Annotated in this window: 91 protein-coding genes and 4 pseudogenes (1 of these 95 running past the window's edge); 34 read left to right on the top strand and 61 right to left on the bottom strand. The window is 71.5% G+C overall.

Features of this window, described 5'->3' with window-relative positions; all coding sequences use genetic code 11:
* Nucleotides 1–146: 146 nt before the first annotated feature.
* From CRP51_RS09775 to CRP51_RS09750, 6 genes are all read right to left on the bottom strand, one after another.
* Nucleotides 147–1,688, bottom strand: coding sequence for an AI-2E family transporter (locus tag CRP51_RS09775; RefSeq protein WP_097230634.1), 1,542 nt, complete (start codon nt 1,686–1,688; stop codon nt 147–149).
* A gap of 241 nt (nt 1,689–1,929) precedes the next feature.
* Nucleotides 1,930–2,631: an aggregation-promoting factor C-terminal-like domain-containing protein gene (locus CRP51_RS09770; protein WP_097230633.1), complete on the bottom strand. Its 702-nt coding sequence runs from the start codon at nt 2,629–2,631 to the stop codon at nt 1,930–1,932.
* A 556-nt stretch (nt 2,632–3,187) separates the two neighbouring features.
* Nucleotides 3,188–4,501, bottom strand: a complete 1,314-nt coding sequence (phoH2, locus tag CRP51_RS09765) for an RNA 5'-3' helicase PhoH2 (RefSeq protein WP_097230632.1) — start codon at nt 4,499–4,501, stop codon at nt 3,188–3,190.
* Between the two features lie 326 nt (nt 4,502–4,827).
* On the bottom strand, nt 4,828–5,604 hold the full coding sequence (locus CRP51_RS09760) for an isoprenyl transferase (RefSeq protein WP_097230631.1): 777 nt from the start codon (nt 5,602–5,604) through the stop codon (nt 4,828–4,830).
* A gap of 275 nt (nt 5,605–5,879) precedes the next feature.
* Nucleotides 5,880–6,653, bottom strand: coding sequence for a prepilin peptidase (locus tag CRP51_RS09755; RefSeq protein WP_245880482.1), 774 nt, complete (start codon nt 6,651–6,653; stop codon nt 5,880–5,882).
* A 722-nt stretch (nt 6,654–7,375) separates the two neighbouring features.
* Complete coding sequence (locus CRP51_RS09750) at nt 7,376–7,918, bottom strand: DUF1990 domain-containing protein (RefSeq protein ID WP_097230630.1); 543 nt, start codon at nt 7,916–7,918, stop codon at nt 7,376–7,378.
* Nucleotides 7,919–8,002: 84 nt separating this feature from the next.
* On the opposite strand from CRP51_RS09750, the gene CRP51_RS29405 reads away from it, so the two are divergent.
* Entirely contained in the window at nt 8,003–9,895 is a 1,893-nt protein-coding gene (locus CRP51_RS29405) for a serine/threonine-protein kinase (RefSeq protein WP_097230629.1), read from the top strand.
* A 3-nt stretch (nt 9,896–9,898) separates the two neighbouring features.
* On the opposite strand, the gene CRP51_RS09740 is transcribed toward CRP51_RS29405, so the two are convergent.
* The 15 genes from CRP51_RS09740 to CRP51_RS09670 all read right to left on the bottom strand — a co-directional run bounded on the left by CRP51_RS09740 (nt 9,899) and on the right by CRP51_RS09670 (nt 21,380).
* Nucleotides 9,899–10,648 (bottom strand): OmpA family protein, encoded by a 750-nt coding sequence (locus tag CRP51_RS09740; RefSeq protein ID WP_097230628.1) that lies wholly within the window; start codon nt 10,646–10,648, stop codon nt 9,899–9,901.
* Nucleotides 10,649–10,694: 46 nt separating this feature from the next.
* Nucleotides 10,695–11,294 (bottom strand): hypothetical protein, encoded by a 600-nt coding sequence (locus CRP51_RS09735; protein ID WP_097230627.1) that lies wholly within the window; start codon nt 11,292–11,294, stop codon nt 10,695–10,697.
* A gap of 37 nt (nt 11,295–11,331) precedes the next feature.
* Nucleotides 11,332–11,856 carry a hypothetical protein gene (locus CRP51_RS09730; RefSeq protein WP_097230626.1) on the bottom strand — a complete coding sequence of 175 codons (525 nt, stop codon included), beginning with the start codon at nt 11,854–11,856 and terminating at the stop codon, nt 11,332–11,334.
* Nucleotides 11,857–11,918: 62 nt separating this feature from the next.
* On the bottom strand, nt 11,919–12,119 hold the full coding sequence (locus CRP51_RS09725) for a hypothetical protein (protein WP_097230625.1): 201 nt from the start codon (nt 12,117–12,119) through the stop codon (nt 11,919–11,921).
* A 373-nt stretch (nt 12,120–12,492) separates the two neighbouring features.
* Nucleotides 12,493–12,831 carry a hypothetical protein gene (locus CRP51_RS09720; RefSeq protein ID WP_097230624.1) on the bottom strand — a complete coding sequence of 113 codons (339 nt, stop codon included), beginning with the start codon at nt 12,829–12,831 and terminating at the stop codon, nt 12,493–12,495.
* A gap of 157 nt (nt 12,832–12,988) precedes the next feature.
* Nucleotides 12,989–13,630 carry a hypothetical protein gene (locus tag CRP51_RS09715; protein ID WP_097230623.1) on the bottom strand — a complete coding sequence of 214 codons (642 nt, stop codon included), beginning with the start codon at nt 13,628–13,630 and terminating at the stop codon, nt 12,989–12,991.
* Nucleotides 13,631–13,739: 109 nt separating this feature from the next.
* Nucleotides 13,740–14,042 (bottom strand): WXG100 family type VII secretion target, encoded by a 303-nt coding sequence (locus CRP51_RS09710; RefSeq protein WP_097230622.1) that lies wholly within the window; start codon nt 14,040–14,042, stop codon nt 13,740–13,742.
* Nucleotides 14,043–14,149: 107 nt separating this feature from the next.
* A complete protein-coding gene (locus CRP51_RS09705) occupies nt 14,150–15,037 on the bottom strand; it encodes a DUF5936 domain-containing protein (RefSeq protein WP_097230621.1) in 888 nt (295 codons plus the stop codon).
* A gap of 220 nt (nt 15,038–15,257) precedes the next feature.
* Entirely contained in the window at nt 15,258–16,214 is a 957-nt protein-coding gene (locus CRP51_RS09700; protein ID WP_097230620.1) for a type II secretion system F family protein, read from the bottom strand.
* Nucleotides 16,215–16,216: 2 nt separating this feature from the next.
* Nucleotides 16,217–17,557 (bottom strand): TadA family conjugal transfer-associated ATPase, encoded by a 1,341-nt coding sequence (locus CRP51_RS09695; protein ID WP_097230619.1) that lies wholly within the window; start codon nt 17,555–17,557, stop codon nt 16,217–16,219.
* Between the two features lie 108 nt (nt 17,558–17,665).
* The gene (locus tag CRP51_RS09690) at nt 17,666–18,052 is read right to left on the bottom strand and encodes a TadE/TadG family type IV pilus assembly protein (RefSeq protein WP_097230618.1); all 387 of its coding nucleotides are present in this window, start codon (nt 18,050–18,052) and stop codon (nt 17,666–17,668) included.
* Between the two features lie 4 nt (nt 18,053–18,056).
* Nucleotides 18,057–18,440 carry a TadE/TadG family type IV pilus assembly protein gene (locus CRP51_RS09685; RefSeq protein ID WP_245880472.1) on the bottom strand — a complete coding sequence of 128 codons (384 nt, stop codon included), beginning with the start codon at nt 18,438–18,440 and terminating at the stop codon, nt 18,057–18,059.
* Nucleotides 18,437–19,657: a CpaE/TadZ family protein gene (locus CRP51_RS09680; protein WP_097230617.1), complete on the bottom strand. Its 1,221-nt coding sequence runs from the start codon at nt 19,655–19,657 to the stop codon at nt 18,437–18,439. Before CRP51_RS09680 ends, CRP51_RS09685 begins: the two co-directional genes overlap by 4 nt.
* Before the next feature lie 17 nt (nt 19,658–19,674).
* On the bottom strand, nt 19,675–20,424 hold the full coding sequence (gene cpaB, locus CRP51_RS09675) for a Flp pilus assembly protein CpaB (protein WP_097230616.1): 750 nt from the start codon (nt 20,422–20,424) through the stop codon (nt 19,675–19,677).
* 59 nt (nt 20,425–20,483) lie between these two features.
* Nucleotides 20,484–21,380 carry a hypothetical protein gene (locus tag CRP51_RS09670; RefSeq protein WP_097230615.1) on the bottom strand — a complete coding sequence of 299 codons (897 nt, stop codon included), beginning with the start codon at nt 21,378–21,380 and terminating at the stop codon, nt 20,484–20,486.
* A gap of 301 nt (nt 21,381–21,681) precedes the next feature.
* On the opposite strand from CRP51_RS09670, the gene CRP51_RS09665 reads away from it, so the two are divergent.
* Nucleotides 21,682–22,725, top strand: a complete 1,044-nt coding sequence (locus CRP51_RS09665; RefSeq protein WP_245880471.1) for a chitinase — start codon at nt 21,682–21,684, stop codon at nt 22,723–22,725.
* 105 nt (nt 22,726–22,830) lie between these two features.
* Here the strand turns inward: CRP51_RS09665 and CRP51_RS09660 are convergent, their stop codons facing one another.
* From CRP51_RS09660 to CRP51_RS09650, 3 genes are read right to left on the bottom strand one after another with little or no spacing between them, the layout of a single operon-like run.
* Nucleotides 22,831–24,102 carry an alanine racemase gene (locus tag CRP51_RS09660; protein WP_097230613.1) on the bottom strand — a complete coding sequence of 424 codons (1,272 nt, stop codon included), beginning with the start codon at nt 24,100–24,102 and terminating at the stop codon, nt 22,831–22,833.
* A gap of 17 nt (nt 24,103–24,119) precedes the next feature.
* On the bottom strand, nt 24,120–25,667 hold the full coding sequence (locus CRP51_RS09655; protein ID WP_097230612.1) for a PH domain-containing protein: 1,548 nt from the start codon (nt 25,665–25,667) through the stop codon (nt 24,120–24,122).
* Complete coding sequence (locus CRP51_RS09650) at nt 25,664–26,188, bottom strand: PH domain-containing protein (RefSeq protein ID WP_097230611.1); 525 nt, start codon at nt 26,186–26,188, stop codon at nt 25,664–25,666. Before CRP51_RS09650 ends, CRP51_RS09655 begins: the two co-directional genes overlap by 4 nt.
* A gap of 83 nt (nt 26,189–26,271) precedes the next feature.
* On the opposite strand from CRP51_RS09650, the gene CRP51_RS09645 reads away from it, so the two are divergent.
* Nucleotides 26,272–26,898 (top strand): TetR/AcrR family transcriptional regulator, encoded by a 627-nt coding sequence (locus CRP51_RS09645; RefSeq protein ID WP_170970499.1) that lies wholly within the window; start codon nt 26,272–26,274, stop codon nt 26,896–26,898.
* A gap of 86 nt (nt 26,899–26,984) precedes the next feature.
* Nucleotides 26,985–28,196, top strand: a complete 1,212-nt coding sequence (locus CRP51_RS09640; RefSeq protein ID WP_097230676.1) for a pyridoxal phosphate-dependent aminotransferase — start codon at nt 26,985–26,987, stop codon at nt 28,194–28,196.
* Nucleotides 28,197–28,366: 170 nt separating this feature from the next.
* Here the strand turns inward: CRP51_RS09640 and CRP51_RS09635 are convergent, their stop codons facing one another.
* Nucleotides 28,367–30,208, bottom strand: coding sequence for a phosphoenolpyruvate carboxykinase (GTP) (locus tag CRP51_RS09635; protein WP_097230609.1), 1,842 nt, complete (start codon nt 30,206–30,208; stop codon nt 28,367–28,369).
* Nucleotides 30,209–30,518: 310 nt separating this feature from the next.
* On the opposite strand from CRP51_RS09635, the gene CRP51_RS09630 reads away from it, so the two are divergent.
* A complete protein-coding gene (locus CRP51_RS09630) occupies nt 30,519–32,093 on the top strand; it encodes an MFS transporter (RefSeq protein ID WP_097230608.1) in 1,575 nt (524 codons plus the stop codon).
* Nucleotides 32,094–32,118: 25 nt separating this feature from the next.
* On the top strand, nt 32,119–32,715 hold the full coding sequence (locus CRP51_RS09625) for a TetR family transcriptional regulator (RefSeq protein ID WP_245880470.1): 597 nt from the start codon (nt 32,119–32,121) through the stop codon (nt 32,713–32,715).
* A gap of 44 nt (nt 32,716–32,759) precedes the next feature.
* Here the strand turns inward: CRP51_RS09625 and CRP51_RS09620 are convergent, their stop codons facing one another.
* The 4 genes from CRP51_RS09620 to CRP51_RS09605 all read right to left on the bottom strand — a co-directional run bounded on the left by CRP51_RS09620 (nt 32,760) and on the right by CRP51_RS09605 (nt 38,808).
* Nucleotides 32,760–34,769 (bottom strand): thioredoxin domain-containing protein, encoded by a 2,010-nt coding sequence (locus tag CRP51_RS09620; RefSeq protein ID WP_097230606.1) that lies wholly within the window; start codon nt 34,767–34,769, stop codon nt 32,760–32,762.
* A 141-nt stretch (nt 34,770–34,910) separates the two neighbouring features.
* Nucleotides 34,911–36,245: an MFS transporter gene (locus CRP51_RS09615; RefSeq protein WP_170970497.1), complete on the bottom strand. Its 1,335-nt coding sequence runs from the start codon at nt 36,243–36,245 to the stop codon at nt 34,911–34,913.
* Between the two features lie 148 nt (nt 36,246–36,393).
* A complete protein-coding gene (locus tag CRP51_RS09610) occupies nt 36,394–37,149 on the bottom strand; it encodes a 2OG-Fe(II) oxygenase (RefSeq protein ID WP_097230604.1) in 756 nt (251 codons plus the stop codon).
* A gap of 39 nt (nt 37,150–37,188) precedes the next feature.
* The gene (locus tag CRP51_RS09605) at nt 37,189–38,808 is read right to left on the bottom strand and encodes an ABC-F family ATP-binding cassette domain-containing protein (protein ID WP_097230603.1); all 1,620 of its coding nucleotides are present in this window, start codon (nt 38,806–38,808) and stop codon (nt 37,189–37,191) included.
* A 560-nt stretch (nt 38,809–39,368) separates the two neighbouring features.
* On the opposite strand from CRP51_RS09605, the gene CRP51_RS09600 reads away from it, so the two are divergent.
* From CRP51_RS09600 to CRP51_RS09585, 4 genes are all read left to right on the top strand, one after another.
* Nucleotides 39,369–40,373 carry a HesA/MoeB/ThiF family protein gene (locus tag CRP51_RS09600; protein ID WP_141514572.1) on the top strand — a complete coding sequence of 335 codons (1,005 nt, stop codon included), beginning with the start codon at nt 39,369–39,371 and terminating at the stop codon, nt 40,371–40,373.
* A 104-nt stretch (nt 40,374–40,477) separates the two neighbouring features.
* Nucleotides 40,478–41,803: an ABC transporter substrate-binding protein gene (locus CRP51_RS09595; RefSeq protein ID WP_170970495.1), complete on the top strand. Its 1,326-nt coding sequence runs from the start codon at nt 40,478–40,480 to the stop codon at nt 41,801–41,803.
* A gap of 9 nt (nt 41,804–41,812) precedes the next feature.
* Nucleotides 41,813–42,559 carry a class I SAM-dependent methyltransferase gene (locus CRP51_RS09590; RefSeq protein WP_097230600.1) on the top strand — a complete coding sequence of 249 codons (747 nt, stop codon included), beginning with the start codon at nt 41,813–41,815 and terminating at the stop codon, nt 42,557–42,559.
* Nucleotides 42,560–43,159: 600 nt separating this feature from the next.
* The gene (locus CRP51_RS09585; protein WP_097230599.1) at nt 43,160–43,489 is read left to right on the top strand and encodes a MerR family transcriptional regulator; all 330 of its coding nucleotides are present in this window, start codon (nt 43,160–43,162) and stop codon (nt 43,487–43,489) included.
* 69 nt (nt 43,490–43,558) lie between these two features.
* On the opposite strand, the gene CRP51_RS09580 is transcribed toward CRP51_RS09585, so the two are convergent.
* The 4 genes from CRP51_RS09580 to CRP51_RS09565 all read right to left on the bottom strand — a co-directional run bounded on the left by CRP51_RS09580 (nt 43,559) and on the right by CRP51_RS09565 (nt 46,302).
* Nucleotides 43,559–43,903, bottom strand: a complete 345-nt coding sequence (locus CRP51_RS09580) for an SCO5918 family protein (RefSeq protein ID WP_097230598.1) — start codon at nt 43,901–43,903, stop codon at nt 43,559–43,561.
* Between the two features lie 51 nt (nt 43,904–43,954).
* On the bottom strand, nt 43,955–44,266 hold the full coding sequence (locus CRP51_RS09575; RefSeq protein ID WP_097230597.1) for a CBS domain-containing protein: 312 nt from the start codon (nt 44,264–44,266) through the stop codon (nt 43,955–43,957).
* A 57-nt stretch (nt 44,267–44,323) separates the two neighbouring features.
* Nucleotides 44,324–45,826, bottom strand: coding sequence for a DEAD/DEAH box helicase (locus tag CRP51_RS09570; protein WP_097230596.1), 1,503 nt, complete (start codon nt 45,824–45,826; stop codon nt 44,324–44,326).
* Between the two features lie 272 nt (nt 45,827–46,098).
* Nucleotides 46,099–46,302, bottom strand: coding sequence for a cold-shock protein (locus CRP51_RS09565; RefSeq protein WP_097230595.1), 204 nt, complete (start codon nt 46,300–46,302; stop codon nt 46,099–46,101).
* 469 nt (nt 46,303–46,771) lie between these two features.
* On the opposite strand from CRP51_RS09565, the gene CRP51_RS09560 reads away from it, so the two are divergent.
* The gene (locus CRP51_RS09560; protein ID WP_097230594.1) at nt 46,772–47,200 is read left to right on the top strand and encodes a glutaredoxin domain-containing protein; all 429 of its coding nucleotides are present in this window, start codon (nt 46,772–46,774) and stop codon (nt 47,198–47,200) included.
* Nucleotides 47,201–47,223: 23 nt separating this feature from the next.
* On the opposite strand, the gene CRP51_RS09555 is transcribed toward CRP51_RS09560, so the two are convergent.
* The 9 genes from CRP51_RS09555 to CRP51_RS09515 all read right to left on the bottom strand — a co-directional run bounded on the left by CRP51_RS09555 (nt 47,224) and on the right by CRP51_RS09515 (nt 56,913).
* Nucleotides 47,224–47,670, bottom strand: a complete 447-nt coding sequence (locus CRP51_RS09555; RefSeq protein WP_097230593.1) for a PaaI family thioesterase — start codon at nt 47,668–47,670, stop codon at nt 47,224–47,226.
* The gene (locus CRP51_RS09550; RefSeq protein ID WP_097230592.1) at nt 47,667–48,875 is read right to left on the bottom strand and encodes an aromatic ring-hydroxylating oxygenase subunit alpha; all 1,209 of its coding nucleotides are present in this window, start codon (nt 48,873–48,875) and stop codon (nt 47,667–47,669) included. The genes CRP51_RS09555 and CRP51_RS09550 overlap by 4 nt, the downstream gene beginning before the upstream one ends.
* Nucleotides 48,876–49,212: 337 nt before the next feature.
* Complete coding sequence (locus CRP51_RS09545; RefSeq protein WP_097230591.1) at nt 49,213–50,598, bottom strand: erythromycin esterase family protein; 1,386 nt, start codon at nt 50,596–50,598, stop codon at nt 49,213–49,215.
* Nucleotides 50,599–50,723: 125 nt separating this feature from the next.
* The gene (locus tag CRP51_RS09540; RefSeq protein ID WP_212615866.1) at nt 50,724–52,055 is read right to left on the bottom strand and encodes an MFS transporter; all 1,332 of its coding nucleotides are present in this window, start codon (nt 52,053–52,055) and stop codon (nt 50,724–50,726) included.
* Nucleotides 52,052–52,780 carry an enoyl-CoA hydratase/isomerase family protein gene (locus CRP51_RS09535; RefSeq protein ID WP_170970493.1) on the bottom strand — a complete coding sequence of 243 codons (729 nt, stop codon included), beginning with the start codon at nt 52,778–52,780 and terminating at the stop codon, nt 52,052–52,054. Before CRP51_RS09535 ends, CRP51_RS09540 begins: the two co-directional genes overlap by 4 nt.
* Complete coding sequence (locus tag CRP51_RS09530) at nt 52,777–54,093, bottom strand: LLM class flavin-dependent oxidoreductase (protein WP_245880469.1); 1,317 nt, start codon at nt 54,091–54,093, stop codon at nt 52,777–52,779. The genes CRP51_RS09535 and CRP51_RS09530 overlap by 4 nt, the downstream gene beginning before the upstream one ends.
* Complete coding sequence (locus CRP51_RS09525; RefSeq protein ID WP_212615865.1) at nt 54,090–55,259, bottom strand: LLM class flavin-dependent oxidoreductase; 1,170 nt, start codon at nt 55,257–55,259, stop codon at nt 54,090–54,092. The genes CRP51_RS09530 and CRP51_RS09525 overlap by 4 nt, the downstream gene beginning before the upstream one ends.
* Entirely contained in the window at nt 55,256–55,996 is a 741-nt protein-coding gene (locus tag CRP51_RS09520) for a cyclase family protein (RefSeq protein WP_097230589.1), read from the bottom strand. The genes CRP51_RS09525 and CRP51_RS09520 overlap by 4 nt, the downstream gene beginning before the upstream one ends.
* Nucleotides 55,993–56,913 (bottom strand): dihydrodipicolinate synthase family protein, encoded by a 921-nt coding sequence (locus CRP51_RS09515; RefSeq protein ID WP_097230588.1) that lies wholly within the window; start codon nt 56,911–56,913, stop codon nt 55,993–55,995. The genes CRP51_RS09520 and CRP51_RS09515 overlap by 4 nt, the downstream gene beginning before the upstream one ends.
* 569 nt (nt 56,914–57,482) lie before the next feature.
* Here CRP51_RS09515 and CRP51_RS09510 point away from each other — a divergent pair.
* Nucleotides 57,483–58,139, top strand: a complete 657-nt coding sequence (locus CRP51_RS09510) for a GntR family transcriptional regulator (RefSeq protein WP_097230587.1) — start codon at nt 57,483–57,485, stop codon at nt 58,137–58,139.
* 193 nt (nt 58,140–58,332) lie between these two features.
* Here the strand turns inward: CRP51_RS09510 and CRP51_RS09505 are convergent.
* Nucleotides 58,333–59,015: pseudogene (locus CRP51_RS09505) on the bottom strand (IS5 family transposase); the annotation flags it as partial.
* 36 nt (nt 59,016–59,051) lie between these two features.
* Between CRP51_RS09505 and CRP51_RS09500 the strand changes: the two are divergent.
* The gene (locus CRP51_RS09500) at nt 59,052–59,681 is read left to right on the top strand and encodes a class I SAM-dependent methyltransferase (protein ID WP_097230586.1); all 630 of its coding nucleotides are present in this window, start codon (nt 59,052–59,054) and stop codon (nt 59,679–59,681) included.
* 66 nt (nt 59,682–59,747) lie between these two features.
* Here CRP51_RS09500 and CRP51_RS30170 read toward each other — a convergent pair.
* Together CRP51_RS30170 and CRP51_RS28785 are read right to left on the bottom strand one after the other, a co-directional pair.
* Nucleotides 59,748–60,071: pseudogene (locus CRP51_RS30170) on the bottom strand (DUF6879 family protein); the annotation flags it as partial.
* A gap of 245 nt (nt 60,072–60,316) precedes the next feature.
* A complete protein-coding gene (locus CRP51_RS28785) occupies nt 60,317–61,744 on the bottom strand; it encodes an NsdA family TPR-like regulatory protein (RefSeq protein WP_170970491.1) in 1,428 nt (475 codons plus the stop codon).
* A 239-nt stretch (nt 61,745–61,983) separates the two neighbouring features.
* Here CRP51_RS28785 and tgmA point away from each other — a divergent pair, with 239 nt between their 5' ends.
* The 11 genes and pseudogenes from tgmA to tgmC all read left to right on the top strand — a co-directional run bounded on the left by tgmA (nt 61,984) and on the right by tgmC (nt 76,539).
* Nucleotides 61,984–62,298, top strand: a complete 315-nt coding sequence (tgmA, locus tag CRP51_RS09490; protein WP_097230584.1) for a putative ATP-grasp-modified RiPP — start codon at nt 61,984–61,986, stop codon at nt 62,296–62,298.
* Nucleotides 62,299–62,312: 14 nt separating this feature from the next.
* Nucleotides 62,313–63,182 carry an ATP-grasp ribosomal peptide maturase gene (gene tgmB, locus CRP51_RS09485; protein WP_097230672.1) on the top strand — a complete coding sequence of 290 codons (870 nt, stop codon included), beginning with the start codon at nt 62,313–62,315 and terminating at the stop codon, nt 63,180–63,182.
* A gap of 86 nt (nt 63,183–63,268) precedes the next feature.
* A complete protein-coding gene (locus tag CRP51_RS09480) occupies nt 63,269–64,444 on the top strand; it encodes a tyrosine-type recombinase/integrase (protein ID WP_097230671.1) in 1,176 nt (391 codons plus the stop codon).
* Nucleotides 64,441–67,041, top strand: a complete 2,601-nt coding sequence (locus tag CRP51_RS29400) for a tyrosine-type recombinase/integrase (protein WP_245880468.1) — start codon at nt 64,441–64,443, stop codon at nt 67,039–67,041. Before CRP51_RS09480 ends, CRP51_RS29400 begins: the two co-directional genes overlap by 4 nt.
* Nucleotides 67,038–67,712 (top strand): DUF6262 family protein, encoded by a 675-nt coding sequence (locus CRP51_RS09470; protein WP_245880467.1) that lies wholly within the window; start codon nt 67,038–67,040, stop codon nt 67,710–67,712. Before CRP51_RS29400 ends, CRP51_RS09470 begins: the two co-directional genes overlap by 4 nt.
* 66 nt (nt 67,713–67,778) lie before the next feature.
* Complete coding sequence (locus tag CRP51_RS09460; protein ID WP_342749027.1) at nt 67,779–70,805, top strand: Tn3 family transposase; 3,027 nt, start codon at nt 67,779–67,781, stop codon at nt 70,803–70,805.
* A 164-nt stretch (nt 70,806–70,969) separates the two neighbouring features.
* On the top strand, nt 70,970–71,326 hold the full coding sequence (locus CRP51_RS09455) for a hypothetical protein (protein ID WP_170970489.1): 357 nt from the start codon (nt 70,970–70,972) through the stop codon (nt 71,324–71,326).
* A 263-nt stretch (nt 71,327–71,589) separates the two neighbouring features.
* Complete coding sequence (locus CRP51_RS09450) at nt 71,590–74,334, top strand: tetratricopeptide repeat protein (protein WP_245880466.1); 2,745 nt, start codon at nt 71,590–71,592, stop codon at nt 74,332–74,334.
* 139 nt (nt 74,335–74,473) lie between these two features.
* The gene (locus CRP51_RS09445; RefSeq protein WP_097230583.1) at nt 74,474–75,163 is read left to right on the top strand and encodes a recombinase family protein; all 690 of its coding nucleotides are present in this window, start codon (nt 74,474–74,476) and stop codon (nt 75,161–75,163) included.
* A 141-nt stretch (nt 75,164–75,304) separates the two neighbouring features.
* A pseudogene (locus CRP51_RS30225) lies at nt 75,305–75,403 on the top strand (ATP-grasp ribosomal peptide maturase); the annotation flags it as partial.
* Nucleotides 75,400–76,539: an ATP-grasp peptide maturase system methyltransferase gene (gene tgmC / locus CRP51_RS09440; protein WP_097230582.1), complete on the top strand. Its 1,140-nt coding sequence runs from the start codon at nt 75,400–75,402 to the stop codon at nt 76,537–76,539. The pseudogene CRP51_RS30225 and the gene tgmC, both read left to right, overlap by 4 nt.
* 104 nt (nt 76,540–76,643) lie before the next feature.
* On the opposite strand, the gene CRP51_RS09435 is transcribed toward tgmC, so the two are convergent.
* The 6 genes from CRP51_RS09435 to CRP51_RS29135 all read right to left on the bottom strand — a co-directional run bounded on the left by CRP51_RS09435 (nt 76,644) and on the right by CRP51_RS29135 (nt 78,970).
* The gene (locus tag CRP51_RS09435) at nt 76,644–76,844 is read right to left on the bottom strand and encodes a DUF397 domain-containing protein (RefSeq protein WP_097230581.1); all 201 of its coding nucleotides are present in this window, start codon (nt 76,842–76,844) and stop codon (nt 76,644–76,646) included.
* Nucleotides 76,845–76,898: 54 nt separating this feature from the next.
* The gene (locus CRP51_RS09430) at nt 76,899–77,099 is read right to left on the bottom strand and encodes a DUF397 domain-containing protein (RefSeq protein ID WP_097230580.1); all 201 of its coding nucleotides are present in this window, start codon (nt 77,097–77,099) and stop codon (nt 76,899–76,901) included.
* Between the two features lie 5 nt (nt 77,100–77,104).
* The gene (locus tag CRP51_RS09425) at nt 77,105–77,941 is read right to left on the bottom strand and encodes a helix-turn-helix domain-containing protein (RefSeq protein ID WP_170970485.1); all 837 of its coding nucleotides are present in this window, start codon (nt 77,939–77,941) and stop codon (nt 77,105–77,107) included.
* Nucleotides 77,942–78,115: 174 nt separating this feature from the next.
* Nucleotides 78,116–78,433, bottom strand: a complete 318-nt coding sequence (locus CRP51_RS09420) for a helix-turn-helix domain-containing protein (RefSeq protein WP_097230578.1) — start codon at nt 78,431–78,433, stop codon at nt 78,116–78,118.
* Entirely contained in the window at nt 78,430–78,792 is a 363-nt protein-coding gene (locus CRP51_RS09415) for a type II toxin-antitoxin system RelE/ParE family toxin (protein WP_211367446.1), read from the bottom strand. The genes CRP51_RS09420 and CRP51_RS09415 overlap by 4 nt, the downstream gene beginning before the upstream one ends.
* A 19-nt stretch (nt 78,793–78,811) precedes the next feature.
* Nucleotides 78,812–78,970 (bottom strand): hypothetical protein, encoded by a 159-nt coding sequence (locus CRP51_RS29135; RefSeq protein ID WP_170184633.1) that lies wholly within the window; start codon nt 78,968–78,970, stop codon nt 78,812–78,814.
* An 80-nt stretch (nt 78,971–79,050) separates the two neighbouring features.
* On the opposite strand from CRP51_RS29135, the pseudogene CRP51_RS09410 reads away from it, so the two are divergent.
* Nucleotides 79,051–79,191, top strand: a pseudogene (locus CRP51_RS09410) (IMP dehydrogenase); the annotation flags it as partial.
* 82 nt (nt 79,192–79,273) lie between these two features.
* Here CRP51_RS09410 and greA read toward each other — a convergent pair.
* Nucleotides 79,274–79,774, bottom strand: coding sequence for a transcription elongation factor GreA (greA, locus tag CRP51_RS09405; protein ID WP_097230576.1), 501 nt, complete (start codon nt 79,772–79,774; stop codon nt 79,274–79,276).
* 211 nt (nt 79,775–79,985) lie between these two features.
* The gene (locus CRP51_RS09400; RefSeq protein ID WP_097230575.1) at nt 79,986–80,405 is read right to left on the bottom strand and encodes a DUF4307 domain-containing protein; all 420 of its coding nucleotides are present in this window, start codon (nt 80,403–80,405) and stop codon (nt 79,986–79,988) included.
* A 134-nt stretch (nt 80,406–80,539) separates the two neighbouring features.
* Between CRP51_RS09400 and mca the strand changes: the two genes are divergently transcribed.
* Together mca and CRP51_RS09390 are read left to right on the top strand one after the other, a co-directional pair.
* Nucleotides 80,540–81,412, top strand: coding sequence for a mycothiol conjugate amidase Mca (mca, locus tag CRP51_RS09395; protein WP_097230574.1), 873 nt, complete (start codon nt 80,540–80,542; stop codon nt 81,410–81,412).
* 3 nt (nt 81,413–81,415) lie between these two features.
* Complete coding sequence (locus CRP51_RS09390) at nt 81,416–81,646, top strand: hypothetical protein (protein ID WP_097230573.1); 231 nt, start codon at nt 81,416–81,418, stop codon at nt 81,644–81,646.
* Nucleotides 81,647–81,689: 43 nt separating this feature from the next.
* Here CRP51_RS09390 and CRP51_RS09385 read toward each other — a convergent pair whose 3' ends face one another.
* The 4 genes from CRP51_RS09385 to ilvA all read right to left on the bottom strand — a co-directional run bounded on the left by CRP51_RS09385 (nt 81,690) and on the right by ilvA (nt 88,647).
* Complete coding sequence (locus CRP51_RS09385; protein WP_170970483.1) at nt 81,690–85,046, bottom strand: tetratricopeptide repeat protein; 3,357 nt, start codon at nt 85,044–85,046, stop codon at nt 81,690–81,692.
* Nucleotides 85,047–85,337: 291 nt separating this feature from the next.
* Nucleotides 85,338–86,171: an ABC transporter permease gene (locus CRP51_RS09380; RefSeq protein WP_484422040.1), complete on the bottom strand. Its 834-nt coding sequence runs from the start codon at nt 86,169–86,171 to the stop codon at nt 85,338–85,340.
* 32 nt (nt 86,172–86,203) lie between these two features.
* Nucleotides 86,204–87,199: an ATP-binding cassette domain-containing protein gene (locus CRP51_RS09375; protein ID WP_097230572.1), complete on the bottom strand. Its 996-nt coding sequence runs from the start codon at nt 87,197–87,199 to the stop codon at nt 86,204–86,206.
* Between the two features lie 233 nt (nt 87,200–87,432).
* Nucleotides 87,433–88,647 (bottom strand): threonine ammonia-lyase, encoded by a 1,215-nt coding sequence (gene ilvA, locus CRP51_RS09370; protein WP_097230571.1) that lies wholly within the window; start codon nt 88,645–88,647, stop codon nt 87,433–87,435.
* A 163-nt stretch (nt 88,648–88,810) separates the two neighbouring features.
* On the opposite strand from ilvA, the gene CRP51_RS09365 reads away from it, so the two are divergent.
* Nucleotides 88,811–89,377, top strand: a complete 567-nt coding sequence (locus CRP51_RS09365; protein ID WP_097230570.1) for a MarR family winged helix-turn-helix transcriptional regulator — start codon at nt 88,811–88,813, stop codon at nt 89,375–89,377.
* A gap of 17 nt (nt 89,378–89,394) precedes the next feature.
* On the opposite strand, the gene CRP51_RS09360 is transcribed toward CRP51_RS09365, so the two are convergent.
* A complete protein-coding gene (locus CRP51_RS09360; protein WP_097230569.1) occupies nt 89,395–90,555 on the bottom strand; it encodes a cystathionine gamma-synthase in 1,161 nt (386 codons plus the stop codon).
* A 258-nt stretch (nt 90,556–90,813) separates the two neighbouring features.
* Between CRP51_RS09360 and CRP51_RS09350 the strand changes: the two genes are divergently transcribed.
* Entirely contained in the window at nt 90,814–91,950 is a 1,137-nt protein-coding gene (locus CRP51_RS09350) for a hypothetical protein (protein ID WP_097230568.1), read from the top strand.
* A 45-nt stretch (nt 91,951–91,995) separates the two neighbouring features.
* A complete protein-coding gene (msrA, locus tag CRP51_RS09345) occupies nt 91,996–92,661 on the top strand; it encodes a peptide-methionine (S)-S-oxide reductase MsrA (protein ID WP_097230567.1) in 666 nt (221 codons plus the stop codon).
* A gap of 291 nt (nt 92,662–92,952) precedes the next feature.
* Here the strand turns inward: msrA and CRP51_RS28450 are convergent, their stop codons facing one another.
* Complete coding sequence (locus CRP51_RS28450; RefSeq protein WP_141514571.1) at nt 92,953–93,432, bottom strand: hypothetical protein; 480 nt, start codon at nt 93,430–93,432, stop codon at nt 92,953–92,955.
* Nucleotides 93,433–93,643: 211 nt separating this feature from the next.
* On the opposite strand from CRP51_RS28450, the gene CRP51_RS09340 reads away from it, so the two are divergent.
* Nucleotides 93,644–94,561, top strand: a complete 918-nt coding sequence (locus tag CRP51_RS09340) for a phosphotransferase family protein (RefSeq protein WP_097230566.1) — start codon at nt 93,644–93,646, stop codon at nt 94,559–94,561.
* 15 nt (nt 94,562–94,576) lie between these two features.
* Here the strand turns inward: CRP51_RS09340 and CRP51_RS09335 are convergent, their stop codons facing one another.
* Nucleotides 94,577–95,914, bottom strand: a complete 1,338-nt coding sequence (locus tag CRP51_RS09335; protein ID WP_245880465.1) for an NsdA family TPR-like regulatory protein — start codon at nt 95,912–95,914, stop codon at nt 94,577–94,579.
* 253 nt (nt 95,915–96,167) lie between these two features.
* On the opposite strand from CRP51_RS09335, the gene CRP51_RS09330 reads away from it, so the two are divergent.
* The 3 genes from CRP51_RS09330 to CRP51_RS09320 all read left to right on the top strand — a co-directional run bounded on the left by CRP51_RS09330 (nt 96,168) and on the right by CRP51_RS09320 (nt 97,761).
* Nucleotides 96,168–96,701: an ATP-binding protein gene (locus CRP51_RS09330; RefSeq protein WP_097230564.1), complete on the top strand. Its 534-nt coding sequence runs from the start codon at nt 96,168–96,170 to the stop codon at nt 96,699–96,701.
* 187 nt (nt 96,702–96,888) lie between these two features.
* Nucleotides 96,889–97,170 (top strand): DUF7848 domain-containing protein, encoded by a 282-nt coding sequence (locus tag CRP51_RS09325; RefSeq protein ID WP_097230563.1) that lies wholly within the window; start codon nt 96,889–96,891, stop codon nt 97,168–97,170.
* A 297-nt stretch (nt 97,171–97,467) separates the two neighbouring features.
* Complete coding sequence (locus CRP51_RS09320; RefSeq protein WP_342749025.1) at nt 97,468–97,761, top strand: hypothetical protein; 294 nt, start codon at nt 97,468–97,470, stop codon at nt 97,759–97,761.
* A gap of 340 nt (nt 97,762–98,101) precedes the next feature.
* Here CRP51_RS09320 and CRP51_RS09315 read toward each other — a convergent pair whose 3' ends face one another.
* A protein-coding gene (locus CRP51_RS09315; RefSeq protein WP_097230663.1) for a hypothetical protein crosses the window boundary here: on the bottom strand, nt 98,102–98,173 show its 3' end. It continues 114 nt past the right edge of the window; 72 of the gene's 186 nt are visible here — the last part of the coding sequence; its start codon lies off the right edge, out of view; it ends in the stop codon at nt 98,102–98,104.

Genomic DNA, 98,173 nt, shown 5'->3' with positions numbered 1-98,173 from the left:
AAACGCTCCCGCAACCCCGCAAGATCACCTTCAACGGCCACGGTCCTCGCAACTCCCACAGATCGCGGGTGTTGCGAGGACCGTTAGAACCCAAGCTCCCGGGAGGCGGCCTCGACGTGTGTGCGAACCGGTGGACCGGCCGTCGGCTACGGGCGCTCGCGCGGCCCGCCGTCCTCGTCGTCCGGCCGGGGGGACGCGTCCGACCGCGGCGGCTCCTGGCCGGCGGCGCCGGGCTGCTCACGGGGCAACGGTGCCTGCACCGGCGCGAGTTCCGCGACCGTGGCGCCGCTGCCGTCGAAGCCTGCCCTGCGGTCGGCCTCCTCCTGGTAAGCCCGGAGGTAGCCGACCACCGTGTTGACCACCGCGACCAGCGGCACCGCGACCACGGCGCCCGGGATGCCGGCGACCATCGAACCGGCGGCCACCGCCAGCACCACGGCCAGCGGGTGCACGCGCACCATCCGCCCGAGGATGAAGGGCTGCAGCACGTTCCCCTCGATCTGCTGGACCAGCAGGACCACGCCGAGGACCAGCAGCGCGTCCACCATGCCGTTGGTGACCAGTGCGACCAGCACGGCCAACGCGCCCGAGGCGATGGCACCGACCAGTGGCACGAACGAGGCAAGGAAGACGATCACGGCCAGGGGTACGGCCATCGGCACGTCGATGACGAACAGCCCGATGCCGATGCCGATGGCGTCGATCATCGCGACTATGACCGTGCCCCGGACGTACCCGGTCAGCGCGATCCAGGCCCGCGGGCCCGCGCCGGCGACCGCGGGCCGCGCGGCCCTGGGCACCAGCCGGAGGAACCACTGCCAGACCCCGCCGCCGTCGTAGAGGAGGAAGAGCACCACGAAGAGCGTCAGACCGGCGCCGGTAAGGAACTGCACGGCGTAGTTGACGCCCTCCAGGCCGGCGGAGGTCAACTCGTCGCTGTGGCTCCTTATCCACTCGTTGATGTCCTCGACCCACTGGTCAAGGTTCTCCTCGGTGATGTCGAACGGCAGCTCAAGGACCCAGTCGCGCAGCTCCTCGATGCCCTCCTGCACCTGGTCGACGAGTCGGTCCGAGTTCTCCAGGACCTGCCAGACCACGAACCAGCCGGTCAGCCCCATGACGCCGAAGCCGCCGAACGCGGTGATCGCCGTCGCCGCGCCGCCGCTGACGCCCAGTCGCTTCAGCCAGCCGACGAACGGCTGGAGCAGCGCGGTGATCAGCAGCCCCGCGGCGAACGAGATGACCAGCAGGCTGACCGCGCTGACCACCTGGATCAGCACCCAGATGACGGCGGCCAGCACCAGGGTGCGCCACGCCGCCTCGGCCGCGACCCGCGCGCCCCAGGGGATCGCGGCCGCCGGCTCGGGACGCTCGGGGATGGGCGCCTCGTCCGCCCCGCCGCCGCCCCCGTCGTCGCTACCGCCCCCCTCGGCCGGCGGCGGGTAGAGCGGCGGGCTGCCGGCCAGCACGGCACGGCGGGCCCTGGCCTCCACGGGCTCCCCCGCCGGCTCGGCGTCCTGGGGCTTCGCGGCGCGATCGCGCGCCGACGGATAGCCCGCGCCCACGACGCCCTGCTCCCCCGCCTCCTGCTCCCTCCGCTCCTGTTCGCGTTCAGCAGCCGCACGGAAACCGGAGACGCGCGACACCGTGCGCGAGACCCCGTTCCTCAGCCGACCCAGACGTGACATCAGGCTCCTCCGCCCCCTTTTTCACCGCAGTGCGCGGGAAGACGTTACCGCGCGGCGGCGACAGTCGGGCCGCGGGCCGGGGAATGCGCCTCGCTTCCCCACGGCGCGCCCACCCGGCCCCCACCGCTCCCCCGCCGGAACGACGAGATCCCCACGCCGGCCGGCGTGGGGATCTCGTGAGCGTGTCGACGCGGGCGGTGCCGCGGGTCGGCTCGTTGTCCAGCTGGTCAGTGCCCGCTGGTCAGTACCAGTTGTTGGCCTGCCAGAACTCCCAGGCGCCACACGGGCTGCCGTAGCGGCTCTCCATGTAGTTGACGCCCCACTGGATCTGGGTGGCGGGGTTGGTCTGCCAGTCGGAGCCGGCCGAGGCCATCTTGGAGCCCGGCAGCGCCTGCATCAGACCGTAGGCACCCGAGGAGGGGTTGGTGGCCGTGTGGTCCCAACCGCTCTCGTGGTCGACGATGTTGGAGAAGCACTGGAACTGGTCGGCGCCCACGATCTGCCGTGCCAGGGCCTGGATGTCGGCCTTGGAGTACGACGACTGGGCGGGGGCCGAGACGGCGGCGCTGGCGGCCTCTGCCTCGGCGGCGGCCTGCTCGGCGGCCTCCCGCTCGGCCTCCTCCTGGGCTTCCCGCTCGGCGGCGGCGCGGCGCTCCTGCGCGCTCTCCGCGGCGGCGACCCGGGCGGCCTCCTGCGCGGCGCGAACCACCTCGGCCTCGGCGGCGGTGGACTGCGACTCCGCCTGCTGGTTCAGCGACGCGGTGTGCAGCTGGGCGTTCGTGCCAGCGGGTATCTCAGCGAGCAGTGTCGCGTCCGCCGCAGCAACCTCGATGTCTCCGGCGGGGCTCTGCTGATCCCCGGAGGCGACACCGACAGCGGCGCCGACGCTGGTCACCGCGGTGGCCGAAGCCACCGCGAATCCCCGGACCGAAATCCCGGTCACACGGTTTCCTTCCGACATCGCCCACGCGAACGACCACCTGGGCGCAATCGTGCCCCTGACACGGGCCTCCCCCGGACTGTCCGGTCGGAGGCGCTGGCCCGGTCGGGATCCTCCCGCGGAGGCGAGGGGACCCACATGGTGCTTCGGGCGGCATACGGCGCGCGACTGTTCAGTTGTGTAAAACGCTGTCCCTGCGGGGTCCTTGGTGGACTCCGCTGCCGTATGCGGGGCCTGACAGACGCACACACTGCCGGAGACGGCTACCGCGAAGCAATTCGGTCCTCTGTGGGAAAGCTCACATGCCTTTGGCCCTTGTCAGCGCGGGAATTCCCCCAAACGGCCCACCACCTGCGGCTCCGCATCACGGGGAGATCACGGAGAGAGCGAAAGACGCCCGACCGCCCGCCCCCTCGCCGGGACTCGGCCCGCCGAAAAGGCCGGCGCACCCGCCGCCTTTCGGCGGGTGCGCCGGGGTTGTCCGTGACAGCGGGAACGGACGGGGAACGGCCGTTATCGACCGTCGACGCGGACCGCGCCGCCGCCCCGCGGGAGCCGTCTAGACCCGCCCCTCCTCCAACATCTCCGTCACCAGCGCGGCGATCGGGGACCTTTCGGAACGGGTCAGCGTCACATGGGCGAAGAGCGGGTGCCCCTTCAGCTTCTCGACGACGGCGACGACCCCGTCGTAGCGGCCCACCCTGAGGTTGTCGCGCTGGGCGACGTCATGGGTGAGCACCACGCGCGAGTTCTGCCCGATGCGGGAGAGCACGGTCAACAGCACGTTGCGCTCCAGGGACTGGGCCTCGTCCACGATCACGAAGGCGTCATGGAGGGAACGTCCCCGGATGTGGGTCAGCGGCAGCACCTCCAACATGCCCCGCGCCACCACCTCCTCGATGACCTCGCGGGTGGTCACCGCCGAGAGCGTGTCGAAGACGGCCTGGGCCCACGGGTTCATCTTCTCGGCCTCGGTGCCCGGCAGATAGCCGAGATCCTGGCCGCCGACCGCGTACAGCGGCCGGAAGACCATCACCTTGCTGTGCTGCCGCCGCTCCAGAACGGCCTCCAGGCCGGCGCAGAGCGCCAGCGCCGACTTGCCCGTGCCGGCGCGTCCTCCGAGGGAGACGATGCCCACGTCCGGGTCGAGCAGCAGGTCGAGCGCCACGCGCTGCTCCGCGCTGCGGCCGTGGATGCCGAACGCCTCGCGGTCGCCGCGCACCAGCCGCACCCGGCCGTCCGCCGTGACCCTGCCCAGCGCGCGCCCCTTCTCCGAGGAGATCACCAGACCGGTGTGGACCGGGAGGCCGGCCGCCACCGGGTCGGCGACCGGATCGGCCACGCTCTCCTGCGCGAACAGCTCGTCCACGGCCTCACCGCCCAGGGTGACCTCGGCCAGCCCCGTCCAGCCGTCGGCGTCCGTGATGGCCAGCTCGGCGCGGTACTCCTCCGCCGCCAGCCCCACAGAGGATGCCTTGATGCGCAGCGGCAGGTCCTTGGAGACGACCGTGACGTCGTGTCCCTCGGCCTGGAGGTTGCGCGCGACGGCGAGGATGCGCGAGTCGTTGTCCGCGAGACGGCCACGCTCGTTGAGCATGGCGGGCGGCAGGATCGCCGGGTCGGAGTGGTTCAGCTCGACTCTCAGGGTGCCCCCGAGGTCCCCGATGGGGAGGGGTGTGTCGAGCCGGCCGTACCGCACCCGGTAGTCGTCGAGGCGCCGCAGCACCTGACGGGCGAAGTACCCGAGCTCCGGGTGGTGCCGCTTCGCCTCCAACTCGGAGATCACGACAACCGGCAGGACCACCTCGTGTTCATCGAACCGGGTGAGTGCCGCGGGATCGGCGAGCAGGACGCTGGTGTCGAGGACATACATGCGCCGGTCGTGAGTGCGCTTCTTGCTGATGGCCACGGGTGGACGAACCCCCTCGGATGAGGTGCGGGAATCGCGGCGCCCTGGGCGCCGGGGTTCTGACGGCCGGCCCTGGCCCGCACGCACGGGCCCGGTGCCGGGCCTGGTCCATGTCCGTGGTGCGCAAACGGGCCTCCCGGCGGACCACGCCCACGCGCGGTCCGCGGTGAATATGCCCGCCCACCGCCCCTCTCATGCGACCGCACGCTCGGACGCGTGAGCGATTCACCCGCCGTTCGGCGGCACGGCGACGCGCCGTCCCCGGCGCGCCGCCTCCCGTGACGTTCCGCTCAGACGCCGTACCTGCGGTGCCTCGCCGCATAGTCACGCAGCGCCCTCAGGAAGTCGACCTTCCGGAACGCCGGCCAGTACGCCTCGCAGAAGTAGTACTCCGAATGGGCACTCTGCCAGAGCATGAAACCGGAGAGCCGCTGCTCCCCGCTGGTCCTGATCACCAGGTCGGGGTCCGGCTGTCCCCGGGTGTAAAGGTGCTCCGAGATGTCCTCGACGCTCAGCCCCTCGGCGACCTCGGCCAGCGCCTGCCCCTCCGCCGCCCGCTTGGCCAGCAGCGAACGCACCGCGTCGGTGATCTCCTGCCGACCGCCGTAGCCCACCGCGACGTTGACCAGTATCCCCTCGCGTGCGCCCGCCAGCTCCTCCGCCTCGCGCAGCACCTTCCTGGTGCGCTCGGGCAGCGCCTCGACCGCGCCCACGTGGTTCACCCGCCAGCGGCCGTCCTCGGCCAGGTCACGCACGGCGCCCTCGACGATGCCGAGCAGCACCTCCAGCTCGGCCGGCTCGCGGTTGAGGTTGTCGGTGGAGAGCAGCCACAGCGTGACCACCTCCACGTCGGTCTCCTCGCACCAGCCGAGCAGGTCACGGATCTTGGCGGCGCCCGCCTCGTGCCCCTGCCGGGTGGTGCTGCCGGCGGCCTTCGCCCAACGGCGGTTGCCGTCGAGGATCACGCCGATGTGCTTGGGGCCGCCGTCGGTGTCGAGGCGCCCCTCGACGCGTCGGGCGTACAGCCTGACCGCCAGCCGCCTCAGGGTCTTGTGCAGCTTGTTCATCGCCTCTGACTCCAGCCCCTCCGTAGGCCCGCGTGTGCCGGGAACTCTACTGCCGCGCGGGACGCCCTCCGCACCAACTGGGCCTCGACGAGGGGCATCCGGCCAACCGGCGCCGCCTCGCCTGGGCCCCAGGCCGGGGGCACGACGAGCCCCCGGAGCCGGGACGCGGCGGAAAAGAAAGCGGGCCGGTCCGTGGGGGGGGTTACGGACCGGCCCGAGGGGGGGTTTCCACCGTAACGCATCACGCGACGAGGTGCCCCGCGCCGGTGACGGATTTACCCGGCGAGTCCGCCGACGGCCAGCGAAACCAGCGCACCCAGCGCCATGAACGGGCCGAACGGGACGGCGGTCCGCCGGCTCGCCCGGCCCGTCACCATCAGGACCAGCCCGTAGCCGGCAGCCAGCGCGAAGCCCACGAAGGTGCCGAAGAACACGTGGTCCCAGCCGTACCAGCCCAGGATCAGCCCTATGGAGGGGGCCAGCTTCACGTCGCCGAAGCCCATGCCCCTCGGGTTGACGAGAAAGAGGACGAAATAGACGACGGTGAGCACGAGCGCGGCCAGCAGCGCCCTCGGCCAGCTGCCCTCGGCCCCGGGCAGCGGGGCGCATATCCCCAGGCCGACGGCCAGCCCGACGGCGAGCGGCAGCGTCAGCACGTCGGGCAGCCGCTGCACCGCGAGGTCGACCGTGGCCAGCAGCACCAGCGGCGGGACGGCCAGCAGCCAGACGACCAGCTCGGGACTCGGCCCGGCGACCGCGGCCAGCACCCCGCAGCATCCGGCGGTGACCAGCGCCAGCCGCAGCGGCGAGGGTCCGTGCCGGGGCGCTCCCTCGGCGAGGCAGCCCTGGCACCGGCCCCCGCCGACCCAGCCCCGCCAGCCCCGGGGCCGCGTCCGCCTCGAAGACCCGTCGGGCGGCCCCGCCACCAGCGGATGCCCGGCCGGGCAGGCGTCGCGCCACGGCTGCTCGGGCTCGACGGCCAGCCGGTAGCCGGCGCGCACCAGCAGCGGACCGGCCAGCGCGCCCAGCGCGAGGGCCAGCACGACCAGCGAGGCGGCGAGGGAGAACGAGGGCGGCGCGGCGAGGAACGAGGACGCCGAGAGCCAGGGGGGCGAGGAAGCAGAGGGAGGGGAGGGAGGAGAGGACGGGGACGACAGCGACAGCACGGGCCGAGCGTACGGCGTGGTGCCTCCCCCCGGCCGGAAGACCTGTGGACGGAGAGACCGACAAACAGAAAAGCCGATGAGCGGCTGGGGATCACCGGGTCGACCGCGCCGAGCGGGCCCCGATCGCCCCGGATCCCAGGCGGGTCGGTCCGCCCAAAGGGGGGAAGGGGCAGACCGACCCGTCAGGTGGGGCAGACCGGAGCGGGGGGGGGTGGCTCACGGTCCGCCCGGCCAGCCGCCGCCGGGGTGGGAGAGGCGGCGCTGGCGCACAAGGTGTCAGCGACTGCCAACACGTGAGAACCATACCGCACGGCCCTGGGACCAGCCCCATGGGAACAGCGTCGGAGTGCAGTGGGGACATGGGGTGAAACGGTTTAGTGCACTGCCCCTGGGACGTTCACCGGATCACCCGCCGCGCGTTCACAGGACCGTCCCCCGGGCATCGGGTTTCGGCCACGCGCGTGGCCGGGAAGGACAGGCCGGGCCCCTCCCGTTCCGCCGGGGCGAGGGGCGGCGCCGACCCGCCGGTCCCGTTCAGCCGCCGGTCCCGTTCAGCCGCCGGGCGCGGCGGGTACCCGGCGTTCCCGTTCAGCCACCGGTCCCGTTCAGCCGCCGGGCGCGGCGCCGAGCCGGCGCAGTACGCGGCCGTAGCGACGGGCGACCGCGCGGCGCGCCAGGCGGCCCAGAGGGCCCGCCGCCCGCATGTACCAGGCGGCGGGGCGGCTGATCGCCGTGACCGTGAACGTGACCGACCCGTCGGCGTCCCGTTCCAGCACGAACGCCTCCTCCCCCGACTCGGGGTGGCCCGCCAGCGTGCCGTAGGCGAAGCCGACCCGGTCCCGTTCCGTCACGCACCACACCACCCGGCAGGGGGCGCGCAGCCCCAGGCGGCGGGGGCCGAGGACCACCGTCGCCTCGACCCCGGGGGCCGCGCGCGGGGTGTCGCGGGCGACGGGAACCCAGGCCGCGCGGTGCATCCGCCAGTCGAACAGGGCCTCGCCGGCCGCCGCCCACACCTCGGGCCCCGAACCCAGCGGGGTGCGCGAGCGCAGCCGGTGCCAGCCGGCCGGAACACGCCCCCCTTCGGCGTCACGGGTGATCCCCACCTCGCGGTAGCTGAACGGAGCGCGGAACGGTTCCTCGGACAAGCGGACTCGTCACCCCTCGTTGCCGGTTGAGAACAGACACCTCCTACCATGCACGGTACCGTCGTCGGTTTCAGGGGGCCCTCCATGGCAGCGCAGCACGAGCCGTCGCAGTTCTCTCCGTTGGGTCCCTCCGATCCCCGCCAGGTCGCCGGCTACCGGCTGGTGGCCAGGCTCGGTTCCGGCGGGATGGGAAGCGTGTACCTCTCGTTCACCCCCGGCGGTCAGCCGGTCGCGGTGAAGGTGGTGCGCGGCGAGTTCGCCGACGACCAGGCGTTCCGGCGGCGGTTCGAGCACGAGGTGCGGGCGGCGCGGCAGGTGCAGGGCGTCTACACCGTTCCGGTGCTGGACAGCAACACCGAGGGCGCCGCGCCGTGGCTGGCCACCGCGTTCGTCCCCGGGCTGTCGCTGCACGAGGTGATCGGGCAGCACGGGCCGCTGCCCGCGCAGACGGTGCTGCTGCTGGTCGGCGGCGTCGCCGAGGCGCTCCAGTCGATCCACGCGGCCGGGATCGTGCATCGCGACCTGAAGCCGGGGAACGTGCTGCTGAGCGGCGACGGCCCCAAGGTGATCGACTTCGGGATCGCCAGGGCGGCCGACGTGTCGGCGCTGACCGGTACGGACGTGCGGGTGGGCACGCCCGCGTTCATGGCGCCGGAGCAGATCACCGGGGCCTCGCTCACGCCGGCGGCGGATGTCTTCGCGCTGGGCATCGTGGCCTTCCACGCGGCGACCGGCGCCCACCCGTTCGGCGAGGGCGCGCCGCACGCCATGATGTACCGGATGGTGCAGGAGGAGCCCCAACTGGGTTCCGCTCCGGAGGCGTTGCAGGGGCTGATCGGCGCCTGCCTGGCCAAGGACCCGGCGGCGCGGCCGACCCCGGCGCAGATCATCGAGGGCTGCCGGGCGCTGTCGCCGGGGCAGACCCTCCAGCGCGGCGAGAGCTGGCTGCCGCCCTCGGTGGCCGCGGCGGTCGCCGTGCGGCGCAACGCGTCGCTGCCGGCGCCCGAGGCGCCGATGGGTGCCGGGCCCGCGCCCGCGACGCCCCCGCCGGGGCAGTCGACGCCGCCGCCTCCCCCGGGCCCGCCGGCGACCCCGCCGGCCACGCCGGCCACGCCGCCCCTGGTGACCAACGCGCCGGGCACGGCCGGCGAACCGGACGCCGCGGCGCGGCAGCAGGCGGCGCGGGGGCGGCGGACCGTCGTCCTGCTGGCGGCCACGGCGCTGGTGGCGGCGCTCGCGGGCGCCGGCCTGGCCATCAAGTTCGCCGGCACGGAGGCCGCCTCCACCAACCCGGAGGCGAACGACGGCGAGTCCGGGGGCGCGTCGAACGGCGACGGCGGCGACGACGGGGCGGACGACGCGGGGAACCCGCCGGGAGACGCCCCGGAGCAGGACGACGACGACGGCGGGGACGACTCGGACGACGACGCCGGCCCGGACGCGGGCAGCGGGGCGGAGCCCGACCCGGACTCGGACTACACGCTGGTGGAGAGCGGGGTGAAACTGGACGTCGTGGCGCCGGTCTTCACGCGGGACACCACCAGCAACTCGGACGGCCGGTGCATCGGTGGCAACATCACCGAGGTCGACCTGGACGATCTGAGCGTGGGCAACGGCTTCGGCGCGGTGGGGCTGCCACCGGCGAACGGGCCGGAGTTCGTCTATGTGTACTGCGAGGACCAGGGATTGATCGACCAGGGTATCGAGTTCCACCCGCAGAGCTTCGTGGGGCAGATCGACGATCCGAACCTGTCGCCCGAGGACTGCTACGAGGCGGCCCACGCCGCGAATCTGCCGCCTCTGATCCCGATCGACGACATCTGGGAGGACCGCACGCTCAGGGAGGGCACCGGACTCTGCTTCGAGACCCCGGAGGACAACGTCGTACTGCTGTGGATCGACCGGGTGACGCCGCAGCCCCACAACAAGGAACTGCGGACCTACCTCACCACGGCCACCCAGTGGAGTCCGAAGTAGCCGTCACCCGCCGGTGGGCCAGGAGATCTCGACGCGGCGGTTCTGCTGGCGTCCCTCCTCGGTGTCGTTGTCGTAGAGCGGGTAGTCCTCGCTGTATCCCCGGACGTTGAAGTCGATCGTGTCGGGGTCGCCGATCATCTCCAGCAGCACGAGGTGGGTGTTGCGCGCACGGTTCTCCGACAGGGTGACGCCGTTCTCGTAGGAGCCCAGGTCGTCGGTGAACCCGAAGATGTTCACCGTCGACGGCTGGTACTCCTCGATGGCCGCGGCGACCTCGGTCAGCGCCTCCCGCGACTCGTCGGTGATCTCGTCGCTGTTGCGGCCGAAGACGACATCGGTCTGGAGCGTGAACTTGTGCTGCCCGCTGGTGCGCTCCTCGCGCTGCTCGCCCCCGCCGTTGGGCTCCTGCCCCTCGTCGCCCTCCTCCGGAGGAGTGGTCGGCTCCTCGGGAGGCGCGGTGTCCTCGGGCGTCTCCTCCTGCTCCCCGGAGTCGTCGGGCTGCCCTCCCCCGACGTCCTCGATGATGAACTTCACGTCCAGGACACGTGGTTCGGCAAGGGTCGCCCCGTCGGTGAGCATCAGTCCGGACGCACTGGGGTCGATCTCGGGAGGCGCCGGCGCCTCGTAGCCCGGCGGCTGTTCGACGGCTTCCACATCGTCGTCAGCCGCCGCGAGGGGCACGCCGAACGCCCAGACGGCGACGGCGGTCGTGGCGACCACGGCGACCTGGCCGTGGCGGCGGTACGCGTGCATCTCTCGGCCTCTCAGGGGCTTCGGGTGTCCGGCGCTGCGCGCCGGATCAGCGGATCTCGACGGTGGCGGGCGGCATCTGACCGATCTGGAAGTCCACTTCGGTCGTGCCGGGGTCGGGTTCGGGGAACTGCGCGAACCAGGTCGCGGTGTCGCCCGCTTCAAGGTGCAGGTCGAAGTTGGTGCAGAGGCAGCGGCCCTCGGTGTCCCGGAGAATCAGGTAACGCTTGCCCTCCTCCCTTGCCGTGATGACAGCTCCGGCCATCGAGAAGTCGTTACCCGCGAGCTCGCGTTCCGCACCCGCCCAGGCACGCGAACGCCAGTCGTCACCGCCGCCGTTGTGCAGGGTGCCCTCGACGGTGAGGAAGCCTCCCGACTCGCGCTGCGCCTTCGTGATGGTGAGCGTGATCTGCTCCTCGCCCGTGACCTCGGCGAGCACCTGCGGCCCCTGGTCGCCCTCTCCCTCGTCCCCTCCAGCACCGTCGTCCTCCGACGGGTCCCCCTCGGGGGCGCTGTTCTCTCCGCTCGGGTTCGACGCCGACTCGTCGTCGTCCCCGCCACCGCTGCAACTGGCGACCGCGATCACCAGGGCTGCTCCCAGCGCGACAACGATCAGAATAAGGCGCGATTTGTTATCACGGAGATCCATCGGACGCTAATCCTTTACCTGTCAATAAAGAACGAGATCATTCTTCCAAATGAACGGCGAACATGTCTCTGGCTTCCGGAAGTTCGTCGTCGTCGCCGGGGTCGAAGGACCAGTCGCGGTCGTCCTCACAACCGAACTCGATCCGGTCCTCCTCCTCCGAGACGAGGCGACAGAGACCACCGACCACCGCCGTCGCCTCGGCCTCCGCGTACTCGTCCGACGTGGCGGGGATGAGAGAGTCCCCCACGGGCTCCAACGTCCGCACCCGCACGGTGTAGCGGAGTCCCTCGGCACTCGGTTCACAGGCGATGACTTCGGCACCGTTGCGCTCGGCCAGTCGGGGCGCCGCCCGGGCACAGGGCGCGCCTGTCAGCGATCCTCCACCGTCGATGATGTCCTCCAGATCCGCGTCCTCGTCGTCGAGAGCGTCCTGGAAGTCGCCGTAGAGCTGGTCCCTCGCCTCGCGGGCGGCAGCCAGAGCGGCCGCGTCCGCGGCGGACTGGCCACCGCTCCGGGTGACGGCGGCCTGGGCGAAGACGAAGAAGAGAAACGCCGCGGCCAACAGACCGGTGACCAGCCAGAGGTACAGAGGGAAGAGCGCCCCCCTGGAGTCGGAGAGTAACGTCAGCCCAGAATATCGCCCACCGCGTCGGCGACCGCGTCCGCGATATCGTTCTGAATGTTCAACGACACCACCGCCACCACCACCGTCGCGATCAGCAGCAGCAGGCCCGCGTACTCGACGAAGCCAGCGCCGCGGTCGCCGGTGTGAGGGCGGAACCGTGCGTGGATGGTGTGTCTGACATACGACAGCAGCCTGCTCATGGCGTCCCTCTCCTCCGGCTGACGCCGGCTCAGCCGGGCCTGGTGCGGCCCCGCCCCTCCAGGTACCACGGTAGCGCGGGGAAGAGGGTGCGGATGTCCGGAGCTGGGGGCAACTGCGCTCCGGTGGGCGTCCGTTGACTGCTGGACACACCGTGCCCGACCCCCTCCCGCAGGCGAACCAGTACAGCTTTCGGCACTGACTGTGCCACATCCGGTGCCTGGCGGTCAGCGAGATCGCGGCCCTCGCGAGGGCGGCCGGTGACAACACGCTGGGCACCGGGCATGGAAGGTCGTGCCCACCCCGGTAGCGGACCAAACCGGGCGGGTCGGTCACAGGTGGGGAACGCCCCGCCGGGGGCGGGGCGCCACCCGGTCAGACGGCCTGCTGGTCGCCGCCGCTGCCGCCCTCGCCGCCGCTGCCTTCCTGGAGGCTGCGCGCCAGCTCGTCCTCGTAGTCGCTGACCGTGGTGATCACGGTGTCGGTCATCTCGGCGAGGCCGGTCAGCTGTTCGCTGATGTCGCTGCGGCCGTCCTTCCAGCCGCTGACGAAGTCGTCCAGCGCGCTGACGACCCGGTCGTCGCCGAAGGAGTCGTTGTACTGGTCGAAGGTGTCGCCGGTCCTGTTCATGTACTCCTTGACGGAGCGCAGTTGCGGCGCGAACTCCTGGAGTTCGGCGAGCGGGATCGCGAGCCTGTCTTCACTTCCGGACACGAGGTGCCCCTCCCCTCCCTGGTCCTGAACCCGGTCCTGTTACCTGGTCCTGCACACCGCACCCCGAGCCGCCAGGCCCGAGGACACGGAACACCGAGCCGCCGCGCCCGGTGGCGCGGGCCCCGCGCCACCGGGCCCGCCGCTCCTGCCGGCGCCCTCAGGCGAAGCGGAACGTCGAGGTGATGGCGTCGAACACGTCGAAGAACGAGTCGGCCAGGTCGAGCACCTGGCTGCTCCCCGAGACGAGCGCCACCGCCTGCTGGTCGCCCGGCACCGGGATGAACGTCTGCATCAGCACGGCACGCGCGGTCCTGCTGTCGTTGGGCACCTTGATGTCCTCGACGCCCTTGGTGCGGGCCACCCGGCCGACGTCGGGGATGTCGATCACCGACACCTCGCGCCAGGCGTCCCCCGGCTTCTTCGCCTCGCGGTTCCCGAGCTGGCCGATGATCGCCGCCGGGTCGGTGGGGAGGATCTCGCCGGACGAGGTGCGCGCGCCGATCAGGGAGACGGTCACGGTCGCGGTGATCGGCGGGCCGTCGCCGAAGCTCTGGGCCATGCAGCCGCAGTAGACCGAGCCGTTGTCCCAGGCGTGCTTCGCCTGCTTGCGCAGGAAGCCGGCGATGACCTCGCGGTGCTCGGCCATCTCCGGGTTGGCGCGGACGCGTTCGTCGACCATGCGACGGATGCTGTTGTCCCTGGTCTCCGGCCTGAGGTCGAACTCCCACCACGAGTCGGGCACGTTGATCCGAAAGCCCTCCCGCTCGACGGTGACGGCATCGACCCACTTGTCGGTCACGACGTTCGCTCCCCTCAGACCCCACACCCACGCGCCCCGGCGACGCCCTCGCCCCGGCCCCGGCGCCCGGTGGCCCGCGGTGCGCGGGCCACCAGCAGCCTACCCGTGGCTATTCGCGCAACCCCTCTTCCAACTGCCGGTCCAGGTCGGCGTAGCCGTCGGCCGCGCCGTCCAGGAAGTCGGCCATCCCCTGCAACGCCTCGACGGCCTCGCGCGCGCCCGTGTTGAACTCGTCGTAGGACTGGTCGAACGCGATGGACGACGCCGAGGTCACATAGCCGTCCCTGACCAGGTCCTGGATATAGGTACGCAGCGTCTGGAGCTTGGCCAGGATCTCGTCCTTGGCCTCCAGCAGATGGTCCGCCGCATCGTGCATGTCCTGATATGTGACATCGATGTCGCCGTCAGCCATGAGGCACCCCCTCCCTGACGAGCCTACGCGGTGGCCCGCCGTGATTCCTCCACGAGTTGGTAACAGCGGCCCGACCGGCGCGCAACCGCGCCCGGACCGCCGGTCGTTCAGCGGCCCAGCACCTCGCCGAAGTCCGTGCCGGAGCCGAGGATCATCCCGGTGACGATGATGATCATGGTGGCCGGCACCATGAAGACCAACGTCGCCAGCGTCGCCTTCGGTATCGCCCTGGCCGCCCGGCGGCGCGCGTTCTGGGCGTCGGTGCGCCGCATGTCGTGGGCGATCTGCACCAGCGTGTCGGCGATCGGCGCGCCCAGCTCCTCGCCCTGCTGGAGGGCGGTGACGAACTGGTTGACCGGCTCGGAGTCGTTGCGGCGGCGCAGCGCGTCGAACGCCTCGCGGCGCGAGACGCCCATGTCCATCTGACGGAGGGTGATCTGGATCTCGTCCGCCCACGGGCCCTGGTAGCGGGCGGACACCCGGTCGAGCGCCTGGCGGAAGCTGAGCCCGGCCGAGACGACGACGGCCAGCACGTCGAGGAAGTCGGGGAGCGTGCGGTCGATCACCTCGCGCCGCTCGCGCACGCCCTGCCAGATGGTGGCGTCGGCGGCGAAGGCTCCGAAGGCCAGGCCGAAGAGCGCGAAGAGCGGGAAGTCGGCGATGACGAAGAACAGCGCGGTCCAGAGCCCGAAGACGCCGTAGACGGCGCGCCTGGCCGCGTAGCGGTCGACGGTCAGCCCTCCGGGGTGCCCGGCGAGGTCGATCTGGCGGCGCTTGCGGTCCACGGCGGCGCGGCCCATCAGCCGCAGCACCAGCGGCGCGAAGCGCATCCCCAGGCGGTCGACGGCCGAGCCGCCGGCGGAGACCCGGGTGGAGCCGATCTCCAGCGCCAGCGCCAGGTCGGCGGGGAGCGGCGTGCCGGAGCGCATCATCCGGATCGCGGCGACGACCCCGAAGACGGCGACCCCCATCACCAGGCCGAGCAGCAGTGCCATCGCGCGCCCTCCCTCGACTCGTCACCCGCACCGGACGGATTCCCTGACGGGCCCGCGGCGCACGTCAGTTCACGCGGGAGCCCGGTCAACGCGCCGTCCGCGCCGTCCGCGCCGTCCGCGCCGCCCCCCGCCGCGTCCCCGCGCCCACGCGCGCCGTTCACACGTCCACGCACGCCCTCCGCGCGCCCACGCACGCCGTCCGCGCGCCCAGCCGTCGCGTTCACACGTCCACCCGCCCGAACCGGCGGACCACCACGAAGCCCACCACGTAGAGCCCGAGCGAGACCAGCATGGCGATCTGCCCGCCGGGACTGCCGGTGACACGGCCCAGCGCGCCAGGGGACATGCTGTTGATCATCAGCAGCGCGCCGAGGCCCAGCAGCGGGATGGTGACGGCGGTGGCGTTGATCTCGGCGAGCATCGTCTTCACCTCGCGTCGCGTCTCCTTGCGCTCCTCCAGGGTGTCGACGAGGTTGCGCAGCGAGGAGACGATGGTGCCGCCCGCGCGGTTGGCCAGCACCAACGTGGTGACGAGCACGGTGAGTTCACGCGAGGGCAGCCGCTCGCCCAGCTCGCCCAGGGCCTCCTCCAGCGAGCGGCCGATCGCCAACTGATTGGCGACGGTGGCGAGTTCCGCGCCCGCCGGGTCCTCCATCTCCTCGGCGGCCATGGAGAGCGCGGTGCGCATCGCCAGGCCGGCCGCCGTCCCGTTGGCGATCAACCGGGCCAGCTCGGGAAGTTGGCTGATGAATCGTTCGGTGCGCTTGGCGCGCTGCCAGTTGAGGAACGCGTTGGCGCCCCAGAGCGCCACCAGCCCGAAGACCGGGCCGAAGAACGGCGCCAGCACCACGGAGGCGATCACCCAGAGCGCGACGACCGCGCCCAGCACATAGGCGGCGTACTCGCCGACGCTCAGCTCAAGGCCGGTGGCCTGGAGCTTCAGCCGCAGCCTGGCGCCGAGGCCGGTCGCGCGCAGCCGGCGGTCGAGCCGGTCGAAGCGGCGGCGCCTGGCCCCGGTCGGCGGGGCGAGGCCGGCCGTCTCGGGGGCGGTGTCGGCCAGCCGGTTGAGCAGCTCGCGCTGCCGGGCCCGGCCGGAGCCGTAGAGCCGCAGACCGGCGACGCCGCAGGTCAACGCGAGCAGCGTGAGGCCGAGCGCGAGCAACGACAGGTCGCTCATGGTCAGTTCGCCTCCCGGACGGGCAACCAGGCGTCCGCCGTCAGCACGCCGAACGCGGGCGGGATCGACTGCCCCGCCAGGTGGAGCCTCCTGGCCACCGACTCCGGCAGCGGATGGTGCCGGAAGTGGCCGTGGACACGGCCGTCCTGCCCCATCGGCTCGGCCGCGAACTCGCCGACGGTGGCGATCCTGAACGCCTCCCTGCCGTGCGAGGCCAGCACCGCGACCTCGGAGATCCGGCGGCTGCCGTCCGGGTGCCGCACCAACTGCACCAGCACGTCCACGGCGCTGTTGATCTGGTCGCGCAACGCCTCGAACGGCACCTGGAGTTCGGACATCGAGGCAAGCGTCTGGAGGCGCAGCAGGGCGTCCTCGGCACTGTTGGCGTGCACGGTGGCGAGCGAGCCGTCGTGACCGGTGGACATGGCCTGGAGCATGTCGAGGGTCTCGCCGCCCCGCACCTCGCCGACGATGATCCGGTCGGGGCGCATCCGCAGCGAGTTGCGGACCAGGTCGCGGATCGTGACCTCGCCCTTGCCCTCGATGTTGGGCGGGCGGGACTCCAGGCGGATCACATGGCCCTGCTGGAGCTGGAGTTCGGCCGCGTCCTCGACGGTGACGATCCGCTCCCCCTCGGGGATCAGGCCGCTCAGCGCGTTGAGCAGCGTGGTCTTCCCCGAGCCCGTGCCGCCGGAGACGATCACGTTGAACTTGGCCCGCACCAGGCCCGCCAGCAGCGTCAGCAGATGCTCGTCGAGGGTGCCGAAGCCGATCAGCTCGGGGAGGGTGAAGGCGCGGGGGAAGCGGCGGATGGTGAGGGTGGCGCCGGAGAGGGAGAGCGGCGGGATGATCACGTTGACCCGCTCGCCGGTGGGCAGCCGGGCGTCGACCATCGGGTGGGACTCGTCCACGCGGCGGTTGACGGCGGAGACGATGCGCTCGATGGTCTGCATCAGCTGCTCCTCGGAGGCGAAGCCGAGCGGCAGCCGCTCGACGCGGCCGGAGCGTTCCACGTAGATCTGGTCGGGTCCGTTGACCATGATCTCGGTGATCGACGCGTCCTCCAGCAGCGGTTCGAGGATGCCGAGGCCGAGGGCCTCGTCGACGACCCTGCGGATCAGCAGCGCGCGCTGCTGGGTGGACAGGACGGGGCCCTCGCGGCTGAGGATGTGGCCGAGGACCCGCTCCAGCCGGTCCCTGCGCTCCGTCAGGTCGAGCGAGGACATCTCGGCGAGGTCGATCTCCTCCAGCAGCTTCGCGCGGTAGGTGGCGACCAGCCGACCGTCGCTCAGGCCGCTGGCGGCCGGCTGGTCGGGGGCGTGCACGCGGGAACGCAGGCCCATCGAGCGCTCCTTCACCTTGGTTCGCACCTCCGTCGGGGTGTTCGCGGGACGGTTCTGGGGTTCCGGGGACGGTTCTGGGATGTCCGGTCAGTCAGTCGGTTCAGTCGTTCAGTCGCAGGGCATGGTCACCGTCCGGGAGGCGGTGCCCAGGCCGTTGAAGAACGGCAGGACCGTGGGGATCTCGACGCTCGCGGTGACCGTCGCCTCGTCGCCGCAGGGGTCGAGGTCGAACGTCGCGTTCTCGGCCAGCGGGCCGCTGAGCGCGGCCCGTCCGCTGGTCGCGTACTGGTCCTCGATCTCCTCCTGCGCGGCGGTCCTGGCCGCCGCCCTGGCGGCGGAGCCGGCCTGGAGGGCGGCGAAGCCGACCAGGCCCAGCTGGAGCGCGGCCAGCGCCACGGTGAGCAGCAGCGGCAGCCAGCCGGCGAACTCGACGGCGGTGACGCCCCGTTCCCGCTCCGGGTCGGCGCGCCGGGGAACGCCCGGGGGGCGCGGCATCGGCTCAGCCCTCCTCGGCGGCGCCGGCCGTGCCGGTGACCGTCATCGGCAGGTCGAAGGCGCCGGGGAAGAGCACGGGCACCTTCAGCGCGACCCGTGCCGTCCGCACCTCGCCCTCCAGCGGGCAGTCGACGGTGATGTCCCAGGCGCCCGGCACATGCTCGCGCGCCGCGCTGGCGCAGGCGCCCTGCGGGTCGCCCCGGGCGGCGGCGCCGGCCCTGGCGCCCTCGTCCGCCGCGTTCCCCGCGAGGGAGAAGGTGTAGCCGATCAGCACGCACTGCCAGATCACCGCCATCATCAGCAGGACCAGTGGAAAGAGCCCGGCGAACTCCACCATGGCCGCGCCCCGGTCGCCGCCCGGCCGGCGGCGGGCGGGCTCCGGGGTCACGATCTCCTCCCCCGGCGGCGGCCCGAGGGCGCGTCGGGGGGCGCGGCCAGGCCGAGCTCGGCGGCGAGCGACCACATCGCGCGGCGCACCTGGCCGCGCGGGTCGAGGTCCTGGACGCGGCCGGCGTCCATCGACTCCCGCAGCTCCTTGAAGCCGGCGGGGATCACGTTCCTCGCGACCTGGGTGCCGGTGATCCTGGCGACGAGCTGCGGCTGGATGTGGCTGGCGCGGGAGTGGCGGTTGATCACCGTCCAGGTGTCCTGGGCCTTGCGGATGCGCAGCCGGTCCCACATCCGCACCATGCGGTTGACCGCCCGGACGGCGATCACGTCGGGGGTGGTGACCAGCAGCGCGGCGTCGGCCATCTCGACGGCGGTGGCGTTGGCGCCGTTCATCTGGGAGCCGCAGTCGACGATCACCACGTCGTAACGGGAGCGGACGGCGGTCAGCAGCTGCCGGGCGGTGGCGTCGGTGACGTCCTCGCCGCGCTCGCCCTCGGCGGGGGCGATCAGCAGGGAGAGGCCGGTCTCGTGGGTGAAGACGGCCTCGGCCAGCACCTGCGGGGTGATGTCGGCGATCCCGGCCAGGTCGGCGACGGAACGGCGGAACTGCACGTCGAAGTAGGAGCCGACGTCGCCGCAGAGCAGGTCGAGGTCGACGAGCACCACCCCGCGTTCGAAATGGCCGGAACGCTGCGCCGCCAGCGCGAGCTGGGTGGCGAGCAGGGTACCGCCCACGCCGCCCTTGGCGCCGCAGACGGCGACGATGCGGCCGCCGGGGCCCTGCGGGACGCTCTCGCCGGCGCCGAGGTGGCGGCGCATCCCGGCCGCCCACTGGGCGGCGGCGGCGACCCGTCCGGCCAACTCGTCGAAGGAGGCCGGCAGTCCGGCCAGCCCCCGGGCGCCGGCGTCCATGGCGGCGGCGTACAGGTCGGGGCTGGGCGCGGCCGAGACCAGCACCACCCCCACGGCGGGGAAGCGGAGCGCGACCTCGTGGATCAGCTCCAACGCGGGCAGCGGCCCGACGCCCTCGTGGATCACCACCACCTCGGGCAGCCCGGTGACGGACTCGTGGGCCAGCGCGGCGAGGGTGTCAAGCAGCGTGGTCGAGTCGGGCACCGGGCGCAGCGGCTCGGTGTCGGGCAGCTGGCTGAGCAGCGTTATCAGGGAGCGGGCGGTGTCCGAGTCGCCCACCACGGGCAGAATCCGGGTCGTCAACGGTGCCACCTGCTTCCTTAGGGGGACAGCTCGTCGAGGCCGGAGTGAGGACTGCCGACGATGTCACCCATGATGGTGTATGTGCGCTCCTCCGGGGGAATCTCGGTCTCCTCCCCGGGGGCGACCAGCGCCAACCGCACCTGCTCGGCGAACGCCTCGGCGTAGGTGACCCGTTGGGCGTCCGTGTTGTCCAGCGCGAAGGTGATCGGCACCGCCTCCATGGTGGCGCGGTCCTCGTCGTCCACCTCCGTCAGCTCGCCGACCTCGATGACCTCGGCGTTGTTGACCATCAGCCGGACGATCTCGACCTCGTCCTCCTCCTGTCCGTCGCGCTCCCTGACGCGGAACGCGGCGTACATGTTGATGGTGGCGCCGGGGTAGATCTTGCCGGCCACTCCGGTGGAGGCGTCGATCATGACGGCGATCTCCTGCTGGCCCTCGTCGAGTTCGGGCCGGTCGGACAGCATGTCGGCCTGGAGCAGGGAGCCTTCGGAGAGGGGGCCGGTCGCGACCTTGTCGTCGAGCTGGTCGAGGTCGGTTATCGCGGAGTCGGGGACGTAGCGCTCCGGGATGGAGACCTCGGTGAGCTGGTCGGCCGTGACCTCCTGGTACGGCTCGACGTCCTCGGCGAGCTCGTAGGCCGTGGTCTCGGGTCCGACCTTGGACTCCACGTCGTTGATCACCGCGACCACCCCGGCGAAGGCGCCGAGCGCCAGGACCAGGGAGAGCACCAGCAGAAGCAGGCCGCGCCGCTGACGAGCGTTCATGAAAGGGGTCTACCTTCTCCGGCTACTTCGGCTGCGGGGGGCACGGGACATACCGCCGGTCAACCGGCCTGGCCGGACGGGCCGGTGACCAGGGCGGGGCGGTGGCTGGGCGTGATGGCCCTGGGACGTCGCTCCATGGGCACCAGCGGGGAGGAGCAGAAGGCGCAGCGGTCACCGATGAGGGAGAGGCCGCACCAGTGGCACGCCTCCTGGCGCATGGAGCTGACCATCTGGTAGAGCAGCGAGACGTCGGGGACGGCGGCGGCGAACTCGACCAGCTTGCCCGTCGCCCACCAGGCGGCCGACTCCTCGGGCAGCGGCACCGGGTGGAGCGCCTGGACCTGCCAGCGGCGGGCCAGGGTGGCGGTGACCCAGTCGCTGCCGATCGAGCCGGTGGCGTAGGTGAGCGAGGTGGAGAACTGCGGCCCCGCGAGGGTGGCGCCGCCCTCGGGGCGGACCAACTGCGGGGTGGGGCCGGCCAGTACGGCGCAGGAGCGGCCCGAGGGGCGCGCCGGCTCCTGGGAGGCGGGCAGGGTGACCGGGACCTTGGCGAGCCGGCTGCCGGAGGCCAGCAGCGCGCCGGCGTAGATGTAGTGGGCGAGCAGCCGCGCGGAGGCGCCGAGGACGCCGGGGCTGAAGTCGCAGACGGACAGCTGGCGCAGCTGCCGGATCAGCACCGCGGTGCCCAACGGCGGGAGCGCGCTGGGCAGCAGGGCCATCCGGTCGGTCTCCAGCATGGCCCGCACCGCGTGCAGGCGCTGCACGGTGGGCAGCGGGGTGGTCGTCGGGTAGACGGCTATCAGATAGCCGTGCTGGTCGAGGGCGCGCCCGATCTCGTCGAGCGCCGCGGGGAAGTCCTGCTTCTCCGGCGGGGTGAGGACATGGGCGCCCGGGGTGTGCTGGTCGGTGGGCGGCAGCACCAGGTCGGCGCTGGTGACCGCGATGGCGATCGACATGCCCACCCCCTTGTGCTGAGGACCCGTCCGTTGTTCGGCTGTGTACGCCCGTTGGGTCTGTCTGCCCGGTGGGCAGCTTATCGATTCCCACTGACAGGGGAACACCACCGTCCGCGATCGGCGGGTGACCGGGGACGCGGGACGCTTCCTGTCCAGACCATTGACAGCCCCCGATGGTCTGGACCAATCTGCTGGTCAACGGTGGCCACCGTTTCTCCCCCCGTACCTCTTCTTCCGGCGGCCGGGCCGACGCGCCCGTGCCCGCCGGGAGTTCCCCCACATCCGTATGACGGAGGCGAGCGTGGACAGCAACACTTCGCAGGAGACGACGCCAGGACACCGCCGCCGGAGCCGGCTGCCGCTGCGGCTCGGCGCGGCCGTCGGGGCCGGGGCGCTGCTGGCCGCCGGCCTGGTCGGCGCGGCCTCGGCGGTCGGCGCGGACGAGTCCCCGGCGCCGGCGGCCCTGCCCGCCCACACCGTGACCGGCTACTGGCACAACTTCGACAACGGCTCGACGCTGCTCAAGCTGGGCGAGGTCTCGCCGGAGTACGACATCATCGCGGTCTCCTTCGCCGCGTCGACGGCCACCGCCGGCCAGCTCGACTTCGAGCTGGACCCGGTCCTCGGCTACGGCTCGGAACAGGAGTTCAAGGACGACATCGCGGCCAAGCAGGCCGAGGGCGTCGCGGTCGTGCTGTCCGTCGGCGGCGCCGAGGACCATGTCACCGTCAACGACGACGCCTCGGCCGCCGCCTTCTCGGAGTCCGCCCTCGGGCTGATCGAGGAGTACGGCTTCGACGGCATCGACATCGACCTCGAACACGGCATCAACGCCCAGTACATGACGCAGGCGATGGAGGCGATCCACGCCGGCGTCGGGGACGAGCTGGTGTACACCATGGCCCCGCAGACGCTGGACATGCAGAACACCGACACCGAGTACTTCCAACTGGCGCTGAACACCAAGGACTTCCTGACCGCCGTCCACACGCAGTACTACAACAGCGGGTCCATGCTGGGCTGCGACGGTCAGGTGTACTCGGCGGGCACGGTGGACTTCCTCACCGCGCTGGCCTGCGTCCAGTTGGAGGGCGGCCTGGACGCGTCCCAGGTCGGCCTCGGCGTGCCGGCCACCCCGCAGGCCGCGGGGTCCGGCTATGTGGAGCCGGGTATGGTCAACGACGCGCTGGACTGCCTGACCCAGGGCACCAACTGCGGTTCGTTCACGCCCGAGCAGACCTACCCGGACCTGCGCGGCGCGATGACCTGGTCCGTCAACTGGGACGCGAACGCCGGCAACGCCTGGTCCGACACCGTGGGCCCGCACGTCCACGGCCTGCCGTGACCTCCTGAGTCGCCACCCCACCGCCGGCCCGGCGGCTCCCCGTCCCTCGGGGGCCGCCGGGCCGGCGCGGTGATGACCGCCGCCGGGGCCCGGGACGGCGCCGGCTCAGAAGAACGTGCGCAGCAGCTCGACCACCGTGCCCCGTTCGTCCACCACCGGGATCAGCGGCCACCGGTCGAAGATGGTGCACGGGTGCGACATCCCGAGCGCCACCCACTCGCCGACGGCCGGCGCCTCGACGCCGTTCCCGGCCTGGAGGAAGGCGTGCTGGTCGGAGAGCTTCACGACGGTGAGCCCCGCGCCGTCCCGGAGGGCGCCGTCGGGCGAGCGGACCGCGACCACCTCGGGCAGTCCCAGGTCGTGGGCGATGTCCCGCTTCCCGCCGTTGAGCAGCGCCAGGCCGGCCTCGGGGCGTGAGACCACCTGCGCCCACAGCCGGAAGGCCGGGCGCAGCGCGCCCTCCTCCGGGATCCGGCGGAACGGCGTGACCTCCCGGTAACGCCCGTGGTCGTGGCTGACATAGGCGCCGGCCCGCAGCATCCGCACCACGGGGCGGGAGAGCGCGGGAAGCTCGGCGAACGACGCGGCCAGCACGTCGAACCAGGCGCTGCCCCCGGCGCTGACGATGATCTCCGCGCTCCCCTCGAAGCGCCCCTCGGCGTCGAACCGGGCGGCCAGCGCGCCGAGTCCGTCCAGCCAGGCGCGCACGGAGGCGGCGTCGGCCTCCGGCACCTCACCCTCGTAGCCCGCGACGCCGACCAGCCGCAGCGTCTCCACTCCGGCGACGGCGTCCGCGACGGCGGCGGCGCCCTCGGCGTCCCGCACCCCGCTGCGACCGCCGGGCACGCCCCACTCGACGACCACCTCGACGGGCCGGATCGCGCCCGCCTCGCGCAGCGCGGCGTCCATCAGGGCTACCCCGGCCGGGGAGTCGACATAGACCACGCAACGGAACGCCGGGTCGGCGTCCAGCTCGCCGGCGAGCCAGCGCAGCGCCGCCGGGTCGACCACCTCGTTGGCCAGGAAGATCCGGTCCACCCCGAACTCCCTTGCCACCCGCGCCTGGTGCGGCACGGCGACCGTGATGCCCCAGGCCCCCAGGGCGAGTTGGCGGTGGAAGAGCACCGGGGCCATCGAGGTCTTGCCGTGCGGCGCGAGGGCCAGGCCGTGCCGGTCGGCGAACGCGGCCAGGGTGCGCAGATTGTGGTCGAGGGCGTCGGCGGAGGCGGTCAGCAGCGGAGTGGTGAAGCCGCCGGTGGCGAAGTCCCGGCGCTGCGCGGCCAGCTCGCCGACGGTCGACCCGGCGGCGTCCGGCGGCAGCCCCTTGAACCTGCTGTCCACGATCTCCTGGCTGAGCTGGTCGAACGGACCGGCCATGGGGCGACTCCCGGGGGTCAGGGGGCGGGTCGCCCCGACCCTATGCGCGCCGGCGCCGGGCCGTCACCCTCCCGGAACGGCGCCGCCTCCGGCAGCGCCGCCACGGCCAGCGGCACCGCGTCCGCCACCGCCAGGTCCCGCGCCGCGTACGAGCCGTTCCCCGCCGCCGTGCTCACCCGGACCGTGGCCAGCCCCAGCCGCCGCTGCAGCGGGGACTGCCGCACGCACACCCCGCTGACCGCACCGCGCCGCAGCGCCGAGGTCTCCCGCGCCATCGCCCCGGACCGCAGCACCAGCCAGGGACCGGAGACCGCGTGCCCCAGCGAGCGGTACCCGGCCCAGGCCAGCCCCAGCGTCACCGGCGCCGCCACCGACAGCCCGACGAGCCAGGCCCGCCCGCCCAGCGGCGCCAGCGCCAGACCGCAGCCCCCCGTCACCCACAGCGCCCACGCCAGCCGGCGCCGCAGCGCCGCGGCCGGATGCCGCGTCAGCGGCGCCGTCAGCGGAGCGTCGCCCAGCACCGCGGCGGCCACCCGCAGCGCCACCCGGCGCGGACCGCGCGGCAGGACGGTCACGCCCTCGCTCCACCAGAAGGAGCCCGTGGTGATCAGGCTGGTGTCCGTGGTGCCCAACCAGCGCCACAGCAGCGGCTCGGAGAGCGATATCCCCCGCGTCCTGGACTCGTCGCGCGCCACCTCCCTGGTGCGGAAGAGCCCGCGGCGGGTCACCAGCACGCTGCCGCCCTCCTCCCCCGGCTCCCTGGTGAGCCGGAAGAACGCCTGCCCGGTGAGGAACTGCGTGCCCATCCCCACCGCGCCCAGCAGGACGACCGCCACCGCGCCCCCGGCGACCGCCGCCGCCGTCGACCGCAGGCCCAGCGCGTCCCGCAGCGACCCGAACCACCCGACCAGGTCGACCCCGAAGGCGCCCAGCGTGAAGTGCGCGCCCCACAGCAGGCCGGCGGCCATCACCACCGCCCAGATGCCGAAGGCGTTGTGCACCACCCAGCGCCAGTCGAACTCGGCCAGGGCCGGCGGCCCCTGCGCCGCCCGCTCGCGCGGGGCGCCGGTCAGCTCCACGCGCAGCTCCTCCGCGGACTCCCGGGAGAGCGCGTCCAGGGTGAGGGCGGCCTCCAGCGCCGTCGTCGTCTGTCCCGCGCCGATGGTGACCCGGCGCACCCCGGCCACCCGGTGCAGCAGCCGGGCGTCCGCGTCCACCGTGCGGATCAGCTCCCTGGCCACCGCGCGGTGGCTGCGCACCAACAGGCCGGTGCGGCGCTCCAGATGGGTCTCCGTCACCCGGTACCGCGTGGTCAGCCACCGCACCACGTCGCTGAGCGCCCCCCACAGCCCCCAGCCCGCCAGGGCCAGCAACGGCATCACCGTCATCCCCTGGGTCTGGTCGAAGACGAACAGCGCCACGGCTCCCGGCAGCATGGACAGCACCACGCGCAGCGCGTCCGCCCAGATCAGCCTCGGGTCCAGCCGCCGCCACGGCACCTCCGCCGCCGAGGGACCGTCCGCCGGGGCGTCGACCACCAGCCCCGGCGCCTCGGCCGCGCTCATGTCGCGTCCCCCGGGGTGCGCCGGGTGATCTCGGCGAGCCGGTCGGCCGCCTCCGTCGCCACCGCCGGGTCGAGCCCCCGTATGGAGATGGCGCCGCTGGAGGAGGCCGTGGTGACCACCAGCGTGGACAGCCCGAGCAGCTGCTCCACCGGGCCGCGCACCGTGTCCACCGTCTGTATCCGGGAGAGGGGCGCGATCCGCCACTGCCGGACGATCCACCCCTCGGCGGCGAAGACCGCCTCCTCGGTGCTCTCCCAGCGGTGCACCCGGTACCGCCACAGCGGCATCACCACCGCGTGCAGCGGAACCAGCACGGCCGCCGCGACCAGCAGCGGGCCCGTCCACGGCCGGGAGACCGACCAGAACGCGAACGCCACCGCGAGGGCGCCGACCAGCGGCGCCGAGAAGGCGAGCCCCCGCGCCGCCCACAGCGCCATCGCCCGCCGCTCCACGCGGTGGCGAGGCGGGCGCAGCGCCACACCACCGGGGGCACCGGAAGACGGAACAGCCAGATTCACCATGGGACACACTGTCTCACATTCAGACGTCGAGTTCCACCCCGATACGCGATATCCCGCCATCGGACGCGCCTACCATGGAGCCCATGGCAGCGACGGCTCCCTCCACCCCGGACCCCACCGGCACCCCCGGCGCCTCGGGCACCGCAGGCACCGCAGGCACCCTCCCGCGCACCCGCCGCGCGATCCTGGACGCCGCGATCGAGGTCTACGCCCGGGACAGCTCGGCCTCCCTCGGCGAGATCGCCAGAGCCGCCCAGGTGGGCAGGAGCACGCTGCACCGCTACTTCGCCGACCGCTCCGCGCTGGTCCACGCCCTGCTGGAGGACTGCGCCGAGGCCACCCGGCGCGCGGTGGAGGAGGCCAGGCTGGAGGACGGCCCGGTCGCCGACGCGTTCCGCCGGCTGGTGCGGGCCATGTTCGACCTCGGCTACCGGGTGAACTTCCTCTTCAGCGAGGACACCGTCACCTCCGCCGAGTGGGACGAGACGGGCTGGGACGCCGCCCATGTCCCGATGGCGCTGCTCTTCCGACGCGGCCAGGACGAGGGGTACTTCGACGAGGAGTACGAGGTCGACTGGTTCGTCCGCACGCTGTGGTACCTGATCTCCGCCGGCTGGGAGGCCATGGACGAGGACGGGATGCCGCGCCACGTCGCCCTGGAGCTGGTCACCAGGACCCTGGAGGGCGGCCTGCGCCCGCGCGCCGACTGAGCGCGCGCCCGGCCCGGCCGCCGGGGACCCGGGTGGGCGAAAACACAGCGCGCCCGGCGTTACACGGTCGTAAGGTAACGAGCATGATGCAGGTGATCCAGTCCAGCAAGCTCGCCAATGTCTGCTACGAGATCCGTGGTCCGGTGCTCGAAGAGGCGATGCGGCTGGAGGCAGCGGGTCACCGCATCCTGAAGCTCAACACGGGCAACCCCGCCATCTTCGGCTTCGACTGCCCGCCGGAGATCCTGGAGGACGTCCTGCGGAACGTGGGCGAGGCCCACGGCTACGGCGACGCCAAGGGGCTGCTCTCCGCCCGCCGCGCGGTGATGCAGCACTACCAGACCAAGGGGATCCAGCTCTCCGTCGAGGACGTCTACCTGGGCAACGGCGTCTCCGAGCTGATCCAGATGTCGATGCAGGCCCTGCTGGACGACGGCGACGAGGTACTGGTCCCGGCCCCGGACTACCCGCTGTGGACCGCCTCCGTCTCGCTGGCCGGCGGGACGGCCGTGCACTACCGCTGCGACGAGCAGTCCGACTGGATGCCGGACATCGCCGACATCGAACGCAAGATCACCGACCGCACCCGGGCGTTGGTCGTCATCAACCCCAACAACCCCACCGGCGCGGTCTACGACGAGGAGATGCTGCGGCAGCTCACCGAGTTGGCCAGGCGCCACCGGCTGGTGCTGTGCTCGGACGAGATCTACGACCGCATCCTCTACGACGGCGCCACCCACTCCTCCACCGCCGAGATCGCGCCCGACCTGCTGACGCTCACGTTCAACGGGCTCTCGAAGAACTACCGCGTGGCGGGCTTCCGCTGCGGCTGGCTCGCGGTCTGCGGTCCGAAGGACCACGCCAGCAGCTACATAGAGGGTCTGACGATCCTGGCCAACATGCGGCTGTGCGCCAACATGCCGGCCCAGCACGCCGTCGCCGCCGCGCTCTTCGGGCGGCAGTCGATCGAGCAGTTGGTGCTGCCTGGCGGCCGGATCAAGGAGCAGCGCGACGTCGCCTACGAGCGGCTGACGTCCATCCCCGGTGTCAGCTGCGTCAAGCCCAAGGGCGCGCTCTACGCCTTCCCCCGGCTCGATCCCAAGGTCTTCAAGATCAAGGACGACCGGCAGATGGTCTTCGACCTGCTGCGCGCGGAGAAGATCATGATCGTGCACGGCACGGGCTTCAACTGGCCGGAGCCGGACCACTTCCGCATCGTGACGCTGCCCGCCGCCGACGAGCTGGCCGACGCCATTGACCGCATCGGCAACTTCCTGGACGGCTACGCCCAGTTCTGACCAGCTCTGATCGGACGGCTCAGCCCCGCGCGACCGGATCAGCTCCGCTCGGACGGCCGCGGCCGTCCCGCCGGACGGCCGCGCGGGGCGAACCAGAAGTGAACGGGTGAACGGCGCCCACGCCGAGGGGCGCCGTTCACCCGTCGCTCACCCGTTACTCAGCCGGTTACTCAGCCGGCCGCCCGGCGCAGTCGTTCGACCAGCGCCCGGTGCTCCTCCCACAGCCCCTCGGGGGTGTGCTCGCCGTAGGTCTCCAGGTGCCCGGGGATCAGCTCGGCCTCGGCGCGCCACTCGTCGAGGTCCACCTCCAGCAGCGCCGCCCGCTGCCCCTCGGTGAGCCCCAGCCCCTCGACGTCCAGCTCACCGGGGGCGGGCAGCCGTCCGACCGGGGTCTCCACGCCCTCGGCGCGGCCCTCCAGCCGGTCGACGACCCACTTCAGCACCCGGATGTTCTCGCCGAACCCGGGCCAGACGAAACGGCCCTCGTCGTCCTTGCGGAACCAGTTGACGTAGAAGATCCGCGGCAGCTTCTCCGCGTCCCCCGCGCGCTCGCCCATGGACAGCCAGTGGGCGAAGTAGTCCCCCATGTGGTAGCCGCAGAACGGCAGCATCGCGAACGGGTCCCGGCGCAGCTCGCCCACCGTGCCCTCGGCGGCCGCGGTCTTCTCCGAGGCGACGTTGGCGCCCAGGAAGACCCCGTGCCGCCACGACAGCGACTCGGTGACCAGCGGCACCGTGGAGGCCCTGCGCCCGCCGAAGAGGATCGCCGAGATCGGGACCCCGGCCGGGTCCTCCCACTCCGGCGCGATGGTCGGGCACTGCGCCGCCGGCACCGTGAAGCGCGCGTTGGGGTGGGCCGCCGGGCGGCCGGCGTCGGGCGTCCAGGGCTGGCCGCGCCAGTCGGTGGCGCGGGCCGGCGGCTCCTCCGTCATGCCCTCCCACCAGACGTCGCCGTCCTCGGTGAGCGCGACGTTGGTGAAGACCGCGTTCCCCCACAGCGTCCGCATGGCGTTGGCGTTGGTGTCCTCGCCGGTGCCGGGGGCCACCCCGAAGAAGCCGGCCTCCGGGTTGATCGCGCGCAGCCGCCCCTCGTCGTCGAAACGCATCCACGCGATGTCGTCGCCGACCGTCTCCACCCGCCAGCCGGGCAGCGAGGGGCGCAGCATGGCGAGGTTGGTCTTGCCGCAGGCCGAGGGGAACGCGGCCGCCACGTAACGCGGTTCGCCGCCGTCCGGCGGGGTCAGCTTGAGGATCAGCATGTGCTCGGCGAGCCAGCCCTCGTCCCTGGCCATCACGGAGGCGATCCGCAGCGCGTAGCACTTCTTGCCGAGCAGGGCGTTGCCGCCGTACCCCGAGCCGAACGACCAGATCTCACGGCTCTCCGGGAAGTGCGAGATGTACTTGGTCGTGTTGCACGGCCAGGGCACGTCCGCCGCGCCCTCGGCCAGCGGGGCGCCCACCGAGTGCACGGCCCGGACGAACTCGCCGTCCTCGCCCAGCTGTTCCAGGACCGGGGTGCCCATCCTGGTCATGGTGCGCATCGCGGTGACGACATAGGCGGAGTCGGTGATCTCCACGCCCAGCGCGGAGAGCGGTGAGCCCAGCGGGCCCATGCAGAACGGGACCACGTACATCGTCCGGCCGCGCATCGCGCCCCGGAACAGGCCCGTCTCGCCGGAGAAGATCTCCCGCATCCGGGCCGGGTCCATCCAGTGGTTGGTGGGCCCGGCGTCCTCCTCGCGCTCGGAGCAGATGAAGGTGCGGTCCTCGACACGGGCGACGTCGGTCGGGTCGGAGGCGGCGTAGTACGAGTTCGGGCGGCGGTCGGAGTCGAGCCGACGGAAGGTGCCCCGCTCGACCAGCTCGGCGCACAGGCGGTCGTACTCCTCCTGGGAGCCGTCGCACCACACGACCTGGTCGGGTTGGGTCAACTCGGCGATCTCGGCCACCCACGCCAGCAGTTCGGCGTGCCGGGTGGGGGCCTGGGCGGCGACGGGAGCTGAGGTCAGCATCGCGTTCGCTCCTGAGGGTTGAGGTTTTGAGGGTTGTCGGACACCGGGACGGCGAACGTCGCACCGTTGCCACCCCGAGCCGGCCGCTCATCCGAAGGGAAGAGCCGCTCATCTGATACTGAACCTATCTCTCTTCTGTGTCCAGGGCAGCTCATATGAGCAGCACCAAGGGAGAGCAAAACCACCTTGACGAACGACGCTCTTCTGGGAGTCACTATCATTTGGCAACGACTCCACGAAGAGTCCGGCGAAGCCCCCGCGACGAGCACCGCGCCCAGCCCCCGCCCGCCCCGCACGAGAGACGCCAGGGATGACCACCGACACGCAGAGCCCCCGCCGCTGGTGGGCGCTGTCCGTGCTCGGGCTGATCTCGCTCACGCTGGGCTTCGACATGACCATCCTCAACATCGCCCTGCCCACCCTCTCGGCGGACCTGCGCATCGGCACCGACGAGCAGCAGTGGGTGGTCAACTCCTACCTGGTGCTGAGCGCCGCCGCCGTGCTCCCCGGCGGGCTGCTCGGCGACCGCTACGGGCGCCGCCGCACGCTGCTGACCGGGCTCGCGGTGGTGCTGCTCGGCTCCACGCTCGGCGCCTCGGCCGGCGGCGCCGCCCAGGTCGTCACCGCGCGCGCCCTGATGGGGATCGGCACCGGCCTGATCGTTCCGCTCACCCTGGCCCTGGTGCCGACGCTCTTCCCGCTCGCCGAACGCGCCAAGGCCGTCGCCGCCGTGGCGACCGCCTTCGCCGCCGGGCTGCCGCTGGGGCCGCTGATCGGCGGCTGGCTGCTGAACGAGTTCCACTGGGGCGTCCTCTTCCTGGTCAACCTGCCCGTGCTGGGCCTCGCCGGCCTCGCCTGCCGGCTGCTGCTCCCCGAGTCCTCCGACCCGCGGGCGCCCCGCGTCGACCCGTTGAGCACGGCACTGATCGCCGCCGGCGTCGGCTCGCTGTTCTTCGCGGTGATCGAGGGCGCCGCGCGCGGCTGGGACAAGCCGCTGGTGCTGCTCGCGGTCGGGGCACCGCTGCCCCTGCTGGCGCTGGCGCTGCTGCGGGAGAGCCGGCGCGAGCGCCCGATGGTCGACCTGCGGCTGCTGCGCGACCCCGCGTTCGGCTGGCCCACCCTCTTCGGCGCGCTGGCCAGCCTGATCCTCGCCGGCCTGCTGTTCTTCCTGCCGCAGTACCTCCAGGCGGTACGCGGCCACGACTCGTTCGCGACCGGCGTGCGACTGCTGCCGCTGCTCGCCGGGCTGGCGGTGACGGTGCGCGGTTGCGGGCCGCTGGTGCGGCAGTTCGGCACCGGGGGCGTCGTCGCGGGCGGGATGGTGCTGCTCTCGTTCGCCGGGTTCCTCGGCAGCTCGATGCTGGCCGAGGCGGGCGACGGGCAGTTGTCGATCTGGCTCGCCATCACCGGCCTCGGCCTCGGGCTCGCCCTGGTGCCGGCCGTGGACGCGGCGATGAACGCGGTGCCGCCCGACCGGTTCGGCGGCGGCTCCGGGCTGCTGAACACGATGCGGCTGCTGGGCTCGGCGATCGGCGTCGCGCTGCTCGGCAGCCTGCTGGCGCACAGCTACCGGGAGAACCTGGCCGTCGAACGGCTGCCGGCCGAGGCGGTCGAGGACGTCGGCAGGTCCGTGGTGGCCGCGCACGAGTGGGCCGCGTTCCTCGGCCGCCCCGAGCTGGCCGAGGCCGCGGACGCCGCGTTCACCCGCGCCACCAGCGTCGCCCTCTTCGTCTGCGGCTATCTGGCGCTGCTCTCCGGCCTGTTGGCCGGCTGGCTGCTGGGCCGCGCCGGCGAACCCGCGACGTCGCTCTCCGGCGCCGACCGTTCCGGGACCGGCCTGCCCCGAAACGGCCTCTCCCAGACCGAACCGGACACCGGGGGGTGACCACGCCATGAGAAACGCGTGCTCCGTGACGCCGCAGAGCCTGCGGGAACGCAAGAAGCTCCGCACCCGGCGGGAGATCAGGGACGCCGCCTACCGGCTCTTCGCGGAGCAGGGCTTCGAGGCGACGCGGATCGACCGGATCGCCGCCGAGGCCAACGTCTCGACCAGCACCTTCTTCCGTTACTTCCCCACCAAGGAGGACCTGGTCCTCAGCGAGGACACCCCGGCCCGCCCGCTGAGCGTGGAGCTGGCCGCCAGGCCCGTCGACGAACCGGTGCTGACGGCGGTGCGCCACGCCATCCACGCCTGCGTGGTCAGCGCGGAACGCGAGCCGGGCGCGCTGGAACGGGCCAGGCAGCGGATGGAGTTGATCGCCTCGGTGCCCTCCGTGCGGGACCGGTTGCCCGAGGCGATGGCGCGGCCGGGCGAGGACCTCGCCGAGTCGCTGGCGGCGCGCATCGGACGGCCGGTGGACTCCCTGGAGACCAGGGTCCTGGTCGGCGCCGTGCTCGGCGCGTTCCGCGAGGCGCTGCTGCACTGGGCCGGCGTCGAACCGGAGGCCGACGCCCGCGCCCTGACCGACCGCACCATCGACACCCTGGCGCGGCATCTGTCGGCGTGAGCGCCGCGCGCGGCGCCGGCTCGCGCCCCCGCCGGCCCTCCGGCTCACGCCAGCCGCGCCGCCAGGTCCTCCGGGCTCGTGGTCGGCTCCAGGCAGACGAACCCGCGGCACACGTACGCCGCCGGCTCCCCGCCCCGCAGCGGCCGGTCCACCAGCAGCGGCGGGGCGTCCGCCGCGCCCGGCGCGCCGACGGCGACCACCGCGCCCGGCGCCGTGCCGCGCAGCGCGGCCCGGTGCAGCGCCGCCGTCGCCGGGTCGCCCGCCGGGCCCACCACCGCCACCTCGCGCGGCCCGTCCACGGCGGCCTCGGCGACGGCCAGCCCCCAGCCGGCGAACCTCGGCGCGCCCGTGGCCAGCCGCGTGACGACGGCCAACCCCCGTTCCGCGGCGGCCCGGTGACGGTCGCTGCCGGTGTAGGCGGCGTAGGTCAGCAACGCGCCGGTCGCCGCCGACCACCCCGAGGGCGTCGCGCCGTCGGTGGGGTCCTGCGGGCGGCGGATCAGGCGCTCCCCGTCGTCGGCGGTGTCCCAGAACGCGCCGTCCTCGTCCGTGAACCGGGTCAGCACGATCTCCAGCAGCGCCCCCGCCTCGGTCAGCCAGGCGGCCCGGCCGGTCACCGCGTAGAGCGCGAGCAGGCCCTCGGCCAGGTCGCCGTAGTCCTCCAGGACTCCGGCGCTCGGCCCGGCGGTCCCGTCGCGCGAGGTGCGCGCCAGCCGCCCGGTCGCCGGGTCCCGGTGCACGTCGTGCAGCAGCCGGGCCGCGCGCTCGGCGGCGGCCACCAGGTCGGGGCGGTCCAGCAGCCCGCCGACCTCGGCCAGCGCGGCGATCGCCAGCCCGTTCCACGCGGTGACCACCTTGTCGTCCCGCTCGGGCGCCGGCCGCGCGCGGCGGGCCGCCAGCAGCGCCTCCCGCGTCTCGTCCGCCGGCGGCTCACCCGGCAGCCTCAGCACCGAGGTACCGCCCTCGAAGGTGCCCTCGGCCGTCACCCCGTAGCGCTCCGCCGCCTCGGCCCCCGCCGCGGGGCCGAGCACCTCGGCGAACTGCTCCGGGGTCCACACGTAGTACGCGCCCTCGGCGTGCCCGCCCTCGGGCGTCTCGCTGTCCGCGTCCAGCGCGGAGGCGAACCCGCCCTCGGGCGTGGCCAGTTCACGCACCAGGAAGTCGGCGGTCTCCACGGCGACCCGCCGCGCCAACGCCGATCCCGTGGCCCGCCACAGATGGACGTACACGCGGGCGAGCAACGCGTTGTCGTAGAGCATCTTCTCGAAGTGCGGGACGGTCCACTCGGCGTCCACCGAGTAGCGGGCGAAGCCGCCCGCCAGCTGGTCGTAGATCCCGCCGCGCGCCATCGCCTCGCAGGCGCGCTCCACCATCGCCAGCGCCTGCGGCGAGGCGGTGCGCGCGTGGTGTCGCAGCAGGAACTCCAGCACCATCGACGGCGGGAACTTCGGCGCGCCGCCGAACCCGCCGTTCCGCTCGTCGAACTCCGCCGCCAACGCGCCGACGGCCAGCGTCAGTTCGCCCTCGCCCGGCGGCGCGGCCGCGCCGTGGCCGAGCCGCCGCTCCGCCAACTGCCCGGCGATCCGCGCAGCGACCTCCCCCACCTCGCCCCGCCGCTCCCGCCACGCCGCGACCACGCCCTCCAGCAGTTGCCGGAACGACGGCAGCCCGTGCAGCGGGCGCGGCGGGTAGTAGGTGCCGAAGTGGAACGGCTCCCCGTCGGCCGTCATGAACACGGTCATCGGCCAGCCGCCCTGCCCCGTCGCGGCCTGCACCGCCTCCATGTACACGGCGTCCACGTCGGGCCGCTCCTCCCGGTCCACCTTCACCGGAAGGAAGTGCCCGTTCAGATACCCGGCGAGCGCCGGGTCCTCGAAGCTCTCCCTGGCCATCACGTGACACCAGTGGCAGCTGGCGTAGCCGACGGACAGCAGCACGGGCACGTCACGCCGCCGCGCCTCCTCGAACGCCGCCTCGCCCCACGGCCACCAGTCGACGGGGTTGTCGGCGTGCTGGAGCAGATAGGGCGACTGGGAGTTGACCAGGCGATTCATGCCGGCAATCGTCGCACGATCCCACCCTCCAGCCCACGACGAGCGAGGGCGTGGCCGACCAACACGCCGCAGGGTGAGGCGTCGCTCTCCGGGTGTTCTCGCGATGTTCCGGTTGGTCAGCACGGCCCCCGGCGCGCCGGGTCAGGTGGCGCTGACGGGTTCCTCCTCGTTGACGTCGTACCCGCCGAGGTGGCGGTTGAAGATGACCCAGACGACGGAGGTCGCGAGGCCGCAAGCCGCGATGACCAGGGCGGTGGCGGGGCTGAGGAACTGGGAGACGGTACCGCCCACGATCGCGCCGACGGGTTCGAAGCCGAGCGTCGTGAAGCGCATCGCGGAGGTGACCTGACCGATGATGTGCGAAGGCGTCACCATCTGCTTGATCGTCTCGCTCATGACCAGGTTCACGACAATGGCGAAGCTCCACAGGAACATTCCGGCGGCCACCGACAGGAACTGCGCGAGGGAGGAGCTCAGCAGCTCGGAGCCAGGGACGAGGAAGGCGCCCACGGTGGGCACGACCAGGGACAGGACATAGAGCAGCTGGGTACGCACCTTGCTCATGAACGAGGAAGCGGCCGTCGCGGCCAGCACACCGCCGAGCCCGCCGGCCGTGCTCGCGAGGCCGACCAGGAGTGGGCTGAAGCCCAACTCCTTGACCACGTAGAAGGTGTAGACGGCGAAGAACATCGCGGTGAAGAAGTTGAAGTGGGCCGCGGAGACGATCACCGGCCGCAGTACGCGGTGGGAGAAGGCCCAGGTGAAGCCGGACAGAGTGCCCTTGACCGACTCCTGCTCGCCGCCCTCCCGCGCGGCCTCGGCGTCCGGGGCGTCCCCTTGGCCGGCGTTCTGCTGCCCGGCGTGCGTCTCCGTGGTGTTCACCCCCGAGGTGCCCGCCGCGCCCTTCTTACCGCCGTCGCCCGGCCTGAGCAGCAGGACCGTGCTCACGACGTAGCTGCAGACGTCGGCGACCAGGGCCAGCGGCGCCCCCAGCGCCTGGACCAGGAGCCCGCCCAGGCCCGGTCCCGCGACCTCGCTGACAGCGGTGCTGCCCTCCATGTACGAGTTGATCTTGGGGAGTTGGCGGCGGTCGAACGTCATGACCACGTGTGAGGACAGGGCGGAGTCGTACAGCAGGGTGAGGGCCCCGACCAGGAAGACGGCGACGAAGAGCAGGGGGATGCTCAGCACGTCCAGCACGTACGCCACCGGGATGAGACCTATCAGGAGCAGGCGCAGGATGTTCGATGTCACCATGACCGACCTGCGCGGGTAGCGGTCGGCGGTCACGCCGATCCAGAGCCCGAGGAGCAGCACGGCCAGCGACTCGGCACTGCCGAGCAGCCCCATCTCGAACGCGGAGGCGTCCAGGGTCTCCAGGGCGAGCAGCGGGATGATGACCACGCAGGCCTGGGTACCGAACAGGGAAACCGTCTGGGCAGTCCACAGGTTCCTGAAACTGCTGTCTTTGAGCACGTCCAACTCCTGGCGGCACGCCGGTAGATCTGATCAGAGCACTGGTGAATGTCACCGCACGGCTCCGCCTGTGCTGGGCGAAGCCGTGCGAAAAGCAACAACAGGCCGCCGAAGGCTCGTGGGAGCGATACGCCGTCCGGGGCAGACGCTACTTGGCCGTGCCGAAGTGGACGGCGATGGAGTAGCGCACCCAGGACCGCGAGCGGATGCGGCAGACGCTGTGGTGGTATCCGGGGTTGATCCGCAGCATCGCCAGACGTCCTTGCTCGGGCTGGGTGGTCAGAGCCGCGCCGCTGGGCGCCTCCACCACGAGTTCACCGCCGTCGCCGGCGGTCCACCCCGGCGAGAGGAAGAAGACGAGGCCGAAGCGCCGGTCGTCGAAGGTGTCGGAGTGACGACGCAGATAGTGGTCGGCCTCGTACCTGGCGATGTCGGCCGAGCGGAAGGAGACGGGCTCGCCGAAGGCCGTCGAGAACGCGTCGGCCACCTTGGGGCTCTTGACCGCGGAGATGAACGCGCGGATACCCAGCGCGGACTTGGGGATGTCGCGCAGACAGCCGCTGCGCGAGAAGCGCCGCTCGGGGGCGGCCGCGGCGAACTCGTCGGCGTCGGCCGGCTGCACGTTGTCGTCGGGGGTGAGCAGCCACTGCTCCGTGGCCCACGTCGGCAACGCGGCCAGCTCAGCGAGGAGGGGGCCGGTGAAGTCCGCGGGCATCAGGGGCAGGCTGGTGGCCGGAGCGTCGCTGCCCGGCCGCAACTGGCCGAGCGCCTGTACCACGGGGGGCGTCGTCAGCAGCTCGATCGTCCTGCCGTGGAAGGCGATCGCGGCGTCCCTGCCCATGTGGTCGGGGACGGCAGCGGTCCGCTGCTCCATGACGGACGTGGTCTGCGCCGAGTCCTGCATGTTGCCTCTCCTTCGGTCGATAGGGGCCACGCCACGCGATCAGCGGGCCCTGGTCACCCGGTTCTCGTCCCACACCGGTTCCGGCGTCTCCACCACCTCGCCGTCGGAACGGAAGAGGAGGTAGCGGTTGAAGGAGCTCGCGAGCCAGCGGTCGTGGGTGACCACGACGACCGTGCCGTTGAACTGCTCAATGGCCTGCTGCAAGGCCTCAGCCGAGACCAGGTCGAGGTTGTCCGTCGGCTCGTCGAGCAGGAGCAGCGTCGCGCCGCCGAGTTCCAGGAGCAGGATCTGGAACCGGGCCTGCTGTCCTCCGGAGAGCGTCTCGAAGCGCTGGTCCGCCGAGCCCGCGAGCTCGTAGCGCGAGAGCATTCCCGCGGCGGCACCGCGGTCGAGGCCCTCGCGGATGCCCTCGCCACGGCCCATGATCTCCACGAGGGTCTTGCCCACCCACTCCGGATGCTGGTGGGTCTGCGTGAAGAAGCCGGGTACGACGCGCGCGCCCAGGCGCCAGGAGCCCGCGTGGTCCACGTCGAGCCCGGCGAGCAGCTTCAGGAGGTGGCTCTTGCCGGAGCCGTTCGACCCCAGGACCGCGACCCGGTCGCCCAGGAAGATCTCCAGGTCGAACGGCTTCATGAGCCCGGTGAGTTCCAACTGCTCACAGGTGATGACGCGGGTTCCCGTGCGGCCTCCCGTGAGACGGGGGACCACCCGCTGCTCCCGGGGCAGCTCGGGCGGGCGACCGGCCTCCTCGTACTTGCGCAGCCGGGTCTGGGCGGCGCGGTAGCGGGGCGCCATGGCGGCGCTGATCTTCGCCTGCTCGCCGAGGGTGTGCACCAGTTCCTTGAGCCGCGCGTGCTCCTCGTCCCATCGGCGGTGCAGCTCGGCCAGCCGTTCGCGCCGGGCTTGGCGGGCCTCCTTCCAGCCGGTGAAGGAGCCGCCGTGCACCCAGGTGCTGCGGCCTTCGAGGGCGACGATCTTCGTGGCCACGTTGCCGAGCAGGGCCCGGTCGTGGCTGACGAGCAGCACGGCCTTGTCGGTGGTGTGCAACTGCTCCTCAAGCCACCGCTTGCCCGGGACGTCCAGGTAGTTGTCCGGCTCGTCGAGGATGAGCACCTGCTCGCGCCCGCGCAGCAGCGCTTCGAGGACCAAGCGCTTCTGCTCGCCGCCGGAGAGGGTGTTGACGTCGCGGAAGCGGGCGCGGTCGAAGGGCACACCGAGCGCCGCGGTGGTCACCACGTCCCAGAGCACCTCGATCTCGTAGCCGCCGGCCTCGCCCCAGGTGCTCAGCGCCTCGGCGTACCGCATCTGCGTGGCCTCGTCGTCGCGCTCCATCAACTCGAGTTCGAGGGCGTCGATGTCCGCCGCGGCCGCGGCGATCCGCTCGGGGGCGGCGGCCAGCAGCAGGTCGCGCACGGTGGAGTCGTCCCGTACCGAGCCGATGAACTGGGGCATCATCGCCAGTCCGCCCTGGACGTTGACCGAGCCCGAGCGCGGCTTGAGCCGCTTGCACGCGACGTTGACCAGGGTGCTCTTCCCCGCGCCGTTGTGGCCGATCAGCGCCGCGACCTCCCCCGCGCCCACGGTGAAGCTGACATCTCCGAACAGCGTCCGCCCGTCGGCAAGATCGCACCGGACACCGTTGAACTCAAGGAATCCCATGATAGTGAGCTTCATTCTCTCGGCTTTGGAAGATGCGCGGCGTACGGATACGGAGGCTAACACTCCAGTTATCGGCGATCAGCCCGAGACATCCAATACCCACACCGGAACCCCTTGAATCCCCCCTCGCGGTACGCAGCAAAGGCGTACGTGCCCCGCGTTCACCGTACCCGGCCCGAACGGCGGACACAAGAGAAGAAATGTCTGCATTGCAGTCATTGAAGCCAATTTGCAGGGAAAATAGAATACCCATGAAAAGACGCTTGACAAGGCCCTGTCCAGATGGTGAAACTTCATTGCGTCAGAGCAATTCAGTTCCGATGCACATGAGGAGCGACGATGAACGAGAACGTTACTGAGTCCGCGATTCAGGTTGCCACGCAGGAGCAGGATGACATCTTCTTCATCGAGGAGATGGACGTGGCCGACGCCGCCACGGTGATGGTCCACCGCTGCTGACAACGTGAGCGGGAGTGCAGCCCCTTATCACCGGGGCCGCACTCCCGCTCCTTGCACCCCGGAGTGGCATCCGTTTCTTCCCGGAGGACGTGTCGCGCTCTATGCGTGTATGGCTGAATCCCGCCTGGCAATTGGTGTTGTCCGACGGCAAGGTGACATTCCAGGGCGAGAAGAAGAAGTATGTCCTCGACGACCGCAAGGGCGCCGTGAGGCGTCTTGTGGAAACCCTGGAAGACGGCTGCGACAACGAAGTCCTCGAAGCGCTGACGCGCCGGGACTCCGACTGCGACGGCCTCGTGAGAGCCCTGCGCGCACGCGGCCTGCTGGTCGAGTCGCCCACGGGGCCGGCGGGCGACGACAGCGTCCACGCCCGGCAGTGGGGGCATCTGGCCCTGCACACGCTCCGCCCCGACGAGGCGCAACGCCGCGTCTGCGACGCGACGGTCATGGTCATGGGCGTGGGGGGCACCGGCAGCGTGGTCCTCCAGCATCTCATCGGAGCCGGCGTCGGACGTTTCGTGCTCGTCGACTCCGACGACGTGCAACTGAACAACCTGAACCGCCAGTTCATTTTCCCGCGGGCGGCTGTGGGCGAGCCCAAGCTGGCGGGGGCCCACGCCTATATCAGCGACCGGGTGCCGGACGCCGAGGTCACGCTCGTCAACCGGTTCGTCAGTTCACCCGCAGAAATCGACGAAATCCTTGACGCGCATCCGGACGTCCACGCCGTCGCCGTGTGCATAGACCAGCCGATAGGCAGCATATCGGATGCGGTCGCCGAGTCTGCCTGGGCTCGGAACACGCCGTCCATTTTCGGTGGCGTGGGTATGCAGCGCGGTTTCTACGGCCCTCTCTTCACGCCCGGGAGATCGACTGTCACCCCGAAGGATCTCGCCTACCCCGAGAACGCGGAATCCAACGCGACTGACGGTTCGGGGAGCCTGCGGAGCACGCGCTATTCATTCGGCCCCAACAACACCATCATCGGCGCCTGGATGGCCGCTTCGATCATTCATCACCTTGCGGGTATCGCCAGAAGCGAAGAATACGACGTACGGAAAATAATCGACTTCGAAACCGGCCGCATCACCGCCCAGACCTGGTAGACGGCCCGGCGCACTGTACTGAGGTCCTCCGGGCTGCGCCTCGCGGTAATAGGCGCCGGCTCGTGTCGACGACGCCACGGTACTGTGCCAAAGGGGAAGTGGGCGTGTCCAAGCCGATTCGAGTGGAAACAGACCTCGTTCCGTCGGGCCTCTACGGCGCGTCAGACGACTGGACCGGCCTGACCATCACGCGGCAGCTGGTCCGCCCGCTCTTCGTGGAGGGCCCCGACCGCACTCTGCGGCCGGGCCTTCTGGACCGCGCCCGACGCCTGGACGAGAAATGCTGGAGCCTCGCCCTGCGGCCCGACGCGCGATGGTCCGACGGCCGGCCGATCCACGCGCGCGACATTGCCCGGCACATCGCGACGGTCGCCCAACAGGCCGGCCCCTTCGCCTGGCTCGTGTCGCTCATCGAGCAGATCAGGCCCGTCGAAGCCGACCGGCTGCTGCTGACCACCCGTCGCCCCGTCGGCAACCTGCCCGCGCTTCTGGCCAATCCGGTCTTCGGCCCCCGGAACGCCGACCCGGCCGTGAGCAGCGGGGCCTACACCATGGCCGAAGGGCCGGCCGGGGAGATCCGGCTGCGGGCGACCGGCCCCTGGCCCGACATCACCTACGTCCTGTCCTCCGGCGCCGAGCACGGACAGCGCCTCTTCGACCAGCAGGCCGTCGACGTCACCTGCCCGACGACGTTCCCCGTCTCCCGGTGGGCCCACCGCGCCGACTACCCGGAGCTGCGGGTCGACGACCTCGACATCGCCGTCGCCTTGCTGCCGCCGAACGGCATGGCCGCGCGGCGCAAGCACGCCGTCGCGGCCGCCATCGACCGCCGGGAGCTGTCCCAGCGGCTGCACGGCGCGCTCGGCCCGCTCGACTCCTTCACCGGCCTGTGGGAACCCGGCCGCGCCACCGCACCGGCCCGCGTGGCACGCGAACTGTTCCCGGCGGCCGGGCGCTCCCCCGCCCGCCTGGTCTTCCCGGACTTCTCGCCGAACCGGGAGACGGCCCGGATCCTGGCCGAGCAGATCGGCGACCACACCGGACTCGTCCTGCGGCCCGAGGCCATCGACTACCGCGCCTATCTCACCGAGCTCCACACCACGCATCGCGAGGACTTCCGCCTGGTCCTGCTGGCCTCGCCCTGGCCCGACCCGGCCGCCCTCCTGGTCCCCTTCGCCCGTCGGCCGGCGGACCAGCTCCCCGGCGGCCCCGCTTCCGGGTTCACGGAGCTCGTGCACCGCGCCCTGGCCGCGGACGACCTCCAGGACCGGCTCGCGTACTGCGCACAGGCCGAACAGCTCCTGCTGGCGACCGGCGAGGTCTGCCTGTTCGGGCGACTCAGGTCTGCCGCACGACTGCGTGTGAAGAACTACGTCAGCCCGCCCTCCGGCTGGGCGGACCTATCGGTGTGCGAACTCCCGCGAGACTGAGGACAGGCGATGGCGAAGATCAATTATCTCAAGGTCAACGAGCGGTACTGGGACGCCAACAGCGAGCTTTACCACGACGCCCACCCGGAGCACTTCGACGCCGAGCGGCACCCGTCCTGGGGCATCTGGCACCTTCCGGAGAGCGACCTCAAGGTCCTCACCGACGACCTCCCGGCCGGCTCCCGGATCATCGACCTCGGCTGCGGGATCGGGCACGACACCACCGGGTTCGCCCGCGCCGGGTTCGAGGCCTACGGCGTCGAGCTCTCCTCAGGCCAGCTCTCCCGCAGCCTCGACGGCGGAGCCGCGGGCTTCGTCCAGGCCGCGGCGGAGCGTCTGCCGTTCCGTTCCGGGGTGTTCGACGCGGCGTTCTGCGACCACGGCGCCTTCGACTTCTCCCCGCCGCAGCGGCTGCTCCAGGAAGCCCACCGAGTGCTCCGCCCCGGCGGCGTCCTCGGCCTGTGCACCTACTCGCCGCTCCTGCAGATGTGCTTCGACCACCAGAGCGGCGCGGTCGGCGAGCGTCTCGCGAACCCCTACGGCGACGCCAGGATGAAGTACGGCGGCGACGTGGTCGTCTTCCACTCCACCTACGCGCAGTGGATCGACATGTTCCGGGAGTGCGGGTTCTCCATCGAACGGCTGGTGGAGCCCACGGCCCCCGCGGGCGGCGCCACCTACTTCAAGGAAGCCCTCGACCGGGACTGGGCGGAGAAGTGGCCGGCGGAAGTGGTGTGGAAGGTCCGCAGGGCCTGAGCCTGGCCCTCCGGCTCCCGACCGGACCGGCCCGACGCGCCGATCGCCGCGCCGGGGCCTTCCCTCCTCGCGGCCGCCCCTCCCGGAAGCGGAACGGAATCCGCCCGAGAGGAGAGAAAATCTGTAGTGGCTGAAGTAGACATTGGCCATCGCGAGGGCTAGGGTTTCTGTCGTACCCAAGAAGTCATGGAGGACACGGCAGAGATGAACTGCCGTGTGAGCAGGTGACGTAGGAGCGGTCCGGCAGCGGAGTGGCGGAGCCGAGAGTGGTGGGTTCTTCCGCTGGCTGCCGGACCGGGCGACCCGAGGGGTCGTACAGCGGCTACCGCGCCGCCTGCCCGTACGAGGAGATCCTGCGCCAGTAAGGAGCGGACACCCTGAGAAGCGCCCGGGCTCGGACGATGTCCTCCCGGGTACCGTAGACCCCGGATTGGAAGGTGGTTCCCGGTCACGCGACGATCCGCGCAGTCCCGCCCAAACGTCGCCGGGTCTGCGGAACGAGAAGCCGGTGCAGTCAGCCGGTAGATGGTGTTGAAGGTCGGGGCTCGAGTGCCGGTTCGGCGCTCGGGCCCCTTGACGCGTCCCCGGAAGAAGAGGTCTATGCCCCCTCGCAGTACCAGGCCCGCCGACAAGTTCGACGACGACGACTACCCCGCCTACACCATGGGCCGGGCCGCCGAGATGCTCGGTGCCACGCCGGCCTTCCTGCGCGCCCTGGGTGAGCACCGGCTGATCACCCCGCTGCGGTCCGAGGGCGGCCACCGCCGCTACTCCCGCTACCAGTTGCGCATCGCGGGCCGGGCCCGCGAACTCGTCGACGCCGGCACGCCCATCGAGGCCGCGTGCCGCATCATCATCCTTGAGGACCAGCTTGAGGAAGCGCAGCGCATCAACGAGGAGCTCCGCGGTCAGGCGAAACCGCCCGTCTGATCCGCCTGCCGTGGCGCCCGGCCCCGGCGCTCCCCCGTCACCTCCGGCCCGGGCGGTCGGGAGGCATCGTCACGGACGGCCCGGCCCCGCGCCCTGGCCGTGGTCGGGAACGGACCGCGCGCCGAGCATGGTGGAGGCCCGCTGGTACGGACTGGCCATGGACGCGGACGCGGACGCGGACGCGGCGGTGCGGCAGGTGAAGCCGAGACGGGTCATGGCCCGCAGGACTTCGCCGACGCTGAAGTCCCGGCGGTCCTGGCCGGTGACGACCTGGCCGACCTGTTTGGCGGGGTAGTGGCGCCGTCCGATGATGACGACGTCGTCGGTGACCGGCTCGGGCTTGACCCCCTTCATCGATTCCAGCACCCCGTTCCTCGTCAGGTCGAACGGGAAGCGGGCGATGACACAGCGCATGATGCCTCACAGGGATAGGGGGAGGGAGCGGACGGGAGGGGAAGCAGCCGTTCAGCCGGGGACGACGAGCAGCTCCGGGGGTGCGCAGTGGCCCGCGGTGTCGGCGAGGTCGCGCAGGCGGACACGGTCCGTGTAGCCGGGGCTGTCACGGACGTCGGTGAGCCGGTCCAGGGCGACGCATCCGGTGCGCTGGCCGTCGTCGTCGCAGATGACCAGGTGGCCCGTGTCGGCGGCCGCCATGAGGGAGAGCGCGACCTCGACGGTCATCGCGTCCCAGACCCGCGGTCCGGCGGACGCCGTGCGATCGGCCGCCCCGGCCGGCACGGTCGGGGTGGAGCGTGCACACGTCTGGACCAGCGTCACGAGGTGCCTCCTGGAGATGTGGATCAGCTTCCTGATCGGGTGGGTTTTGGGCACCGCCTACGCGGCCGCCCCGGACGCGGGCCGTCGGGCGGGCGCGCGCCCGGTCAGCCGGGCGGAGCCGCGTCGGCCGCGCGAGGCGGCGCCTCCACCGCGCTTGCGGTGACGTTCGACCACCGGTGCCTTGATGACGACGGGGACACCGGAGGGGGCCTGCGCCCCGGTGATGTCGCGCAGGGCCTCCTCGCCGGAGCGGACCCGGGTGACCCGCGGGACGACGCCGGCGGCCGCCATGAGGCGGGTCATGCTCCGGCGCTGGTTCGGGGTGACCAGGGTGACGACACTGCCGGACTCACCGGCACGCGCCGTGCGGCCACCACGGTGGAGGTAATCCTTGTGGTCGGTCGGCGGATCGACGTTGACGACGAGGTCGAGGTGGTCGACGTGGATGCCGCGCGCGGCGACGTTGGTGGCCACCAGCACGCTGATGTGGCCGGTCTTGAACTGGTCCAGCGTGCGGGTGCGTTGCGGCTGGCTCTTCCCGCCGTGCAGGGCGGCGGCCCGTACCCCGCTGTTGAGGAGGTGCTTGGTGAGCCGGTCGACGGCGTGTTTGGTGTCGAGGAAGAGGAGCACGCGCCCGTCGCGGGCGGCGATCTCGGTGGTGGTCGCGTGTTTGTCCGCGTCGTGGACGTGCAGCACGTGGTGCTCCATCGTGCTGACCGCGCCGGCGGAGGGGTCGACCGAGTGCACGACGGGGTCGTTGAGGTAACGGCGCACGAGCCGGTCGACGTTGCGGTCGAGGGTCGCCGAGAACAACATGCGCTGCCCCTGCGGGAGCACCTGGTCGAGCAGTGCCGTGACCTGCGGCATGAAGCCCATGTCGGTCATCTGGTCGGCCTCGTCGAGGACGGTGACGGCGACCTGGTCCAGGCGGCAGTGGCCACGGTCGATCAGGTCCTTGAGGCGTCCGGGGGTGGCGACCACGACCTCGGCCCCGCCGCGCAGGGCCGACATCTGCCTGCCCGTCGGCATCCCGCCCACGACCGTGGCCAGCCGCAGGCGCACGGCCCGGGCGTACGGGGTGAGCGCCTCGGTGACCTGCTGCGCCAGCTCGCGGGTCGGCACGAGCACCAGCGCGAGCGGCTGTCCCGCGTCGGCACGCCGCCCGGCCGTGCGGGAGAGCAGGGCCAGGCCGAAGGCGAGCGTCTTGCCCGAGCCGGTGCGCCCCCGGCCCAGGACGTCGCGCCCGGCGAGGGAGTTCGGAAGCGTCGCGGCCTGGATCGGGAAAGGAGTGGTCACCCCCTGCGCGCCCAGCGCGGACACGAGCGCCCTCGGCATGTCGAGATCGGCGAATTTCTCCACGGCGGGAAGCGCGGGGCTGATCGTCCTGGGGAGGGCGAACTCGCCGTGCGGCCTGGCGGGTCGAGAGCCGCGACCGCCGGAACGGGCCGGCCTGCCCACGCGGCTGCTGGTCGGGGCACCGGCCCCGCCGTTCTTCCTGACCGTGACGGCGCCGCCGTCACGGGTCCTGGAAGAGCCATTGTTTTTACGCGTGCGGTTCATGAGGAGCCTTCCTTGATACGGCCCACATCAAGGAATTCCCCTGTAAATCGGCGACACGGGGAGTCGCAAGAATCGGCCGAACGTGGCGCGTCAGGAATTCTGATCGCGCACTTTCTGCGCGGCCGCAAACGGAGAAGGCGACCGCGGTGGCGGGTGCGGGGCGGGGCGGCCTTCGTCGGAGTCCTCACGTACGGAAGGCGCCACCGCGAGACGGCGCGGCTGTGGCCCGCACCCCGAAGGATGCGGGCCCCAGCTGCGAACGCCCTGTCGTGTCAGGCGGGAACGATGTTCTCGGCCGTCGGGCCCTTCTGGCCCTGCGCGATGTCGAAGTTCACCTTCTGGCCCTCGATCAGCTCGCGAAAGCCCTGTGCGGAGATGTTCGAGTAGTGGGCGAACACGTCGGCGCCGCCGCCCTCCTGCTCGATGAAGCCGAAGCCCTTTTCCGCGTTGAACCACTTCACAGTACCGGTGCTCATGTCAGTCTCCTTCGGGGGCAGTGCACCGGCGTCCACACCGTGCGGACACCGTGTCGCCGCGATGATCACCCCGACCGAAAAAGACCGGAACCACCAGGCTCATTTCGACGGCACAAAACCGACCGAAGCCCCTGGAGTTTTGGGAACCACAACTGCAACCGAGAACGACAGTAGCACGTCGAAGCGGCCCGCGTGCGCCGAGAATTTCCGCTTCTCCCGCCAGGGAAATAAACCTCTTCGCACGCCCCGCCAAATACTGTGTTCACGGCAACAGATATCGGGGTGGCCCGGCCACAGTATTCCGGGAGAAGTGAGCCGTGGGCCGGGCCCGTGGGTGCGCCGCCGGGCACGAGGACGGTTCCGCACGGGCCCGCCGCGCCCCGACGCCCGGCACCCGGCACCCGGCACCCGGCGCCCGGCCGAAGCCCGGAACGGCGCCGGGGAGAGGCCGTTGGTAGCCTGCCCCACCATGAGGCGCGCCTGGGTTCTGCCGATGCTGTTCGTGCTCAGCGGCGCGGCGGTCGCCGTGGCGCAGGGCCTCGGGGGGAACCCGGGCGGGGCCGTCGTGGCCCTGGTGGCCTTCCTGGTGCTCGCCGGCGCGCACTCGCCCCTGATCTTCCCGAAGTCCATCGGCGCGGAGGAGGCGCGGCGCCGGAGCGCGGTCGACGGCCGGCCGATCGTCTTCTGGCGACCGGGGTGCAGGTACTGCATACGGCTGCGGCTGCGGCTTGGCCGCGGCGCCCGCCGGTCGCACTGGGTCAATATCTGGCGCGACCCGGCGGGCGCCGCGGCGGTGCGGACCGCCAACGGCGGCGACGAGACCGTGCCGACCGTCGTCGTGGCGGGCCGGCCGCACACCAACCCCGATCCCCGGTGGGTGCGCGCGCGGCTCCCCTGAGGTCGCCGGCCTCCTCGTGGCTCTCAGCCCGCGTCGGCGCGCGCCGGGCCGGCGCTGACGATGGTGCCCTGGGCGACGGCGACGACGCGGCCGTCTCCGTCGGCCGCGCCGTCCTGGTGGACCGTGATCGTGCAGCGGCAGATGGCCTGCCGGCGGGTGGTGACCACCGCCTCGGCCCGCGCGACGATCACGTCGCCCACCGCGGGCCTGGCGTAGTTGATCTTGTACTCGGCGGTGAGCGCGTCGCCGCCGAGGGCGAGGCCGCCCGCGAACGTGAGGGCGTTGTCGGCGAGGTAGCTGACCACGCCGCCGTGGAGGAAGCCGTGCTGCTGCTGGAGTTCGGGCCGGTTGCGGACCCGGATCTCCGCCGTGCCGGGGCCGACGTCGGTCAGTTCGGCGCCCAGGAAGCCGCTGAACGGCTGCGCGTCGAAGACGCCGTGGGCGAAGGCGGTGAGTTCGTCGGTGGTCATGCCGGGTGTCCCGTCGTGGTGTCGTGGGGAGTGGTGTCGCGGGGCGGGGCGTCGCGGGGCGGGGCCAGGCGCGCGTCGATGGTGTCCTGGAACATGGCCAACAACCCCTCGGCGAGCCCCAGCACATGGTGGTCGCTGCCGCCGTGTACCAGGCTGCGCTGGACGTTCTCCGCGATGGCGAAGTCCTCCTGGTCGAAGACGGTGTCGTTGGTGAACGCGAACCGCTTCTCCAACGCGCTCTGCCCGGCCGACCCGGCGAAGTCCGCGTCCCGGTAGAGCATGTCGTGGGTCCAGATCGTCCGGTCCGGGGCCAGCGGCCAGAAGGTGTTGATGGACACGTAGTCGGGGTGGAGGATGAAGAAGGTGTTGGGGAAGAGCGTGTAGTAGACCGAGGCGTGGTCGAGGATGCGCCACTCCTCCTCCGGCTTGGCCGTCACCTCCCCCACGTTGGTGCGCGCGGCGGACAGCCGGATGTGCGGCCCGTCCTCGTCGTGTGCGATCACGCCCCGTTTGAACGCTCGGGCGAGGGTGTCCCGGTGCAGGTAGGGGACGTGGTAACCCTCCAGGTAGGTCTTGATCAGCAGCTTCCAGTTGGCCTCCTTGACCACCTTGGTCTTCTTGTACTGGACCAGCGAGGCGACGTCGAAGTTGACCAGGTCGTCGTGGAAGGTGCCGAGGAAGCCGGGTATGTCGAGGGAGGCCCCGGGGTCCCGGGCGACCCATATCAGCCCGCCCGACTCCGCGGCGGGCAGCTCGACCAGGCCGTACTCGCGGGTGTCCACACCGGGGAAGTCGTGCGCGCGGGTGATGCCGCGCAGCGTGCCGTCCAGCTCGTACACCCAGCCGTGGAACGGGCAGACGAAGTTCTTCACGCAGCCCGCGCGTTCGTCGGCCAGCCGGGCGCCGCGGTGGCGGCACTGGTTGTAGAAGGCCCGCACCCGCCCGTCGTCGCCGCGCACCACGACGTAGGGAAACCGCTCCCAGTCGCTGGTGACGTAGGACCCGGGCTCCGAGAGCGCGGAGGCGTGGCAGGCGACGAGCGGGAACCGGGTGAAGGCGGAGGCCAGTTCGCGGTCCAGCAGGCCCTGGTCGGTGTACTTGGTGACCGGGATCCGAACGACCTCGTCGAGCATCCGCTCGTCGCGCCGTGTCTCGCGGAGCGCGAGGAGACGCTTGAGCATCGCCACCTGTTCGTGTTGCTTCATCTCGGACCCACTCCTTCGACGAGTTCGTGCCGGCGGCCTCGGAAGCGCCCCGCCGCACGCGCGCCACCGCGCTCCCGTCACCGGCCGCGCGAGCGGTGCCACCGCCGACGGTGCGGAGCCGATCCGCGCGACGCGGAGGGCGCGGGACGCGGAGGGGCGGAAGTGCGGAGAACGCGGGGTGCGGAGGGGCGCGAACCGAGATGTGGCGTTGATCGTAGCCACCGGCCCGCGAGCGGACAATCACTCTCCGGCACTCTCCGGCGCTCTTCGGCACTCTTCGGCGCTTCCCGGGCGCGCGCACGTACGGGCGGGCCGGGGCGGGGCCGGGCCGGGCGGGTCAGGAGTCGCCGAGGTAGGTGGTGGCCTCGATGTCGTGGAGGTGGATCAGAACGTCGTGGGCGCGGCCGAGGGCCGTCGTGTACCGGGTGGGGTCGGGCCAGCCGGCGCCGATGTTCCAGGTGGGGCGTTCGGTGTCCAGCCACGCGCGCGCCGCCTCGGGGGCCGTGCGCATGTCGAGGATGTAGTCCTCGCGGCGGGCGCGGTCCAGGGTCGCCTCGTTGAAGCCCTCCTCGGCGCCGCCCACGCGGTAGGTGCGGATCACGTCGTCGTCCGTGCCGAACGCCTTGAACGCTCCCTCGTAGAAAGTGAACCCGATGCTGACATAGCCGTCCCCCAGCGCGTCGCGCAGGAAGGCGCCCTGGGTCTTCGGGTAGTTCGGGTCGAACGAGTCGTAGGAGACATGGGTGTTGTGGGCCGAGACCAGCGTGCGGTCCCCGGTGTGCCGGTGCCACCAGCGCACGTTGTCGGCCATCACCTCGTCGCGGTACTCCATCATCCCCACGACCTCGGTCTCGTCGTCGAAGTCGACGGCCATGCCCTCGGCCATCTGATGGATCGCCAGCGCGTGCCGCACCGCCCACCGGTGCTCCTCCCGGTCGCCTCCGCCGGGGCCCGCGTCGCGCAGCAGCGCGTGGACCTCCCGGGTCCGCTCCGCCCGTTCGCGGCGCTCGTCGAGCGGCAGCGTGAGGTACTCCTCGCTGTAGGCGGCGGCGTCGGTGGTCGGCGGCAGTCCGTCGTACAGCGCGGTGACCCGGTCGAGCAGGTCCGGTCGCGCGCGGGACACGTGGTGGACGACGCGCTGGTACAGCTCCGGACCCGCGTAGCCCATGTCGTTGCCCATGAACCGCACCGGGTCGTCCGGGTGTCGACGGTTGTGGTCGCGCATCCAGGTGAGGAGGTCCCGGTAGTCCTGGTTGTTCCAGATGCGGTACGTGCCGACGAACTCCTCCGCCACGATCTCGTCGAGGTCGCCCCTCCCGTGCACCACGTACTCGTCGAGCCGCACGCCGCTGCTCCAGGGCAGTTCGAGGGAGAAGGTCCGAAAGCCCCTCTCCTCGACCAGGTAGCGGAAGACGCGGTGCTTCATCTGGAAGAACTCCCGCGAGCCGTGGGTGGCCTCGCCGAGGCCCACCACCTCGGCGTCCCCGACCATGCGGCCGAGGGCGCGCAGGTCGCGCAGGGAGCCCGTCGGCCGGGTGGTCCGCAAGGTGTGGGCGCCCCGGTCGATGGCCTCGACCACGCTCTCGTGGTGCCGCCCCGGGGCCGCGGGCTCCGAGGCGTCGGCGGGCGGGTGGCCGGTGGAGCCGACGGCCGGCGTGGTGAGGGCCAGCGCGCCGAGGGAGAGGAGGACCGTGGGGATGAGCACGGCGGTACGTCGTTTCATGCCCTCAGACTCCCGTGCGCGCCGGGCCCGTCACCAACCCCCGCACCGCCGTTTCGTCGCTGGTGCGCGCCGTACCCCCGGGGTGGGGGAGGCCCCCGCCCCGGGGCGTGTCCGACGGCGGCAGTTCAGTCGGGCAGCGGCCTCCCGCGGGTCTCGGGGCCCGCGATGAGGGCGAAGACCAGACCGAGCGCGTAGATCGAGCCGATGGTCAGCGCCGCCGTGGAGATGCCGCCGAGGCCGGCGACGAGCGAGCCGGAGAGCAGGGCGCCGGCCGCCGCGATGAAGCGGGTGCCGTTGAACACGGTGGTGATGGCGGTGCCGCGCACGGCCGTGGGGAAGAGCTCGGCCGGGTAGGTCGCCATCCAGCCCATCTGGCCGAGGGTGAAGACCCCGTTGACGAAGACCACCACGGCCAGCCAGCCGAGCGAGGGCCAGTCGACGCCGAAGAGCAGCCAGGTCAGCGACAGCGCGCCGAGGTAGTACCCCCACAGCGTCCAGCGGCGCCCCACGACGTCGGCGAGGACGCCCCAGAGCAGCCAGCCGAGGACTCCCCCGACGTTGTAGGCCAGCACGATGAGGGTGACCGTCGTGGAGGAGGAGCCGGCCGCCGCGACGGCCTCGCCGACGTAACGGGGGATCCAGGTGGAGACCGCCCACCAGCCGACCAGGCTCGCCGCCGACAGCACCAGCAGCCGCAGCAGCCGGGAGCGCCAGAGCGGGTCGGCGAAGATGCGCCGCAACGGGAAGCCGATGAGGGCGCGTTCGTCGTCCGCGAGCGGTTCGCCGGCGCGGGCCCGCCGCGCGACGGCGCGGCGGCGTTCGTCGGTCGCCCGCCACAGCTCGGACTCGCCGACGGTGCGGCGGATCACCAGCACGAGCAGCGCGGGCACCGCGCCCAGCAGCAGCATCCACCGCCAGGCGTCGCTCCCGGTGCCCTCCAGAAGCTGGAAGGCGCCGGTGGCGAGGAGGAAGCCGACGCCGAACGCCGACTGGAGCAGGGCCACGCCCCGGCCACGGGAGCGGTTGGGCCAGGACTCGGCGACCAGCGCGCTGCCCGGCCCCCACTCGGCGCCCATGCCGAAGCCGGCGAGCACCCGCAGCGCCAGGAAGATCCCGAAGTTCGGCGCCAGCGCGGCGAGTCCGGTGGCGACCGAGTAGAGCAGGATCGAGTACATCAGCACCCGGCGGCGGCCGAAGTAGTCGATCAGCACGCCGGAGGCGAGTCCTCCGACGGCCCAGGCCACCAGTTGGACGGCGAGCACGACGCTGAAGTACATCGGTGAGGCGTCGGGGCCGACGAGGTCGGCCATGACCAGCCCGCCGACGAGCACGATGGCGTAGGTCTCGAACCCGTCGAGCATCCAGCCCAGCCACGCCGAGGCGAAGGCCGCGCGGCGCTGCCGCCATCCCGGCTGCGGCCGTCCGGCGGTCGCGGGGGGTGTCGTGGTGCTGGTCACGACCGGTCCCCGTTCTCGATCCACTCGACGAGGCGGGCGACGGCCCGCTCCCCGAACTCCTCGGGGTCCGGCGGCCGGTGGGACCTGGCCGCGCCGGCGAACTCCTTGAGCAGCCGCAGCGCCGAGGGGGAGCGCCCGGCCAGTTCGGCGACGGTCCGGTCGACGACGGCGTCGAGGTCGGCCTCGGCCACGACCCGGGAGAGCAGCCCCAGGGACAGCGCCTCGGCGGCGCCCAGGCGGCGCCCGGTCAGCACCAGTTCGTCGGCGACCTTCGGGTGGACGTGCCGGTGCAGATAGGTGAGGACGACCAACGGCGGCAGTCCGGCGGCGAGTTCGTCGAAACCGAGGACGGCGGTGTCGGCCGCGATGGCGAGGTCGCTGTGCAGGGCGAGGCCGGTGCCGAAGCCGAGCGCGCGCCCGCGTATCGCGGCGACGGTGATGCCGGGGAACGTGCGGAGCAGCTCGTTGGCGCGCGGGATGAGGCGCAGGTTCTCCTGGCGGCTGACGCCGGGGACGCGTTCGGCCTTCTCCCGTCCGACGGTGAAGTCCGGCCCGGCGCCGGTGAGCAGCAGCACCGGCGGGTTGGCGGAGTGCGCCTGTTCCAGCGCTTCGATGAGGGCGAGCATGGCGGCGTAGCTGAGGGCGTTGCCGTGTGCGGGGCGGTCGAGGGTGAGACGGGCGAGCGGTTCCGTGACGGTGAGGGTCACGGGAGCGGGGTCGTTCATGGGTGTCCTTCTGTGACGGGTGGGAGCCCGAGGTGGTCGCGCAGGGTGTCGCCGGGGTACTCGCGCGGGAACAGACATCGCTCCCGCAGCCGGGGGACGATCTCGTCGACCACGGGGTCCAGACCGCTGGGAAGGACGTCGATCATGAGGTTGAAGCCGTCGGCGGCGCCGGCCTCGTACCAGGTGGCGGCCGTGTCGGCGACCTGGTCCGGGGTGCCCACGACCTGGAGGTGGCCGCCGCCGTTGGCGTGCAGGAGCTCGCGGACGGTCAGCCCCTCGCGTTCGGCGAGTGCGACGGCGGCGTCGCGGAAGCCGTGGGAGCCGCGGAAGTCGGCGTTCTCCCGGATGCGGGCGAACGGCAGCGGCGCGTCCAGGTCGAGGGCGTCGACCGGCACGCCGACCCGCAGCGCGAGCTTCTCCAACTCCGGCCGGAAGCCGCGCAGTTCGTCGAGCCGCTCCTTGCGGGCGCGGGCCTCGGCCGCGGTGGAGCCGACGATCGGCAGCAGCCCCGGCAGCACCTTGACGGCGTCCGGGGAGCGCCCGTGCGCGGCGGCCCGCCGGCGGATGTCGGCGCGGAAGGCGACGGCGGCCGGGAGGGTGTTCTGGGCGGTGAACACCGCGTCTGCGTAGCGGGCCGCGAGCTCCCGCCCGCCCTCCGAGGCGCCGGCCTGGAAGACCACCGGCCGGCCCTGGCGGGAGCGCGGCAGGGTGGCCGGGCCCCGCACCGCGAAGTGCGGGCCCCGGTGGTTCAGCTCGTGGACGCGGGCCGGGTCGACATAGACGTTGCCCGCCTTGTCCCCCACGGTCGCCTCCGCCTCCCAGCTGCCCCACAGCCCGAGGACGACGTCGAGGAACTCGGCGGCGCGCGCGTAGCGTTCGGCGTGCGGCGGCAGCTCGCCGGCGCCGAAGTTGCCGGCGACGGCGGGAACGAAGGTGGTGACCGCGTTCCAGCCCGCGCGGCCCCGGCTGAGCGCGTCCAGGCTGGCGAACCGGCGCGCCAGGTTGTACGGCTCGTTGAACGTGGTCGACGAGGTGCCGACCAGCCCGATCCGCTCGGTGTGCGCGGCCATCAGGGCGAGCACCACGGCGGGGTCGAGCGCGCCGAGGTTGGGGCGTGCGAAGCGCTCCTCGCTGACGTCCAGGGTGTCGGCGAGGAAGACGGCGTGCAGCCCGCCGCGTTCGGCGGTGGTGGCGATCCGCCGGTAGTACTCGGGGGTGGTCTGGTCGAACGGGTCCCCTTCGCGGAAGCGCCAGGCGCCGTGGTGCATCCCCAGGCCCATGACGGTGGCGGTGAGGATCAGGTGCCGGTTCACCGCCGCAGCCCTCGCGCTTCGAGCAGCGGGAGGACCGCCTCGGTGAAGTACGCCAACTCCGGTTCGTAGTCGAAGAATCCGAGCTGGACGCCGTCGAACCCGGCGGCGTGCAGGCGGTCCAGGTCCCGGGCGACCTTCTCCGGGCCGCCGACGATCTGGAGGTGGCCGCCGAGGGCGCGGTCCGCGAGGACGTGCCGGGGCCAGGCCGCGCTGTCCCCGCTGGCGTGCCGGGCGTGGTAGTTGACCAGCGACTCGTGGTCCGCGTGGGCGACGATCCGGTCCCGGTACGCCTCGGCCTCGGCGTCGGTCTCCCGGCAGATCACCAGCGGGAAGATGATCACCTTGACCTCGCGCCCCCGCTCCCGCGCGGCGCGCTTGATCCGCTCCACGTGGGCGGGCAGCGCGTCGATCGCCCCCTCGAAGGCCGCGCCGGCGGGGCTTGAGGTGAAGACGATGTCCGCGTGCCGCCCGGCGAACGCGTACCCGGCCGGGGAGCCGCTGGCGGCGACCAGGATGGGCCGGCCGTGGCGCGGGCGCGGCGAGACGTAGGCGTCGCGCAGCGCGTAGAACTCCCCGTCGTGGGTGAGGTTCTCCTCGCCCGCCCACAGGTCCTCCATCACGGAGGTGAACTCGTCCGCCATGTCGTATCTGCGGTCGTGGTCGATCCGTTCCATGCCGAACATCGGCGGCTCGCCGGCCGCGTACCCGGTGACGATGTTCAGCCCGTACCGCCCGCCGGCGATGTGGTCGGCGGTGGCGGCGAACCGGGCCAGGTGCAGCGGGTGCCAGTTGCCGTAGAGCACGTGCACGGTGGAGATGGACAGGATGGTGGAGGTGGTGGCGGAGAGCGCGACGGTGGAGAGGAACGGGTCCAGGAAGTTCTCCCGGTAGCGCTGTTCGCCGCCGAAGCCGCCCTTGCCCACCCACTGCTGGAGCCCGAAGACGAAGTCGAAGCCGGCCGCCTCGGCCCGCAGGGTCAGCCGCTGGTTGTAGTCGAACTCCCAGCGGGTGCCGCGTTCCAGCGTGGACTGGGAGAACGCGCCCGTCTGGAGCGGCAGGAACAGCCCCAGCATCAACGGCTGGCGGGCGGCGCGGGAGAGCGGGCTCGTCGGGTCGTCGAGCGGCGAGGGCGCCCGACGCAGCTCGCGGTGGGGTGACCGGCTCACGGCGTCTCCCCCGTTCCCGCCTTCTCGGTCCCGGCCACCGTCTGCTCGATCCCGGGCACCGTCTCCGCGGCCTCCGTCTCCGTCTTCTCGGTCTCCGCGAGCACCCGGGCCGGACCCGCGTCCCCGCCCCGGATCGCCAGCGGGAAGGCGAGCAGCCGCACCCGGCGACCGCCGAGCGCGGCGAGACCGGTCAGGTTCTCGGCGATCAGCACGTCGTTGCCGAGCAACGTGCGGTGCACCGGGAAGTCGAAGCCGGGCCCGCGCCGGTGCACGGGCAGGTCGGGCGTGATCAGGTCGACGCCGACGAACGGCACGCCCCGTTCCACCGCCCACTCCGCCAACTCCGGTGCCAGGCTGGGGTGGTCGCCGTACTCACGCGAGGTGAACCGGTCGTCCCAGCCCGTCGCCACCAGCAAAAATTCCCCCGGCTCCGGCGCGGGGCCGCCGGCCAGCACGTCCTCGACGGTGATCTCCTCGCCGGCGCGCCGGTCGACCCGGCTGACGACGGCCCGCCCTGAGAAGCGTTCGACGGGGATCTCGTCGATGGCGGCACCGCCGGCCACCACGTGGGACGGGGCGTCCACGTGCGTGCCCACGTGCAGGGCGAGGGTGATCGACGAGATGTCCATGGGGGCGCCCTCGGCGATCGAGGTGATCTGGTGGCGCTCCACCTCGGGCAGGATCGGGATCTTCGGCATTCCGGCCCACAGCGGGTGGGTCAGGTCGACCAGGGTCATGCGGACTCCTCCGTGAAGTGGTCCAGGAGCTCCCACGTGGCCAGGAACTCCCGCAGGTCGGACACCGAGGCCGCGTCGAGCGCGGACCACGGGTACACGGGTGGACCGAGGTCGCACCCCATGAGCCCGGCGGCGGCCTTGACGGCGGGCAGAAAGCCGAGGCCGGTCCACCGGCTCGGGAAGTCGGCGAAGAAGCGCGCCAGTCGGGCGGCCTCGTCGATCTCGCCGGCCTCGACGTGGGCGGTCAGCCTGGCGGCGACCGGCAGCCCCGGCGTCGGCAGCATGGCGCCGCTGCCGCCCAGCAGGAGCGTGCTGAAGAGCAGCTCCATGTTGGTGTAGACATGGGCGTCCCCCTGGACGCGCGTGACCAGGCCGAGCAGCTTCCCCTCGTCGCGCGAGGTCTCCTTCAGCGCCACGACGTTGGGGTGCGCGCAGATCCTGGCGATCGTCTCCACGGAGAGGTCCACGCCGAGCCGGGGGTTGTTGTAGAGCAGGATCGGCAGCGGGCTGGCGTCGGCCAGCAGCGCGAACCAGCGGTGCGCCTCGTCCGGCGTGGGCGCGGCGCCCCAGGGCTTCGGGCTCGCCACCGCCGCCGCCACGGCCGCGCCCCGCGCGGCGCCCTCCCGCGCCAGGGCGATCGACTCCCGCAGCGACGGGCTGGAGACCCCGGCCACCACCGGCGTGCCGGCGGGCAGTCCGGCGACGGCGGCGTCCACCAGGCCGAGCCGCGCGGCCCGCCCCAGCACCTGGAACTCCTGGCTCTCCACCGCCCCCACGGTCACCGCGACCGGCCGGGCGCGGCCCAACGCCTCGATCTGCGCGGCGAACCTGCCCCTGTCGACACGCGTGCCGTCCCGGACGAACGGGGTCAGCGCGGCGACCACCGAACCACGACGCAGCACCTGCTCAGCCGACATGCCGAATACCTCTCGTTGCTTTCGTTGCTTTCGTGGCTCTCGTTGCTCTCGTTGCTCTCGTTGCTCTCAACGGGCCGCGGCGCTGCGCGGCGGAACGTCCGACGTCACGGGAGGGCCGGGCGGCCCACCGACGGAACGGGGAACGGGAAACCGAAAACGCGGGGGAACACGGGAAACACGGGGAACGCCGGCGCGAGGCGGTGGAACGCGGGTCAGCGCGGGCGGGCGCCGCCGGGGGTCAGGCGGCGCGGCGGCAGCGGGGACAGCTGTGGCAGCCGCGGGCGCCGCGGGTGTCACGCGGGTGGGAGAGGACGTCGCGCTGCGAGACCAAACGCATGGCGTGCTCCTCTCCGGTCATCCCGCCGGTGCCTGTCAGACCCGGTGCCTGTCAGACCTGCTGTCTGTCAGGGGCGGACGAGAAAGACGGTAAGCGGAACTCCCGGAGTCGCGCAAGCGTGTGTCGACACGTGTCTCCACATGTGGACACTGAAAGCCAGTCAGCCGACGTGCGCGCACACGTGGCGTAGAGTGGCCCCCGCTCAGCCACCCGTCACAGCGAAGGAGCGACCGTGGCGCTTCCCCCACAGAGCGGTGCGGACGTCCCGCCGTACCAGGTACTCAGGGACGAGATCGTGGGCGGCGCGCTGCCCCCGGGCGCACCGCTGCTGGAGACCGCCCTCGCGGCCCGGCTCGGGGTCGGCAGGGCGCCGGTGCGGGAGGCGATCCAGCGGCTGGAGTGGGACGGGCTCGTCGTCAGGGGCAGCCGAAGCCCGGAGGTCAGAACGTTGACGGCGACCGAGGTCGTGGAGATCTACCAGGCCCGCATCGCCCTGGAGTCCGAGGCCGCCGCCTCGGCGGCGGCCCACCGCTCGGCCCTGGACCTGGCGCGGCTCCGCCACGTGCACGACGAGGCGGGCCGGAGCGAGGACCCCGACGAGATCCGCGCCCTGCACGGCCGGTGGCACGAGGTGCTGCGGCGCGCCTGCCACAACCGCACCATCACCGACGTCCTGGACCGGCTGGCACTGCAACTGGCGCTCTACGACAGCGCCGACATGTCCCGCAACCCCAACCTGGACTCCTCAGACGACGAGCACGCCGAGATCCTCGACGCCATCGCCGAAGGCGACCAGGACCGCGCCCGCACCCTCCTCCGCACCCACCTCGAACGCACCCGCGACGTACGCATCGCGGCCCTGGTGCGGGAGGAGACGACGGCGGGGTGACGTCGAGCGGGAAGAGCGCGCGGGTGACCGTGCGGTGTGACCGCCTGATCCGGTGCGGCGCCGCCACGTCGCGTCGGGCTTCTCGTTAGGCAGGGCACATCCCCGAGCCGCGAGCCCCGTTCGGCCGGGCCCTCGCCGTCACCTTCCAGGGAGTCGCCCGTGACCACCGACGTGACCGCTGACCAGGCCCGCCACGCCCTCGTCGACGCCCTGACCGCCAACGGTTCGCTTGGCCACCCGGGTTGGACGGCCGCGTTCGCCTCGGTGCCGCGCGAGGCCTTGTCACCCAGCACACGGTCCGGTGTCGTGCGCGGGCGACCCGTGCCGACACGCGGGGTGCGGACCCCGTCGAGGACGTCGGCGAACGCGGTGGCGTCGTTGACGTTTCCGGGTGTGAGCACGATCGACAGCGGCAGTCCCCGGCCGTCGACGGCAAGATGGACCTTGGTGGTCAGCCCGCCCCGGGACCGACCGAGTGCCTGATGCGCCTGCGAGCGGCCCGGATCTTCCGGTTCGTCCCTGCCTGCGTCCCCCTTTTACGGGCGCCCGCGGCGTACTGATGGGCCCGGTTGATCGTGGAGTCAACGGCGACGATCCACTCCACCCGGCCCCCCGCGTCATCATGGACCTGGACATGCTCCAGCAGCTTCGCCCACGTGCCATCGGCCTCCCAGCGGGCGAACCGCTCGTAGACGGTCTGCCACGGCCCATACCGCTCGGGCAGGTCGCGCCAAGGAGCCCCGGTCCGTAGCCGCCACAGCACTCCGTTGACCACCTGCCGGTGAGCACGCCACGGACGGCCCCGTCCGTCCACCTGGGGCAAAGGGGCTCTATCCGCCCCCATGCCGCATCCGTCAACTCGTCTCGACCTGACACAAGATCAATGATCAGACCGGCTATAGAGTCCTGCCCGTGGTGAATCATCAGGACGAGACCAGGGCGGCCTACGACGGAGTCGTCGAGCTGTACGCATCGCTGTTCGCAAACCGGCTGGAGACACAGCCTTTCTCTCGGACCATGATCGGCACCTTCGCCGAACTGGTGCGCGCGACAGGCAACCCGCGGGCAGCGGACGTCGGGTGCGGGCCTGGACATCTGACAGCCATGCTGCACGAACTGGGCCTGGACGCCTTCGGACTCGACCTCGCCCCCGGCATGATCGACCACGCCCGGCAGGCCCATCCGGCGCTGCGCTTCCAGGAGGCGCGGATGGAATCCCTGCCGATCGAGGACGCCGCCCTCGGCGGCGTACTGGCCCACTACTCAATGATCCACACCCCTCCGGGAGAACTACCGGAGCTGCTCGCCGAGCAGGCACGCGTCCTGGCGCCGGATGGCCTGCTCCTGGTCTCCTTCTTCGGGACCGACGAACAAGAACCGGTCCGCTTCGACCACAAGGTGGCGCCTGCCTACAGCTGGCCGGCGGATCGCCTCGCCGAACTGCTGGCCGACGCCGGGCTCGTTCCCTTCGCCCGGTTGCTCCACGATCCAGCCTCCGAAAGGGGCTTCCTCGACGCCCATCTGCTGGCCCGCCGTTCGTAGGCCCTGCCCGGTAATCCCCGCCGGACGGTCGGCGCACCTCCCGATTGCCACGGGCTCAGCGAGGTCTATGGCGTGACGTCGGGAGAGCCAACGAACATCCTCACCGGCAGCGATATGGGTCACCGCGTATTCGTGCTCCCACCACACGTACTCGGTCAGAGGCTCGGACACTACGCGCGCACGACGAACCGATACCCCACGCGAAACGGCGGCCTGCACCGCGTCATGCCAGCCCTCCCACCAGTCCGCACGGTTGCCCGGCGTGAACGTGCGTCGCCCCTTACGCCATTCGAGGAAATCGGGGTCTGTGCTCGCGTACTGATCACGTACCTCCAGATGGATCGCGGTTCGCCGCGCCCGGGACAGCGGCTCACGTGCCGGAGGCTTCATCGGCGGCGTCTCCGTTCGGTCGAGGAATGCACTGGAACGTGACCTTTGGTAATCGAATGATCGCCTCGTGGTCCGGAACGTCCATACCGTGACCGGGAACCGAACCGATCTCCTGGCACGCCCGTGGAGTTGGGAAGCCTCCGACACGCCCGCGCCGGATCTCCCGGCACGGCGACCGGCTGGTGGCGTGCGATCCGGTGCGGCGCCTCCCCGTCGCCCACGAGCGACCACGGCGGTGGGCGCCGTCAGCTCTGGTCGGCCGGCGCGGGCCGACCGTGGGGAGTGATCGGTGCCGGCAGCTCGCGCAGCCGATCGCGCAACTCGACGACGGCCGCTGCCTGGAGCCCCGCGAGGTCGCTCCCCAGCTGGGCGAGCCGGGCGCGCGAGGTCGCGCGCAGCCGGTTGGCAGGCACCCGGTCCAGCACGGCGAGGGCTCGGGCAGCGGCGTCGCCCCCTTCACCGGCGGCGGCCTCGGCGCGGGCGAGAAGCAACGTGGCGGCGGCCCATCCGGGCGTGCCCGACACGGTGGCGGCGACCGACTCCTCAGCCAACGGCGCGGCCCGCACGGGTTGGCTGAGCGTCAGGTGCAGCTCCGCGCCGTGCAGGCGGTGCTCGGCGAGGTCGTACCCCCATCGGCCGGGTTCCACCCCCGGCGCCGCCGCCATCGCGTTCTCCGCCGCGCGCCACGCGGCCTCCGCGCCCTCGCCGTCCCCACGGGCGGCGAGCGCGGGTGCGAGCGCCCAGGCGTTGAGCTGGGCGCGCACCAGCACGTTGGGCGCGGCCTCCAAGCCGCGTCGGGCGCTGCGCACGGCCGCCTCGTGGTGGCCGCTGGCGCGCAGCGTCATGCTGTGCGCGCCGTGGGCCCATGCGAGGAGCCGGGCGTCGCCCGAGCGGTTCCCCAGGTGGGCGGCGGCGGACAGGTGGACACGGGCTCCCGTGTCGTCGCCCAGGTGATGGGCGAGGTTGCCAAGCATCCCGGACAGCCAGCCGAGATGGCGCAGCAGTCCGCTGCTCGGCTGGCTGTCCCGGCCGAGCGGTCCCAGCAACAAGCCCCGGGTAGCGCGTACTTCGGCGAACAGGGTGTGCGGTGGGTGGCGGCTGTAGTGGAGCGCGTAGTGCTCGACCGCCGCCTCGGCGGCCTCCAGCACCGCCGCCCCCGCGGAGGGATCGACCTGGAGCGCGAGGTGCAGGGACTCCCGTACGGCTGGCAGGCCGGCGGCGGTCGTCATGGGCTCTCCCGTGGTCGGCAGCGGTGAGGTGCGGTCGGGCCGACCGTAGTGGATATCGCTGGGTCGCGGGGACGTGATCGCCCGCGCGTGCCGAGTCAGCCCCAGCGCCTGGAGGGTGGTGCCGTAGGCACGGCCGATCATCACCGCGTAGTCGGCACTGGGACGCTCCCGCGGGTCATGTTCCCAGCGGCACAGCATCGGCTCGGTCAGACCTGGCTCCGGCAGGCCGGCAGCCAAGCACGCCATCACGATCTCCTCCACAGCCACGGCGCGGGACCAGCCCAACGCCATACGCCATGCTTCCAGAGCGGTCACTTCAGGAAGCTCCGCGCGGATGGCGTCGGCTATCCGCCGCGTCGGATGCGAGGAACGCTGGCCGGCACGGCGGATGCGGGCTGACACCAACTGGATCTCAGCTCGTCGTGCGCGGGTGATCGCAGCCATGACGCTCCCTCAGAGTGCGAAGGCACATACCCACGGTAGCGACCGTAAGAGAACGTGACGCCGGCTTGCAACAACCCGCAATGTTTCCGTCCGGCGTCCGCAATGACCCCCGAGTGGATGGCGGGACAGTGGCAGAGCACTCGGGAGAGACCGAGCACCTCACCCGATCCAGGAGAAGCCCTCGCACACCACCCGGCCCTGATCGCGGGGCCGCTCCGTGCAGCCGACAAGGAGACAGCATGTTCGCTCATTCCGACCGGCTCCCGACCGGGACGCCGCTGCCGTCCGGACACCCCACCCCCGTGCCCTGGGGCGTACGGCGTATGACGCCCTACCCCGCGTTTGCCCCCGGCTACGCGCGCACCGAGCTGAATCCCACCACGCAGACGGCCCGCTACTTCGACGCGGCCGGACAACCGATGATGATGCCGGGGCACGGCACCAGCACCGGTACCAACCCGCCCACGAACACCGGCAACCCGTCCGACGGCAGCAGCGGCGGCGGCGGGTCCGGCGGCGGGGACCAGGACACCGGGAACGACAGCGACCAGTGACAGAGCCGGGTCAGGTGCTGGTCGTCACCAACCTGGACGACCCCACGACCGACCTGGTGATTGACGAGCTGCACGGCCGGGGTGTCCCGGTCGTGCGGTTCGACTCCGGGGACTTCCCCGCCACCTTGTCGTTCGCGGCCACCCTCACCAGCGACGGCGTCATAGGCACGATGGACACACCGTCGCGCACTGCCGACTTGGGGCGGGCGCGGTCGTTGTACTACCGCCGCCCTTCCGGCTTCACCTTCCCGCACCTGGACGAACAGACCGCGCGGTTCGCGGTCACCCAGGCCCGGTACGGCCTCGGCGGCGTACTGGCCTCCCTCCCCGCCTGCCTGTACGTGAACCACCCGCACCGCATCGGGGACGCCGAGTTCAAACCCTCGGGCTTGGCCGCCGCCGCAGCTGCCGGATTCACGCTCCCGCCGACGCTGCTCACGTCCGACCCGGGCGCGGCCCGCACGTTCGCCAAAGAACACGGGCCGGTGATCTACAAACCGTTGTCGGCGCCGCTGTACCGGGACACGGACGGCGTGTCATGCACAGTGGAAGTCGGCACGGTCCGAGCCGAGGAGATAGACGACGCTGTCAGTGGCACCGCCCACCTGTTCCAACGGCAGGTGGACAAGGTCTGTGACATGCGCGTGACCGTCATCGGCGACCACGTGTTCAGCGTGCGTATCGACTCCGGTCTACTCGACTGGCGCACCGATTACAGCCGCCTGACGTACACCCCCGTTCAGACCCCGCCCGACACCAGCGCCGCCCTACGCCGCTACCTGGAACACTTCCGGCTGGTCTTCGGTTGCTTCGACTTCGCCGTGGACCGTACGGGGCGATGGTGGTTCCTGGAGTTTACCGACCTGTCTTCCGGCTGTTCGTGATGTTCGTGGGGCCCGTGTCCTGTCTCGTGGCGTACTCGTTGACCGGCCATGTACGTGATGTGCGGCATGTGGCCTGGGAGGCGTGTGTGAGTGGGCAGTTGGTGATTGGGATCCTGCGGGTGCAGGTGCTTGAGCGGGGTGACGGTACGCGGTCGTTCACGATCGTGTGGCCCGAGGGTGCGGTCCATGCGGAGGCCGATCGGTTCCTGCGGACTCGGGAGCCGGGGACGGACCGGACGTACGCGTATCTGCTGGTGGATCACTTGCGGTGGCTGGAGCGCGAGTGCCTGCCGCTGGCGTCGGTGACGCTGTCTGACCTCCAGCGGTACATGGGAGCGGTGGGGGCGAAGGTCTCGGGGCCGTTCGGTCTGCCGTGGCGGGAGGGCAAGCGCCCCTATGGACAGGCGACGCTGTCGTTGACGGCTGCTTGCCTGAAGGGCTTCTACCTGCATCAGGCCGCACTGGGGGTCAACGAGGACCTGGGCAGGCAGTTGGACCGGGCCCGGTTGCCGAGCCGCGCGGATCGCAACCGCGCCCTGCTCGGGCACGTCAAGACGGCGATGCCGAGCAATCCGCTGGCGCCCAAGCAGGTGCGGCGGCGGCATCCGAAGATGGCGCCGGAGGGGGCCAAGGAGACGCTGCTGGAGACGGTTCGTTCGGCTCGGGACCGGTTGGTGGTGACCTGGCTGGCGGACGGCGGGTTCCGCGTCGGTGAGCTGTGCGGACTTCACTTGGAGGATCTGCACCTGCGGGAGGGTGCCGGGTGTCGGCAGTGCCGCTCGCCGCATGTGCATGTCTGCCACCGTCCGGCGAATCCGAACCGGGCGGCGGCCAAGACCAAGCCCGAGTGGTACGTCGAGGACGGCACGGTGCACGGCGGGCTGATCAGGCGGGCCAGCCCGGCGATGATCCACACCTACTTCGAGTACATGACGACCGAGTACCCCCGGGCGGCCGGGCACGGCATGCTGCTCGTCCAGCTCCACGGTGATCGCGCCGGGGAGCCGTGGACGACGGATGGCGCCCGGCGCATGCTGTCCAGGGCTGGCAAGCGCGCCGAGCTGGGCCGGATCAAACCCCATGGATTCCGGCATTCTTTCGCCACCGCGGTTCTGGACGCCTCTGGCGGTGACCTGGTCGTCACCCGCGAGGCGGGCGGCTGGGCGTCGGCGGCCACGGTCGATGAGATCTACGCGCACGCGGATGTCCACGATCCCGGCTTCGCGCGTGCTCTTAGCAAGGCATGGGGTGAGGGCGAGTGACTGCCATCCCGCTGCCCGCGCTTCTTCCTGGTCCTGACCGTCGAGAGGCACGGGACCGGCTGGAACTGCTGACGGCTCTGCTCAACGGCCCCAGTGTCGACCCGGTCTTCCGTGAGGATGTCATCCGGATCCCAGACCGGCACCCTCTCTACCCCTGGCACTGCGCGGTGGTGGACTGCGAACGTCCGCGCTGGCAGAAGAAGGATTTGTGCGCCATTCACGCCGAACAGTGGCGGCAGGCCCAGGGCGCGGGCATGCGCAAGAGCGATTTCGTGCACACCGCTGAGCCGTTGAAGGCCACCAGGACGGCCGAGGAAGTGCGGTGCCGGATCTGCCCGGAACGGCCGGCGTTCAACCGTGCCCTGGCTCTGTGCCACCGGCACCGCAACCGGTGGCGGGCTCACCATCGCAAGCACGGTGAGGATGCTGACTTCGAGCAGTGGCTGGCGGGGCAACGCCCCTGCCCCAGCTATGGGCACTGTTGCACTCGGGCCTGTGAGGAACTGGCGGCCTCTCCGCTGGGATTGTGCCAGCTGCACCTTGACCGCTATCGCGCGGCGGGCAGGCCGGGCGGTGCCGGATTGCCGGACAAGTACGTCCAGCGATTCGAGTTGCACGACCTGCCAGTGCCGGTCAGCTACGACGATGAGACCGCCTTTCGCCAGTGGTGCGCGTTTCAGCCTCCGGTGATGCGCGTCGGGGAAATCGATCTGCGCGGGCTGCGGCCTCTGCTGAAGGCTGAGATCAAGTGGGGTCTGCACGCGCATGGACAGGGCGGAGAGCGTCGGCCCTGGGAACTGCCGTGGATTCAGGGACTGGTGAACTCGTGCCACCGCCAAGACTGTGGCTCTCTGCTGGAGATGGATCTGGCTCAGTGCACGAACGGCTACTACCGGATGATCGCCCGGGAGATGCTCGCCGAGTTGCGGCTGGTTTACCTCACCCCGGCCGGCACCCGTGAAGATGGATTTCTCCAGACGCAACTTTTCGGCGTCCTGTTCCCGAAGCGCTCGGGCTACTTCCCGCTGACCGACGTGCCGCAGCGATGGCTGCGCGACCTGCTCTGGGAACACCTGGCCGGAGTCCTCCGCTCCCCGCAGTGCCCGCGGACATCTGCTTTCATGGACAACGCCCGCAAGTCATGCGTCGAACTCGGCACGTTCCTGGAAAGCCATGCCCCGGCAGGCGGGCACGATCCCGCTCAGCTGACGGCCGAGCACGTGGAGCGGTACGTCGCTGAGGTCCGGCGCAGAGAACGGATGAAGCTGCCTGCGCTGACGCTGACGTCGCGCGACCGGGTGAGCAAGGTGACCATCACGCCGATCATGAGGCAGACGCTGTTCAACGGAGTTCGTCTCGTATTGCGCACCGCGCTGGAGACCGGAAGTTATCGGCACATTGGCCTGTCACGGGAGTTCATTGTCGCCATGCCGGTGGGCGGCCGGGCCCTCACACGAAGCCGCAGCCCTTTCCCGGACGAGGTGGCTCGCGCCTTGGCCGACCCCGGCAATCTCGAACGGCTCGCGGCGGATCACGATCCCGGAGATCAGGGCATGCGTGATATCTGGGAAGCGATCGTCTACACCGGCCGCCGGGCCGGGGAGATCATCAATCTGAAACTGGAATGCCTCGGGCGCTACAACGGCCTACCCATGCTTTGGCACGACCAGACGAAAGTCGGAAACTACGACCAGGCCATTCGCATCCCCGAACCCCTTTATGGCCGGCTCGCCGAACGCCAGCGCAAGACGCTGGACCGCTTCGCTGAACGGCACGGCGGACAACAGGCCACGCCACGCGAACGGGCGGCCATGGCCCTGTTCCCCTCCACTCACCGCAGCCGTGACGGTCACCGGCCACTGTCCTACAACTGGTTCCAAAGCCACTTCCGGCCCTGGGTCGATGACCTTGATCTCGGCAACGTCGTCCCCCACCAGGCCCGGCACACTCTCGCCACCCGGCTGCTGCGGCACGGCGCCAGCCTCTCCCACATCCGCCGCTACCTCGGCCAGGTCTCCGAGCGCATGGCCGAGCACTACGCCAAGGTCGCGGTCTCCGAGATCGAAGACGTCCTCCAGCACGTCTGGGTCGCTGGCCCCGGCGCCGCCGATCCCGGCGAACTGCTCTCCAGCCCTCTCACCCCGCTCCACCGCCACCAGGCCGAAGCCCTCGCCATCGACCTGTCCCGCCGCAGCACCCCGACCGAGGGCGGGTTCTGCACCTTCCAGCCCGTCGTTGACGGAGGTGCCTGCCCGTTCAACCTCGACTGCGAGAACTGCGACAAGTTCGTCATGTCCGGCGCCGATCTCCTCTACTGGCGCCGCAAGCGCGAGCAATGGCACTCCATCGCCGAACGCGCCCCGGACGACACCACCGCCGACTACCTCCACGAGGTCTTCGCACCCACAGCCCGCGCCATCGACGGCCTGGAGAAGACACTGGCCGGACTCGGCCTCCTCGACGACGCCCTCGCGCTGGACCTGCGACGTCCCCAGGACTACTTCCACCGCCTCTGGAGCACCGGCTTCAAAGCCGCCGACCTGGCCCGCACCACCGACGACGGCGAGCCCACCCAGGACGAGGCGATCCCGGCATGAGCGAACAGCTCCCACGGCCCAGAACAGCAGCAGCAATCGCAGCCCGCCGCCAGCGCACCCAGGCCAAAGTAGACCAAGTCCGCAACGCCATCGTGGACTTGCAGCACCGAAAGGCCCCCGTCACCGCAGCCGCCGTCGTCCGCCGAGCAGGCGTCTCACGCACCTTCCTCTACGAGAACGCCGACGCTCGCAAGCTCATCTCCGACGCCTCCAACCACGGCGGCGCTGTCACACCAGAGCGCGCCGAGAGAAGGCAGGACGCCCAAGCCGAGGCCGCCTGGCGGGAACGCGCGCTGAACACCGAGGACGCCCTCAAGGCCGCACACGGTGAGATCCGGGCCCAGCGGAACAGGATCGCCCAGCTCATGGGCCAGATCCGCGACCTGGAAACTCAGTGGACTGACGAGTCCATGGAACGCGTCACCACCGAGAACACCAACCTCAAACAACGAGTCCGGCAACTCGCCCAGGACAAACGCACACTCGAAGAACGGCTCCAAGCCGCCCGCTCCAACAGCCGCTTCCAGGACCGGCGGATTTCTCAGCTCGAAGCCCAACTCCTCGAACTCGGGGTGCCGGTAAGAATGCTGTCACCAGCCGCAAACGGCGGTGATCTTGGGAGGGCGTCACCCGTGTGGGTGACGCCTGGGCCGTACGGCTGCGGTGAGTGAAGCTCTGCGAGGACGATCGGCGATCGTGGCCCGTACTCCGTTGGACCTGGATGAACTCGTCGAGCACTGGACGCTGTTGAAGGACGAGCAGGTGCTCGTGTCGGGCAAGCGTGGTGCGAGCGACTGGGCTTCGCCGTGCTGCTGAAGTTCTATACGCAGTACGGCCGGTTTCCCCGGAACCGGGCAGAGCTGCCTGGTGAAGCCGTGGAGTTCGTCGCCCGGCAGGTACAGGTTCCTGCCTCGGAGCTGGAGTCCTACGACTGGACGGGCCGCACGGTCGAGTACCACCGTGCGCAGATCCGGGAGCACCTGGGTTTCCGTGAGTGCAGCGTCGCGGACGCGGAGAAGCTGACGGCGTATCTGGCCGAACACGTCGCGCACAAGGAACGCAGGCCCGAGCAGGTCCGGGTGGAACTGCTGGCGCGCTGTCGCGAGGAGAGCATCGAGCCGCCCACGGCGGGCCGGTGCGATCGGCTAGTGGGGGCTGCTCTGCGGGCGGCCGAGGAGTCACTGACTGCCCTGATCTCCTCCCGGCTGACCGTGGAGAGCGTCGAGCGGATCGTGGCTCTGGCGGCCGGCGCCGACCAAGACGACGCCGGACCCGCGGACGGTGGTACGGAGGGCGAGTACGCGCCGCCGGTGCTGGCGAAGGTCAAGGAAGCGCCGGGCAATGTGAGCCTGGAGACGATGCTCACCGAGATCGACAAGCTCCTGGCGGTGCGGGCGATCGGTCTGCCACGGGATCTGTTCATCGACGTCGCGCCGAAGGTGGTGGCGGGCTGGCGGGCGCGGGCCGCGGTGGAATCCCCTTCCCACCTGCGGACGCATCCGCTGCCGCTTCGGGTGACGCTGCTGGCCGCGCTGCTGCACGAGCGGGAGCGAGAGATCACGGACACGCTGGTGGAACTGCTGATCTCCACGGTGCACCGGATCGGGGCGCGGGCGGAGAGGAAGGTCACCGAGCAGCTGGTCAACGCGTTCAAGAAGGTCTCGGGCAAGGAGAACATTCTCTTCAAGCTCGCCGAGGCGTCACTCACCGAACCGGATGGCATGGTCCGTGAGGTCGTCTACCCGGCGGTGTCCGGCGGTGAGCAGACGCTGCGGGAGCTGGTGCACGAGTTCAAGACCCGTGGCCCGGTCTACCGGCGGACGGTCCAGACGACGTTGAAGGCGTCGTACACCAACCACTACCGGCACGGACTGATCAAGCTGCTCGATGTGCTGGAGTTCCGCTCGTCCAACCACACCCACCAGCCGGTGATCGAGGCCCTGGCCCTGGTGGCCCGGTACGCGGCGGCGGGCAACACCACGTACTACCCGTTGGGCGAGACCATGCCCGTGCACAAGGCAATGGGCGGGGACTGGGCCGAGGTCGTCCACCGCACCGACAAGCGCGGCCGGCGCCGAGTGGTGCGCATGGTCTACGAGGTCGTCGCCTTCCAGGCATTGCGCGACCAGCTCAAATGCAAGGAGATCTGGGTCGTCGGCGCCGACAAATGGCGCAACCCCGATGAGGACCTGCCCCAGGACTTCGCCGAGCGTCGAGAGGAGAACTACCACGAGCTGCGAAAGCCTCTGGACCCCCAGGAGTTCGTCGACGAACTACGCGAGCAGGTGACCACCGAGCTGACACTGCTCAACGACCGGCTGCCGCGCTTGAGCTGGCTGGACATTGCCGAACGGAAGTCCGGGGCGATCCGGCTGACCCCAGCCGAAGCCCAGCCCGAGCCGCGCAACCTGCGCAGGATCAAGGCCGAGGTACAGCGTCGGTGGGGCATCGTGCCGCTCATCGATATGCTCAAGGAAGCCGTGCTGCGTACCGGCTGCCTGGACGCGGTCACCTCCGTCTCCGGAGGCGGCAGCCTCTCTGCGGAGGTCCTGGCCGAGCGCCTCCTCCTGGTGATCTATGCCTACGGCACGAACACCGGAATCAAGGCCGTCGCCTCCGGCGGCCACGGCCACACCGAGGACGAACTGCGCTACGTGCGCCGCCGCTACCTGTCCGCCGAGGCCGCCCGCGCCATCGCCGTCCAGATCGCGAACGCCACCTTTGCCGCCCGCAGCACCGAGGTGTGGGGCCAGAGCTCGACCGCAGTGGCCTCCGACTCCACGCACGTGCGGGCCTACGACCAGAACTTGTTCACCGAGTGGCACTCCCGCTACGGCGGCCGCGGGGTCCTCATCTACTGGCACGTGGAGAAGAAGTCCCTGGCCATCCACTCCCAGCTGATCAACTGCACTGCCTCCGAGGTCGCCGCGATGGTCGAAGGCGCGATGCGGCACGGCACCACCATGGACGTCGAAGCCAACTACACGGATTCGCATGGCCAGTCGGAGATCGGGTTCGGCATCACGAGGCTGCTGAACTTCGACCTGCTGCCGCGTATCAAGCGGATCAACAAGGTTAAGCTGTACCGGCCCGTGGCCGGCGAGCCGGACGCCTACCCGCAGCTGACCCCGGCGCTGACCCGCCCGATCCGCTGGGAACTCATCGCCCAGCAGTACGACCAGATGATCAAGTACGCGACCGCGATCCGGACCAGGACCGCGTCCACCGAGGCGATCCTGCGGCGTTTCACCCGCAACGCCCCCCACCCCACCTACGCGGCGATGCTGGAGGTCGGCCGCGCCCAGAAGACCATCTTCGTGGCCCGCTACCTGCGGCTTCGGGACCTTCAGCGGGAGATCGAGGAGGGCCTGAACGTCATGGAGTCCTCCAACGGCGCGAACTCCGTCATCGCCTATGGCAAGGGCGGCGAGATCGCCTCGAACCGGCGCGACGAGCAGGAGATGTTCGTGCTGTGCTTGCGGATTCTGCAATCGGCCTTGGTCTACGTGAACACCCTGATGCTCCAGGACATCCTCGGCGAACCGGAGTGGGCCCACCTGCTCACGCACGCCGACCGGCGCGGCCTGACCCCGCTCTTCTGGTCCCACGTCCGCCCGTACGGAGAGGTGAACCTCGACATGGGCGCCCGTCTCAACCTCGCTGCGGCCACCGTGCCCGGCGCTCGGGCCCCGCCGGATGATCAGCAGAGCCCACCCCGGGACCGACAGACGACGGAGTCTTCGCCGATGCAGGCAAAGCAGTAGCGGGGTCATTCCGGACTCAGCTATGCCGGGCGCCAGCGGGGACGGTGAGTTCTAACAGCGCACGGGGAAACGGTGGTTGCGCAGAGGCGTCCTGTGCTACTAGTGAAGTTCACCCAACGCTGCTGAGGGCACGTTCGTCGGCTGCGGGGAGGAGGCGAGTGAGTATGTCGCGAAGCAGGAAGATCACGGTCGTGGTGGTCGCGATCGTGTTGACCGTGTCGACGCCGTTCTTCTGGCTGCTGGACAATCCGGATACCGGCCAGCTGGTTGCCGCCTCAGTCCAGGGCGCCACCGGTATTGCCGCCCTGATTTGGGCGCTGTTGCAGTCCTCGGCCAACTCACAGGCCGGGGTTGCGGTGGTCGATACCGGGAAGGCCAAGGCCACCGGTGGAGGCCGGGCGTCCACCGGTGTGCGACGCCCGCAAGAGACCGGGAGCGGGCCCGCCCGGGCGGAGCGAACCGGGGACGCCACTGCGGACGGGCCTGACAGCAGCGCAAGTACGGGTATCGACTACATCTGACCTGGCCGGGAGGCCCAGTGCGGGAGGATCTCCGTCCGATGGTGAAATGGCCCAATCGCCGCCCCAACCCGGACGGTGACCCCGACCCTGGTCCCGAGACCGCAGAGGCAGCCGCCACGGACACCGGTGATGCCACCGCTCGCGACGGCGCCACGGCGGTATCCGGCTACACCGGGCCTGCCCCAGGGCCCGCCAGCCCGGTGCACGTGAGTCATACCGGCGACGCCAACGCCAGCACGGGTAGCCTGGCCAACACCGGGTACATGACGATCGACCACTTTACCCTCGTGCAGCAGGCGGCCCCACGCACACCGGCCACCTGGCCGCACCAAGTCGGCGTGCTCCCGCCCCGCGCCTCGTGCTTCCAGCACCGGGCAGAGGCGGACCAATTGCGGGCGGAGGTCGACAGCGGGGGTACCGTGGTGCTCACCCAGGTACTGGCCGGGACTGGCGGGGTGGGCAAGACCCAGCTGGCTGCCGACTACGCCCGCACTGCCTGGAACAGTGGTCATGTCGACGTATTGGTGTGGATCAGCGCGAGTAGCCGCTCAGCAATCACGGCCGGGTACGCGCAGGCCGCCGTAGAGGTTCTTGCGACCGATCCTGGCGACCCGGAGCGGGCCGCGCGGGCGTTCCTGGCCTGGCTGGAACCTAAAGCCGGCCAGAAGCCGTGTCGGTGGCTAGTCGTACTCGACGACGTCGCGAATCCTGCCGACATCCGCGGCTGGTGGCCTCCCGCCAGCAGCCATGGCCGTACCCTCGTCACCACGCGGCGCCGCGAGGCCGCCCTGACCGGAGCACGTCGGCGTCTGGTGACCGTGGGGTTATTCACCCCGCAGGAAGCCGCCGCTTACTTCACCTCGGCACTCGCAGCGCACGACCGCCACGAGCCAAGCGGCCAGATCAACAGCCTCGCTGCCGAGCTGGGATACCTTCCTCTCGCGCTGGCCCAGGCCGCCGCCTACATCATCGACGCGGATCTGACCTGTGCGTCTTACCGGGAGATGCTGGCCGACCGAATCAGGAAACTGACCGACCTGCTGCCAGAGCCTGACGTGCTGCCGGACGACCAGACCACCACGGTGGCCGCCACCTGGTCCCTGTCCATCGAGCGTGCCAACCAGATTCGCCCGGCGGGCTTGGCCCGCCCCATGCTCCAACTGGCCGCCTTCCTAGACCCCAACGGCATCCCCGCCGCGATCCTCAGCAGCCAGCCCGCCCTCGCGCACCTCACCAAGCACCGCACCCAGACCGGCGGCAACCAACAGCCGACCACGCGCGAGGACGCCGTGAGCGCGATGCGCGCCCTACACCGGCTCAGCCTCATCGACCACACCCCCGGCACCCCCCACCAGGCCGTCCGCGTCCACCAGCTCATCCAGCGCACCGCCCGTGACACCCTCACCCCCGACCAGCACGACCAGCACGCGCGCACCGCCGCCGATGTCCTCACCGCTACCTGGCCCAGCATCGAACGCAACACCGCTCTTGCCCAGGCCCTGCGCGCCAATACCACCGCCCTCGTCCGTGCCGCCGAAGACGCCTTGTACCGGCCCGCCCCCCACGCGGTGCTTTTCCGCATCGGCACTAGCCTCGGCGAGAGCGGCCAGGCCAACGCCGCCCGCGACCACTACGAGTATCTAGCCGCTACCATTGCCCACCTCTTGGGCCCGAACTACCCCGATGCCTTGACCGCCCGCCAAGCCCTTGCCCGGGAGCGAGGAAAGGCGGGGGATGCGGCCGGCGCGGCCTCCGCGCTGGCTGAGTTGCTTCCTGACTGTGAGCGCGTGCTGGGCCCGGATCACCCCGACACCCTTGCCACCCGGCACCACCTCGCCTTCTGGCGGGGGGAGGCGGGGGATGCGGCCGGCGCGGCTGCCGCGTACGAGGAACTGCTTCCCGATCGGACACGCGTGATGGGCCCGGACCACCCCGACACCCTCGCCACCCGGCACTCCCTCGCCGAATTCCGGGGGGTGGCGGGGGATGCGGCCGGCGCGGCTGCCGCGTACGAGGAACTGCTTCCCGATCGGACACGCGTGATGGGCCCGGACCACCCCGACACCTTCATGACCCGCAACGATCTTGCCTTCTGGCGGGGGGAGGCGGGGGATGCGGCCGGCGCGGCTGCGGCCTTCGAGGAACTGCTTCCCGATCGGACACGCGTGATGGGCCCGGACCACCCCGACACCCTCGCCACCCGGCACAACCTCGCCGACTTCCGGGGGGTGGCGGGGGATGCGGCCGGCGCGGCTGCCGCGTACGAGGAACTGCTTCCCGATCGGACACGCGTGATGGGCCCGGACCACCCCGACACCTTCATCACCCGCAGCAACCTCGCCTGGTGGCGGGGCAGCGCGGGGGATGCAGCCGGCGCGGCTGCCGCGTACGAGGAACTGCTGACCGACCAGATACGCGTGATGGGCCCGGACCACCCCAGCACCCTCATGACCCGCAACAGCCTCGCCACCTGGCGGGGCAGGGCGGGGGATGTGGCCGGCGCGGCTGCGGCCTTCGAGGAACTGCTGACCGACCGGCTACGCGTGATGGGCCCGGACCACCCCGACACCCTCCTCGCCCGACACCACCTCGCCGCATTCCGAGGGAAGGCGGGGGATGTGGCCGGCGCGCTTGCGGCCTTCGAGGAACTGCTGACCGACCGGCTACGCGTGATGGGCTCGGACCATCCTCACACCTTCATCACCCGTATCGAGTTCGCCCGCCTCCAGGGCGAGGCGGGGGACGCGGCCGGCGCCGCTGCGGCCTTCGAGGAACTCCTGGCCGACCAGATACGCGTGCAGGGCCCGGACTACCGTGGCACCTTCATCACCCGCGGCGAACTCGCCCGCCTCCAGGGCGTGGCGGGGGACGCGGCCGGCGCCGCTGCGGCCTTCGAGGAACTCCTGGCCGACCAGATACGAGCGCTGGGCCCGGACCACCCAGAGACTCTCATGACCCGCAACAGCCTCGCCCGGTGGCGCGGCAGGGTTGGGGGGCACTGCTGTTGATCTAACGACCGATTGATGAGCAAGATCGATAAGCGAAGGGTCACGACCGGATCGACGCCGGATCATGCCCAAAAAACGGTGTCAGAAAGTCGATGTGCTCAAGAACTTGGGCGGCACCCTTTTCTGTACGATTTGGCGGGTGCAGCCACCCCAGGACGACGACACCGCCGATCTCCTCGCCCCCGTTCCGGCCGTACGGACCGGCGACCTTGTGGGATACGCACGCGTGTCCACCAAGGGACAGTTGCTCGACCGGCAGGTCCACGCACTCAACACAGCGGGCTGCATCCGGATCTTCTCCGACAAGAAGTCCGGCAGGAACGCCGAACGCGAGGAACTGTGGAAGGCCCTCGACTACCTGCGCGAGGGCGACACCCTCGTCGTCCCGTCGCTGGACCGGCTCGGCCGTTCCATCCAGGACCTCATCGCGATCGTGTCCGGCCTACGCAAGCGCGGCGTCGGCTTCACCTCGCTGCACGAGGCAATCGACACGACCACGCCCGGCGGGCGCCTGGTCTTCCACGTGTTCGCGGCGCTCGCGGAGTTCATCCGCGAACTCATCGTGCAGGGCACCAACGAGGGCCTGGACGCCGCCCGCGCCCGCGGCGCCCGACTCGGCCGCCCGCCGGCGATGACGGAGGAACAGGTATGTCACGCCCGCGACCTGCTCGCCCGCCCGGAGAACACCGTCACCTCGATCGCGAAGCTCCTCGGCGTCTCCAGGAACACGATCTACAACTACGTGCCTGAGCTGAAGGGTGGTCGCCTCGCACTCGCTGAGGCGACGAACGCGCCGGAACTGCCCCAACCCACCAGGTCCGAGGAGTGATCACCGCCGTTTGCGGCTGGTGACAGCATTCTTACCGGCACCCCAACTCGACCCCACCCCATGAACCCACATCGCGAACATGCACGCCACGTGAAACAGCAGGTCAAAGCCTCAAAGTCAGCGACAGCGGTCGGAAAAGGGGACTGCAACCCGTCCGGACAGTGGGCGTGGCTGGAGCCTGAGACCGGGCTACCCATGATCGCGGCCATGGCCGACCTGCTGGAGAGGAAACCCACGTGACCGACCCGACCGACCCGACCGACGACAAATCCCTCCGCCTGCGCCTGGCCGACCAGTTGGCCGAGGGCGGCCACCTGCGGACCGCCCCGTGGCGGACGGCGGTGGAGGACGTGCCCCGCCACGAGTATCTGCGCGGCGGGTACTTCGAGCGCGTGGACGGGCCGGGGCCGACCGCCTGGACCCCGGTGCTCCCGGACGATCCCCGGTGGCTGGCGCGCTGCTACGCGGACGAGTCCCTGGTGACCCAGATCGCCGGGACGATCGCCCCCCGGGACGTGCGGGGGGCGATCCTGCGCGCGCCCACGTCGTCGCGCACCATGCCGTCCCTGGTGGTGAGGATGCTGGAAGAACTCCAGGTCGAGGACGGCCACAACGTGCTGGAGATCGGCACCGGTTACTCCACGGGCCTGCTCTGCCATCGGAGCGGTGACGACGCGGTCACGTCTGTGGAGGTGGATCAGGACGTGTCCGCGTCGGCCGGCGTCGCGCTCGGGGCGTCCGGCTACTTCCCGAACCTGATCGTGGGGAACGGGCTCACCGGCGACAAGGACGGCGGGCAGCGTGACCGGACCATCGCCACCTGCGGTGTTGTCCGCCTGCCCTACGCCTGGGTGGAGCAGACGCGGCCTGGCGGGATCATCCTCGCCACGCTGTGCGGCTGGATGTACTCCTCCGAGCTGGCCCGCCTGACCGTCGCCGAGGACGGCACCGCGCGCGGACGATTCCTCGGCGGTCAGGTGTCGTTCATGCTCGCCCGGACCCAGCTACCGCCGCCGCTGGGGATGCTGCCCGACCTGGACGGCGGGGACGAACAACCGACCTCGGTCGGCGCGGACGCCCTGGACGACTGGGACACCAGGTTCGTGGCCCAGCTGGCCACCCCCCGGGCACAGCGCATCAGTCTGGAGCGCGACGGCCGCACCGAACACGTCCTGATCGACGTGGAGTCCGCCTCCTGGGCGGCGCTCGCGCAGCACGGGGACACCTGGACGGTCCGGCAAGGAGGCCCGGCGCGGCTGTGGGACGCGGTCGCGGAGCACGTCACTCACTGGCGGCGCGACGGCTCACCACCGCTGGAACGGTTCGAGATCACCGTCACCCCCGCGGGGCAGGCCGTCACATGGCCGCGCCCATAAAACGGCGCGCCGCCGGACCCGTGATCTTCGCCAGGTGCTCACTGCGCGAGACCACCTTCGCCGGCCCTGCCCCGGTGCGGCGGAACGCCGCGCGCTGGTTACGGTCAACGGCTGAAGTGATCGACGAAGCTTGCCCAGGCGGCGGCCGGGATGATCAGCGCCGCGCCGCCGGGCGTCTTGGAGTCACGCACGGGAACGATGCCCGGGTAACCGTCCGCCACCTCCACGCAGTTGTTGCTTCCGCCGTTGCTGTAGCTGGACCTGCGCCAGCGCGCGGTGTTCGGATCGGGGTGTGAGGCTCGCATAGCTTCCAGCCTTCCCGAGTCACGGTGCGGCGGAACGCCGCGCGCTGGTTTCGGTCAGCGGGCGAGGTGGTCGACGAAGCTCGCCCAGGCGGCGGCCGGGATGATCAGCGCCGCGCCACTGGGGGTCTTGGAGTCACGCACGGGAACCACGCCCGGGTAACCGTCCGCCACCTCCACGCAGTTGTTGTCGCCGCCGTTGCTGTAGCTGGACTTGCGCCACCGTGCGGCGTCGAGGTTGGGGTGGGAGGCTCGCATGGTCTCTAGCCTTCCTTCATCTGGGTGCGGATGAACTCCAGGGAGTCCAAGGGGGATAGCGCACGAGCGCTGATCTCATCGTAGGAGAGCTTCAACTGCTCCACCTCCTCCGGCTCCTCGATCACCTCGCCGCCCTTGGCGTGCTCCTGGTAGGCGGCGGAGGTACCGTCCGGGAGCCAGAGAAGAGCAACGGAGCCGCCCAGCAGATCGTGCAGCCCGGTACTCAAGGGCAACACCTGAATCGTCACATTGGGCAGCTTGGCGTCGTCGATCAGCCGTTGAAGCTGCCGGAGCCAGGCCGCTCGATCGCTCAACCGCCGCCCGAAGATGGACTCGTCCAGCACGAAGCGGGCATGGACGGGGGACTCCTCACGACGCACCTTCTCCTGGCGGCCGATCCGCAGCGTCAACTGGTTCGCCAGCTCTACCTCTTCCTCCGGGCGGTGGGGGCCGGACCACAGCTGCTCCCTGGCGTACTCCTCGGTCTGGAGGATGCCGGGAATCGTCTGTGGTACGTATCGCTGAATCACCCGGGCGATGCTCTCCAGCTCCATGTACCGCTGGTACCGCCCCGGATAAGCCTCTTCCTTCGCCAGCCACCACAGGTTCTGGAGGCCGCGCCCCGTCCCGTACACCTCGTCCAGCCTGCGGGCCGTCTCCAAGTCGCCGATGCGCTCGCCGCGTTCGAGTCTGTTCAGGTACGAGCGGTCGAACCGGACGCGTTCGGACAGCGCCCCGAGCGACAGGCCGGACTCCTCCCGGAGTCTCGCCAACTCGTCCATGAACCTCTTGCGGGCCGGAGCGGCGGGCTTGGCTTCCGGCTTTGCGGCGGTGGTGGCCATCAACTTCCCCCAATCGAAGGGCATCGCGAAACCCCTGGTCAGGGTAGCGCCTACAACTCAGTCTCGTAGTCGCCTCGTTACAGGAAGTTAAAGAAAACCGAGGACGTGCCGCCGCACACCCCTACGGAGAATCGCCCGAAAGTGTTTGTCCGACCTCCTGACGAACGCGGCGCGTCAGGCGATGGCTGCGATGTCGCCGTCGTCGAAGTAGATGGCCTGATGCAGCCGGCCACCGAGCGCGGTGGCGAACCGCGCGAGAACGTCCTGCCCGGACAGGTGGCCACGTTCGATCTGAGACACGCGCCCCTTGGTGACGCCCATACGGTCGGCCACGTCCTGCTGCGTCAACCCACGAGCCCGCCGCAGCTCCGCCAACCGCCGCCCGGTCATCTCCGCGAGCAGCGCCTCCCTGCCCTCCCGTACGGCGTCCTCTCCACCGGCACGGTCAACGTACTCGGCACGGATGTCCTGCCAACGGCTGTAGCCACTCATGTCGATCCACCTTCTTCCCGAGCTCGTTCCTTCAGATACGCGGAGTAGCGCTGTTCGGCCAGCGGAATCGCTTCCCTGTACCACTCATTCCACCGACCGGACTTGTCTCCCGCGACCAGCAGAATGCTGCTGCGCCACGGGTCGAAGACGAAGAGGATGCGCACCGTTCCCGGCCGCAGCTCCTTCAGGTTGGCTATCGACGAGTCATGGACGGTATCGACCAGCGGACGCCCCAGTCCGGGACCCCCGTCCGCAAGCGCGTCGAGCGCCTGCACCACACGAGCCAAGGCGGCTCCGTCCAGATTGTCGATCCACTCGCGGACCTCGTCCACGAGAAAGATCTCCCACTCGCCATCCACAGCCCGAGTATAGCAATCGCTATACCGGCGGCCCATCCCGCGGCACGGCGGCCTCGGCAGCCGCAGCCGCAGTCGTCGCCGACCAGGAGGCCAGCAGGTGCAAACGTTCCTCGTCGGCGGAGCCGGGCTCGGCCGCGTGGTCGGTGAGGCTGAGGCCGGGCTCGGCGAGCAGGTCCATGCGCCCGTTGCTGACGTACGCCGGACCCGCGGTGATGGCGTCGGGCGTCCAGCGCAGGCCGGGGTGCGGGGTCCGCGGCGCCGGACCTGATCGAACGGGTGCTGTCGGGCCGGATCGACCCGGGCCGGGTCTTCGACCTCGCCCTGCCCCTCGACCAGGTCGCCGAGGGCTACCGGGCGATGGACGAACGCCGCGCGGTCAAGGCCCTGTTGAGGCCCTGAACGCGGCGGCACGCCCCACACGCGGGCCCGGCGACGGGATACGGGGGCGCCGGCCCACGGCCGTGCCGTGGGCCGGGAGGGGTCAGGACGCCTGGTAGGGCTTGGCCTCCAGGACCTGGACCGAGGCGCTGCTGCCGTTGGGCAGCTCGTAGGTGGCGTTCTGGCCGACCTTCTTGCCCAGCACGGCGCCGCCGAGCGGGGACTGGGGCGAGTAGGTGTCGATGTCCGAGGTGGCGAACTCCCGGGACGCCAGCAGGAAGGTCATCGTGTCGTCCTTGTCGCCGTCGAAGGCGATGGTCACGACCATGCCGGGGGCGACCACGCCGGTGTCGGCGGGTGCCTCTCCCACCTGCGCGGTCTCCAGGAGCTGGGTCAGCTGGCGCACGCGCGCCTCCATCTTCCCCTGCTCCTCCTTGGCCGCGTGGTAACCGGCGTTCTCCTTGAGATCGCCCTCTTCACGAGCCGCCTCGATCTTCTTCGCGATCTCGACGCGGGCAGGACCCGACAAGTGATCCAGCTCCGCCTTCAGCTGGTCATACGCCTCCTGGGTCAGCCAGGTGACAGTGTCGCTGGTCTGCGTCACAGGTGCTCCTCGGGTAGCAAGAGGGGATAAAAACAAGGCCCGTCCCAGACATGTGCGCTCCTGGGCGGGCGGACCATCGATCGAAATATCGACTCTAACAACGAAACGGTCGATGTGCGGAAGGATTACCCTGCGCGCTCCGCCACAAACCCGGTACGGGTTGTGGCAGGTCACCGGGGGTCCGCGGGGGTCCGACGCCGCGCGCCGGCCGCTATTCCTCCTGGCCGGCCGCCGAGCACCCCATCAGCTCCGCCGACGTGGCGCGGGCCGTGGTGCGGAGGGTGACCGCCTCGTGGAGGCTGTCGTCCGGCTGGTCGAAGCGGAACTCGGCCCTGCCGACCTCCAGGCCGTCCTCCGCCTGCGCCCGCACCGTACAGACACCCTCGGTGTCGGCCGGTTTGCGGACCGCGAGATGGACGTCCACCTCCTGGTCGGAGGTCACCTCGAAGCCGGTCAGCTGGCCTGAGACGCGTTGCTCTCCGATGTAGGAGAAGCCGGCCCAGGCGACGAAGCCCACCAGGGCGACGCCCAGCACGAGCCCGACGAGCCGGAGCCGCCGGTCGCGCGCCCCGTCGTCGGAGGCGTCGCGGCCGTAGCGGCCCGCCGGTGGTCCGGTGGGGGCTGTGGTCACGGCTCCTCCTCTCGGTGTCGTCGGCACGGCGTGCTCGTGGTGCGGACCGGGAATACCGGTGTCCGTTCCATCCGTCACTATAGAAGGCGTCTCCGGGGCCGAGACGACCAGGACCGAACGACGAGGACCGAGCGTTGACAGAGCAACTGCGACTCATGGCGGTGCACGCCCACCCGGACGACGAGTCCAGCAAGGGCGCCGCCGCGATGGCGAAGTACGTGGCCGAGGGCGTGGAGGTGCTCGTCGCCACCTGCACGGGCGGTGAGCGGGGGTCGATCCTCAACCCCAAGCTCCAGGGCGACCCTTATATCGAGGCGAACATCCACGAGGTGCGGGCCAAGGAGATGGCCGAGGCGCGGGAGATCCTGGGCGTCCGGCAGGAGTGGCTCGGCTTCGTCGACTCCGGGCTGCCGGAGGGCGACCCGCTGCCGCCGCTGCCGGAGGGCTGCTTCGCGCTGAAGGACGTGGAGGAGGCCGCCGAGCCGCTGGTCCGGCTGATCCGCTCGTTCCGTCCGCAGGTGATCACCACCTACGACGAGAACGGCGGCTACCCGCACCCCGACCACATCATGACCCACAAGATCACGATGGTCGCCTTCGACGCCGCCGGCGACCCGGAGCGCTACCCGGACTCCGGCGCGCCGTGGCAGCCGTCGAAGCTCTACTACAACCAGGGCTTCAACAGGCCGCGCACCCTCGCGCTGCACGAGGCGCTGCTGGCGCGCGGCATGGAGTCGCCCTACGCGGAGTGGCTGGAGCGCTGGGACGACTCGGCCATGCCGGAGCGGCAGTTGACCACGCGGGTGCCGTGCGGCGAGTACTACCCGGTGCGGGACAAGGCGTTGATCGCGCACGCCACCCAGATCGACCCGGACGGCGGCTGGTTCCGGGTGCCGATGGAGATCCAGCAGGAGGTCTGGCCGACGGAGGACTTCGAGCTGGCGCGGTCCCTGGTGGACACCTCGCTACCCGAGTCCGACCTGTTCGCCGGTGTCCGCGACAATTGAGGCATGACTGATGTGACTCCGCTCGCCAAGGAGCTGACCGAGTACACGGTGACCCCGGGTGTGCTGGGCTTCGTCGTGTTCGCCGTGCTCGGTGTCGGGGTCTGGGTGCTGCTGAAGTCGATGAGCAGCCACCTGGGCAGGATCGACTTCGAGGAGAGCGCCGCGGCGCGCGACGGCGGCGAGCCGGCCGCCGACGAGCCCTCGGCCAAGGACAGGCCGGCGACCGCTTCCTGAGCCCCGCGCGGGGCTCGGGGAAGCCGACGCCGGCCCCGGCCGGTCAGCGCCCGTCCACCGGGTCGCCGCCGGCCGGGTCGTCGTGGGCGCGGTCGCCCGTCGGGGCGTCCGTCGCGCCGCCCTCGGGGGGCAGCACGCCCACGATGTCGCGGGCCGCGCGCCGGGGCACCATGCCCAGGCGCCAGGCGGACCAGCCCGCCTCCGGGCCCTGCTCGCGCTCCAGCATCAGCGCCAGGGAGTGCGCGGCGTCCGCGAGCCGGGGGTCGCGCGCCGGGTGCTCGGCGCGCAGCAGCTCGGCGAGCTCCTGCTGCGCCACCGCCTGCCCCACCTCCGAGCCGCCGGGCGAGGCCAGCGGCAGCAGCGTGCACCGCAGGAACTGCGCCCAGTCCGCGCCGCGCAGGTCGGGGCCGCCGTCGCCGTAGCCGGCGGTGAAGAGCCCCAGCGCCTCGTCGGTCAACTCCAGCGCGAGACCGAGCCGTTCGTTGCCCGCCTCGATCACGGCCAGCTCCAGCGCCGACCACGCCTCGCCGTGCGTGACGCCGATCCGCTGGTAGTCCCGCCGGGCGTCGGTCAGCAACTGGCGGGCGAAGCCGCTGTTGCGCAGCGAGCCCGTCTTCTCCGCGCGGCTGTCCCTGGTGACCCGGGCCGAGTGCTGCCGGGTGCAGGCCAGCCCGTAGACGTCCCGCATCCGGCTGAACATGGTGCGGGCGCGTTCCAGGGCCCGGACGGCGGCCGTGGTGTCGCCGGCCTCCTCCAGCGCCTGGCCCAGGTAGTACAGGGTCCACGCCTCGCCGCGCGCGTCCTCCGTCTCCTGGTGCCGGGCGAGCGCGGCGCGCAACTGGTCGACGGCCGCCGAGGCGTCCCCGTCGTAGACGCGGGCCAGGCCCAGCTCGCTGGCGGCCCAGGCCACGCCCCGCACGTCGCGGGAGCGCTCGTAGAGGTCGAGGGAGAGGCGCAGCTCCCGCTCGCCTTCCGCGATCTCGCCCTGCCACAGCAGGGTCTGCCCCAGCTGGAAGCGGGTCCACGCCTCGCCGTGCACGCTGCCGCTCGCCTGGTGCAGCGGCAGCGCCTCGGCCAGCAGCCGACGGGCGGAGAGCACCCGGCCGCACTCGCGCTCGGCGGCGGCCAGGGCGTGCAGCGTCCAGGCCCGGTCGCCGGCGAGCGCCTCGCCCCGCTGGAGGTCGAGCGCCTGGCGCAGTTTCTCCACCGACTCCCGCAACTGGCCCTGGTGTTGCAGGGTGATGCCGAGGTCCCGCAGCGCGCGGGCGGTACCGGCCTCGTGGCGCGCCTGCTGGTAGAGGGTGACGACGGAGGTCAGCGTGGAGCGCGACTTGTCCAGCTCGCCGAGCTGCCGGGCGGCGACACCGGTCCGCCAGCGGACGGAACGCGTCAGCAGCCCCTGGTCGACGGCCTCCGCCAGCTCGTTCAGCTCGCCGAGGCGGTAGAGGTCGCCCCGGAGCAGGCAGTAGTCGCACAGCGCGCCGAGCAGGTGCTGGACGGCCTGGCGGTCGACGCGCTCGTCGGCGTAGCGCAGGGTCGAGGTGATGAAGCTGGTCTCGTCGTCCAGCCAGCGCAGCGCGGCGTCCAGCGAGGCGAAGCCGTGGCCGCCGGCGGCGGCCGGCAGCATGTCGGCGCGGGTCGAGGTCTTGCCGTCGACCAGCCGGATCACCGTGTCGGCCAGCTCGGCGTAGCTGCGGATCAGCCGCTCCTGGGCGGCCGACACCTGGCGGTCGCTGTCCTCCTCGTACATCCGGGCGCGCGCGAACCTGCGGACCAGCTCGTGCAGGCGGTAGCGGTTGCCCCGGACATGGCTGAGCAGGCCGGCCTGGGCCAGCCGCTCCAACTGGTCGGCCGCCTCGCGCTGACCGACGTCCAGCAGCGCGGCGGCGGCGCGGGCACCGAGGCTGGCGCGGCCGGCGAGCGCCAGTCGGCGCAGCAGCCGGCGGGCGGTCTCGTCCAGGTCGTGGTAGCGCATCCGCAGGGCGCGCTCGGCGGGGTCGGCGGCCTCGTCACCGGCCGGGCCCCAGGCGGCGAGGTCGTCGGCGAGGGCGGTGGGCGAGCGTTCGTCGAGCGCCGAGCCGACCAGCCGCAGCAGGATCGGCCGGCCGGCGCACAGCTCGTTGATCTCGCGCCAGCCGCTCTCGTCGCGCGCGCCGGGCGCGATCCGGCCGCCGTCGGCGACGGAGGCGCGCAGCAGTTCCTCGGCGGCGTCGTCGTCCAGCGCCTCGATCGGCAGCTGGTGGACGGAGGCGGGGAACGAGGGGCTGATGTCGAGCGGCTCGGCCGCGGTGACCAGCACCAGCGAGGGGGAGCGCGCGGGGATCAGGGTGCAGACCTGCTCGGCGTCGGTGGCGTCGTCGAGGATGATCACCACGGGCAGGTCGCTGAGGTGCTGCTGGTAGCGCTCGGCGAGCCGGGACAGCTGGCCGGCGTCGGCGGCGCGGCCCGAGCCCTCGCGGAAGAGCAGTTGCTCGCGGGGGGCGCCGAGCCGGTTCATCAGGTGCAGCAGGGCGTCCCTGGTGGGCAGCGGGTCCTGGCTCTGGCCGCGCAGGTCCACCAGGCAGGCGCCGCGGAACAGCTCGCGGGTCTCCTGCGCGGCCCAGCCGGCGAGCGTGGTGCGGCCCGAGCCCGAGGGGCCGTGCAGCACGACGACGGTGGGCTGGGTCTCGGTGGCGGCGCGGTCGCGGTTGACCCACTGCACGATCTGGCCGAGGTGGCGGCGACGGCCGATGAAGGGCCGCTCCAGGTCGGCCAGCCGGTCGAAGGAGCGCCCGAGGACGGAACGGCCGCGGGCGCGGCCCGAGCGGTCCGTGGTGCGGGAGACGCGGCCGGAGCCCCGGGCGCCGCCGAGCTGGCGGCGGCGGGGCGCGACGGCGCGCTGCTGCTCCAGATAGGGGCGGATGCCGCGCACCTCGACGGCGGTCAGCCAGGCGAGCCGCAACTGTTCGACGCCGCCGGGCTGTTGGCGGCTGCCGGCGTGCCGTTCCGAGGACCAGAAGTGGGCCAGCAGCGCCTGGAGGCTGAAGCCCGCCACGGCGGCCAGCGCCACCAGCACGCCGTCGTAGAAGGCGACGGTCGCCGAGTCGTTGAGCGAGCCGACGAGCAGCACCGTGGCGAGGGCGGCGCAGAGCGCGGCCGCCGCGAGGCCGCCGAGGAAGCGGGGCGCGAAGCGGTCGGCCAGCCGGCTCGGCGCGCTGTCCTGCTCGGCCTCCCGGAAGGCCGCGTACTCCTCGCGCGCCGGACGCAGGATCTCGTCCAGCGAGCCGCCGGCGCGGCGCAGCAACTGGTCCGCCGAGACCCGCCCCTCCGAGCGGCGCTCCTCCTCCTTGGCCGCGTCGCGCAGCAGCCGATCGACCTCCGCGCGATGCCGCTCCTCCAGCGTCGCCGTCTCCACCGCCATCCGTCGTCCCTCCCCGTCGTCGTCCCGTCCGCCGGGCGCGCGCGGGGTCCCCGCGCCGTGGTCCGGCCACCGCCTGGTGCGTGGGAGCGCTCCTGAACGCGGGTCAACGCTCGGAGCGGCCCGGGAAGTTGGCCTGCCCCGGCGGACGGGGGCTCACGCCGATTTCGACCAAGTCGTTACCGGTACGTGGCGGAGTGGGGACGGCTCCCGGACGGCGCGGAACGCCGTGACCGTCCGGGAACCGGCGCGCGGGAGCGAGACCCCCGCGCGTGTGGTGACGCCCGGCGCGCGTCAGGAGGCCGCGCGCTTGTACTTGCGGACGGCCAGCGTGCGGAAGACCGCGATGATCAGGATCGACCACAGCAGCGACGCCAGCGCCGGGTGCTGCATCGGCCAGGCGTCGGGGGCCTCGTAGTGCGGCGGAAGATTGCCGAACAGCTCGCGGGCGGCGAGCACGGTCGCGGAGAACGGGTTCCACTCGGCGACGGGCTGGAGCACCGACGGCATGTTCTCCGAGGGGACGAACGCGACCGAGACGAAGGTCAGCGGGAAGAGCCACACCAGCCCGCCGGAGGTCGCCGCCTCCGGGGTGCGCACGGAGAGGCCGATCAGCGCGCCGATCCAGGTGAACGCGTACCCGAGGAGCAGCAGCAGGCCGAAGCCGGCGACCGCGTCGACCACGCCCTCCCGCATACGCCAGCCGACCAGCAGCGCGACCAGGGCCAGCACCAGCAGGATCACCGCCGTCTGCACCAGGTCGGCGAAGGTCCGCCCGGTGAGCACCGCGCCGCGCGCCATGGGCAGCGAACGGAAGCGGTCGATGATGCCCTTCTGCATGTCCTCCGCGATGCCCGCGCTGGCGCCTGCGGTGGCGAAGGTGACCGTCTGGGCGAAGATGCCGCCCATCAGGAACTCCCGGTAGGCGCCCGAGTCGTTCCCCGCGCCGGGCAGCGTGATGGAGCCGCCGAAGACGTAGGAGAACAGCACCACGAACATGATGGGCTGCACCAGGCCGAAGATGACGACCTCGGGGATGCGCAGCATCCGCAGCAGGTTGCGCTTGGCGACGACCATCGAGTCCCGCCAGCTCTGGCGGAACGAGACCCGGTCCCCCGGCCTCGGGATCGGCTTCGGGCTCGGTTCCTGGGCGGTGATGCTCACTTCTCCCCCTCCTTGCCCGTCGCCTCGTCGGTGGCGGGCATCCCGTTCTCCTCCTCGGCGCCGTGGCCGGTGAGCGAGATGAACACGTCGTCCAGCGTGGGCCGGCGCAGCCCGATGTCGTCGATCTCCACGCCCTCGCCGTCCAGTTCGCGGATCACCTCGGCGAGGAGCTTGGCCCCGCCGGCCGCCGGGACGCTGAGCTTGCGCGTGTGCTCGACCAGCGTGGTGTCGCCGTCCCCCAGCCGCCGCAGGATCCGCTCGGCGACCGGCAGATGCTCGCGGGCGTGGACGACGACCTCGACCACGTCGCCGCCGCTGCGGCTCTTCAGCTCGTCCGAGGTGCCGCGCGCGATGACCTGGCCGTGGTCGACGACGGCGATGCTGTCGGCCAGGTGGTCGGCCTCCTCCAGGTACTGCGTGGTCAGCAGCAACGTGGTGCCGCCGGCGACCAGTTCCTCGATCACGGCCCACAGGGCCATGCGGTTCCTCGGGTCGAGGCCGGTCGTGGGCTCGTCCATGAACATCACCGGCGGGCTGATCACCAGCGCCGCCGCCAGGTCGAGGCGGCGACGCATCCCGCCCGAGTAGGTCTTGGCGGTGCGGTCACCGGCGTCCGCCAGGTTGAACCGCTCCAGCAGCGCGTCCGCCCTGCGGCGGGCGTCCCGCGCGGTGAGCTGGTAGAGCTGGCCGACCATCTGGAGGTTTTCCCGGCCGGTCAGATAGTCGTCGACGGCGGCGAACTGGCCGGAGAGCCCGATGGACCTGCGCACCTCCCCCGGATGGGTGACGACGTCGAAGCCCGCGACCTCCGCGCGGCCGCTGTCCGGCCGCAGCAGGGTGGTGAGCACGCGCACGGCGGTGGTCTTGCCCGCGCCGTTGGGTCCGAGAAGGCCGAGCACCGTCCCCTCGGGTACTTCGATGTCCACGCCGTCCAACGCGCGGACGTCGCCGAAGGTCTTGACCAGACCCTCGGCGTAGATGGCGGCTGGCATGAGGTCTCACTCTCGATCAGGTCTGGGTGGCCAGGGTGGCCCGAACGCACGAGGGTCGCCACTCTAGAACAGACGCGATGTATCGCGATAGTTCTTAAAAGGGAACGCGGTCCCGTCGCCGTCCGCCGCACCGTCATCCACCCACCCCGACCACCAGGAACCCCCGTCTCCCACGACCCGCCCGCGCGGCGCCGGCGCACCGCCGCCGCCCACCGCGGGGAGCGGAACGACCGTCAGGACAGGACGCCGTACCCGGACTCGCGCAGCGCGACGACGACCTCGTCGCAGTGGCGCGGCCCCTTCGTCTCCAGCCACAGCTCGACCTCCGCCTCGCTCACCCCGAGCCGCGGATCGGTCCGCACGTGGTGCACCGCCAGCACGTTAGCGTCGACCTCCGACAGCACCCCGAGCAGCGCCGCCAGCGCGCCCGGATGGTCGGGGAGCCGCAGCCGCAGCGAGAGGTAGCGGCCGGCGGCGGCCATCCCGTGCCGCAGGGTCCGTTCCATCACGACGGGATCCACGTTCCCGCCCGAGAGCACCGCCACGACCGGCCCCTCGAACGCCTCAGGCTCCGCCAGCAGCGCCGCGACCGGCGCGGCGCCGGCCGGCTCCACGACGAGCTTGGCGCGTTCCAGGCAGTGCAGCAGCGCGCCCGAGAGGGCGCTCTCCGAGACGGTCCGCACGTCGTCGACCAGCTCGGCCACCAGCTCGAACGGCACGTCCCCCGGCCGCCCCACCCGGATGCCGTCGGCCATGGTGGCCGCCCCCGGCAGCGACAGCGGCCGGCCGGCCGCCAGCGACCTGGGGTAGGCGGCGGCGCCCTCGGCCTGCACGCCGACGATCCGCACGTCGGGCCGGCGCGCCTTGATCGCCAGCGCCACGCCGGCCAGCAGCCCGCCGCCGCCGACGCTCATCACCACGGTCCGCACGTCGGGGCACTGTTCCAGCAGTTCGAGGCCCAACGTGCCCTGCCCCGCGACCACGTCCGGGTGGTCGAAGGGGTGGATGAAGACCGCGCCGGACTCCCTCGCGTAGGCGGTCGCGGCGGCCAGCGTCTCGTCGACGACCTGCCCGACCAGCCGCACGGAGGCCCCGTAGTCGCGGGTCGCGGCCACCTTCGGCAGCGGGGCGCCGACCGGCATGAAGACCGTCGAGGTGACGCCGAGCAGCGAGGCGGCCAACGCGACGCCCTGCGCGTGGTTGCCCGCGCTCGCCGCGACCACCCCGCGCTCCCGGTCGGGCGGCGTGAGGGCGGCGATCCGGTTGTAGGCGCCGCGCAGCTTGAACGAGCCGGTGCGCTGAAGGTTCTCGCACTTCAACAGGACCGGCGCGCCGACCAGTCGACTCAGGTACCTGCTGCCTTCGAGGGCGGTCACCCGGGTCACCCCGGAGAGCGTCTTCTGGGCGGCGAGCACGTCCTCCAGGGTGGGCCGGCGTTGCGTGGACATGGCACCAGTCTCGCAGGCCACTCCCCCGCCGGCGCCCGGGGACGCCGCCACCGGCGGCGGCTAGGCTGGAGGGCCCTCCGGGCGCCGCACCGCTCGTGCCGCCCGCATGTGTTCCCCCGGCACGCCCGCCCCTCCCCCATTCCTCCCCGCGAACCAGACGGACATGACGACGCCTGAACCCACCGCTCCCCAGCCCCCGCCGCCGGCCGCGACCGACGGAAACGATGACGCGCGGGACGATGACGCGCGGAACGACGACGCGCCGGGCGGCGACGCGCTGCTTGACGCGTTCCAGCACGAGGTCGCCGTCTTCGGCCGCAGGGCCGAGCAGACGCGGCTCGGCGGGCTGGGGCCGGCCCGCAACTCGATGGACCGCGCCGCCTATCTGCTGCTCAGCCGGCTGGAGGCGGACGGCCCCCTCGGCGTCAAGGCGCTGGCCGGCGCGATGGGCATCGACTCGTCCACGGTCACCCGCCAGGTCGCGCCGCTGGTCGACGCCGGCCTGGTCCGCCGCGCCCCGGACCCGGAGGACGGGCGCGCGGTGCTGTTGCAGCTCACACCCCCGGGACGGGAACGGCTGGAGGAGGTGCGCGCCTCCCGGCGCGCCCTGATCGCGCTGCTCACCGAGGACTGGAACGAGCAGGAGCGCGCGGACTTCCGCGCGCTCCTGTCCCGCTTCAACGCGGCGATCGCCCGCTTCCACGGCCGGGACCTCGACCCGCGCCCGTGACCCGAGGGGGCGGGCGCTCAGACCGAGTTCAGCGCCTGCCGCAGGTCCGCCAGCAGGTCGTCCGCCGACTCGATGCCGACCGAGAGCCGCACCAGGTCGCCCGGCACCTCGAGCGCCGACCCGGCGGCCGAGGCGTGCGTCATCCGGCCCGGGTGCTCGATCAGCGACTCGACGCCGCCCAGCGACTCGCCCAGCGTGAAGACCTCGGTCCGGTCGCAGACCGCGACCGCCGCCTCCTCCCCGGCCGCGACCCGGAACGACACCATCCCGCCGAAGTCCCGCATCTGCTTGCCCGCCGTCTCGTGGCCCGGGTGCGAGGGCAGCCCCGGGTAGCGGACGTCGGCGACCTTCGGGTGCGCGGCCAGCATCTCGGCGATCCGGGCGGCGTTGGCGCTGTGCCGGTCCATCCGCACCGCGAGGGTCTTGATGCCGCGCATCACCAGCCAGCTGTCGAACGGCCCGGCGATCGCGCCCATCGCGTTCTGGTGGAACGCCAGCTCCTCCGCCAGCGTCTGGTCCGAGGTGACCAGCGCGCCACCGACCACGTCGGAGTGGCCGCCGAGGTACTTGGTGGTGGAGTGCGCCACCACGTCGGCGCCCAGCGCCAGCGGCTGCTGGAGATAGGGGCTCGCGAAGGTGTTGTCCACCACCAGGCGCGCGCCGGCGGTGTGCGCGATCTCGGCGATCAACGCGATGTCGGTGATGCCCAGCAGCGGGTTGGAGGGGGTCTCCACCCACACCAGCTTGGTCTCGGGGCGGATCGCCGCCCGCACCGACATCGGGTCCGAGGTGTCGGCGACCGACCAGGCGACGCCCCACCGTTCGACGACCTTCGCCACCAGCCGGAAGGTGCCGCCGTAGGCGTCGTCCGGGATCACCAGGTGGTCGCCCGGCCTGAGCACCGTGCGCAGCAGGCAGTCCTCGGCCGCGAGCCCGGAGGCGTACGCCAGCGCGCGGGAGCCGCCCTCCAGCGCGGCAAGATTCTCCTCCAGCGCGGTGCGCGTCGGGTTCGCGGAACGGCTGTACTCGTAGCCGCCGCGCAGCCCTCCGACGCCGTCCTGCTTGTAGGTGGAGACCTGGTGGATGGGCGGGACCACCGCCCCCGTCAAGGCGTCGGGCTCCTGCCCGGCGTGAATGGCCAACGTCTCGAAGCGCCGCCCCACATGCTGCTCGTTCATGGACCCACGGTAGTGGCCTTACGGTGGGGTCAGGGACCGGGAACGCCCGTTCGCGGCTCCGGGTCCGCCGGCGGCATAGGGTGTCCCTGTCCGCCGGTACCACCCGTTCCGGCACCACCCGTTCCGGCACCACCCGTTCCGGCACCACCCGTTCCGGCACCACCCGTTCCGGTACCACCCGTTCTGGTGCCGCGCCACGCGCGCGGTACCCGCCTTACCCGCAGCGCCGCACACCGCACGAGGGGGAGCGTCTCCGCCATGGAAGCCCTGATCCTGCTGATCGCCCTGACCGCCGTCTTCGGCGTGCTGGTGCTGCCGGCGCTGCGCCGCCGCCGAGAGCGGCAGGAGTTCGAGCGGGCCGCCGCCCAGGCGGACGCCGCGACGGCCCGGGGCGGCGGGGTCTCGCTCGGCAAGGCGGGCGACGCCGCGGGGCCGAGCGCCGGGCTCGTTCCCGTCGACCAGCTCGACCTGCGGCTGCCGGGACCCGACGACGCGCTGGTGGAGGCGTTGGACGAGGTGCGCGCGACCGGCGGCTGGCGTCCCGCCGGGCAGTTGCTGGCGCTCACCGACGACAGCGAGCTGCGCTGGCAGCGTGTGCAGTCGCTGGCCGGCGCCGCGGCGATGGAGCTGGCGGAGTGGCGGGCGGCGGGCGGCGACCCGGAGAAGGGCCGGCCCGGCGCGGGCTGGCTGCGCGACTGGCGCACCGAGGAGCCGCGCGACCCGGGCGGCGCGCAGGTCTACGCACAGTTCCTGGTCTGGCAGGCGATGGCCGACCCGGGCGCGGCCGAGTACCGGATCGTCCTGGAGGAGGCCCGCACCGTCTGCGAGGAGGCCGCCGGGCTGGCCCCGGACGACCCGGTGCCGCACATCGTGGAGCTGGCGATCGCCCGCGGGCTCGACTACGCGCGCGAGGAGTTCGACGCCGTGTGGCGCCGGGTGACCGAGCGCGAGCCCCAGCACATGGGCGCCCACCTGGCGGCCCTGCCCTACCTCTCCGAGAAGTGGCACGGCTCGCGCAAGGACGCCGAGGGCTTCGCGGCGGCCGCCGCCGGCTCGGCGAAGCCGGGCAGCCTGCTGCCGGCGCTGCCGCTGTTCGCGGTCTACGACCATCTGCCGGACCTCCAGCACTCGCCCGGCATGTACCAGGGCGCGGTGGTCATGGACGCGATCGAGGCGGCGCAGTTCGCGTTGAACAACGTGCGGGACGACCACCCCGTGCGGCCGCACGTGCACCATCTGTTGCTGTGTTTCCTGGTCCGCGCGGAGCGGTACCCGGAGGCGGCGGAACAGGTCAGGGCGATCGACGGTTATGTGGGGGCGATCCCCTGGGTCGACGGCGAGAACCCGGCCGCCGAGTACGCGGCCTACCGGGCCATCGCCATCGCCGGCCGGTAGCCAGCCGGGCGGGACCCGCCCGAGGAGCGAGGAGATACGAGGAACATGCTGTACACCACCTTCAAGAACCGGCTGCCCACCGCCGAGGAGGCCCTCCCCGGCCGCGAGGAGCGCCCGTTCGCCGTGCCGTCGACCCACACCGTCCTGGGCAACGCGCTGCTCGGCCCCTACCCCGAGGGCCTTGAGGTCGCCGACTTCGGCCTCGGCTGCTTCTGGGGCGCGGAGCGGCGCTTCTGGCAGACGCCCGGCGTGTGGACCACCCTCGTCGGCTACCAGGGCGGCGTCACCGCGCACCCCACCTACGAGGAGGTGTGCAGCGGCATGACCGGGCACACCGAGGCGGTGCGGGTCGTCTTCGACCCGGCGAAGGTCTCCTACGAGGAGCTGCTGCGGGTTTTCTGGGAGTCCCACGACCCGACGCAGGGGATGCGCCAGGGCAACGACGTCGGCACCCAGTACCGCTCGGCGATCTACACCCACTCCCCCGAGCAGGAGCACACGGCGGAACGTTCCCGCGAGGCCTATCAGCGCGTCCTGGCCGACTCCGGCTACGGCCCCATCACCACCGAGCTGGCCCCGGCGGAGCCGCGGCCGTTCTATGTGGCGGAGGGCTACCACCAGCAGTACCTCGATCGCAATAAGACGGGGTACTGCGGGCTCGGCGGCACGGGGTTGTCGTGCCCGGTGGGGGTGGCTTCGGCGGAGCGCTGAGCCTGACCGAGGGAGGACGACGGCCCCCGGGGTGTACTGACCTCGGGGGCGAGGCGTGTAAGTGATCCCAAATCACCGGTTCACAGGTTCTCGCCTACGAGCATGGGCAGACGAAGGTAACCGACCCCAAGCCGCCAAGCGCAATGATTACACCTAAACCGCATCGTTAGCCCTGCCGCGATCAGCCCGGCGCCGAGAGCGAGGCCCGCCAACGTAAACGCCGCAATGACCGCTACTCAGCGCCTCACAATTCTACACATTTCACGATCCGTGAACTTTCGATTGAAGGCGTCAACGCTTGCGATGCAATTCAACACGCACCGCCGCTTGCATCCTCCTCATGGTCGCGTTTAGGTCACCCTCTTCATCCTGCACCCGAGTCCAAAATGTTTGCGCATCGGACGGGTCGACCGCCCTCCCGTAATCGCTCGTTACCGAATTAAGTTCCCGAAGGTGCTCAATTAAACTCCGCGCAATGGGTAAAATATCCCCATTATTCGGCGCCGCAAGCTCAATCTGAACATACAGATCTCGCAGCTCTTCGATAGCTGCAGCAGCTTCCAGAAATGCATCACCCCTGCGATTCCGACCTAGAAGTCGCGCGCATTCTTTTGCCGTGAATATAAATCGCTCACACGCCTCTCGACGCATCTCCCAAAGGGCTTGGTTTTTCTGCGAGGTAGCATTTTCCTCACGCGTTAGCATGGCCGCACATAACGTGGCTACGGCTCCGATAACTGCGGCTAGCACGGCCGCTGTCGTCTCAGACATACTCCAGATACTTCCAGAAGGACGAGCAACCAAACCTGGTCGCCTGCGGACCTATGAACCGGTTAGCTCCGGGCAGGTTGAATACCGCTCCGGAGCCTAGAATGGGCCTCTACCTCGGCGCCCTGGGTACGGTCGTCCTAGCGATTGTCGCGCGACCGGTTGCCCTGCGTGCGCGTGATGGTCTCCGTCGTTCGAGGGGAGTTGGTTCGGGATGGCGTCTGCCGGGGACGGGCGGTCCGTGGGGTTCTCGTCCGTAGGGGCGGAGCGGGTCGCTCAGGCCGCTTGCAAGGCGGTGGGGCTCGACGGGGCCGGGGCCGAGTTGGTGCGGTTCGGGGAGAACGCGTTGTTTCGGTTGGCAGCACATCCGGTGATCGTGCGGGTGGCTCGGTCGGTGGACTACCTGGGGTCGGTGCGGACCGAGGTGGGGGTGTCGCGGTGGTTGGCGCGGGAGGGGTTCCCGGCGGCTCGGGTGGTGGAGGACGTGGAGCAACCGGTCGTGGTGGACGGGCATCCGGTGACGTTCTGGCATCTGGTCCGGGAGGGGGATCGGAAGGCCACCTACGGGGAGTTGGGCGGGGTGTTGCGGGATCTGCACGCGCTGACGCCGCCAGATGTTCTCGAACTGGCTGCGTACCCGGCGTTCGGGCGTACCGATCTGCGGGTGGAGCGGGTGACCGGGATACCCGAGGACGACCGGGAGTTTCTGCGGGCGCGGGGGCGGGAGCTGCGGGAGGGGTTGGCCGGGTTGCGGTTCACCTCGCGGAAGGGCCCGGTGCACGGGGACGCTCATGTGCAGAACCTCATGGTGGACGCCTCGGGCACGGTGTTGCTGATCGACTTCGAGAACTTCAGCTTCGACCACCCCGAGTGGGATCTGATGGTCACCGCGACCGAACACCACAGCCTCGGTTGGCAGTCCCGCGAGCAGTACGCCGACTTCGTGGCCGCGTACGGGCGGGACCTGGGCGACTGGGAGGGGTTCCCGGTGCTGCGGGGCATCCAGGAGTTCCACATGACGACCTGGCTCATGCAGAACGTCGGCGAGAGTGCGGCCGTTGCGGCGGAGTACGAACGGCGGATCGCCTCGCTGCGCGACGACGACGCGCCCCGGAACTGGCAGCCGGGGTAGACCCGTTACTCGACGTTACTCGTCCATCTCCGTCATGGCGACGTGCACGCGTTCGTTGAACTCCCGGACCGTCGGATTCGTCGCGTGCGCCGAGACCTCGCGCTGGAAGTCCCTGACGTAGCGCACGAAGCGGGATGACTGGAGCGCGTCACCGGCCTCGACAGCGAGGGTGGCCGTGGTGGCGGCGGCTTCGAGTTCGCCGTTGAGGAGATGGCTCTGCGCGAGGACGAGCCGGCAGAAGCCGAGCGTGCGGGCGTACTTGGGGTCGGTGAGAGCGACGGCGCGTTCGGCGAAGCGCACGGCTTCCGCGCCCTGGCCGAGGTCCCGGAAGCAGTGGCAGAACTCGCCGATCATCTCGGCCTCGTCCATGTAGGCCAGCCAGTCCGGGTCCTCGCCGGTCTCGGCGCGCTCGAAGTGGCGCTCGGCCTCGTTCATTGCGCGCGAAGCGCCCCTGACGTCCCCGGCGGTGGAGAGCGCGCGGGCCTCGTGAGCCGAGAACAGGGTCATGGCGCGGGGTGTGGACCGCCCCTTGCCTCCCTCAACCGACGCGCGGGCGAGGCGAACGGCGCGGTCGGTCTGGCCGAGGTAGTTGGCCTGGTGGCTCATGTTGGTGAGGATGCGGGCGCCCATCATGCGGTCGTCCACGACCTGGGTAAGCCGCAACGTGCCCAACAGATACCGGTCGGCCAGCGCGTGGTTCCCGGTGTCGTAGGCGCTCCACGCGAGGAGTTGGGCGATTTCGGCTGCGGCCCCGAAGAGGGCGTTGCCCACCTTCTCGCTGTAGTGGGCGCGGAGCAGCGGAAGTACGTCTTCGCGGAAGTAGTGCCGCAGGGCGCGGTGTCCGTGGCCGCCGCCGAACTTGAAGTCGAGCTGCATGAACATCTCGGCGGCCGTGCGCACCGCCGCGACGTCGCGCATCCCGACCCGTCGGGCGTCTTCCCCGGCCGGACGTAAGCCGTCGGGCCGCGACACCAGCCAGGAGAGCGCCGCCCCGTTCACCTCGGCGTCCGGGAGCAGCGTCGAGCCGCCCTCCCCGGGGTCGGGGCTGGTGTGGCTCAACGCCTCCATGGCGTCCAGCGCATCCGGCAGGGAGTCGGCGTAGGCGGCGCTCGGAGCGGCCGGTGTGGGAGCCGTGGACAGGGCGGGGAAACCGAGGTCGGCGGGGCTGAGTCGACGCCGCAGCTTCTCGCCCAGAGCGCTCGCGAGGAACGCCGCCGTCTGTGGCTGGATTCCGCTGCCGTTGAGCCAGCGCTGTACGGCGACATGCGTCGTTCCGAGGTGTATGCCGCGTTGTCGCGCGACGTCCTGGACGCGCTTGGCGAGGCCCTTGTTGGAGACGCCTGCCTCTCTCATGAGGGCTGCCAAGCGGTGGTTGGGCTCCCTGGCCATGCTCCCCCTGCCGTTGGCGGGATAACAGCTGGTGTTCATCCTGCCACGCGGTTCTGACAACCGTGGGGGGTTCACCGATGAACCCCCCACGTTCCCCACTCGAACCCCCTGTGTGCGTGCGAACCCCCCGATGAACGCTCCCGGTTGGGTTGCCGTGCCTCTTCACTGGTCTCCACGCGGTGGACGGTCGCCGCAACCTCCGTGGAAGGGGCGAACGATGGGACGCGAGGAGGTGGGCGAACGGTGGCCCGGTGCCGGTGTGACCTGGCCGCAGGCATCGGAAACGCTCGCGTGCAGAGGGCTCCTGCGCTCCGTGCTGCTCGCCGCGTCCTCGCCCGCGTCGTGCCGGGCCGCTCGTGAGGCGGCACGTGAGACGTTGCGCGACTGGCAGTTGGAGGTCTCTGCGGACGACGTCGTCCTGTGTACCTCCGAACTCGTCGGCAACGCCGTGCATCACGCGAGGCCGGTCGGCAACTCGCCCGCCCCCACGCGTGATCACCGGCTCCTCGTCTCGTTCCAGGTCGCGTCTGGCCATCTGTTCGTCGGGGTGGCCGACGACGACTCCACACCGCCGGTACTGCCTCAGAGCGACTTCCCGCTCCCCGGCGCGCTGTTGAGCGAACGGGGCCGTGGCCTCCTCCTCGTCCAGGTGGTGGCCGACGCCGTCTGGTGGTCGCCGCGCCACGGGGGCGGCAAGAGCGTCTTCTGCCGCTTCGACCTGAAGGACAGAGACAAGCGAGGCAAACGATGAACCCACCCCAAGACTCCGCGACGATCCGCCGTGCTCTGCCGCTCTCGGGCGGCGCGGGGCGACCGTTCGGGGACCGGTCGGAGAGGCGCAAGGCTCCGGCGCGGTGGGCGCCCACCGGGGAGACCGCCGAAACCGGCTCCCCCGTCCCCGGTGGGGCACCCGAACTCCGTGCTCGGGGTGGTGCGTTGTGATCACACCCCGATCGGTCATCAAGGCCGCTGAGTGGACCCTCAGCGAGGAGACGGCCGAGGGGGCGCCCCGCGCCATCTTCGGTGTCACGTGCGTGACCTGCGCTGCGGAGTCCGGGTTCGTGGACAACGAACCCCATCCGATCGAGATGTGGGCGCTTCGGCACACCAGCCTCCACACCGGCCACCGCCTGTTCCGGCTCACCACCGAGTGGTTCCTGCGGGTCGATCCGGCGCCCGGCAACCCGCTCCACGACACGGAGAAGGAGAACGCACCGTGAGACAACGCCTGTTGTGCGCCGGAGTCTGGGTCTTCTGGCTGGTGGTTGTGGGGCCGCTGGTCGTGATCAGTGATCCGAGCCGAGCAACGTTCCTCTGATGCCGACGCGCCGCCGGGCGCGTTCCACAACCTCATAGCAAGGCCGGACCACCCCTGAACCCTGGCAGGCACTGGGTGGTCCGGCTGGGATTCCGCGGAACCCCGATGCCGATGGTATCGGGGCCGCGGTCGTGCCGATCAAGCCGACGCACCGCCTCAGGCCATTCCAAGTCAGCGCGTGAGAAAGGGTGTTGAGGCCGTGGACGGCCCGGATGACGAGATGGGACCACTCAACGAGGAGTTCGACCCGGATGCCGTGCTGTGGGTGCGGGGCGTCGACTACGTCGGCGGGTGGCGCGAGGCGCGGGGAGCGGCACGGGAGTTGTCCGACGCGTTGGCCCGCGCTGGCCTGGCCGGAGACGATGTCACGGTGCGCGCGGACGCCGCCCCCGACGGCTCGGGGCTCGTGCGGCTCACCTGCTCGGCGGAGACAGCACGGAACGTCGCGCTGCTGACCCGCGTAACGGCGGCCCGGCTGCGGCGGGCGGGGTGAGGGGCGGTGGCATCTTTCCTACGAACTGAGAGCCCAGCCACGACAAGCCGACCACGACGAAAGCGTCGTGTGGCCACTCAGGCGCGGGGACACCTCAGCCGACCATCGGGCTGTGGCCACTCCTCCCTGCTCTTCACGTCACGCCCCGTCAGTCGATGGTCGAGTGGCGTTCTCGGCTCACCCTGGGAGGGGACGGCGGGCGCCCGGACGGGACCGGCCGCCAGGCCGCACGCCCGGCCAGGGCAGCCCGCCCGGCCGGCGCGCCGCAGGCGCGCCCTTGAGGGAGTAGAGACGGGTTTCGACAGGGGCGGGTCCCCTACATACCTCGCAAAACAGTAGGTCAGTATCGGTCGGCGCGTTCGCCAACCGACACCTCCAACTGCTTGATCTTGCCGCTACTGCTCAATTCGGC

Origin of the sequence: Streptomyces zhaozhouensis, from assembly GCF_900230195.1 — a bacterium.
In the GTDB taxonomy this organism is placed as follows: Bacteria; Actinomycetota; Actinomycetes; order Streptomycetales; family Streptomycetaceae; genus Streptomyces; species Streptomyces zhaozhouensis.
This window is presented reverse-complemented; position numbering and strand designations above follow the sequence as displayed.

Coding starts and splice junctions, on each gene's coding strand:
- CRP51_RS09775 (WP_097230634.1), bottom strand. CDS start 1,688: ATGTCACGTCTGGGTCGGCTGAGGAACGGGGTCTCGCGCACGGTGTCG.
- phoH2 (WP_097230632.1), bottom strand. CDS start 4,501: ATGTATGTCCTCGACACCAGCGTCCTGCTCGCCGATCCCGCGGCACTC.
- CRP51_RS09760 (WP_097230631.1), bottom strand. CDS start 5,604: ATGAACAAGCTGCACAAGACCCTGAGGCGGCTGGCGGTCAGGCTGTAC.
- CRP51_RS29405 (WP_097230629.1), top strand. CDS start 8,003: ATGGCAGCGCAGCACGAGCCGTCGCAGTTCTCTCCGTTGGGTCCCTCC.
- CRP51_RS09740 (WP_097230628.1), bottom strand. CDS start 10,648: ATGCACGCGTACCGCCGCCACGGCCAGGTCGCCGTGGTCGCCACGACC.
- CRP51_RS09735 (WP_097230627.1), bottom strand. CDS start 11,294: ATGGATCTCCGTGATAACAAATCGCGCCTTATTCTGATCGTTGTCGCG.
- CRP51_RS09725 (WP_097230625.1), bottom strand. CDS start 12,119: ATGAGCAGGCTGCTGTCGTATGTCAGACACACCATCCACGCACGGTTC.
- CRP51_RS09710 (WP_097230622.1), bottom strand. CDS start 14,042: ATGGCTGACGGCGACATCGATGTCACATATCAGGACATGCACGATGCG.
- CRP51_RS09705 (WP_097230621.1), bottom strand. CDS start 15,037: ATGGCACTGCTGCTCGGCCTGGTGATGGGGGTCGCCGTCTTCGGGGTC.
- CRP51_RS09700 (WP_097230620.1), bottom strand. CDS start 16,214: ATGAGCGACCTGTCGTTGCTCGCGCTCGGCCTCACGCTGCTCGCGTTG.
- CRP51_RS09695 (WP_097230619.1), bottom strand. CDS start 17,557: ATGGGCCTGCGTTCCCGCGTGCACGCCCCCGACCAGCCGGCCGCCAGC.
- CRP51_RS09690 (WP_097230618.1), bottom strand. CDS start 18,052: ATGCCGCGCCCCCCGGGCGTTCCCCGGCGCGCCGACCCGGAGCGGGAA.
- cpaB (WP_097230616.1), bottom strand. CDS start 20,424: ATGAACGCTCGTCAGCGGCGCGGCCTGCTTCTGCTGGTGCTCTCCCTG.
- CRP51_RS09670 (WP_097230615.1), bottom strand. CDS start 21,380: ATGTCGATCGCCATCGCGGTCACCAGCGCCGACCTGGTGCTGCCGCCC.
- CRP51_RS09660 (WP_097230613.1), bottom strand. CDS start 24,102: ATGGCCGGTCCGTTCGACCAGCTCAGCCAGGAGATCGTGGACAGCAGG.
- CRP51_RS09655 (WP_097230612.1), bottom strand. CDS start 25,667: ATGAGCGCGGCCGAGGCGCCGGGGCTGGTGGTCGACGCCCCGGCGGAC.
- CRP51_RS09650 (WP_097230611.1), bottom strand. CDS start 26,188: ATGGTGAATCTGGCTGTTCCGTCTTCCGGTGCCCCCGGTGGTGTGGCG.
- CRP51_RS09645 (WP_170970499.1), top strand. CDS start 26,272: ATGGCAGCGACGGCTCCCTCCACCCCGGACCCCACCGGCACCCCCGGC.
- CRP51_RS09640 (WP_097230676.1), top strand. CDS start 26,985: ATGCAGGTGATCCAGTCCAGCAAGCTCGCCAATGTCTGCTACGAGATC.
- CRP51_RS09635 (WP_097230609.1), bottom strand. CDS start 30,208: ATGCTGACCTCAGCTCCCGTCGCCGCCCAGGCCCCCACCCGGCACGCC.
- CRP51_RS09630 (WP_097230608.1), top strand. CDS start 30,519: ATGACCACCGACACGCAGAGCCCCCGCCGCTGGTGGGCGCTGTCCGTG.
- CRP51_RS09620 (WP_097230606.1), bottom strand. CDS start 34,769: ATGAATCGCCTGGTCAACTCCCAGTCGCCCTATCTGCTCCAGCACGCC.
- CRP51_RS09610 (WP_097230604.1), bottom strand. CDS start 37,149: ATGCAGGACTCGGCGCAGACCACGTCCGTCATGGAGCAGCGGACCGCT.
- CRP51_RS09605 (WP_097230603.1), bottom strand. CDS start 38,808: ATGGGATTCCTTGAGTTCAACGGTGTCCGGTGCGATCTTGCCGACGGG.
- CRP51_RS09600 (WP_141514572.1), top strand. CDS start 39,369: ATGCGTGTATGGCTGAATCCCGCCTGGCAATTGGTGTTGTCCGACGGC.
- CRP51_RS09590 (WP_097230600.1), top strand. CDS start 41,813: ATGGCGAAGATCAATTATCTCAAGGTCAACGAGCGGTACTGGGACGCC.
- CRP51_RS09585 (WP_097230599.1), top strand. CDS start 43,160: ATGCCCCCTCGCAGTACCAGGCCCGCCGACAAGTTCGACGACGACGAC.
- CRP51_RS09580 (WP_097230598.1), bottom strand. CDS start 43,903: ATGCGCTGTGTCATCGCCCGCTTCCCGTTCGACCTGACGAGGAACGGG.
- CRP51_RS09570 (WP_097230596.1), bottom strand. CDS start 45,826: ATGAACCGCACGCGTAAAAACAATGGCTCTTCCAGGACCCGTGACGGC.
- CRP51_RS09565 (WP_097230595.1), bottom strand. CDS start 46,302: ATGAGCACCGGTACTGTGAAGTGGTTCAACGCGGAAAAGGGCTTCGGC.
- CRP51_RS09560 (WP_097230594.1), top strand. CDS start 46,772: ATGAGGCGCGCCTGGGTTCTGCCGATGCTGTTCGTGCTCAGCGGCGCG.
- CRP51_RS09555 (WP_097230593.1), bottom strand. CDS start 47,670: ATGACCACCGACGAACTCACCGCCTTCGCCCACGGCGTCTTCGACGCG.
- CRP51_RS09550 (WP_097230592.1), bottom strand. CDS start 48,875: ATGAAGCAACACGAACAGGTGGCGATGCTCAAGCGTCTCCTCGCGCTC.
- CRP51_RS09545 (WP_097230591.1), bottom strand. CDS start 50,598: ATGAAACGACGTACCGCCGTGCTCATCCCCACGGTCCTCCTCTCCCTC.
- CRP51_RS09535 (WP_170970493.1), bottom strand. CDS start 52,780: ATGAACGACCCCGCTCCCGTGACCCTCACCGTCACGGAACCGCTCGCC.
- CRP51_RS09520 (WP_097230589.1), bottom strand. CDS start 55,996: ATGACCCTGGTCGACCTGACCCACCCGCTGTGGGCCGGAATGCCGAAG.
- CRP51_RS09515 (WP_097230588.1), bottom strand. CDS start 56,913: ATGTCGGCTGAGCAGGTGCTGCGTCGTGGTTCGGTGGTCGCCGCGCTG.
- CRP51_RS28785 (WP_170970491.1), bottom strand. CDS start 61,744: ATGGCTGCGATCACCCGCGCACGACGAGCTGAGATCCAGTTGGTGTCA.
- tgmA (WP_097230584.1), top strand. CDS start 61,984: ATGTTCGCTCATTCCGACCGGCTCCCGACCGGGACGCCGCTGCCGTCC.
- CRP51_RS09470 (WP_245880467.1), top strand. CDS start 67,038: ATGAGCGAACAGCTCCCACGGCCCAGAACAGCAGCAGCAATCGCAGCC.
- CRP51_RS09455 (WP_170970489.1), top strand. CDS start 70,970: ATGTCGCGAAGCAGGAAGATCACGGTCGTGGTGGTCGCGATCGTGTTG.
- CRP51_RS09450 (WP_245880466.1), top strand. CDS start 71,590: ATGACGATCGACCACTTTACCCTCGTGCAGCAGGCGGCCCCACGCACA.
- CRP51_RS09435 (WP_097230581.1), bottom strand. CDS start 76,844: ATGCGAGCCTCACACCCCGATCCGAACACCGCGCGCTGGCGCAGGTCC.
- CRP51_RS09430 (WP_097230580.1), bottom strand. CDS start 77,099: ATGCGAGCCTCCCACCCCAACCTCGACGCCGCACGGTGGCGCAAGTCC.
- CRP51_RS09425 (WP_170970485.1), bottom strand. CDS start 77,941: ATGGCCACCACCGCCGCAAAGCCGGAAGCCAAGCCCGCCGCTCCGGCC.
- CRP51_RS09420 (WP_097230578.1), bottom strand. CDS start 78,433: ATGAGTGGCTACAGCCGTTGGCAGGACATCCGTGCCGAGTACGTTGAC.
- CRP51_RS29135 (WP_170184633.1), bottom strand. CDS start 78,970: ATGGACCTGCTCGCCGAGCCCGGCCTCAGCCTCACCGACCACGCGGCC.
- CRP51_RS09390 (WP_097230573.1), top strand. CDS start 81,416: ATGACTGATGTGACTCCGCTCGCCAAGGAGCTGACCGAGTACACGGTG.
- CRP51_RS09385 (WP_170970483.1), bottom strand. CDS start 85,046: ATGGCGGTGGAGACGGCGACGCTGGAGGAGCGGCATCGCGCGGAGGTC.
- CRP51_RS09375 (WP_097230572.1), bottom strand. CDS start 87,199: ATGCCAGCCGCCATCTACGCCGAGGGTCTGGTCAAGACCTTCGGCGAC.
- ilvA (WP_097230571.1), bottom strand. CDS start 88,647: ATGTCCACGCAACGCCGGCCCACCCTGGAGGACGTGCTCGCCGCCCAG.
- CRP51_RS09365 (WP_097230570.1), top strand. CDS start 88,811: ATGACGACGCCTGAACCCACCGCTCCCCAGCCCCCGCCGCCGGCCGCG.
- CRP51_RS09360 (WP_097230569.1), bottom strand. CDS start 90,555: ATGAACGAGCAGCATGTGGGGCGGCGCTTCGAGACGTTGGCCATTCAC.
- CRP51_RS09350 (WP_097230568.1), top strand. CDS start 90,814: ATGGAAGCCCTGATCCTGCTGATCGCCCTGACCGCCGTCTTCGGCGTG.
- msrA (WP_097230567.1), top strand. CDS start 91,996: ATGCTGTACACCACCTTCAAGAACCGGCTGCCCACCGCCGAGGAGGCC.
- CRP51_RS28450 (WP_141514571.1), bottom strand. CDS start 93,432: ATGTCTGAGACGACAGCGGCCGTGCTAGCCGCAGTTATCGGAGCCGTA.
- CRP51_RS09340 (WP_097230566.1), top strand. CDS start 93,644: ATGGCGTCTGCCGGGGACGGGCGGTCCGTGGGGTTCTCGTCCGTAGGG.
- CRP51_RS09335 (WP_245880465.1), bottom strand. CDS start 95,914: ATGAGAGAGGCAGGCGTCTCCAACAAGGGCCTCGCCAAGCGCGTCCAG.
- CRP51_RS09330 (WP_097230564.1), top strand. CDS start 96,168: ATGGGACGCGAGGAGGTGGGCGAACGGTGGCCCGGTGCCGGTGTGACC.